A 114852-nucleotide genomic window follows, 5' to 3' on the forward strand; every position below is an offset into this window, starting at 1 on the left:
GAACAGCCCGACCACGCGCGAGAGCGCACCGGCTTCGTTTTCGAGCAGGACAGAAATGATATGGCGCATTACAGGTCCTCCGAGCCGAGCAGCATTTCGGACAAGCCCTTGCCGGCCTTGACCATCGGCCAGACGTTTTCGGACTGGTCAGTGATGAAGTTCATGAACACGAGGCGGTCTTTCATCCCAAAAGCTTCTTTCAGTGCACCGTCGACGTCGCCCGGCTTTTCGATCTTCATGCCGACGTGGCCGAACGATTCGGCCAGCATCGAGAAGTCCGGCAGCGAATCCATGTAGGACTCGGAGTAGCGCGAACCGTAATCGATCTGCTGCCACTGGCGCACCATGCCGAGGAAGCGGTTGTTGAGCAAAATGATTTTTGGCGTCAGGTGGTACTGCTTGCAGGTAGCCAGCTCCTGGATGCACATCTGGATCGAGCCTTCGCCGGTGATGCAGGCGACCGTCGCGTCCGGATTGGCCATCTGCACGCCCATGGCGTACGGCAAGCCCACCCCCATCGTGCCCAGGCCGCCGGAATTGATCCAGCGGCGCGGCTTGTCGAACGGGTAGTACTGGGCCGCCCACATCTGGTGCTGGCCGACGTCGGAGGTGATGAAGGCGTCGCCCTTGGTGATTTCCCAGACCTTTTGCACCACCGATTGCGGCTTGATGACGAGGTCGGATTCGGCGTATTTCAGGCAGTCGCGCCCGCGCCATTCGCCGATCTGCTTCCACCAGTCTTTCAACGGGGCGGCATTGACCTTGGCGTCGGCGGCGTCGAGCTGCGCGAGGAATTCGATCAGCACGTCCTTGACGTTGCCGACGATCGGAATATCGACCTTGACGCGCTTGGAAATCGACGATGGATCGATGTCCACGTGGATGATCTTGCGCGGATTGGAGGCGAAGTGTTTCGGGTTGCCGATCACGCGGTCGTCGAAGCGCGCGCCGATGGCGATCAGGACGTCGCAGTGCTGCATCGCCATGTTCGCTTCGTAGGTGCCGTGCATGCCGGGCATGCCGACGAAATTGTCGCTCGATGCGCGGTAGCCCCCCAGACCCATCAGGGTGTTGGTGACCGGGAAGCCGAGTTTGTCGACCAGCTTGTTCAGCTCGGGCGAGGCATTGGCCAGGATCACGCCGCCGCCGGTGTAGATCATCGGACGCTCAGCCTGCAGCAGCAGTTGCACGGCCTTGCGGATCTGGCCCGAATGGCCCTTGTCGATCGGCTTGTACGAGCGCATCTCGATATCCTTCGGATAGTCGTAGGCGCATTTGTGCATGCTGATGTCTTTGGGGATATCGACCAGGACCGGACCGGGACGGCCGGTGCGCGCAATGAAGAACGCTTTCTTGATCGTCGCGGCCAGGTCTTTCACATCCTTCACCAGGAAGTTGTGCTTGACGCAGGGACGCGTGATGCCGACGGTATCGCATTCCTGGAAGGCATCCTGGCCGATCGCGGTGCTGGGCACCTGGCCGGAAATGACGACCATCGGAATCGAATCCATGTACGCCGTCGCCAGGCCGGTGACGGCATTGGTGACACCCGGACCGGAGGTGACCAGGGCCACGCCGACGGTGTTCGAGCTGCGCGAATAGGCATCTGCCGCATGCACGGCGGCCTGCTCATGGCGTACCAGGACGTGTTGGAATTTGTCTTGCTTGAAGATGGCGTCGTAGATATACAGTACGGCGCCGCCTGGATAACCGAAAACGTGTTTAACGCCTTCTTCCGCCAGACAACGGACAAGTATTTCGGACCCCGTGATGGTGGCCGATGATTCGTTGTTCATGATACATTCCTTTCAAGACCCATTGGGAGGTGATCGGATGCTCTTTCCTAACGAAATTCGCGTGGCGCGACAGTGCTCAGGCTTCCCTTCTTTCTGCGGTCACGTCGATCTTTCACGTACCCATAGATACGTTACGAACCGGCGCTAAACGCAACTCGTTTGGCGTGAGTTTCTGTAGCGATTACTGCGAACCTCTCGCGCTTGTGGCGCGGGTTAGAGCAAACTGCCTACATATGAAAGCGCGTCATGCCGATGTTGGCCTTGTGTGCCGGTCTCGACTTGACCATACAGCTTCGGGGTTGCAAAGCGTCATATACCTTACTGCGTTGCACCATTCCGGTCAAGTTAAATCGGCCCCGCTTGCCTGCTTTCGTGGCCCTGCAGGGGGCAATCGCAGTAAATACCATGCAAAAAGGCCCATTCTTTGCTAGCATGCGTCAGTTTTCTCCAATGCCACAGGCTATGTACCTGAGGTGCTTCATCTCCCCACCCCTGTTCGCATGGCCACAGACAAAGAGTTATCCGATTTTCTTGAGAATGTCGAACGGCGCGCTTTCAAGCAGGCCGTGTACGCCGTCCGCAAGGATGAAGCGGCGCTGGATATCGTGCAGGACGCGATGATCAAGCTCGCCGAAAAATACGGAGACAAGCCGGCCGCCGAGCTGCCGATGCTGTTCCAGCGCATCCTGCAAAACACCATCCTCGATTACTTCCGGCGCGAAAAGGTGCGCAATACCTGGGTCAGCCTCTTCTCGGGCATGGGTAAACGCGAGGGAGAAGACGAAGAATTTGATATACTTGAATCGCTTGAGGCAGAACAAGGTTCGGCCTCGGCGGAATCGAGCGCCGATCAGGTCGAGCGCCAGCAGACACTCAGTCTGATCGATGCCGAAGTACAAAAACTGCCGGCGCGTCAACGGGAAGCCTTCCTCATGCGTTACTGGCAGGACATGGACGTGGCTGAAACAGCCGAAGCGATGGGGTGTTCGGAGGGAAGTGTCAAAACGCACTGCTCGCGAGCCACCCATACCCTCGCTGAATCGCTGAAAGCCAAGGGAATAAAATTATGAACACCGACGATCTGAACTTTGCGTACAAGGTACGCCATGCCCTGAACGAGCACCTCGACGACCTGCCGGCGTCGACCAGCGAGCGCCTGGCCGCCGCGCGCGCGGCCGCGATGGCGCGCAAGAAGCCGCACGCCCCGCTCAAGGCTGCGCAAACTCAGCTGGCAGGCAATATCGGCGCCCTGTTCTCGTTTTCCTCGCTCGGCCGCATGAGCGTGGCCATTCCCCTGATGGCGCTGGTGGCCGGCCTGGCTGGCGTATACCAGTATGAAGAACAGCAGCGCATCGCCGAAATCGCCGAGCTGGACGCGGCAGTCCTGTCCGACGAACTGCCGCTGACGGCGTATCTGGACCAGGGTTTCAACGCCTACCTCGCGCAGCGCGGCCAATAAGGATGACGCGCGCGACCCCATCGTTGACGTCCCTGGCGCTCGCGCTTGCCTTGTTGGCAACAACTGGCGCGGCGGGTATCGCCGCAGCCCAGACCGGTGCGCCACCACCCGCAGGCCCGCCATTGCAAGCCCCGGCAGTCGTTCCGGGGCAGGCTCCAACGCCGGTCATCGCGCCCATCTCGAAACCCGCACCCGCCATTGCCACGAAACCGGCGGCGATTGCCGACAAACCGCTGTGGAAAGAGCTGTCGCGCCCGCAGCAGGTGACGCTCGACCCGCTCAAGGGCGAGTGGGACCATATGGAAACGGTGCGCAAGCAAAAGTGGCTCGATATCGCCAACCGCTATTCTTCGATGAAACCCGATGAGCAACTGCGGGTGCAGGAGCGCATGCGCGACTGGATCAAGCTCACGCCCGAAGAACGGCGCCTGGCGCGCGAAAACTATACCCTTAGCAAGAAGCTCGGCAAGAGCAAGAAGTCGGTGGAATGGGAAAAATACCAGCAGTTACCTGAAGAAGAGAAGAAAAAGCTGGCACTTGACGCCGCTGTCGCGAAAAAACAGGTCACCAACCTGCCGCCGACCACGCAGACCAAGCCGCTTGCACCGACCAAGCCGCCTGCCGCCTGTCCGCCCGGCACGATCCGCAATGCCCCGGCTGCCGTGCCGCGTTGCATCGTCAGCTCGGTTGCAGGCGCACCGCTGGCCGTGCCGGCCACGCCGCCGGCTGTTACAACTCCACCGATGACACCGCCGGGCAATCCGGCAACTCCCGTATCCAATGCAAAATAGCAAGACCCCGATTGCCACGCCCACCCTGAAACGTCGTCTGATCTGCTTGGTGTACGAGCTGTTCCTGCTGACCGCCGTGGTCATGTTCGGCCTGCTCATCTTCCTGCTGGTGACCCAGAAACTGAGCCAGAGCATCATCGAATATGGCCGCACGGTGGTGCTGTTCCTGGTGCCGGGCGCTTATTTCATCTATTCCTGGACCGGCAGCGGCCATACGCTGGCCATGAAAACCTGGCGCATCAAGCTGGTCAAGGTGGGCCATGCGAGCGTGCCGTTCAAGGCCGCCGCCGTGCGCTACCTGCTGGGCTGGGGCTGGGTGCTGCCGGCACTGATCATCTGCTGGCGCTTTAATCTGACCAGCAAAACCCAGGTAGCCAGCGCGCTGGCGATCAACATCGTGGCGTGGGGCATGACCGCGTTTCTCGACAAGGACCGCCAGTTCCTGCACGACAGGCTGGCCGGCACGCGGCTCATTTCGTTGCCCAAGCCGGTCAAAGCCGTCAAGGCTGCCAAGCCGGCGCAAGCCTGAACCCAGGGGGCAACATGAGCGACGCCTTGTGTCCCCTGTGCGGCCGGCCCCTGGGAACGCTGCATGTCGACCGCCATCACCTGATTCCCAAGACGTACAAGGGACGCGAGCAGTTCGATATTCACAAGATCTGCCACCAGAAAATCCATTCGACCTTCACCGAGCACGAGTTATTCAAATCCTTCCATACCTGGGAAGCGTTGCGGCAGCATGACGATATTCGCGCGTTTATCGCCTGGGTGGCGAAAAAGGAGCCTTCGTATTTTTCGCGCAATGTGCGCTCGAATAATAAAAACAAGCGATAAACCGGCTGTATTGATTAAACTTTAATAATCGGTTAGCATTTGCTTGAGAAGGCTCAGGTTGGGCTTCCTTCTACCCCTGATTCAGTCTGACCGATTCCCTTCTCACCTTTCAAAAACGGATCAAGGCATGCGCCTGCATCCGTTTTTTTGCTATGGGACCCACCATGTCTGCCGATTTTCAAGAAACCCGGGCGCTGCTGCTGCGCCGCCAGGCCAGCGTATTCGCCCCGGAAGGCGCCGAGCGCCAGCCCGAGGCCTGCATGCAGCTGTTCGACATCGACCTGGCCAAACTCGGCTACGCGCTCTCGCAGCGCCTGCGCGCGCGCCTGCAAACCGTGGCCACGCCTGTGCTGACCGCCTTGCAGGAGCACATCTGGAAAACCCTGGCAGCGCAGCTCGGCGCCAACCGCCAGCACACGCCACTATTCAGGCGCTTTCCCGACAATATCCCGTCCAACACCCACGCGCTCTGGGTCGACCGGGTCCTGACGCACTTCATGCAGGCGCCCGGCCAGCCATGCGTGCACTGTGGCGGCACCGGAACCACCCATGTGCTCAAACCTTGCGAGCATGTGGTGTGCGACGCCTGCTTCGATGGCGCCAATTACAGCGCCTGCCCCATCTGCCATCGCCACGCCGACCGCGACTCGCCGTTTTTCCTCCCCGCCCCTGCGCTCAAACACGGCACGGCGACGGGACCGCTCAAACTGCTCGACCTCGGCGAGAGCATGGACGACGCGGCTCAGGTGCTGGTGCGCGCCATGTGCGAGCGCAAGCAGGCCATGTCGCCCGTCGACACGGACGATTTCAAGACGCTCGCCGGCGAATACCGCCTGCGCCTGCTGGCCTGGATTCCCGCGCAGATCCCGGTGCGTGAAAATATCGCCCTGCTGTTCGGCACCCTGCTCAAGCACTGCGAGCCGGCCGCCGTGCTGGCCGCGGCCGGCCCGCATATCGGCACCGCGACGGACGTCATTCGCCTCGTCGCCGTCTACTCCGGCGCCGATCCGTCGCTGCAAGGACAACTCGTGTATCGCCAGGTTCCGATCGCGAAGGCGCGTGGCATGGCGCGCTTCAAGGCCTTGTTCACGCCGGGATCGTACTGGAACAAGCAAGCGAGCTTGCCGCTACCGGTGACCATCAAGCGCTTCAAGATGGCCAGGCTGGGGCGTCCACTGCGCCGTGCTCTCCTCGCCCTGCTGGAGAGCTTGCATCCCGATTCGCTGACCGAAGACATGCTGCGCCACCGCTCGTATTGGGTCTGGCTGGGCGAGTTCCTGCACCCGCAGGAATATCACAAGCGCTATCCGAAGGTGGCGTTCGCGTTCAGCGTGGTGCGCAAGAAGGGACCGGACGGCACGCCGGGGCCGCAGTTCGAGACTTTTTACGCCGGGCTGGAAAAGGCTGTCATGCGCAAGGATGCGATTGCCATGGTCGCGCTGCTGCGCCAGCGGCCGGGGGAACTGGCGCGACGCTTCGATCATGCCCTGAGCCTAGCCGCTGGCGACAGCGCCGCCGTAAGCGCCGTGCTGGACGCCTTTGCAAGGTGCGCGCCACAGTTTGCCACGCCGGTCCTGCTGACCTTGCGCGCCCTGCTGCCAACCCGCCTGCACGCGGGACAGACGCGCATCTACTGGCCCAAAGGGTCGGTGGCGACCGGATTCATGGCGCCCGACCAGCGCGCCCCTCTGCCGCGACAGACAGTGGACCAGGCAGTGGCCCTGGTCGAGCGCGAGCTGCTGGCGCGCTTTTCGAGCAAGCCGCCCGTGGGCGACTGGTTGATCGATGCCGCGCTGGCCGACATCATGGTGCCGTTCAACGAGCGCACCGCCAGCCGCTCGGCCATCCAGCTGCCGCGCGGCTCGGTGCTGCCGGTCCCGCCGGGCAAAAAGGCGCGCCTGTTCCTGCACTGGTGCCAGCCGGAGAACGGCGCGCGCAGCGACCTGGATCTCTCGGTCGCCTTCTACGACGAACAGTGGTGCTTGCGGGGAGTCTGTTCCTACTATCAGCTCACCTGCAAGGGAAGCGATGGCAGCATCATCGCCACCAGTGCGGGCGACCTGACGGACGCGCCCTTCCCCGACGGCGCCAGCGAGTTTGTCGACCTGGACTGCGAACTGGCGCGCCAGAACGGCGTGCGCTATGCGGTCGCGGTGCTGAACAATTACTCGGGGATGCCGTTCGAAGACCTGGAACATGCGTTCGCGGGCCTGATGTTCCGGGACGATGTGCAAGGTGCCCACTTCGATCCGCGCGCGGTGGCGCTGCGCTTCGACCTGGCCGGAACCAACGGCGTGTTCCTGCCGATGGTGTTCGACCTGCGCGAAAACCAGTTGCACTGGCTGGACCTGTACGCACCGGGCGGATTTGAATTCAATAACGTGGCAACGTCGACGGCGGCCATCAGCGCCGTGTGCCCGGCCATGATTGCCTACTTCGCCAGCAGCATCCGCATGTCGATGTACCACCTGGCCTTGCTGCATGGGGCGGCGCGCGCGCAAAGGGTGATCTTGCGCGGTGATGGCACGCTGCGGGCGCTATCTCGCCACGAGGGTGAGAATAACGCCAGCTTCCTGGCGCGCCTGCGCACGTGGAATCCGCAAGATGTCGACAATGCGCCCGTCATGCACGAAGCACCGCTGTTCGCCGCCCTGCTCGACGCCGATATTGCGCTGCCGGAGAACAGCATCGTGTATGCGTTGCGGCCCGGCGTGAGCGCGGCGACCATCGCCGCCAGCGACCTGATTTCGTAAGCCCGGCGGCGCCGGGTCAGAAACGTTCGTAGTCGTGCAGGTAGCGCCACTGCCCCGACGGCAGGCTGGCCATCGGCAGGCGGCCGATGCGCAGGCGCTTGATGCTGACGATGCTCAGGCCGACCAGGCGGCACATGTGCATCAGCTGGCCGGGCTTGACGCCCTTGAGTGCGAAGCGCAGCCGCGTTTCGTTCTGCCAGCTGACCTTCATCGGCGGGATTTCCTTGCCGTTGAAGGTCAGGCCATGATTGAGCAGCGCCAGGCCGCCTTCGCGGATAGTGCCTTTGACTTCCACCACGAACTCCTGCTCGACGCGCGCACCTTCATCGATCAGCTTGCGCGCCACGCGGAAGTCCTGGGTGAACACCACCAGGCCGCTGGCCTTGGTTTCGAGCGGCGATGTCAACGTGAGGTTGGCCAGGTGGCGCTTGAGAAAGCGCTGCTTGCCGTGTTCCGCCACCAGCAGGTTCTCTTGCGTGAGCAGGTTCAGGGCCGCTTCGGCATCGGCATCGGCGCCAGCGCTGTAGCCGGCCGGCTTGTGGAACAGGATGGTGACCGGCGCCAGTTCGACCAGCGTTGCCTCGGGATGGATGACGACGTCCTGCTCGTCGGCCACGCGCGCGCCGGCTTCCTCGACGACCACGCCGTCAACGCTGATCCATCCTCCCGCGATGTACTTGTCGGCTTCCGCGCGCGAGCACGGCATCATTTCGGCGACGCGCTTGGCGAGGCGGATGGTGGAATCATTCATGCAGCTTCGTGCCAGTCTTTAAAAAATGCGGTGAATACGGCGACGACACGTTCGACGTCGGCCGCGGTGATGTTGAGGTGGGTGACCAGGCGCGTGTGCTGGCCGACCGTGGCGCGGATTTGCTCGCGCGCCAGCGTGGCGCGCAGGGCGTTGCAGGCGGCTGGCGGCACCTCGATGTAGAAAATATTTGTCTGCGGCGTGGCGACCTTGAGCTGGGCGATCTGCGCCAGGCCGCGCGACAGGTTGGCCGCGTTGGCATGATCATCCGCCAGGCGCTGCACGTTGTGTTCGAGCGCGTACAAGCCGGCCGCGGCGATCGTGCCGGCCTGGCGCATGCCGCCGCCAAGCATCTTGCGCCAGCGCTTGCCCTGTTCGATGAAGGCCTTGTTCCCCAACAGGACCGAACCGATGGGCGCGCCCAATCCCTTGGACAGGCAGACAGACACGCTGTCGAAACCGGCGCAGGCCGCGCGCAGGCTGATGCCCTGCTTGACGGCGGCGTTGCAGATGCGCGCGCCATCGAGGTGCGTGACCAGGCCGCGCGCATGCGCGAGCGTGGTGGCGGCCGCCATGTAGCCGGCGCCGAGCACGCGCCCGCCGATGGTGTTTTCCAGCGCCAGGACGCGGGTGCGGGCGAAGTGCATGTCGTCCGGCTTGATGTAGGCCTCGATGTCGGTCAGCGCGATGCTGCCGTCGGGCTGGTTGGCGATCGGCTGCGGCTGGATGCTGCCCAGCACCGCGGCGCCCCCGCCTTCGTATTTATACGTGTGCGCCTCCTGGCCGACCAGATACTCGTCGCCGCGCGCGCAGTGCAGCAGCAGCGCAATCAGGTTGCTCTGCGTGCCCGACGGCGCATACAGGCCGGCCTCGTAGCCGAACATCGCGGCGGCCGTGTCCTGCAGGCGGTTGACGGTGGGGTCGTCGCCGTACACGTCGTCGCCCAGGGGCGCGCTGTGCATGGCGTCGCGCATGGCGTCGCCCGGTTGGGTGACGGTGTCGCTGCGCAGGTCAATCCAGGAGAGGGCGTCGTGGCTCATGTCGTCGATTCGGCTTCCGCTAAATGTTGAGTGTAGAAACGCTCGCCCATTTCTTCCAGGCCGAGCGTGGCGAGGACTTCCTGCAAACGGTCGGTGGGACGCTTGCGCGGCAGGTTCTTGTAGCTGGCGATGATCAGCTCATTTTTCATCGAATGCTCCCAGCCCACCAGCTCCGTCACGTTGACCTGGTAGCCGTGCGCTTCGAGCTGCAGGCAGCGCAGCACGTTGGTGACCTGGCTGCCGAATTCGCGCGTGTGCAGCGGGTGGCGCCAGATTTCGGTCAGCGCGCTCTTGCCCAGGTCCTTGCCCTTGTTCTTCTTGAGGACCGTGGCCACTTCGGCCTGGCAGCACGGCACCAGCACCATGAACCTGGCGCGCTTCTTGAGCGCGAAATCGATGGCGTCGTCGGTGGCGGTATTGCAGGCGTGGAGCGCGGTGACGATGTCGATCTGTTCCGGCAGCTTGTCGGAGCGGGTCGATTCGGCGACCGACAGGTTCAGGAACGACATGCCGGGAAAGCCCAGCTTTTGCGCCAGCGCGGCCGACTTTTGCACCAGTTCTTCGCGCGTTTCGATTCCATAGATACGCGAGCCGTCATCGAGGCCCTTGAAGAACAGGTCGTACAGGATGAAGCCGAGGTAGGACTTGCCGGCGCCATGGTCGACCAGCGAAATGGCGGGGTGGTCCTGCTGGATTTCCTTGAGCAGCGGCTCGATGAACTGGTACAGGTGATACACCTGCTTGAGCTTGCGGCGGCTGTCCTGATTCAGCTTGCCGTCGCGCGTGAGGATGTGCAGTTCCTGCAGCAGCGCGATCGACTGGCCGGGACGGATTTCGGGCGCCAGCGTTTCAGCCGGCCTGGCCTTGTCGGCGGTGGTGTCAGCGCGCTTCATCGATCCACGCCGCCTGAATCGCTTCCAGTACCTTCTCGCCGCCGCGGGTGCGGTCGTCGTCGAAGCCGTCGAGCTCAATCACCCAGTTGTGCAGGTCGACGAAACGCACCGCGGCCGGATCGACCTCGGGGTGTTTGTCGAACAGCGCCTCGGCGATGGCCGTGATGTCGCTCCATTTCATGGCAGGCTCCTGATCAATGGTTCTTTTCGGCCGCATGATTGATCGTGTACTTCGGAATCTCGACCACCAGGTCTTCGGTTCCCACGATCGCCTGGCACGACAGGCGCGACACGGGCTCCAGGCCCCACGCGCGATCGAGCAGGTCTTCTTCTTTTTCTTCAGGCTCGTTGAGCGACGCGTAGCCTTCGCGCACCAGCACGTGGCAGGTGGTGCAGGCGCAGACGCGGTCGCAGGCGTGCTCGATTTCGATATCGTTTTCGAGCATGACGTCGCACACCGACTTGCCGGCGGGCGCCTCGATGACGGCGCCTTCAGGGCAGAAGACGGGATGGGGAAGGAATACGATTTGTGGCACGGTGATTGTCCTGGTAGTGTTTCTTAAATTTCGTCGAGCGTTTTGCCTGCCAGCGCCGAGCGCACGCTCTGGTCCATGCGGCGCGACGCGAATTCTTCGGTGCCGTTGGCCAGCGCATCGACCGCGGCGTGCAGGGCGGCCTGCTTCGCCGCCGGCTCGCCGTCCTCGACGTTCGACGCCGCCAGCGCGGCGCGTACGCCGTCCATCAGCGTGTCGACCAGGGCGCGTTCCTCGTTCGAGAGCAGCGCGGCGTCGCCATCGAGCGCCGATTGCGTGGCCAGCAGGATGCGCTCGGCCTCGACCTGTTCTTCGCGCAGCGCGCGCCGCACCATGTCGACGTCGGCCGAGGTGTACGAATCCTGCAGCATGCGCGCCACTTCATCGTCGGCCAGGCCGTAGGATGGCTTGACGGTGATCGACGCTTCGACGCCGGAACGCGTTTCGCGCGCCGACACCGACAGCAAGCCATCGGCATCGACCTGGTAGGTGATGCGGATGCGCGCGGCGCCAGCGACCATCGGCGGAATGCCGCGCAGCTCGAAGCGCGCCAGCGAACGGCAGTCCGACACCAGTTCGCGCTCGCCCTGCAGCACGTGCACCGCCAGCGCGGTCTGGCCATCCTTGAAGGTGGTGAATTCCTGCGCGCGGGCGCATGGAATGGTCGAATTGCGGGGGATGATTTTTTCGACCAGGCCGCCCATGGTCTCGATGCCGAGCGAAAGCGGGATCACGTCGAGCAGCAGCCAGTCGTCGCCGGCGGCGCGGTTACCGGCCAGCAGGTTGGCCTGGATGGCCGCGCCGAGCGCCACCACCTTGTCCGGATCGATGTTCGCGTGCGGGATGGTCTTGAAAAATTCGGTGACCGCGCGCCGCACGTGCGGCATGCGGGTGGCGCCGCCAACCATCACCACGCCATCGACATCGTCGACCGACACCGAAGCGTCGCGCATGGCTTTTTTGATCGCGGTCATGGTCTTGTTGACCAGGTGCCTGGTGATGTCGGCAAAGACTTCGGCGCTGATCCTGACGTGCACGATCTCGCCGGAGTTGAGCATGGCGTCGATGGTGGTGTCGGCGTTGGTCGACAGCAGTTCCTTGGCCTGGCGCGCCTTGACCATCAGGATCGCGGTGTCTTCGTCGGACAAGGGGGCCAGCTTGGCCTGCTCGCACACCCAGCAGAACAGGCGGTGGTCGAAGTCGTCGCCACCCAAGGCGGAATCGCCGCCCGTGGACAGCACCTCGAACACGCCCTTGGACAGTTTGAGGATGGAGATGTCGAAGGTGCCGCCGCCCAGGTCGTAGACGGCGAACACGCCTTCGGAACCGTGATCGAGGCCGTAGGCAATCGCCGCGGCGGTCGGCTCGCTCAAGAGGCGCAGCACGTTCAGGCCGGCCAGCTGGGCCGCATCCTTGGTGGCCTGGCGCTGGGCGTCGTCGAAGTAGGCGGGCACGGTGATGACGGCGCCGACCAGCTCGTCGCCGAGCGAGTCTTCGGCGCGCTGGCGCAAGGTGGCCAGGATCTGGGCCGAGATTTCAACCGGGCTTTTGATGCCGGCCACGGTCTTGAGCTGCACCATGCCGGGCGAATCCTGGAAATCGTAGGGCAGGTTTTCGGCGTAGGCGATGTCGGCCAGGCCGCGCCCCATGAAGCGCTTGACCGAAACGATGGTGTTCTTCGGATCGGTGGTCTGGTGGGCCTGGGCCTTGTAGCCGATGTTGGCGTGGCCGTTCGGCAGGTAGCGTACGATGGACGGCAGCAGCGGGCGGCCCTCTTCGTCGCTCAACACTTCGGGACTGCCGCTGCGCACCGTGGCGACCAGCGAATTGGTGGTACCCAGGTCGATGCCGATGGCCAGCCGGTGCTGGTGCGGCGCGGTCGACATGCCGGGTTCTGAGATTTGCAAAAGTGCCATGTGATTACCGATTTCTTTTTATATGCGAATGACTTCGTCGTTCCTGCGGGCGGGAATGACGTGGCACGCGCGGGAACGACGGGGTACGCGCGGGACGGGAAAGAACATCAACACGCACGGCGCAAGCGTCCGACAGCGTGCCTACTGCTCCAACGCGTCAAAGGCGAAGCTAAGTTCTTCGCCGAATTTTTCCAGAAACATCAGCGCCCTCACCCCTTGCGCCGCCTGCTCGAAGTCGCCCGCATCGAGCTGCGCGCCGATCTGGACCAGGCGCGAGGTGCGCTCCTGCCTGACCTGCTCATCGAGCGTTTCCAGCGCGCCAAGATCCTTGGCCGCGCGCGCGTCGCCGAGCGCTTCGCGCCATTCCATCTGCTGCATCAGGAACGCCATCGGCATGGCCGTGTTCGACTCGGTTTGCAGGTCGACGCCGTTCTGCTCGCACAAATACTGCGCGCGCTTCTGCGGGTTTTTCAGGGTCTGGTAGGCTTCGTTGGCGCGCGTGGCCCACTGCATGGCGACCCGTTTTTCGGCGTCGGTGGCGTTGACGAAGCGGTCGGGATGCACCTGCCCCTGGACGTCGCGGTAAGCGGCGTCGAGGGCGCCCGTGTCGAGCGTGAAACGGGGCGGCAGGTTGAAGAGATCGAAGTGATTCTGCATGGATGCGGCTATCCGACCGAGGTCAGATGCGGAAGCTTTCGCCGCAACCGCACTCATCCTTGACGTGCGGATTGTTGAAGCGGAAACCTTCGTTCAAGCCCTCGCGCGTGAAGTCGAGCTCGGTGCCATCGATGTACGGCAGGCTTTTCGGGTCGACAAAGACCTTCACGCCATGCGACTCGAAGACATTGTCTTCGGCCGCCGCTTCATCGACATATTCGAGCTTGTAGGCCAGGCCCGAGCAGCCCGTGGTGCGCACGCCAAAACGCAAGCCGACACCCTTGCCGCGACGTTCAATGAAGCGGTTGATGTGCTTGGCTGCTTTTTCGGTCAGTGTGATTGCCATGTTTCCCTCCGCGTTTGCTACGCTTGTTTCAACTTCAGGCGACGGCCGGATGCTTGGTCTTGTAGTCCAGTACGGCTGCCTTGATCGCGTCTTCCGCCAGGATCGAGCAGTGAATCTTGACCGGCGGCAGTGCCAGTTCTTCGGCGATCTGGGTGTTCTTGATCGACAGCGCCTGGTCCAAGGTCTTGCCCTTGACCCATTCGGTCACCAGCGACGACGAGGCAATCGCCGAACCGCAGCCGTAGGTCTTGAATTTTGCGTCTTCGATCAGGCCATCGGCGCCGACCTTGATCTGCAGCTTCATCACGTCGCCGCAGGCCGGCGCGCCGACCATGCCGGTGCCGATGGTTTCGTCGCCCTTGTCGAAGGCGCCGACGTTACGTGGATTTTCGTAGTGGTCCAACACTTTGTCCGAGTATGCCATGGTAAAACTCCTGAATATTCAATACGGTTAGTGGGCTGCCCATTGGATCGAACTGATGTCGATGCCTTCTTTGAACATATCCCACAGCGGCGACAGTTCGCGCAGCTTGTGGACTTTCGACTTGAGCAGGTCCACTGCGAAGTCGATGTCGGCTTCGGTCGAAAAACGGCCGATGGTAAAACGGATCGAGCTGTGCGCCAGCTCATCGCTGCGGCCCAGGGCGCGCAGGACATAAGATGGTTCCAGGCTGGCCGAAGTACAAGCCGAACCGGACGACACGGCGATATCCTTGATCGCCATGATCAGCGACTCGCCCTCGACGTAATTGAAGCTCACGTTCAGGTTGTGCGGCACGCGGTGTTCCATGTCGCCATTGATATAGACTTCCTCGATCTCCTGCAAGCCCTTGGCCAGACGGTCGCGCAGCGCGGTGATGCGCGTGATTTCGCTCTCCATCTCTTCCTTGGCGATGCGGAAGCATTCGCCCATGCCGACGATCTGGTGGGTCGGCAAGGTGCCCGAGCGCAAGCCGCGCTCGTGGCCGCCACCGTGCATCTGCGCTTCGAGGCGCACGCGCGGCTTGCGGCGCACGTACAGGGCGCCGATCCCTTTCGGGCCGTAGGTCTTGTGCGCGGTGAAGGTCATCAGGTCGACCTTGCTGTTGGCCAGGTCGATCTGCACCTTGCCGGTTGCCTGGGCAGCGTCGCAATGGAAAATGATGCCTTTCGAGCGGCACAGCGCGGCCAATTCTTCGATCGGCTGGATCACGCCGATTTCGTTATTGACCAGCATGACCGACACCAGGATCGTGTCCGGGCGGATCGCCGCTTCGAGTTGGGCGACCGTGATCAGGCCGTTGTCTTGCGGTTCGAGGTAGGTGGCGTCGAAACCGACGCGTTCGAGTTCGCGCACGGTGTCGAGCACGGCTTTATGCTCGGTCTTGACCGTGATGATGTGCTTGCCCTTGGTCTTGTAGAACTGGGCCGCGCCCTTGAGCGCGAGGTTGTTGCTTTCGGTTGCGCCGGAGGTCCAGATGATCTCGCGCGGATCGGCGCCGACCAGGGCGGCCACGTGGGCGCGCGCTTCCTCGACTGCCGCTTCGGCGGTCCAGCCGTACATATGGCTGCGCGATGCCGGATTACCGAACTGCTCGCGCAGGTAAGGAATCATTTTGTCCGCGACGCGTGGATCGATCGGCGTCGTCGCCGAATAATCCATGTAGATCGGGAAATGCGGGGCAGTCACGAAAGTCTGCTCGAGGTTTTTGTCCAAAGGCGCGTTCATCAAATCACTCCAATATGCTTCAATTTTGTCCGACGGCGGCGTGCGGGCGGTGTACGTGCACGACGTTTTGTTCAGAATTCTTTTGCTTCTGCTGGTCGACCAGGTCTTGCAGCGAGACCGAATCGAGATAGTCGACCATCTTTTCGTTCAGCGTGGCCCACAGCTCGTGGGTCATGCAGCGGGTGCCGGTGGCCGTATCGGCGCCGTGGCAATTTTCCTTGCCGCCGCACTGGGTCGCATCGAGCGGCTCATCGACAGCGATGATGATATCGGCCACGGTGACCTTGTCGGCGCGGCGCGCCAGACTGTAGCCGCCGCCCGGACCGCGGATCGATTCGACGATTTCATGGCGGCGCAGCTTGCCGAACAATTGCTCCAGATACGAGAGCGAAATGGCCTGGCGCTGGCTGATGCCCGACAGCGTGACGGGGCCCTTGCCCTGTCGCAGGGCAAGATCGATCATCGCAGTTACAGCAAAACGGCCTTTTGTGGTCAGACGCATCACAACCCCGGTCACAGTGTTAAAATATTGCCTCATTTCAATCAACAACGTCGATGAAGACTGCCATCAAAGACCGTATTAGTTGATCGAATTAGTCAAGTATACCAAATACGGGGCATCTTGTCTTGGAACGCCCTATTTCCCCCCAGGAGTGGCAGGTCCGGCGTCTGGACGCGAGCCCGGCATTGCACCGGGGCCTGGCGGTAGCGGCGCATCCGCCATGCATGGGGCGATGCAGCCGCGGCGTGCGGATTATCGGCCCTTGCCGCACTCGGGCGTCCCGCTCAGTTCCACGGAATTTTCAGCTTTCCCTGCGGGTTACAGGCCGGCGGCGCGCAACAAGTGCATCGGCCCGAACAGGGCTTGCATGCCGGCATGCTGGATAAATGACAAATTATACGGATGCTCGGAGCTCAGCTGCGGAAAACTCTTCGTTTCTGGCAATTTCTGTAGTTGTTCCGCAATTTTTCCCCATAAAACCAGGGTCGGCGCCGGTTCCCGGGCAGCCAGCGCCGCCATGACCGTTTGCAGGAACGGCAGCCAGGCGCGCGCATCGATCACCGGCGCGACATGGGAACGGAACACCAGCGAGGCATTGAGCAGCAGAAACCCATGCTGCGTCAGATTGTGCTGCAACTCGGCCAGGGTCTGGATGCTCCCGTTGCCCGCTGCCGCTGCCGCCACCGGCGCCATGGCAGCACCGCCGGTGTCGCCGGCCTGCAGCTGCCCATCGGCTACCAGCAGCATTTTCATGAAATTGCGCAGCGAGGTCGCCTTGTTGACTGGCTTGGAGAGCCCGCTCTCGCACCATAGCTTGCCGACGGCCCCATCCATGAAGCACACGCCGGTGGCGCTCTCGGCGCGCGGGTACGGCCCCTCGCCCACCAGCACGTAGCGCACCTGGTCGAGCGGCAAGGCGAAGGCGGCGAACAGGCGCTGTTCCGTCGGAAGATAGTTGTCGGCGGCCAGGGTCGGCAGGTACAGGGGCTCGGCGCGCATGACCGCTTCCAGTCCCTGGCGCAGGATCGGCTGCCAGGATGGGTCCGCGCGGGAGACGGCGTCGAGAATGGCGGGAGGAATGGGTTGGACGGACATCGGAACCTGCCGGTAAAAAAGGGAGGATTGTAGCCGACTCGCCTCGCCGGCAGCGTGCCGGGTGATGCAATTTCAACCACGCGGCCCGTTTTTGGGAAAGCGTGCATGATGCTGCCAACCCGATTGGGATGACGCAGTAACAACTAACCTGTTCAGCTTGGAGACTCCTATGCAAACCATTCAAAATGTCATGACCCGCGATGTTCAACGCGTTTCGCCGGAAGACAGCGTTCACCGCGCCGCGCAGATCATGAAAGAATTCAATATCGGCTCCGTTCCTGTCGTCGATGGCGAGAAACTGGTCGGCATGATCACCGACCGCGACATCGCCGTGCGCTCCACCGCCGCCGGCAAGGCGCCGGAAAGCCACCGCGTCGGCGACGTGATGAGCACCGAAGTGCGTACCTGCTACGCGACCCAGTCGGTCGATGAAGTACTGACCCAGATGGGCGACGTGCAGATCCGCCGCGTGCCGGTTGTTGACCAGCAATCGCACTCGCTGGTCGGCATTGTGTCGCTGGGCGACATGGCAACCAAGCAAACTACCGGCGTCGGCGTAGCACTGCAAGAAATTTCGTCGCCAAGCGATGGCGCCGCGAAAGCGAACTAAGCACTGCTAAAGTTCTCCGCAGACGGGGCCGCGCCTCGTCTGCCAACGTACAGCACCATACCGGCATCTCGGCATCTCGGCATCTCGGCAAAGCCAGCCATTCCTCCTGCCGCAAAACCCTTTGCAGCACCTCAAGCCGCACTGCGCCCCATCGCTTCGAGCGCGCCAACCCATTTGTCCACCGCCTGCCGTTCCGGATCGCCCACCATGCCGATCAGGGTATCGCGCACCGGCGCCACACCGACAAACCCTAATATATTGCGCTTGAGCGATTTGACGCTGTGCGCCCGAAAATACCAGCGATACAGCAGCGCCGGCATGCCCATCGTTACCACCACGCGCGCGGAGCGTCCGGACAAGCCCTTTTTGGCCAGCGGATGCATGCGGTCGTCCGGAAAGGCAAAACCCGGCCGCGCCACCTGCTCCAGGAAGCCCTTGAGCAAGGCAGGCATATCCCCCAGCCAGAGCGGAAAGAAAAACACCATGTGCTGGGCCCAGCGGATATCGTCCTGCGCCTGCTGCAAGCCGGGCGGCAAGGGGCCGTGCTCCCACTCGTCCTGGCTGCGCAGGATGGGAAAGTCGAGCGCGGCGACCTGCGTTTGCCGCACCTCGTGCCCCGCCTTTGCCGCACCGGCCCCGTACGCCGCCGCAAGCGCATGGCACAAGTGCCCCTGTGCCGCATCGGGATGGCCCTGGATTAACAAAATGCGCTTATGCATGGCATGCCTTCCGACAGAATCGCAGTGTCATACGTCCCCCTCAGCACGGCGAGCGCAGATGGCTTACCTGTCTATAGGACACGCCAGCGCCAGCATGGTTCCCTGCCTTGATATGGTATTGCGCATGGGTCTGCTCCTGTCTTGTGCGAACCAGGACGGCTATGCTCAGGGGAATCGGGGCGTTTGCCCTGCCGGACTCACCGAAAGGGGAACAGCATGTCTGACAAGAATCTTACTCAAGGCACCGAACGATCGTTTTCTTCAACCCTGGCGGCGATCGCCTGGTCGTTCGTCGGCCTGCGCCGCAAATCGGACTTCGACCGCGACGTCACGGCCCTCAATCCCGTGTACGTAATCATGGCCGGGCTGATCGGGGTGGCGCTGCTGATCGCCACCCTGCTCGGCCTGGTGGCTTTCGCCACCCGCTGAGGACCTGTTCCGGCAAACAGCGGCAGGCCCCGGGCTGCCGCCTATTCGGCGTCGGGCTGGCGCGATGGATGCGCGTCGGCAAAGGGCGGCAGCGCGGCGCACACGGCATCGATGCGGGCGATGGTCGGATACGGCGCCATGTCCACATTAAAGCGGCGCGCGTTGAACACCTGCGGCACCAGGCAGCAGTCCGCCATGGTTGGCATCTCGCCGTGGCAGAAACGGCCTGTATCTCGCGAATGCGCCAGATGCGCTTCGAGAGCGGCCATTCCTTCGCGCAACCAGTGCACATACCAGTCTGTTTTGGCTTCTTCCGACAAGCCAACCTCCTGCACCAGATGGCGCAGCACGCGCAGATTGGTCAGCGGATGAATGTCGCAAGCGACCATCAGCGCCAGCGAGCGCACCCGCGCCCGCCCCAGCGCATCGCGCGGCAGCAAGGCCACCTGCGGATGCACCTCTTCCAGGTATTCGAGGATGGCAATCGACTGTGTCAGCGTGGCGCCCTTGTCCTGCAGGCTGGGCACCAGCGCGCTGGGGTTGATCGCCAGATACTCGGGCGCCAGCTGCTCGCCGCCATTGCGCAACAGATGCACGGGCACCGAATCGTAGCCCACGCCTTTCATGTTGAGCGCAATGCGCACCCGGTAGGCGGCGGAACTGCGGAAATAGGTGTACAGCTTCATGGCCGGCGCTCCTCATACATGGATACTGTCTGGTCGATGGCGCCGAAGATGCTGGCGCCGGCGGCATCGAACATCTCGATGCGCACGCTGTCGCCAAATTTCAGGAATGACGTTTTCGGTGCGCCGTGCTCGATGGTTTCGTACATGCGCACTTCGGCCAGGCAGCAGTAGCCGACGCCGCCATTATCGATGCTCGATCCGTGCAGGTTGCCCTGCTTGTTCGATACCGTGCCGGAACCGATGATGGTGCCAGCGGCCAGTTCGCGCGTTTTAGCCGCATGTGCAACCAGTTGCGCGAAGTTGAAGGTCATGTCGTCGCCCGCGTTCGGCTTGCCGAACGGCCGCTCGTTGATCTGCACATTGAGAGGCAGGCGCAGCTTGGTATCCTGCCATGCGTCGCCCAGTTCGTCGGGCGTCACGCACACTGGCGAAAACGCGCTGGCCGCCTTCGACTGGAAGAATCCGAAGCCCTTGAGCAGTTCGTTCGGAATCAGGTTGCGCAGCGAAACGTCGTTGACCAGCATGACCAGGCGCACGGCTTGCGCGCTGCGCTCGACACTGGCGCCCATCGGCACGTCGCCGGTGATGACCGCCACTTCCGCTTCCAGGTCGATGCCCCATTCTTCCGACAGCGCGTAGATGGGGTCGCGCGGACCGATGAAGGAGTCCGAGCCGCCCTGGTACATCAGCGGATCGGTGTAGAACGATGCAGGAACCTCGGCATTGCGTGCTTTTCGCACCAGTTCCACGTGATTGATATAAGCCGAACCGTCGGCCCACTGATAGGCGCGCGGCAGTGGCGAGTGGCACAGTTCCTCGTCGAAGGGCTGCGCGTCCCAGGTGCCGTTGTCGTTCAGGGCAATGTAGACCGCCTGCAAGCGTTCGACGACATCGTCCCAGTTGTCGAGCGCAAACTGCAAGGTCGCGGCAATCTTGGGAACCTTCTGATAACGCGACAGGTCGCGGCTGACCACGACCAGCGAGCCATCACGCCCGCCCGATTTCAATGTTGCAAGTTTCATGTGTGCCTTAGTGTTGGTCCGCTTGTGGGGTTTCGTGCATCCATGCCGCGTGTTTTGGCGCCTTGCGCGTCTCGGACCACTCGTTGAGCATGTCCCATTTGACGGCGTCGAGCTTCTGCTGCATTTCCGGCGTGGCCGTGTTGACGGCCAGTTCGAGGCGGTGGCCATTGGGGTCGAAGAAATAGATCGACTTGAAGATGGTGTGGTTGGTCGGGCCGATGACGTCGATGCCGTCCGCTTCAAGGCGCGCCTTGGCCGATAGCAGCTCGTCCATGGAGCCGACTTCCAAGGCCAAATGCTGGACCCAGGCCGGCGTATTCTCGTCGCGGCCCATCGGCGCCTGGCTCGGCAACTCGAAGAATGCCAGCACATTGCCCATGCCGGCGTCGAGGAAAACGTGCATGTACGGGTCGGGCGCGCCGGTCGACGGCACCTGGTCTTCGGCGATGGCCAGCACGAAGTCCATATTGAGGTATTTGACGTACCACTCGACTGTCTCTTTGGCATCCTTGCAGCGGTAGGCTACGTGGTGAATCCTGGTGATTTTCATGCTGTGCTCCCCTGTTGATTCCCCTATTAGAGTGCAAAACGAACTATCATTCAAACAATATTTTCAACGCGACTTATCAGATTAAGCTATGAATCCCACTTTGCGCCAGATGCGCGCGCTGGTTGCGCTTGCCAAGACCGGCAGTTTTACCCTGGCGGCCGAGTATCTGCACGTGACGCAATCGGCGCTGTCGGGGCTGATCAAGGAGCTCGAACTGACCCTGAGCGTGCGCGTGGTCGACCGCAGCACGCGCCGCATCGCCCTGACCGAGGTGGGACGTGAACTGACGCCCCTGTTTTCCAAGATGATCGACGACCTCGACGGCGCGCTGCTCGACATCGCCAGCCAGACACGGCTGAAGAAAGGCGTGGTCCGGATTGCAGCCCCGCAGTTGATGTCGTGCACCTTGCTGCCGCAGGTCATCGCCGCCTACCGCAAGGCGTATCCGGAAATCCAGGTGCGCCTGGTCGATTGCGGGGTCGAAAACGTGACCGCGCGCGTATTCAGCGGCGAGGTCGACTGCGGCATCGGCCCCGAGCGCGACCCCACGGCGCAGATCGAGGCTGCGGTACTGTTCGAGATGCCGTTTGTGCTGGTGTTCCCGCAGCAGCATGCGCTGGAGCGGAAGGAGCGCGTGACATGGTCGGATCTGGCGGCCTACCCGTTCATTTCGCTGCAGGGGCAGTTTACCGAACGTTTGCTGAGCGACATGCACCATTCGCTGCGCGATGTGCCGCTCAATCCCGTCAACGAAGTGACGTTCATGACGACCGCGCTGGCCATGGTCAGCGCCGGACTGGGCGTGACCGTATGCCTGCCGTATGCCGAACCGCTGGTACGCTTGCACCAGTTGCACATGCGCCAGTTGCACGAGCCGGAACTGACGCGGCGCTTTTTTGTGTACACGCGCGACAAGCGCTCGCTCTCGCCGGCGGCCGAGAGCTTTATGGCCTTCCTGTTCAAGTTCGTCGAGTCGCATGACTGGAACATTCCGGTCGCGCCCGATCACGCGCCTGGAATATCCACAGCCGGTCACACGGCGCCGTAGGCTGCGCCGATGGCGCGCCGCCTCTATAATTAATGCTCGCCTCCAACGGATTCTGTCCATGTCACACAACACCATCGCCATCAACCAGCGCATGGATCAATTCGACGGCCACCATCGCGTGTGGCTGTTCGGCTATGGCTCGCTGATCTTCAAGGCGGACTTTCCGTTCATCGAGCGCAGACCGGCGACGATTACCAATTGGACCCGGCGCTTCTGGCAAGGTTCACACGACCACCGCGGCACGGAGACTGCCCCGGGGCGCGTGGCCACGCTGATTGCCCAAGCCGGCGCCGTCACCGCGGGCATGGCTTACCTGATCACGCCCGAAGTGTTTGCCCATTTGGACCACCGCGAAAAGAACGGCTATCTGCGCCTGGCAACCGACATCCGCTTCGAGGACGGCGGCAGCGAACTGGGGCTGGTGTACATCGCGACCGAAGACAATGCCGCCTTCCTCGGCGAGGCCAGCGAGCGCGATATTGCCCGTCAAATCGCGCGCTCGCACGGCCCGAGCGGCGCCAACCGCGATTATCTGATCGACCTGGCGCACGCGCTGCGCGAACTGGGCATGGAGGACGCACACGTGTTTGAGATCGAGCGCCATTTAACTGAGATGCGTGAATAACAAAGCAAGTGAATAACAAAGCAATCAAGGCAGCCAAGGAAGCAGCGAACATCACTCCATCGGGCCGATTGCACTAGCCAAACAAATCAAGCTGCCCCGTCGCGTTGCCGCATTGCTTGGCCGGCGCCGTCGGCACCACCAGAGGCCGCTTGAACTGTGAGGTATCGAGTTGCGCAAAGCGCCCGCTGGGACAGCAGCAGCGTCGACTCCCTGCGCCGACCCAAGATCGCCTCGCCAATCAACATCACCAAAATCCCGACCGACAACGGCTCCCAATTTACCGACCGGCTTACGATGAAAGACAAGAAGCCCAGTGGGCAGCATGCATTCGATAAATTCTGTGCCGGCATGGGCATCGCGCACCATTTGACACCGCCACGGCACCCGCAATCAAACGGCATGGTCGAACGCTTCAACGATCGCATTAGCGAGCTGCTACAACAGACCCGATTCGACAGCCAAGCCGACCTGGAGACGACCTTACTCAACTACCTGAAGCTGTACAACCACCACATTCCGCAGCGTGTCATTGGTTCCAAAACGCCGATTTAAGCGCTCAAGGCATGGCAGCAAAACAAACCGGAGTTATTTGTTAAACGCGGTTATGACCAGACGAGACTTGACAACTATGCAAGCCGCTTAACGCGGCCTCTGGTTGAGGATGAGCTGCACGAAAAAGTGGAGCACAATCCCCAGTCCATCTCCTCCTCCAATTAGGGATGCGAGCTTTTTTTCGTCAAGGATGCCCTGCTTCAACGCGGCAATGATTTGATCCGTGAGCAGGGCTCGCGCGACCTCCAGGGCTGATTCACTTTCCTGTGTGAGCCCCTTTGGAGCAGAGTTATCCAATGAGACGAAGGTCTGCAGGGCAAAGCGCACCGCCTCAGGAATTTTTGGCTCCGATTCGCTGTAGCCCAAGAAGCCAGTCCGCATCCAATTGAAGATTCGCTGGTCATGCACGCTCAGTAGCGCAAGGACTTTCGAGATCTGTTCGTCGACAGGTAGGGACGAGATCTTTTGGAGCTCTTTCAGAGTAGCACGGCTCGCCTCCAGCAACTCACGAACGCTGGCGTCATGCAGCACGTCGCTGAGCGGATCGACCTCTCCCGCGCGAAGTTGACTCAAGTACGCCGTGCTTTCTTTTAGGGTGCTCAGCGTCAAGGCTACACGTTCGCGGGTGACCTGCACGTCCTGCGGAGGACGCGGCGCGAGCGGGTCAATATGCGTAGTGACTCGTTCTGGGACATTGCCTTCGGCGAGGTCGCCAAGATCGATGCCGAAGTGAATCGCGCCGTACAGCGAGATCAGCGCGACGAGTCGCTTGCAGCTTGCGTCGGGGCCGGTGACGACGGTATGTCCATGAGCGAAGGGATTCGCGCTGATTTGGGTCAGGGTACTGGGTGGTTCCCAGAGAGCCCGGCCCTCGACCGCCCCGTCCTTTTCGACGATGGTTCGAACCTCTGTAAGTCCCTCGGATCTGGCCAACTCGGGATCGGTATGCGCAACAAAAGTGAGCGCCAAGTAGAGCAGGCCTCGCATGAAATCTTCGTCGCCCAGGCATCTCCGGGCGTGCAGGGCCTCTCCAAAGATCTTCGTTTGCGGTGCACTAAAGGCTCCGGTGGCGACCTTGTAGCCGGCGCGCTCCTGCTCTGCGATCCACTTCCTTGCCTGCGCCTCGTTGGCAAAGCCGATCTGAAGCTGCTTCCCAAGCAACTCAGGTCTCTGATCTAAGGAGGGCGGCGGGGCAAGCGTGACTTTCCCTCCCGCAACGAGGAACTGCTCGCCGTCGGCGGATGTTGCCGGCGCAGGTCGAACCTCGTCCTTGCGGTCCGGAACAACACCGATCAATGCATTGACGATATCAACGCCGGACAAAAGGGCTGAGACATGGCGACCGAACGCATTGTTGTGCTTCTCGCAGTAGATTCCGTTGTTTGTCCGTCGCCCTCCGAATGAAGCAGGGAACACGTGCTCGCCGGAACCGGCGGCTTGCTGGCAAATTATGCAAGTTCTGGCCATCGTTCAACTTTCGATAGTAGTGCCGTCGGGCGAGCGCCTCGCCAGCTCCGCCACGGTCGGTGCATGATCAAGAGTCCTCTCAGTCGACTGCTGTTTTGCTGCACACAAGGCACAGTGAAGACCCATTTTCAGCCTGAAGCGGTCAGTCAGGAAAATCCCTTGACTTGCACTCTTGGCCGAAAGCGGAAGTTGCCAGTGGACGATTGTACCGTACAGGTACACCCTTGCGAGGCACCGCGACCAAGGCAATTTTTCGTCTCACAAGGGTTCGTTCGGTACATTTGAGAGACCTGAGGGATCGGCCTGATAAGGCAGATAGGTGATACGGCCAACATCCGAATCATGCATCACTTTCCACAAGCGAAAAGCAACCGCAGCAAAGCGAGCGAAAGAACTGTCAGGTACTCGGTGGCGTAGCGCAGGAAATACACTCGGTACACGATTGTATGACCGCCATCGCCGTTGCGCTGCCGTTATTGATGACAACCGTGGTGCGGCCAGCAAGGTCGGCCAGTCAACGAGCAACGGTTGGGCCTGTTCGTAATGCGAGTGGCACTAAGCTGATCCAGATTATACGAATCACGGCCTACTCGCGTTCTGAAGAACATTCGCAAACAAGCTTCAAGCTAGCCAAACAAATCAAGCTGCCCCGTCGCGTTGCCGCATTGCTTGGCCGGCGCCGTCGGCACCACCAGAGGCCGCTTGAACTGTGAGGTATCGAGTTGCGCAAAGCGCCCGCCGGTGGCGTTCATGCCCAGCCGCTCCACCGCCTTGACGAAACGCTGACGTATCAGATCTGCCCACACGCCCTCCCCCTGCATGCGCTTGCTGAAGTCGCTGTCATAGTCCTTGCCGCCGCGCATTTCGCGCACCCGGTTCATCACGCGCTGCGCCCGTTCGGGAAAGTGCGCCTGCAGCCATTCCTGAAACAGCGGATTGACCTCCCACGGCAGGCGCAGCACGACGTAGTGCGCGCTCACTGCCCCGGCGTCGCGCGCCGCTTCCAGCACCCGTTCGAGCTCGGGCTCGGTGACGAAGGGAATCACCGGCGCGACGCTGACCCGCACCGGGATGCCGGCGTCCGTCAGCCGCCTGATGGTGCGCAGACGCCGTGCCGGCGCCGCCGCGCGCGGCTCCAGCGTGCGCGAAATTTCCGGGTCGAGCGTGGTGACGGTGACAGCCGCAATCGCCTGGTTTTTCGCCGCCATGGCCGCGATCAGGTCGATGTCACGCTCGATCAGCGACGACTTGCTGATCAGCGCTACCGGATGCTCGCAATCGTGCAGCACCTCCAGCACGCGCCGCGTGATACCCATGCCGCGCTCGCAGGGCTGGTAAGCATCGGTGTTCACACCCAGGGCGATCGGCTCGGGCACGTAGGATGGCCTGGCCAGCTCGCGCCGCAGCAAATCGGGCGCGTTGACCTTGGCGAACAGGCGGCTCTCGAAGTCCAGCCCGGGCGACAGACCAAGGTAACTGTGCGATGGCCGCGCAAAACAATAGATGCAGCCATGCTCGCACCCGCGGTAGGGGTTGAGCGAGACATTGAAGGGAATGTCGGGCGAGGTGTTACGGCTGAGGATGGTTCTGGCGAACTCGTCAGTTACCTGGGTGCGGAACGGTGCCGGCGCCTCGTCCTCATCGTCTTCATGCACCCAGCCGTCGTCGAAGCGCTCACGCGCGTTGACTTCGTAGCGGCCCTGCAGGTTGGTCACCGCCCCGCGCCCCTTCTGCGCTGCCAGCGGACGCGGCGGGAGCATGACGCTTTCTTCAAAGTCCTTGTCGTGATCGGTCACCGCAGCACCTATTTAACTGTATAAACATACAGTATTCTACGTCGGTGCCGCAGCTTGTTCAAGCAGCGTTCAAATCCGGCCTTGATGCAGCACAAACGCATCGATGAGATCATCGAAAGCGCGGCTCAGCGGGAGGAACTTGTCATGGTCGCCGTCGATCTCGCCCAAGGCATGGCAAGCGGCCTCCAGCGTCGAGAGCTGGTCCGGCGCGTGCGCCTTGCGAATGCGGTAGCGCGATGGCGGCATGTCGTTCAGCGGCAGCCGGGGCAGCGCATGCAGCAAGGGGTTCAGATAAAGCATCTTGCGGCTTTTGCGCCAGGTGCCGTCGAGCACCACCAGCAGCAGCCGCCCAGGCGCGTGCAACAGCTCCGGCGGCAGTGGCGGGGGCGCCGGCATGCCGAGCGACCTGTCGTCCGGCGTGTCGGGATACAGCAGCACGGCGCGCCGGCCTTCCACCGTCAGCAGTTCGCCGAGCTGTGCCGGATCGATCACCTCGCCCGCGACCAGCGTGCTGCCCGACACGCTCAGGTGCAGCAGGCGCGCGCTGCCCTTGGCGTTGCTCACTTCCATGGGATGCTGCAGGATCAGCAGCCGCACCGCGCTCTCGACGGGACTGATCCAGCGGCAAATGCAGGCCACGGCAGGCCGCGCACAGTGCGCGCAGACGCTGCGCCGGGCCGGCCCGGCTTGTCCCTGCTGCGCGGGGGCGTTCACCGAGCCAGCCGCAGTGGGTGCCGGCGCTCGCGCGTCAAATGACCGCACGTCAGGCGGATTCCAGGAGTGAGATTTTTCATGTTGGCGAAGGGCGCAAGCCCTGAATTTGACAGCAGCCGCATGTTAACACCTGCGTAACACCTGCGCTCTGGTATCGCGAGAAAAATTTCTCATAAGAAATATTTTACCAATATCCGGCATCAACCCCGGGGGCCACGACCATCCCAGCAACAAAGCGTGCAATCCATAACTATTTTTCGCATGCCCTCCCCCAAATTGCCATTCCGGTATTGCCCAGGAGTATCTACCTGCATAAAATCAGATCATTCCTTTAGGCAATCCAATCCATCGGAGCCCACCATCGCTACCGTTTTTCCCCGCGCCCTGCGCCTCCTCCTGACTGCCCTGGTGACCGGCTTCACCCTGCTGCCGTCGGTGGCGATCGAGCAGGAATTGCCGCTCGACTACCGGCTCAACGAACAGGTGATCGCCGTTCCCGCCGGTCCGTCCAGGCAGTCGGAACTGCAGACCACCGTGTTCCGTCCCAACGGCGCCGGCCCGTTTCCCTTGCTGATCATCAACCACGGCAAGGAATCGGGCGAGCCGCGCAAGCAGACCCGCGAGCGCTTCATCTACATGGCGACCGCCTTCGTCAAGCGCGGCTATGCGGTGCTGGTACCGATGCGGCGCGGCTTTGCCGGCTCCACCGGCAACTACGCCGACCATGGCTGCAACATGACCGCCAACGGCTACGCCCAGGCCAGCGATGTGCTCGACACCATCGACTTCGCGCGCCGCCAGAGCTGGGTCGATCCCGCACGCATCGTCGTCGCCGGCCAGTCGTACGGCGGCCTGGCCACCATCGCCCTGGGCACGCGCGATGTTCCCGGCGTGCGCGGCCTGATCAATTTCGCCGGCGGCCTGCGCGACGACGCCGACCGCTGCGACTGGCGCGCGCAACTGGTGCAAGCCTTCGCCAACTATGGCGCCGGCAACAGGATTCCCAGCCTGTGGATGTATGGCGTGAACGATTCGCTGTTCGGGCCGGAGCTGGTGGCGCGCATGCACGCGGCCTTCGAGCGTGCCGGCGGCAAGGCGCGCCTGGTCGAATTCGGCGCCTTCAAGCGCGACGCGCACGGCATGATCGCCAGCCGCGACGGCGCCGGCATCTGGTGGCGCGAAACCGAACGCTTCCTGCAGCAGATCGGCATGCCGACCAGCGAAGTGGTCGCCGTGGCCGACGCGCCGACCGTGCCGAAAACCGATTTCGCCCGCGTCGACGACATCGCCGCCGTACCCTACCTGGGCGAAAAGGGTCGCGCCGCCTACCGCGAGTATCTGCACAAGATGACCCCGCGCGCCTTTGCCGTCTCGCCCAGCGGCGCCTGGTGCTGGGCCGAGGAAGGGGAAGATCCGCACGCGCGCGCGCTGGCCGCCTGCGCGCGCACCAGCGGCCAGCCGTGCCAGCTGTACTCGGTCGACGACTACGTCGTGTGGCAAGGCAAGCTGGCTTCCAGCGACGCTGTTGCCGACAGCGGCGGCGCGGGCACCGGCAGCCTCTGATGTAACGCCACAGCCACAGCCACGCGGCGAATGCGTGGCGAATGCGCGACGAACGCGTGCGCGCGCCAAATGCATATACAATGTGCCGACGTTTTTTCTCGTCTGGAGAGAATCATGTTGTCACCTATCCTCCGCGCAGTCCTCGCTCCCGCTCTCTTCCTGTCCTGCGCCTTCCAAGCGGCCTCAGCAGCAAACAACTATCCGATCGTACTGGTGCACGGCTTCCTCGGCTTCGGCCCGGAACAGTACACCCGCACCGGATTCAAATACTGGGGCGGGTTCGACGATATCGTCGGCCACATGCGCACCCATCAGGGCCAGCACCAGGTGTGGGCCGCCTCGGTCGGGGCGATCAGCTCGAACTGGGACCGCGCGGCCGAACTGTACTACCAGATCAAGGGCGGCTGCGTCGACTACGGCAGCAGCCACACGGCCAGGTTCGCCAGCTTTGGCGCGCTGCGCAAGCCCGAGGGCAAATGCTGGGCCGCCGACCCGGCCAACAATCCGCAGGGCTACCCGGCCGCGCTGTACCCGGCCTGGGATGCGCGCCACCCGATCCACCTTGTCGGCCACAGCCAGGGCGGCCAGACCATCCGCGCCCTGATCGAACTGCTCGAAAACGGCTCGCCCCACGGCGACGAAGGCGGCGGCGAGCTGTACAAGGGTGGCAAGACCGGCTGGGTCGTCAGCGCCACCACCATTTCCTCGCCCAACGACGGCACCAGCCTGCGCGACGCCATGGGCGAATCGGGCGCGGCGCTCACGCAACTGGCGAGCGGCATCGCGGCCTTCGCCAGCATCGGCAACGTGGCGCAGCCGGTGCACGATTTCGGACTCGAACAGTTCGGCCTGCGCAGCACCTCGGTCGAACCGCCGGCGGCCTATCACCAGCGCGTGCTGGCCGCGCCGTTCTCGAGCCGCGACAACTTCGACTCGGCCCAGGCCGAAATGACGCCCGACGGCGCGCGCACCTTCAACGACTGGGCCAAGACCTCGCGCTCGGTGTATTACTTCTCGATCAGCAACCAGGCGACCGAGGCCGGCAGCGCGTGCTGCAACAACACCGACCGCCTGCTCTTCCCGCTCCAGAACCCGTCCTTCCAGTATCCGCGCGCCGACATGGCGTCGCTGACCCGGCCGTATGCGGGCGAGTGGGTGATACCGTCGGCCGGCAAGCGCGGCATGGGCTCGTACGCGCTGGCCGTCGCCGGCCGGGTGCCGGTCGACCACAACTGGTTCGCCAACGATGGCGTGGTCAACACGGTCAGCATGCGCGCGCCGTCCGGGCATCCGGCGCGCGACTACGATGGCACGCCGGTGCGCGGCAGCTGGAATTTCCTGCGCAATTACAAGACCTACGACCACTTCGACATGATCGGCTGGCCCAAGCAGGGGCCGCGCGTGTATCCGATCTACGACGCGCTCGCGGCCATTTTGTACGGATTATGACGGGCTGAGCGTGCGCGACCAGGCCTGCAACTGGGCCACGGTCGCGGTCACGCCGCCGCATACGATCACCAGCACATTCTTGAATGCGCTCAATTCAGGACGGCCGGCGTAAGCCACCGCCAGCGAGGCGCCGCAGGCCGGTTCCACCACCACCCGGTGGTCGTCCATGAAGCGGATGCAGGCCGCCACCGCCGCCTGGTCGGTGACCACCATGCTGCTCATCGGATGCACCCGGGTCCAGTCGAACGCCGCCTGCGACACCTGGCGCGAACCGAGCGTGGTGGCGATGCTGGCGATGCGTGGAAGTTCGATGCGTTCGTCGGCCTCGATCGATTGCGCCAGGCAATCGGTGCCGTCGGTTTCGACGGCGAACAGCGGCACCTTGTCCCAGCCATTGCGGCGCAGGCCTTCGATCACGCCGCACATCAACCCGCCCCCGCCCACCGACAGCACCACCGCGTCGGGAATCACGCCGGCATGCGCCACTTCATCGATCATGGACGCGTGCCCGGTCCACAGCAGCGGATCGTCATAGGCGTGGATGAAGGCGTCGTGTTCGCCCACCATCGACAGCGCCAGCGCGTTCGCTTCGTGAAAGGAAGCGCCGTGGACGATGACTTCGGCCTGCTCGCGCCGCATCAGTTCGCGGGCGCGCTCGCTGGTCGTTTCCGGCGCCACCACCACCACCGGCAAGCCCAGCTGACGGCCCGCATACGCGGCGGCAAGACCCGCATTGCCGCCGGACGAAGAGATGAAGCGTTTCGCCCCGCGCCGCGCGTACTCTTCGCAGGCGTGGCCGATGCCGCGCAGCTTGAACGAGCCGGTCGGCTGCAAGGCTTCCATCTTGAGCCAGACCGTCTGGCCCGGCTTGCTCATGGCCGACGAAGCGAGCAGTGGAGTGTCGATATGTAATGTCATCGTAAGGTCGTGATCCCGTAAAGTTGTACACCGAAGTCAAAGTTCCCCGAGCCGCGCGCGCAGCGCCGCCGCCTGTTCGCCGCAGGCGGCGCGCGCGGCGTCATCCATCTTGAACAGGTTGCGGTACACCATGCCCAGGCGCTGGTTGCCCGACAGCTGCTGCGCATTGCGCTCGAAAAAATCCCAGTACAGCGCATTGAACGGACAAGCCGTCTCCCCCAGGCGCGCTTTTTTATCGTAGTGGCAGCCCTTGCAGTAGTCGCTCATGCGGTCGATGTAGGCCGCGCCCGATACGTACGGCTTGGTCGCCAGCAGGCCGCCGTCGGCGAACTGGCTCATGCCGATCGTGTTCGGCATCTCCACCCACTCGAAGGCGTCGACATACACGCCAAGATACCACTGATGCACCTGCTTCGGTTCGAGTCCCGCCAGCAGCGAAAAGTTCCCGATGATCATCAGGCGCTGGATATGGTGGGCGTGCGCATCGTCGAGCGACTGGCCGATGGCGTGCCGCAGGCAGCGCATTTTGGTCTTGCCGTCCCAGAACCAGGATGGCAGCGGCGTCGTGTGGCCGAACACATTGTGCTCGCCGTAGCCGGGCATATTGGCCCAGTACACGCCGCGCACGTACTCGCGCCAGCCGAGGATCTGGCGGATGAAGCCCTCCACCGCGTGCAGCGGCGCGTGGCCGGCGCGCCAGGCGTCTTCGGCTTCGGCGATCACCTCGCGCGGGTGCAGCATCTTGGTATTGAGGGCGAACGAGAGCATCGAATGAAACAGGCGCGGAGCGCTGGTGTGCATCGCATCCTGGTAGTCCCCGAAGTGCGGCAGGCCATGCTGGATAAAGGCGTCCAGGTGGGTGAGCGCTTCGGCGCGGCCTTGCGGCCAGACGATGCGCGCCGCGTCGGGGCGGCCGAAGCTGTCCACCCCGGCGGCCTGGATGCTGTCCCACAGCGCCGAATGATCGTGCTGCGCGCGCGCATCGAACGGCTCGGGCGGCGCGCCGCGCCACGGCTTGCGGTTGTCGTGATCGAAGTTCCACTGGCCGCCGGCCGGCTTGCCGCCCTGTTCGACCAGCACGCCGTGCACCAGGCGCATCTGGCGGTAAAAATACTCCATCAGCCACTGCGCGCGGCCGGCGAAGATGCGTTCGGCCTCGTCGCGCGCGGTCAGGAAATGTTCGCTGCCGACCATCGTCCCCGGCACCGGCAGCCGCGCCGCGTAATCGGCCAGCTGCAGGTCGAGCCGGTATTCGTCCGGCTCCTGGTATTCGAACCGGGTGGCGCCGTAATGGGCCAGCAGCGCGTCGATGTTGGCGGGGATCGCCTGCAGGTTGGCCGGATCGTCGATGCGCAGGTAATGCACGCGGTGGCCCTCGCCTTCGAGCTGGCGCGCCAGCGCGCGCATGGCGGCGAAAATGGCGATGATCTTCTGGGCGTGGTGGTGGACGTAGCCGGTTTCCTGGCGCACTTCCATCAGCACGTAGACGACGTCGGCGCGCGCTTCGGAAAACCAGCTGTGCAGAGGATTGAGCTGGTCGCCCAGGATCAGTCGCAGCGTTGTCGTCGATGGCGGCATGGTTGGCGGGCAGGTCCGATCGGAGAGCGCCAGTTTATCACGCGCCGCCCGCCTCCATCGGCCGCGCCGCGCGCGCCAGCAGCAGCGCCGCCAGTTCGGACGAATCGACCGGCTTGACCAGGTGATGGTCGAAGCCGGCGGCGAGCGCCAGGCGCCGGTCCTGCTCCTGGCCGTAGCCGGTCACCGCGATCAGGGTCGCGCCCAGCATGCCGTCGGCCGCGCGTATCTTGCGCGCCAGCTGGTAGCCGTCCATGTCGGGCAGGCCGATATCGAGGATGCATACGTCCGGCACATGGCGCGCCGCGCTGGCCAGCCCGGCGTGCGAGCCGTTTTCGGTGAGCACATCGTAGCCCGATGCTTCGAGCAGCATCGACAGCATCAGCGCCGCATCGGGATTGTCGTCCACCACCAGCACGCGCAGGGGGCGCTGCGGCGCGGCCGGCCGTTGCGCGATGGGTGCGGGCGCCGGCGCCTGGCCGGCCAGCAGCGGCAGGCGCAGGGTCAGCACGCTGCCCTTGCCCACACCCTCGCTGGCGGCGCCGACCTGGCCGCCGTGCAGTTCGACCAGGCTGCGCACCACCGCCAGGCCCACGCCCAGGCCGCCCTGCGAGCGGTCGGCGCTGCGTTCGCCCTGGGTGAACAGGTCGAACACGCGCGGCAGCAGGTCGGCACCCATGCCGATGCCGTCGTCGCGCACCGTGAGCACCAGGTGCTGGCCGTCGAGCCCCAGCTCCAGCACGATATTGCCGCCGTCGGGCGTGTACTTGGCCGCGTTGTTGAGCAGGTTGGTCAGCACCTGCACCACCCGCTTATGGTCGCTCATCACCGACACCACGCCGGGCGGCAGCAGCACCGCCAGCCGGTGGCGCCGCGCTTCGATCAGCGGGCGCACCTGCTCGACCGCGTCGCCGATCATGCGCTTCATGTCGTGCGGTTTCTGGTCGGTCGAAATGAGGCCGCGCGTGACGCGCGAGACGTCGATCAGGTCATCGACCAGCGCCGTGATGTGGGCGGTCTGGCGGATGATGATGTCGGTCGTCTCGCGCAGGCGCACGTCGTCCAGGCGCACATGCTTGAGCAGCTGGGCCGCGCAGCTGATCGGCGCCAGCGGGTTGCGCAGCTCGTGCGAGAGCATCGCCAGAAATTCATCCTTGCGCCGGTGAGCGTCGCGCAGGTCTTCTTCGGCGCGCAGGCGTTCGGTGACGTCGAGCGTCACGCCGCGCACCGCGAACGGCTCGCCGTCGGCGTCGCAGCGTACCTTGCCGCGGATGTCGAGCCACAGCATGCGCCCATCGTCGGCGCGCCTGAAGCGCACGATCTCTTCGTAGCCGCCCGCTTCGGCGATGGCGCGCTCGCGGGCGCGGCGCATGCGCGCCACATCGTCCGGGTGGATCGATTCGCTGAGCGTGTCGATATCGGGATCGCGCCGCCCCAGCACCAGTTCGGCGTTATCCGAAAACACCATCTTGCCCGAGCCGATTTCCCAGTCCCACACCACCATGCGCGCCGCGTTCATGCCTTCGGACAGGCGCTCGGCGCTGTCGGCACTGGCCAGCTGCGCGGCGTGCGCTTCGCTCACGTCGTGGCCCTGCACGAAGATCCCGGTGGTGCGCCCGTCCTTGTCGAACAGCGGCTGGTACAGCAGGTCGATATGACTCTCGGTGACCGGCCCGTCCGCCACCCGCTGCACCGCCACGCGCAGGCCGCGCCCGACGAACGGCTTGCCGCCGCGGTAGACCTGGTCGAGCAGCTGTTCGTAGCCCTGGCCGCGCACGTCGGGCAGCGCCTCCCACACCGGCTTGCCCAGCAGCTCGCGCTGTCCCACCAGCTGGTAGTAGGCTTCGTTGACCATCTCGAACACATGCTGCTCGCCGGTCAGCACGGCGGTGAAGCCCGGCGCCTGGTTGAACAGGTCGCGCAGGTGCCCGCGTTCGACCATCAGGATACGGTTCATCGCCTGGTGCATCTGGACCTGGTTGAAATGGTCGTTCGCCGCATTGGTCCTGGTGTATGGCTCGACCGAGGCCACGTGCGACTGGCGGTCGAAGCGGTACAACTCGGTCACGTCGATGGCGTTCTGCGCCACGAAGGCGGTGCTGCCGTCGGCACCGCCGATCGGCGTGTGCACGGTGCTCCAGAAACGCTCCTCGAAGCCGCCGCCCGCATCCGGCGCGCGCGGCACCGAATAACGCAGGAAGGCCGTGGTGTCGGGCTTGCCGCTGGCGATGGCGCGCTGCAGCGAGGAGCGCACCTCGGCGATGTTGGTCGAGGCAGGATCGTCCGGATTTTCAGGGAAGGCGTCGAACACGTAACGCCCCAGCAAATCGGCTTCGTCGCGGCCGGTCGCGCGCAGGTAGGCGTCGTTGGCGCCGATGATGTTGAGCTCCAGATCCATCAGCAAATAGGGATAGGGGGAGGCGCGAAACAGCGCCTGGTAATCGGGTAGTCTGGTCATGGGGAATTGTCGCATGCGCACCCGCGCGCAAGGGGGGGGCGTGTTGCCAAACCGCACACCTGAAAAGTTGTTTTCAGTACAGCTAACGTGCGTGGCACGACATAGTGTATGCAGTAAAATTATGCTTTTGAAATGTGGCGCCCAGTCCCGTGCCCAGGACCCCCTCCATGAGCCAGGCCAATCCCGAACATCCTCCAATGGACTTGTCGAGCTGCGACAAGGAACCGATCCGCACGCCCGGCAGCATCCAGCCGCACGGCTTCCTGCTGGCGCTCTCGCCCACGCTGGAGGTGCTGCAGGCGAGCGCCAATCTGGAACAGATGATCGGGGCCGACGCCGCGCGCGCCATCGGCCAGCCGCTCGAACGGGTGATCGGCGAGCAGGCCGGCCTGCAGCTGCGCCCGGAGATCGATGCCGCCGGCATCGGCCAGCGCCCGCTCTACCTGTGCACCCTGGGGATCGGTCCGGCGCGCCATTTCGACGTGCTGGCGCACTGCTACGACGGCCTGCTGATCCTCGAATTCGAGGCGGTGGGACGGGCGTCGGCGGCCGACTTCCGCCACCTGCACCGCCAGGTGGGCGACTTTTTGCTCAAGGTGAGCGACAGCGCCACGGCCCAGGCCATGTGCGAGCTGGCGGCCCAGGAAATCCGGCGCGTCACCGGCTTCGGCCGGGTCATGGTGTACAAGTTCGACGAGGAAGGCCACGGCCACGTGCTGGCCGAATGCCGCGACGACGCTTATCCGTCCTACCTGGGGCAGCGCTTTCCGGCGTCGGACATTCCGCGCCAGGCGCGCGAGCTGTACATGCTTAACCGCATACGCCTGATCCAGGATGCCAACTACACGCCGGCGCGCCTGGTCCCACCCGTCAATCCGGTCACCGGGGCCGCCAACGACCTCTCGTTCGCGGCCTTGCGCAGCGTCTCGCCGATCCACCTGCAGTACATGCGCAACATGGGCACCTTGGCCTCGATGTCGGTGTCGCTGATGGTCAAGGGCCGGCTGTGGGGGCTCATTTCCTGCCACCACGCGACGCCCTGCGCGGTCGCTTTCGACAAGCGCACCGCCTGCGAGCAGCTGGGCCAGATCCTGGCCATGTGCGTCGAGTCGCGCGAGGACGCCAACGAGCTGCAGTTCCGCCTCGACGTGCGCCGCATCATGGTGTCGATGCTGGCCGGGCTGACCCAGAGTGCCGACTTCATCGATAACCTCTCCAGCGTGTTCCCGGCCCTGCTGCAGTTCGCGCGCGCCGGCGGTGCCGCCATCCTGTTCGACGACCGCCTGCTGACCTACGGCGATACCCCCGGCGAAGAGGCGATTCGCGACCTGGTCGGCTGGCTCGACCTGCACTGCCACGGCGACGTGTTCCACACCGACCGCCTGGCGGCGCTGTACCCGCCGGCGGCGGCCATGTGCGGCAACGCGGCGGGCCTGCTGGCCATGCCGCTCTCGCGCATCCACAAGCATTACCTGCTCTGGTTCCGGCCCGAAGTGGTGCGCACCGTCGAATGGGCCGGCAACCCGCACCAGAAAGACGGGGATGGGGAGCGCGCCGCGCCCATGGCGCAGCTCTCGCCGCGCACCAGCTTCGCCACCTGGCGCGAAACCATCACCGGCACCAGCGCGCCATGGCACGGCGGCGAGATCGAACTGGCCATCGAGTTTCGCACGGCGCTGCTGGGCATCGCGCTCGAGCGCGCCGAGCAGATGGCCGAACTGGCCGAAGAACTGGGCCGCGCCAACAAGGAACTCGAAGCGTTTTCGTATTCGGTATCGCACGACCTGCGCGCGCCGCTGCGCCACATCGTCGGCTTTTCCGACCTGCTGCTGGAACCTGCCACCAGCGAGAACCTGGAAAAGCGCCAGCGCTTCCTGCGCAACATCAAGGATTCGGCGCGCCTGGCCGGCAAGCTGGTCGACGACCTGCTCAGTTTTTCGCAGATGGGCCGTGCCGCGCTGCGTCCGACCCTGGTCCAGATGGGCGAGCTGGTACGCTCCTGCATCGACAAGCTCACGCTCGACGTCGGCCAGCGCCAGGTCGAATGGGACATCGGCCCGCTGCCGGCGCTGCGCGCCGATCCCACCTTCGTGCAGCTGGCGCTGTACAACCTGCTGTCGAACGCGCTCAAGTTCACCAGCCAGAAAGAGCGCGCCGTCATCACCATCCGCGCCAGCGACGAGGGCGCCGAATGGGTGCTGTCGATCGCCGACAATGGCGCCGGTTTCAACATGGACTACGTGCACAAGCTGTTCGGCGTGTTCCAGCGTTTGCACCGCATGGAAGACTTCCAGGGCACCGGCATCGGCCTGGCCAATGTGCGCCGCATCATCGAGCGCCACGGCGGGCGGGTCTGGGCCAGCGGCGTGCAGGGCGAAGGCGCCACGTTTTACTTCAGCATCCCCAAAGAACTCCATATTTAAGGTACGTAACACATGTTAAAGCCCATCCTTCTGGTCGAAGATAATCCGCACGACCTGGAACTGACGCTGATCGCGCTCGAAAAGAGCCAGCTGGCCAATGAAGTCATCATCGCGCGCGACGGCGCCGAGGCGCTCGACTACCTTTTCTGCCGCGGCGAGCACGCCGCGCGCCAGGTCGGCAATCCAACCGTGGTGCTGCTCGACCTGAAGCTGCCGAAAATCGATGGCCTTGAAGTGCTCAAGGAAATCCGCAGCACGCCCAACCTGAAGAGCATTCCGGTGGTGATGCTCACCTCGTCGAAGGAAGAACAGGACCTGCTGCGCAGTTACGAGCTGGGGGTCAATGCGTATGTGGTCAAGCCGGTCGACTTCGAGGAATTCGTGCGGGCGATTGCCGACCTGGGGATTTTCTGGGCGGTGCTCAACGAGCCGCCGCCGGGATCGCACCGCTACGTCAAGCCGCAATAGGCCACGCCCGGCGAGGCAGCCGCGTTCAGTGCGAGGTGGCGGCGGCCGGCTTGCCGCGCCTGAGCAGATGGCGGATGCGCGCGCTGAGCACATCGGCGTTATACGGTTTTTGCAGCAGGTTGACCTTGGCATCGAGCTTGCCCTCGTGCGCCAGCACCCCTTCGGCATAGCCCGACGTAAACAGCAGCTGCGCCGACGGCAGCTTGGTGCGCACCACTTCGCTCAATTCCAGGCTGCTCAGTTTCCCCGGCATGATCACATCCGAAAACACCAGGTCGATCCTGGCGCCCGAGTCGATCAGTTCCACGGCATGCGCCGCGTCTTCGGCCTCGAACACCTGGTAGCCCAGCGCGGACAGCAGTTCGACCGTGCTGGTGCGCACATCCTCTTCATCTTCCACCACCAGGATCGTTTCCAGGCCGCCGAACAGGGGCGTTTGCACGTGGTCCTCGGCGTCTTCCGGTTCGCTGGCGCTGCGCTGCAGGAAAATCTTGACGCTGGTGCCGGCGCCCGGTTCGCTCGTCAACTGGATTTCGCCGCCCGACTGCTTGACGAAGCCGTACGCCATCGACAGCCCGAGCCCGGTGCCCTGCCCGGTCGGCTTGGTGGTGAAGAAGGGTTCGAAGGCGCGCTGCAACACCGCTTGCGGCATGCCGCAGCCGGTATCGGCCACTTCGACCATCACGTAGTCGCCGCTGGCCAGTTCCGACAGCATGGGCGAGCCGACCGGCACATTGGCCGCGCGGATGGTGAGCGTGCCGCCGTCGGCCATGGCGTCGCGCGCGTTGATGGCCAGGTTCAGGATCACGTTGTTCAACTGGCTCGGATCGACCGTGGTGCTCCACAGCTGCTCTTCGATGTCGGTAACGATGACGGCGCGCGGACCGAGCACGCGGCGCATCATTTCATCCATGTCGCGCAGGACCGCGCCCGGATTGACCACCACCGCCTGCAGCGGCTGGCGCCGGGCGAAGGCGAGCAGGTGGGCCGACAGCCTGGCGCCGCGTTCGACCCCGGCCAGGGCGATATCGATGCGGGTGCGCGCGCTGTCGCTCACGCCGCCGAGCAGCTTGAGCAGCTGCAGGTTGCCGCCGATGATCTGCAAAACGTTATTGAAGTCGTGCGCCACGCCGCCGGTCAGCTGGCCGATCGCTTCCATTTTCTGGGCCTGGTGCAGGGCCGACTGGCTCGCCGCCAGTTCTTCCTGGCTGCGCCGCAGCGACACGAACGCTTCGTCGCGCTGCTTGCGCGCGATGTAGGCGCCGCTGTGATAGCGCACGCGCGCGGCCAGTTCGCGTCCGTCGGGCCACTTGACCAGGTAATCGTTGGCGCCCGAGGCAAAGGCGCGGGCCTTGATCTCGGCGTCTTCTTCGGACGACAGCAAAATGACCGGCACATGCTCGGTGTCGCGATGCTGGCGCAGCAGGCGGATGACATCGAACCCGTCGGCCCCCGGCATGCGCAAGTCGACCAGCACCACCGTGGCATCGACCTCGATGGCCAGCTCGACGACTCGCTCGGACTGCGATGCATAACGCAGGGCCACGTCGGGACAACCCTCGAGGCAATGCGCGATGAAGTCCTCGGCGAAGGGCTCATCGTCGATCAGCAGTACCGAACAGGGATAGGATTTGTCGTCGATCATATGTATTGCTATAACATAAATTCAATTATATTTTACATGAGGACAAGCTGTTTTCAATGCAACAAAACCAACCGTGCGCAGGGGCGGTCAGTCCAGCCGGACCAGCAAAGGCTGGTGGTCCGGGCCCAGGTCGTCCATCGCCACGGCTACCGCCGCCAAGCGCGGGGCCAGGTCTTCGCTGACGAAGACGAAGTCGCAGGTGAACGGATCGGCCGGGCGCCCGGGATGGTCGTGCAGGCAGACCGTGGGCGCGTGCGCCCGAGCCGGATGACGCAGGCGCCAGGCATCGGCCCAGGCGGGCGTGCCATCGTCAAACGGTGCTTGCAAGCAATGATATTCCCAGGAGCCGGGCAGGAAATTGCAGTCGCCAGCGAGAATCGCAGCGCCGGCGCGCGGGGTGGCGCAAAACGGTCCGGCGGCGGCGCCGGCCCTGGGACGGGCGGCGTGCGCGGCCGCCTCGCGCTGCAGGTCGCGCAGGCGCTGCACCTGGGCGCTGCGCTGCAGGCGTGAAAAATACTCCAGATGGGTGGTGATGACGCGCACCGGGCCGAGCGGCGTATCGAGCGTCGCTTCGAGCGCGATGCGCTGCATGCTCATCACATCCGGGTCGGGCGGCCATGGCAAGGCGTGGCGAATCACTTGCAATACCGGGTAGCGCGACAGGATCATATTGCCGAACAGGCGGCGCGCGCCGCCCTCCCCCGCCGTGTCGCAGGCCAGCCCGGCCACCGGCACATGCGCGGGAAAATGCTCGGCCAGCAGCGCAAACTGGTTGGCGCCATCGCAGCCGGGCATGTCGGTGTAGCCGGACGATACTTCCTGCAAGCAAATCACGTCGGCATCGGCCACGGCGCGCAGGCTTGCGGCCGTGTGCGCGATGCTGCAGTCGCCGCCGGGCGTCCGGCCGCGCTGGATATTCCATGTAATCAGGTTCATGCCGCTTCGCCTCCACACTGTGATCAAGTGTTCAGGCTAGCCCGCTCATGCCGCGCGGGGATGATGCAAGTCAGGCGGGCGCCAGTTGCCGCTCCGGCCACGTCATGCGGGCCGCCAGGCAACAGATGAAGCGCGCATCGTCGGCATGGAACAGGGCGGGGTCGACCCGGTCCTGGGTGCCGATAAAGAACAGCCAGCCTTTGATCTGGCTGTCGCGCCGCGCATGTTCCACCGCTTCGGTGCGCGCCGCCTCGATTTCGTGCAGCAAGGTGCGGCGGCGCGTATCGGACCAGCCCGACCAGTCGACCCGCAGCCGGCACAGGCTCAGGTAGCACCGCGTGGCGCTGTCCCATTGGCCGGCGCTCAGGGTCAGTTCGCAGTAGGTGTCGCTGATGACCGGTTCCGCCTTCCAGCGGATCGGCGCATGGAACAGGTGGCGCGGATTCTTGAAGTAGGCCGGCTTTTTGTTGGGAATGAGCCAGAACAGCTGGGCGTAGGTGCTGCCCCAGACCCCGGGGATCTCGAGCGGCAGGTAGGCGCGGTCGTTGGGGAAGTTGATGTAGGTGCGGCACAGCGGACGGATGGTCTTGACGGTGTGGCCGTGGTACTGGCGCCTGGCGGCGGCGCGGGCGGCGGCATGGACGGCGGCCAGCGTGGCCGAAGCGAACGCCGGGGCGGCCCGGCCGGCGGGGCTGGCCGGATGCCCGTCGCTCAGGCTCAGCTTGCTGGGGAATGGCATCGGAAAGCCGTCGCTGCCGCCGACCCGCTCTTGCCGGGCGCGGCCAACGATCGTGGTTTCGCCATCGACGTCGCAACCCTGCGCGTGATGATTGCCTTTACCGAGCGTGAAATACGGGCGGCGCTTGTTCACCGCCGGGTCGTACGATGCCGGAAATACCCTGGTGGCGCAGCCGCGGCAGACATAGGCGTCTTTATCGACCACGTCCATATTCCATAATTCTTCCGCCTCGACCAGCTCTCCAGTATGGAGATTGCGCGCCACATCCATCTTCAGCTCCCGCAACAGATTGAAGGCAGATTATGCGCGGGGTATTTGGACAAGGTTTGAGGCCGGCTAATACGGAAGAAGTCCGTGCGAAAACGCGACGCCAATGCAAAAGGGCCTGCAATTGCTTGCAGGCCCTTTCAAATTCTGGCTCCCCGACCTGGACTCGAACCAGGGACCTGCGGATTAACAGTCCGTCGCTCTACCAACTGAGCTATCAGGGAAAAGAGGCCGTATTATATAGGCCCCGGGCGAATTTTAGAAGTAGAAATTACCGAAAATGCCAACGTGGTCGCCTTTGACCTTGTCGTTGTAGATGACGCCACGGTACATGTAGCTCATTCTGTCCTTGTATTCTTCTTTCACGAAGCGCAGTTTGACGCCCACATTCTGGCTGAAGAAGTACTCGCCTTCGACCACGGCGCCGACGGCGTTATCGAAATCGGTGTCGATGCCGGAGCCGTAGCCGCTACCGCTCAGCTTAGGGCCGGCAACATAACGTACGCCGCCGCCGACGCGGAATTTTTCAGTCGGATGGAAGTACCCCAGCACTTCGATTGGGTAACGGCGGAAGTTGACGTTGCCATTCTTCGCATCGGCCTGGTCGAAGTGGAAACCCACAGTGCCCTGGAAAGAGAACTGTTGATTGATGCGATAGTCGACGCCGCCGACGAAGGCAACCATGCCGCCGGCGCGCACGTCGATCGAACCGCCGTTGGTGTATTTGGCCGTGGCCAGCTTATCGCCACCGAAGGTCAGGCCGGTGCCTACAACGAAACGCAATTGTTGGCCCGATTCTGGAGCGTTTTCTGCCTGGGCCGAGCTCAGGGATGCGATCGCAAGAGCGATCACGAGTGCAATTTTTTTCATGGTGTTTTTAGGTGTAAGGTTCGGATAACGCGCGGGAGTGCTGCGTATTTACCAGGCAGCATGATACGTGTCTGGATTGCAATTAGGCAAGGAAAGATACCGCTTGGCGTTGTTTATAAGTAACAAACAGTGCGAATCCGAACAACTTACAAAAAAGGCCACGTTGTTCAACGTGGCCTTCTGCAATTCTGGCTCCCCGACCTGGACTCGAACCAGGGACCTGCGGATTAACAGTCCGTCGCTCTACCAACTGAGCTATCAGGGAAAAGAGGCCGCATTATATCGGGCAAACAAGGGACTGTCCAGTTCCCGCATTCGACTGGCGTTTCTGCGGCGGTACGTCAGGTTCGATGAGAATATGCTCAAGGCTGGCGGTAAGCTGCGATCGCGCCCTGTGACCCTGCGCTCGCCAACGTTATCAGAATGAACCTGATTCTTGCTTTTAAACCCTTCCTCCGTACATACTGACGGATGCCCCAACTGTCCCCCGCCTTTTCCGCCGACCACGGGGAACGCGGCAGCGCTGTCGGAACATAACCAGATCCTGTTCGGACTGGCGCTGTGCCTGCCGCTGATCGGGCACTTCTTCGGCTTTAAAGTCATGTACGACTATTATGGGCGCCCGGGCTTTTTCTGGCGGCTGCTGCTCAATATCGCGCTGACCGGCATGCTGACCGTCGGCGGCTTTGCCATCGCAATGGAATGGACCGAACTGAGCCCGGCCGCGCTAGCAACGCGCGTACCACGTTTCCAAACGAGGGGATCATCGAACCCACCGTGTATGACAAGTAAAATTTCACAAGAGCAACGTCTGACGGCGGCGAGATCCCTGTAGAAGTTCCCATTGAAAGGACCGGCTGATGGCTCATGCCGAAACCAAAGTGCTCACCGCGCACGTTCCACTATCGTTGGCGGACAAGGTCGACGAGCTGGCTGCCCGGCTTGAGCGTTCGCAGGGATGGGTTATCAAGCAGGCGCTGAGTGATTGGGTCGATCAGGAAGAGGCGCGCAGCCGGCAGACGCGCGAGGCGATGGCTGACGTGGATGCGGGACGCGTCCATAATCACCAAACCATCCAGGACTGGGCCGACAGCCTCGATACCAATAGTCCGCTTCCTGTGCCCGTGGTGCCCTGATGCAAGTGCAATGGACCAGCAAGGCGCTCGCTGATCTGGTCCGGCTTCATGAATTCCTTGCGGTCCTGAATAAGCCGGCGCCGGCGCGCATGGTGAAGTCGCTTCTGGCAGCCCCGGCAAGGTTGCTGGCGAATCCACGCATCGGCGTAAAACTCGATGAGTTTGAACCGCGGGAGGTCCGGCCAATCCTGGTGGGTCACTATGAGATGCGCTATGAAATCGCCGGATCTGCGCTGTATATCTTGCGCGTGTGACACACGCGCGAGAAACGCTGAGCTCGGAAAGGAGCAGGTGTCCGCACCATCGGCGGGCGCGCTGGATCACTGGCAAACACGATCACCAACGAAACAAGCCACGCGTTGACGTGGTTTTTCGTTGAGGCAGCGCTTCTCACATCACCCGGCCCGCCTGGAACAGCAGCCGCGTGCGCCACACCGGTTCGATCAAACATGGCGGCGAACGATCGCCGCCATCTACGATCCAGTTCAGCAGCGAGATGCGTATGCGTATCGCATCACAATCATGCCTGTTGTACCAGACAGACAGCAACCGCGTTTTCGTTAATAAACTACGCGTATGGCGACGGAAGTTCCGCATACTGGGTTCAATGATCGTGCTCATACAGCATGCCCCCACCTGAACCGGAGCAGACAATGAACCGCACCCATCGCCTTGTATGGAATCGCCACCGCAACTGCTTCATGGTCGCGGCGGAAACGGTCAACGGCGGGGGCGGCCGCGCCGGCAGCCAGCGCGGTGTCCTGCTGGCCAGCGTACTGGCTGGCGTGCTGCTGGGCGGCAGCGTGCAGGCGGCCGACCCGCCCGCCCCCGCCCAGTTGCCCACCGGCGCGCTGGTGACGGCCGGCACGGCCCAGGTCGGCCAGAACGGTACGGCCATGACGGTCACCCAGACCAGCGCCAAGACCGCCATCGAATGGCGCAATTTCTCCATCGGCAAGGACGCGACGGTCACCTTCGTGCAGCCCAACGCCGCTTCCATCGCCCTGAACCGGGTCACCGGCCACGAAGGTTCGGTGATCGACGGCGCGCTCAAGGCCAACGGCCAGGTGTTCCTGCTCAACCCCAACGGCGTCCTGTTCGGCAAGGGCGCGCGGATCGATACCGGCGGCCTGGTGGCCAGCACGCTCGGCTTGGGCGATGCGGATTTTTTGGCTGGCAGGACCAGCTTCAGCGGCCAGGGTGGCGTGGTGCGCAATGCCGGCGCCATCAACGCGGCCGAGGGCGGCTACGTGGCCCTGCTCGGCGCGCAAGTGCATAACGAGGGCGTGATCGGCGCCCGCCTGGGCACGGTGGCGCTGGCCGCCGGCGACAGGATCAGCCTCAAGTTCAGCGAGCAGGCGCTGGCCGGGGTGGTCGTCGACCAGGCCGCGCTGGCGGCGCTGGTGAGCAACGGCAACGCCATCCGGGCCGACGGCGGGCTGGTGATCCTGTCCGCCAAAAGCGCCGAGGGCTTGCTCAACACCGTGGTCAACAACAGCGGCGAAGTGCGTGCGCGCACCATTGCCGAGCGTGGCGGGAAGATCTTCCTGCTCGGCGAGGGCGGCGCGGTCGAGGTCGGCGGCCGGCTGGATGCCAGCGCGCCCGAGGGCGGCAATGGCGGCTTCATCGAGACCTCGGGGCCGCGCCTGAACGTCGCGGCCGGCACCGCGGTCGGCACCCGCGCCGCCGGCGGCAGCAACGGCACCTGGCTGATCGATCCGACCGACTTTGCCATCGATGCCGGCGCCGCCAGCCAGAGCGCCAGCGGGATCGGCGCCGCCACCCTGGAGGCGGCGCTGGCAGCCGGCAACGTGACGATCCAGACCCAGGCCGCCGGCACCGACGCCGGCGACATCCATCTCAACGCGCCGCTGGCCTGGAACGCCAACAAGCTGACCCTGGAAGCGCACGGCAACATCAATGTCAATGCCGTGCTCGGCGCGACCGGCAGCTCGACCCTGGACCTGAAGACCGGCTACAACTTCAATCCCGGCACCCCCGCCTTCAATCCCGGCAAAAATGTACTGGTAGGAATCGATGGCGCCGGCGTGTTCAAGGGCAGCATCGATATCGACCGCGCCGGCACCGGCATCCTGGCGATCAACAACCTCGGCTACACCCTGATCAACGCACTCGGCGCCCCCAGCAGCACCACCAGTGCCGATCTGCAAGGTATCAACGGCAACGGCAGCGGGCGCTACGCCCTGGCCGCACCGATCGACGCCAGTACCACCAGCGCCTGGAACAGCGGCGCCGGTTTCGGGCCGCTGGCGTTCTCCGGCACCTTCGACGGCCTGGGCCACACCGTCAGCGGCCTGCATATCAACCAGCCGGCCGGCAGTTATGTCGGCCTGTTCGGCACCAACAACGGCACCGTGCGCAATGTCGCGCTGGCCAATGCCAATATTACCGCCAACCAGGGCGTGGGCGCGCTGATCGGGTTGAACATGGGCAGCGTGTACAACAGCTACGCCTCGGCCACCGTGAACGGACCGGGCGGCTATGTCGGCGGCCTGATCGGGGCGATCTTCGATGGCACGATCAACAACCTGCACGTGTCCGGCAGCGTGACGTCGGCGGGCAACAATGTGGGCGGCCTGACCGGCTACCTGGCCTACCAGATCAACCTGTCGAACAGCTCCGCCAGCAACAGCGTCACCAATTCCAGCGGCGTCTGGACCGGCGGCCTGGTCGGACAGAACGATTATGGGCGCATCATCGACAGCCATGCCAGCGGCACCGTGATCGGCAAGGGCGACGTCGGTGGCCTGGCCGGCAATAACAATAGCGGCGTGGTCAGCGGCAGCTACGCCACCGGCAGCGTGACCGGCACCACCAATGTGGGCGGGCTGGTCGGCAACAATAATAACGGCAAGGTCACGCGCAGCCATGCCAGCGGCGCCGTCGACGGCACCAGCACGGTCGGCGGCTTGATCGGCCTGAGCAGCGCGAGCGGCGGCGTCCCCACGCCGGACAATGAGATCAATACCAGCTACGCCGCCGGGCCGGCCAGCGCCACCGGCGATAATGTCGGCGGACTGATCGGCAGGAACTTCGGCAACCACGTGCTCAACGCCTACGCCAGGGGCGCGGTCAACACCAACGGCAATTATGTCGGCGGCCTGATCGGCAACAACCTGGGTACCGCCGACAAGACTTACTCGACCGGGGCGGTCACCAGCGGCGGGGTCGGGGTCGGCGGCCTGATGGGGGTGAGCATCGGCGGCGTCTCCAACAGTTTCTGGGACACCCAGACCAGCGGGCAAAACTCCAGCGGCGACGGCACCGGCCGCACCAGCGCGCAAATGAAGGACAGCACCACCTTCACCGGCAGCAGCTGGGACTTTACCTTCCACAGCGGGGTATGGGGACGCAAGGATACGCTCAACAACGGCTATCCGGTGCTGCGCACCTTCGGCTATGTCGATGCGATCCTGATCACCCTGACCGACCCGGCCCTGAGCAAGACCTATGGCGCGGCCAATACGGCGCTGGGCGCGGGCGCCTGGAGCGTGAGCGGCTGCGACGACAACCTCGCCTGCATCGGCGCGCTGAACTGGGGCGCGGCCGTGGGCCCGAGCAGCGCGGTCGGCAGTTACAGCTATACCGACGCCAACACGCTGGTGCCGACCCTGGGCGCCGGCTACGGCAAGCTGAGCGACTACGACATCACCATCGCGCCGGGTGCGCTGGCGGTCATCCCGGCCATGCTCAGCGTGAGCGGCGCCAGCGCTGCCGGCAAGGTGTACGACCAGACGACAGCGGCCACCGTCAATCCGGGCACCCTGGTCGGGCTGGTCAACGGCGAAACCTTGGCGCTCTCCGCCAGCGGCGTTTTCGACAGCCCCAACGCCGGCCCGCGGTCCGTCCAGGCCACGCTGGTACTCGGCACCGGCAGCGGACCGAACGCCGGACAGCTCAGCAATTACCAGTTTATTACGCCAACCGCGCTGAACCTGGCGGCGACCATCAGCCCGCGCCCGGTGAGCATCAGCAGCGCCGGTTCCCGGCCCTACGATGGCAGCGCCAGCGTGGACGCCAGCTTGCTCCAGGTCGGCAATGTGCTGAGCGGCGACAGCGTGACCCTGAGCGGCAGCGGCGTGCTGGCCTCGGCCAATGCCGGCAGCCAGCCGCTGGTCGGTTTTTCCGGCCTGGCCCTGAGTAACAGCAACTATGCGCTGACGGGAGCCACGCCCTCCGGCACAGTCCTGATCACCCCGCGGCCGGTCAGCGTGCATGCCATCGAAGGCGCCACCCGTCCGTACGACGGTACGGCCACGGCCGGACCGGGCCTGCTGGCGCTCAGCGGGGTGCTCGGCGATGACAGCGCCGCCCTGAGCGGCGCCGCGCAGCTGGCGGGCAAGGACGCGGGCGAGCGCGCCGTTACCGGCTTGGGCACGCTCAGCCTGGCCAACCTGAACTACAGCCTCGACGGTGCCATCCCGGCCGGCAGCGTGCGCGTGACGGCCCTGCCGGTGGCCCTGAGCGTGCGCCCGCAGGCGAGCCGCCCCTACGACGGCAGCGTGCTGGCCGACGCCAGCCTGCTACAGATGAGCAACGCCCTGCCCGGCGAACAGCTCAGCCTGAGCGGAAAGGCGATCCTGGCGGGCAAGGACGCCGGCAGCCAGGCCGTGACCGGACTGGGCGATCTGTCGGTACAAAACAGTAACTACATCCTGAGCGGCGCGCTCCCGAGCGGCACTGTGCGGGTGATCCCGCTGGCGCTACAGGTGGCGCCGCTGCCGGGAGCGAGCAAGCGCTACGACGGCAACGCCAGCGCGCCCGCCAGCCTGATGACGGTGAACGGCCTGCTGGCCGGCGAATCGGCCATCCTCGGCGGCAGCGCGCGCCTGGCCGGCAAGGATGTCGGCAACCAGGCCATTCTCGACTGGTCCGGCCTGACGCTCAACAATGGCAACTACCGGGTCGCGTCGACCAGCGGCGGCAGCGTGGCGATCACGGCCCGTCCGCTCAGCCTGGAGTTGGCCGCCAACGCCAGCCGCGTCTACGACGGCAGCAGCGCGCTCGACCCCGCCCTGTTGCGCCTGAACGGCGCGCTGGACGGCGAGCAAGTCAGCCTGCGCGGCCAGCTCAGCCTGGCCGGCAAGGATGTCGGCCAGCACGCCGTGGCCGGGCTGGCCGGACTGGCGCTCGACAATCCCAACTACGTGCTGGCCGGCGTTCCGGGCGGCACGGTCGGCATCACCGCGCGCACGCTGGAGGTGAGCCCGGTCGCTGGCGCCAGCCGGGTCTACGACGGCAGCACCGTGCTGGCGCCGAACCTGCTGCAACTGCAAGGCGTGCTGGCCGGCGACACGGCCGGCCTGGGCGGCAGCGCCCAGCTGGCCGGCAAGGATGCCGGCACCCAGGCGGTAGCCAGCCTGGCCGGCCTGACCCTCAGCAACAGCAACTACACCCTGGCCGGCAGCGCGCCGCGCGGCAGCGTGGCCGTCAGCGCGCGGCCGCTTGCCATCATTGCGCCGGACGGCACCCGCCGCCTGTTCGACGGCAGCGCGCGCGCCAGCGCCGACCTGCTGCGCCTGGATGGCGTGCTGGCCGGCGACAGCGTGGCCCTGGGCGGCAGCGCCGGCTTGTCGGGCGTCGTCGGGCGCACCACCATCACCGGCCTGGATGGCCTGACCCTGTCGAACGGCAACTACACCCTGTCCGGCGCCAGCACCGGCGGCACGGTCCAGATCAGCCAGATCGACAATATTGCCGATGCCCAGCGCGTGACGGTGCCGGACCGGGCCAGCGTGCTGACACAATCCAATTTCCTGCGCGCCCTCGACAGCGCCCGCAGCGCACCGCTGCTGGCCGACGCCGGCGCCAGCCTGCCCCAGCTGGGCGTACGCTTCGGCAACGGGGTGCCCCTGGTCGTCCAGTCCAGCCCGGAAGAAGGCGAAGCCAGCGACACCCTGACCCTGGAGCAGGCGCGCCGCCTGCTGCGCAGCGGCAGCGGCAGTGGCAAGGCCGGCCAGGTACGGGTGCCGGTCAGCCGCAACGGCCTGGCCGAGATCGTCGACGGCGGGGTTCGCCTGCCGCCCGGCGTGGACCAGCTGCTGTTCGTCGTGAAAGCGCCCTGATGCGCTGCCGGCCCGCCCCCACCCGCGTGCGCGCCAGCGCGCCCCCCCGTCACCGCGAAGGATCTTTTTCCTTGAATACACTGCCACCGTCCACCCTCTCGCTGGCCCTCGGCCTGCTCCTCGGCGCCGCCGCCGTCCACGCACAGGCCCAGCAGCCGCCGACCATCGGCGACGCCGTGCGCCAGGCGCAGCCGCTGCCGCCACCGCTGGCGCGGCCAGCCCCACCCCTGCCCGTCCCCGGCGGCGCCCCATCGGCCGCCCTGCAAGCCTTGCCGGGGGGCGGCCCCGCCGTTGTGGTGCGCCAGTTCGCGCTGGAAGGCAACCGCGTGATCGGCAGCGCCACCCTGCTGGCCCTGCTGCAGCCGGAGCAGGGCAAGACCCTGACCCTGGCCCAGCTCGACGAACTGGCCACCCGCATCACCCGCCACTACCGCACCCATGGCTACTTCGTGGCGCGCGCCTACATTCCTGCGCAGGAACTGAGCGGCGGCACCCTGACCATCCGCGTGGTCGAAGGCAACTACGGCCGCTTCATCCTCAACAACCGCTCGCGCGTCAACGACGCCGTGGTCCAGGGCTTGCTGGACGACATCAAGGGACGCGACATCGTCTCCCTTGACACCCTCGAACGCGCCATGCTGATCATCAACGACACCCCCGGCGCGCGCGTGGTCCAGGCCGATGTGATGCCGGGCGAACAGGTCGGCACCTCCGATTTCGCCATCGCCACCGAAGCCACGCCGGCCGTGGCCGGCTACGTCCTGCTGGACAACCACGGCTCGGTCTACACCGGCAAGCAGCGCCTGAGCTTCAACGCCGAGTGGCGCTCGCCGAGCGGACGCGGCGACCGCCTGGCCGCCAGCGGCATGGTCACCCGCCGCGGCGGCTTGCTCAACGGCCAGCTCGGCTACTCGATGCTGGCCGCCAGCGACGGCACCCGCGCCGAACTGGCGTTCAGCCGCACCACCTACGAGCTGGGCGACGTTTATCAGGCACTGGACGCCACCGGCACCGCCAGCGGCGTCGAGCTCAGCCTGAACAAGCCGCTCAAGCGCACCCGCAAGGACAGCATCGATGCCGGCCTGAGCCTGGCCTACAAGGATTTGAAGGACGAGATCGGCTCGGTCGGGACGTCGGTCGGCAAGCGCCTGGCCAGCCTCACGGCCAGCGTGGCGCGCCGCGGCGAAGGGATGCTGCTCGGCGTGAACGGGCAAAGCCAATGCAGCGCCAGCCTGACCATCGGCAAGCTGGACTTCAAGGATGCGCTGGCCGAGGCGCTCGACGCCGCCGGCGACGCGACCCAGGGCAGTTACGCCAAGCTGAATCTGGCGGCGCTGCGCACCAGCGTGCTGCCGGCCCATTTCACGCTCAGTACCGGCATCAAGGCCCAGGCCGCGCTGGGCAATCAGAAACTGGACGGGGTTGAACGCATGAGCGTGGCGGGCGGCGGCGCGGTGGCGGCCTATCCGACTGGCGAACTGAGCGGCGACCATGCGGTGCTGCTGCGGGCCGAACTGGCGCGCGCCCTGCCGGCGCAAGTGAGCGCCAGCGTGTTCGCCGATTACGGCTGGGCCAAGTCGGTCAACGCGGCGGCCGGGATCGACGCCACGCGCAGCCTGGGCGACGTGGGCCTGGGCCTGAGCACGCTGCGCGGCGGCCTGCTGCTCAAGCTGCAGCTGGCCCACCGCATCAGCGGCGGCAGCGCCCTGAGCGAACCGGTGTCGCGCACGCGGCTGCTGTTCCAGGCGGGCTGGGTGATGTGACAAACGCGGCACCAACGAAAAAAGCCACGCAAACGCGTGGCTTTTTTTCTCAATTCTGGCTCCCCGACCTGGACTCGAACCAGGGACCTGCGGATTAACAGTCCGTCGCTCTACCAACTGAGCTATCAGGGAATAAAAGAAACATTATATGCTGTAATGATCAGACCATCAAGTTGTTGGCAGTAATCGCTGCAGCACCATGCTCTTCTTCGACTTCATCTTTCGATCAATTCGAAGAAGCAAGATATTAAAGGACTTTGGCGATGGCGTCAATCACGCGGTCGATATTTTTCGAATTCAGGGCCGCCACGCAGATGCGGCCGGTGTCGACGGCGTAGATCGAATGTTCAAGGCGCAGGCGCTCGACCTGCTGCCTGGTCAGGCCCGAATACGAAAACATGCCGACCTGCTCGCGCACGAATTCGAAATCGTGCGCCGGCGCTTTTTCCTTGAGCTTTTGCACGAAGGTGTTGCGCATTTCCTTGATGCGCACGCGCATGCCTGCCAGTTCCTCTTCCCACAGTTGGCGCAGTTCCGGGGTGGTCAGCGCGGTGGCGACCACCTTGCCGCCATGGACCGGCGGGTTCGAGTAGTTGGTGCGCACCACGCGCTTGAGCTGCGACAGCAGGCGCGCCGCTTCTTCCGCGCTGGCGCCGACCACGGACAGGGCACCGACGCGCTCGCCGTACAGCGAGAACGACTTCGAGAACGAATTCGAGATCAACAGCGGACCACCGGCGGCGGCAAACTTGGCCACCACCGCGCCGTCTTCGGCGATGCCCGAGCCGAAGCCCTGGTACGCCATGTCGAGGAATGGAACCAGGCCGCCGGCGCCGATGGCGGCAATCACCTCATCCCACTGGGCGGGCGTGATGTCGGCGCCGGTCGGATTGTGGCAGCAGGCGTGCAGCAGCACGATGGCGCCCTTCGGCATGGCTTTCAGGTCGGCCAGCATGCCGCCGAAATCGACGCCGCGCGTGGCCGCGTCGTAGTAGCGGTAAGTGTGGACGGTGAAACCGGCGCTCTCGAACAGGGCGCGGTGGTTTTCCCAGCTCGGATCGCTGATATACACATCTGAACCCGGAGCGAAGCGCTGCAGGAAGTCGGCGCCGATTTTCAGCGCGCCGGTGCCGCCGATGGCTTGCACGGTGACCGCGCGCTTCTCTTGAATAATCGCGCTGCCGGCACCAAATACCAGCTCTTGCACAGCGGCGTCGTACGCAGCCAGGCCTTCGATCGGAAGGTAGGTGCGCGGCGCCAGTTGCTCCATCAGCAGCTCCTCGGCTTTGCGTACGCACGCGAGCAGCGGCACTTTGCCATTGTCGTCATAATAGACACCCACGCCCAGATTGATTTTGGCGGGATTGGTGTCCGCATTGAACGCCTCGGTGATGCCCAGGATCGGGTCACGCGGGGCCATGTCGATGGCGCTGAAGATGGTGGCGGAAGCTGTTGAAGTCATCGTGGTAAACTTGAGTGTCGGCTGGGTTGTATAGACAGCGACCCATATACTGATTGGGTGTTTCCTGGGCCGCAAGCGGGACACCATTCTAACAAAGGTCTGATCGTATGGCTGAATTATCCGTTGCACACGACCCGTCGCCGACCGTCGTCACCTTCCCCGATTCCCCGTTCAAGCTGCACCAGCCATTCGAACCGGCCGGCGACCAGCCGAGCGCGATCGCAGGGCTGATCGAAGGCATCAACGACGGGCTCTCGTTCCAGACCCTGCTCGGCGTGACCGGCTCGGGTAAAACCTACACCATGGCCAATGTGATCGCGCGCGCCGGCCGTCCGGCGATCGTGTTCGCGCCGAACAAGACCCTGGCCGCGCAGCTGTACTCGGAGTTCCGCGAATTCTTCCCGCAAAACGCGGTCGAATATTTTGTGAGCTACTACGATTACTACCAGCCGGAAGCCTACGTGCCGCAGCGCGACCTGTTCATCGAAAAGGACTCGTCGATCAACGAGCATATCGAGCAGATGCGCCTGTCGTGCACCAAGTCGCTCATGGAGCGGCGCGACGTGGTCATCGTGGCCACCGTTTCGGCCATTTACGGTATCGGTAATCCGAGCGAATACCACCAGATGATCCTGACCCTGCGCGCCAAGGACAAGGTCGCGCAGCGCGACGTCATCGCGCGCCTGATCCAGATGCAGTACACGCGCAACGAAATCGACTTCGGGCGCGGCACCTTCCGCGTGCGCGGCGACACCATCGACATCTTCCCCGCCGAGCATGCCGAACTGGCGATCCGGGTCGAGATGTTCGATGACGAAATCGAGTCGCTGCAGCTGTTCGACCCGCTCACCGGACGCATACGCCAGAAGATCCCGCGCTTTACCGTCTATCCGGGTTCGCACTACGTCACGCCGCGCTCCACGGTGCTGCGCGCGATCGAGTCGATCAAGCTCGAACTGCGCGAACGGCTCGAGTACTTCCGCCAGGAGAACAAGCTGATCGAAGAGCAGCGGCTCGAACAGCGTACCCGCTTCGACCTCGAAATGATGGCCGAAATCGGCTTCACCAAGGGCATCGAGAATTACTCGCGCCACCTGTCGGGCGCGATGCCGGGCGACCCGCCGCCGACCCTGGTCGACTACCTGCCGAAAGACGCGCTGATGTTCCTCGACGAGTCGCACGTGCTGGTCGGGCAGCTCAACGCCATGTACAACGGCGACCGTTCGCGCAAGACCAACCTGGTCGACTATGGTTTCCGCCTGCCGTCGGCGCTCGACAACCGCCCGCTCAAGTTCGAGGAATTCGAGGGCAAGCTGCGCCAGACGATTTTTGTGTCGGCCACGCCGGCCGACTACGAGAAAACGCATTCCGACAATGTGGTCGAACAGGTGGTGCGCCCGACCGGCCTGGTGGACCCGCTGGTGATCGTCAAGCCGGCGCTGTCGCAGGTCGACGACCTGATGTCCGAAATCCAGGACCGCGTCAAGAAGGATGAACGGGTGCTGGTGACCACGCTCACCAAGCGCATGTCGGAGCAGCTGACCGAGTACCTGAGCGACCATGGCATCAAGGTGCGCTACCTGCACAGCGATATCGAGACGGTGGAACGGGTCGAGATCCTGCGCGACCTGCGCCTGGGTACCTTCGATGTGCTGGTCGGGATCAACCTGCTGCGCGAGGGCCTCGATTTGCCGGAAGTGTCGCTGGTGGCGATCCTGGACGCCGACAAGGAAGGCTTCCTGCGTTCCGAGCGCAGCCTGATCCAGACCATCGGGCGCGCGGCGCGCAACCTGAACGGGGTGGCGATCCTGTACGCCGACCGGATTACCGATTCCATGGAAAAGGCGATCGGCGAGACCGAACGCCGGCGCGCCAAGCAGATCGCCTACAACATCGAGCATGGCATCACCGCGGTCGGCATCAAGAAGCAGATCAAGGAGCTGATCGACGGCGTCTACAGCCCGCAGCAGGCGCGCGACACCCTCGACGCGGCCAAGGAGACCGCCAAGGTCGAGTCGATGAGCGAGAAGCAGATCGGCAAGGAGATCAAGCGTCTCGAAAAGCTGATGGTCGACCACGCGAAAAATCTGGAGTTCGAGAAGGCCGCGCAGGTGCGCGACCAGCTGCATATCCTCAAGCAGCAGGCGTTTGGCGCGCCAGGCACCGACAACGTGGTGTCGATCCTGGGCAAGTAAAAAACAGGCCGGACGGCGGAGCCCCCCGGCACCGCCGCCCGCCTTGCCGCCGCCTCCTCCTTCGCGCAGGAGACGGCACCGCCCCGCCTGTGGATTCAAGGCGAGCGGCGAGCACAACACCTCACAGCGACTTGATGAACTCGCGGATGCCTGCGAGGAACATCTCGACGGCCATCGCGCTCAAAATCAGTCCCATCAGGCGTTCAAAGGCGGTCATCACTTGCGGGCCGAGTTTTTCCTGCAGGCGCTCGGCGCTCAGGAACACGGCCAGCCAGACCAGCGCCACGGCCACCAGCGCGCCCACGTGAACGACGACTTCGACGGTCGAATTCGACGAAAACAACAGCACGGTCGCCAGCGCCGACGGTCCGGCAATGGCCGGAATGGCCAGCGGCACGATGAACGGCTCTCCCCCCTTTTCGGTATCGCCGAACATGCCGCCCGGCTGGGGAAAGACCATGCGCATGGCGATCAGGAACAGGATCACGCTGCCGCCGATGCGCAGCGAGATTTCGGACAGCTGCATGGCCGCCAGCAGATGGCGCCCGAAGAACATGAACAGCAGCAGCACGATGAAGGCGATCAGGCACTCGCGCACCACGACTTTCCAGCGCCGCTCGGCCGGCACGTTGGCCATGGCGCTGACGAACAGCGGGACGTTGCCGAACGGGTCGGTGACCAGGATCAGCAGGATGAAGGTTTGAATGAAAGTTTGAGTCATCCGACATGATAACTTGCCGCACGGCACATCACCAGTGTGATAAATGAGTGGCGAAAATCAGACAACAAACCATCCGCGCCGACCGGCCGCGATGTTGAACACGCTCCCCATGAAACGCCTGAAATGTACGCGCTGACATCGACGGAGGTTGCTGCCCGCCTGCCGTCGCCTGCGCAGTGTTTCTTGTTGACACGCTCAAAACCGAAGCATAGTGTTGCCTATAACAAAACAATAAAAGGAGATTCACCATGTCTGTTTTTCACTACCGAGCTTGCACATCACGGGGCCTGGCCAGCCTCGGCGCCGTGCTGCTCGCAGCTTGCGGCGGCGGTGGCAGCGCACCGGATCAGGTTTCCGCGTCGGCGCCCATTGCACCGCTCTCGGCGCCGCCTGTCGCGCCCGCTGGCGCGGTCGGCACGCAGGCGGCAAGGAGCGCCCGGCTCTCGCTCCAGCCTGCCAATCCGCTGACCCCGGCCCCGCCGCTGGGGCTGCCGGCGCCGATCGGTACCACCCTGACGACTTTGCAGCTGATTAACAAATCCACCTACCAGCAATACAACGTCCCGCTCACCTTCGGGCAAGTCTTTGCACCGGGAGCATTCCCTGCGACAAGCGGGCTGGCCGGTGCGTATGCCGGCGCCGCGCTGCCCTTGCAGGTCAACATCAAGGCCAGGCACCCGGATGGATCGGTACGTCACGCGATCATCACCGCAGTCCTGCCGCAGATGGCCGCGGGCCAGAACGGCACGCTGGCGCTGAACGCCGCCGCCGCGCCGCCGCCGGCCGCTGCGACCGGTCCGGAAGCCCTGCTGGCCAGCGGCTTCGACGCGGCCGTCAAGCTGACCCTGGCGGGCCAGTTGTACACCGCCTCGGCGGCGGAACTGCTGCGCAGCACCGCGTACCAGACCTGGCTGTCCGGCCCGATGGTCAACGAGTGGCAGGTGTCGGCGCCGTTCAAGTCGGCTGCCGGCGTGAACCATCCGCACCTGAGCGCGCGCTTCGCCATCCGCTCCTACAGCAGCAGCCCAAGTGGCAGGGGCAAGGTACGGGTCGACGTCACGGTCGAAAACAACTGGGCCTACGAGCCGGCTCCGAAAACCTTCATCTACGACGCCGAAGTGCTGATCAGAGGCAAGAGCATCTACAACATCGCCGCCCTGCAGCACTATCACCACGCGCGCTGGCGCAAGGTGTTCTGGCCCGAGCTCGAACCGTCGGTCCACATCAAGCACGACACGGCCTACCTGATCGCCTCCAAGGCGGTGCCGAACTACGACCAGAGCCTGACCGTGTCGCCGGACGCGCTGACCACCATGAAGACCAGCTGGGACGCGGCCAAGGCGGGCCCGATGGGCATGGCCATGGTCGACAAATACATGCCGGCGACGGGCGGCCGTCCGGATATCGGGCTGAACCACGCGTGGGGTGCGATGTACCTGCTCAGCATGGATGAGCGCGCCAAGGAAGTCACCGTCGGCTTGAGCGACCTGAGCGGCAGCTGGCCGATGCACTACCGCGACCGCAACACCGGCCAGCCGGTATCGATCGTCGAGTACCCCTACGTGCGCGACGTGCGCATCAGCAGCGACAGCTACAACCGGGCGCTCAACCGCTGGGAAGACATGCCGCAGTGCACGCCCGCCATCGAGTGCAAGACGCCATACACCCCCGACACGGCGCACCACCCATCGTTCTCTTACCTGCCTTACCTGGTCACCGGCGACACCTATCACCTCGACGAGCTGCACTTCTGGGCCAACTGGAACCTGATCAACCAGAACCCGGCCTACCGCAGGCACGCCAACGGCCTGGTCATGAGCCACCAGGTGCGTGGACAGGCGTGGGCATTGCGCTCGCTGACGCAGGCGGCCTACATCGCGCCGGACGAGCACCCGCTCAAGGGCTACTTCAACAGGATCGTCGACAATAACGTGGACTGGTACACCGCGACCTATGTCAGCGCCAACAGCAACCAGCTGGGCTTCCTCGACAACAGCGGCGGCAGCGCGGTAGTCTACGGCGGCCCGGGCGGCCCGAAAACCGGCATGGCGCCATGGCAGGACGATTTCTTCACGTCCAGCGTGGGCCAGGCGTACGAACTGGGCTTCACCAAGTCCAAGACGCTGCTCGACTGGAAAGCGCGCTTCCCGGTCGGCCGCATGACGGCGCCCGGCTATTGCTGGGTGGACGGCGCCGAGTACGCCCTGGCGGTGCGCGCCACTACGACGTCGCCGTACTTCACGACGTTCGGCCAAGCCTGGCAGGCGACCTTCCGCGCGGCGGACAATACCGACCTGGTCAACAGCACCGGCCAACGCTATGTGGACCAGCCGTGCGGCAGCCAGTTGCAGGCCGACTGGCGCACCCAGCGCGATCGCGACGAGAAACGGGCTCGTGCGCCATGGCTGGCCGGCGAGATGACGGGCTATGCCAGCTCGGCGGAAGGCTTCCCGGCCAACATGCAGCCGGCAGTGGCGATGGCGGCCGGCACCGGCATCCCGAACGCGCGCGCGGCGTGGGACGTGTTCGCCAGGCGCACGCTCAAGCCCGACTACACCAAGCGGCCGCAGTTCGCCATCGTGCCGCGCTAGTGTCCGGGGCCGGACCGCGGCCCCCGGCGCATAAGTCCTGCCAGCGGGTGCTCCACGGCGCACCCGCTGGTGCCGCCTCAACTGCAAAGCAGCGGCTGCGCAGTCGACCGGCGCAGCACCGTGCGCGCGACCTCGAACCGCCTGCCCCCCGGCGCCCGCATCACGTCTTGGGTCTGGCCGACGCTGATCGGGAGCGTCCGTCTTCCGTCTCGATGGTGAAAGGTTCGGTCCGACGCCGTGTGTGGCCGACCATGTCGATTTGAATACAAGTTTGGGACATTCGGCCTGATAAATTGCCGCCCAGGTCCCTGCGCCATTGTGCTGAATTCGTGGCGAAAATCAGACAATTGAACATAGTGTCGAGCCGTCGCGATTTTGAATACGCTCCCCATGAAACGCCTGAAATGTGCGCGCTAACATCGGCCGCGAGCACCCCCCGCCTGCCACCATCTTTGCAATGTTTCGTGTTGACAATTTCAACACAGCAGCATAATGTTGCCTTCAGTAAAACATTTAAAGGAGATTAACCGTGTCAAATATTCACTACCGCGCTTATACTTCACTGGGCGTGGCCAGCCTCGGTGCCGTGCTGCTCGCCGCTTGCGGCGGCGGTGGCAGCGCACCGGATCAGGTTTCCGCGGCGGCGCCCGCCGCAGCCCTCTCGGCCCCGCCTGTCGCTCTTGCGGGCGAAGTCGGCACCCAGGCGGAAAGCAGCGCCCGGCTCTCGCTCAAGCCGAGCAATCCGCTGACCCCGGCCCCGCCGCTGGGACTGCCGGCGCCGATCGGAACCACCCTGACGACTTTGCAGCTGATTAACAAATCCATCTACCAGCAATACAACCTTCCGCTCACCTTCGGGCAAGTCTTTGCACCGGGAGCGTTTCCCGCTGGAAGCGGCCTGGTGGGTGTTTACGCTGGCGCCCAGCTACCCTTGCAGGTCAACATCAAGGCCAGGCACCCGGATGGATCGGTGCGTCACGCCGTCATCACCGCGATCTTGCCGCAGATGGCCGCGGGCCAGAACGGCACGCTGGCGCTGAACGCCGCCGCCGCCCCGCCGCCGGTCGCTGCGACCGGTCCGGAAGCCCTGCTGGCCAGCGGCTTCGACTCGACCGTCAAGCTGACCCTGGCGGGCCAGTTGTACACCGCCTCGGCGGCGGAACTGCTGCGCAGCACCGCATACCAGACCTGGCTGTCCGGCCCGATGGTCAACGAGTGGCAGGTCTCGGCGCCGTTCAAGTCGGCTGCCGGCGTGAACCATCCGCACCTGAGCGCGCGCTTCGCCATCCGCTCCTACCGTTCCAGCAGCGATGCCCGGGGCAAGGTACGGGTCGACGTCACGGTCGAAAACAACTGGGCCTACGAGCCGGCCCCGAAAACCTTTACCTACGATGCCGAAGTGCTGATCAGAGGCAAAAGCATCTACAACATCGCCGCCCTGCAGCACTATCACCACGCGCGCTGGCGCAAGGTGTTCTGGCCCGAGCTCGAACCGTCGGTCCACATCAAGCACGACACGGCCTACCTGATCGCCTCCAAGGCCGTGCCGAACTACGACCAGAGCCTGACCATTTCGCCGACCGCGCTCACCAACATGAAAACCACCTGGGACGCGGCCAAGCCGGCCCCGATGGGCATGGCCATGGTCGACAAATACATGCCCGCGACGGGAGGCCGTCCGGATATCGGGCTGAACCACGCGTGGGGTGCGATGTACCTGCTCAGCATGGATGAGCGCGCCAAGGAAGTCACCGTCGGCTTGAGCGACCTGAGCGGCAGCTGGCCGATGCACTACCGCGACCGCAACACCGGCCAGCCGGTATCGATCGTCGAGTACCCGTACGTGCGCGACGTGCGCATCAGCAGCGACAGCTACAACCGGGCGCTCAACCGCTGGGAAGACATGCCGCAGTGCACTCCCGCCATCGAGTGCAAGACGCCATACACTCCCGAGACGGCGCACCACCCATCGTTCTCCTACCTGCCTTACCTGGTCACCGGCGACACCTATCACCTCGACGAGCTGCACTTCTGGGCCAACTGGAACCTGATCAACCAGAACCCGGGCTACCGCAAGCACGCCACCGGCTTGGTCAAGAGCCACCAGGTACGCGGGCAGGCGTGGGCATTGCGCTCGCTGACGCAGGCGGCCTACATCGCGCCGGACGATCACCCGCTCAAGGGCTACTTCAACAAGATCGTCGACAATAACGTGGACTGGTTCACCGCGACCTACGTCACCGCCAACAGCAACCAGCTGGGCTTCATCGACAACAGCGGCTTTGCCGCGGTGGCCTACACCGGTCCGGGCGGCCCGAAAACCGGCATGTCGCCATGGCAGGACGATTTCTTCACGTCCAGCATAGGCCAGGCGTACGAACTGGGCTTCACCAAGTCCAAGACGCTGCTCGACTGGAAAGCGCGCTTCCCGGTCGGCCGCCTGACGGCGCCAGGCTATTGCTGGGTGGACGGCGCGGTGTACGCCCTGTCGGTGCGCGCCACCGAGACGTCGCCGTATTTCACCACCTTCGGCCAAGCCTGGCAGGCAACCTTCCGCGCGGCGGACAATACCGACCTGGTCAACAGCACCGGCAAACGCTATGTGGACCAGCCGTGCGCCAGCCAGTTGCAGGCCAACTGGCGTACCCAGCTCGAAATCGACAGGAAATCGGGCCGCACGCCATGGCTGGCAGGCGAGATGACCGGCTATGCCAGCTCGCAGGAAGGCTTCCCGGCGAACATGCAGCCAGCGGTGGCGATGGCGGCCAGCACCGGCATCCCGAACGCGCGCGCGGCATGGGATGTGTTCGCCAAGCGCACGATCAAGCCCGACTATAGCCAGCGGCCGCAGTTCGCGATCGTGCCGCGTTAATGTCCGGGGCCGCAAGCTGGCCCCAGACAGATAAGTAATACCCCAGCCGCCGGGCAGGCCCCGGCGGCTGGGGCCGTCTCAACTGGCGGGTACCTGCCCCGCACGCGACTCGCGCAGTACCGTGAGCGCGACCTCGAACTGCTTCCCACCCTGCGTCACCATCACATCATAGGTCTGGCCGACGTTGAAGCTCCCCTCTTCCGCGGCCGGGAGCCTGTCCACTGACGCCATTGCATCGCCAGGCATGGCGGTGGCCCTGGGTACCGGCCAGATGCGCCATCCTCTCCTGTTTTGCTCGGCGGCCCTGGTTTGCACGATGCTTATATGGATGTGCGCGGTGTGAGGATTGGGGCCGGTGTACCTGCGCGCGCGAAATCCATAGCGGCGCGACCAGATGGTCCTGTTGAAAATGACGTAATTGGTGGAAGGATGCCGCAGTGCGGCACGCACCACGGCCATCGGCGTGATACCGTCCTTGTCGATGTCGATCGCATTGACGGAATTGCGCCCGTTGGGGTTGTGGTCACTCGGGCGATTACAGTGACTCTGATCGCCAATGGAGCCGTCGGAGCGCTTGTCGCGGCGCGGCCAGCGCCGGTTGATCTCGGCACGCAAGCGCACCAGCGACGGCGCAACATGCCAGGGCCGGTTACTGCAATCCCCGGCTACCCGTATTTCGCGGGAACCGCGGTCATCGGCGACGTCCGTCTCGCTACCGGCCACCTCGAGGGCGCCCGCCTCTTCCGCGCTGAGCTCTTCGCCGATGAACTCATCGGGGGTGTCGTCCTCCCTCTCGATGGTGAAGTCGTTGCGTCTGGCGTTGTCGCTTTCCAGTTCGGCGATATCGGCGTCAAGGGCGCCATCGGCCTCGTCGGCTTCGGTGGGGTCGTCCTCGCTGGGGCCGGTGTCCTGGTCGGCCATCCCGGTGGTGTCGGCACCAACCAGGCGGGCCTGGTCGCCTTCGCCGATCCGGATCGGGCGCAGCATTGCGCCGCCGGGGCCGTCGGTGTGTACCCGCAGAGTTGCCGCCGCTTGTGTCCAATCATGAGCTCGTTTGAATGACCGATTACCTCGGAAACTTAAAAAAACGCGGCGCAAGATTTCCCGCGCAGGTGTGGCCGCAATGAAAAACGGCGGGAGGACCGTTCGATCTTCCCGCCGCGCGGCGTCAAACAAATTGCCCGCTGTGCCTCAGCATGAGCTTACGGCCTGCGCAACCGTGGCCAGATTCCCCAGCGTGTCCGGCTCTGCTCGGCAGTCCGCCGAGGAATGATGCTGATGTGAATGCGCGTCCTGTAAGCTTGAAAGCCGCCTTTCAGCCTGAATGGACGGAAATTACGCGAGCGTAACCAGATGACCCCGTTGAAGATGATGTAATTGCAGGAGGGATGGCGGATGGCGGCACGCACAATGACCAGCACGCGCACACCGTCCTTGTCGATGTCGCACGCATTGACGGAACCACGGCTGTTGGGGTAGTGGTCTCCCCGGCTCGACGGGAGAATGGTACGGTCGCCTGTCCTGTCGCGGCGCGGCCAGCGCCGGTTGACCTCGAACAGCAAACGTCCGAGGCAAGGGGCAAGATACCAACGCCGGCGTTCCCTGCCGATTTCGCCTTGCGGCCCCTCATCGGCACCGGGTTCATCGGGGGCGAAATCGGCGATCGCCCCTTCAGGACCGGTATCCTCCTGCTCGAGGGCGGCTATTTCCTCGGGCGTAAGCTCGTCGCCCACGAGTTGCTCCGGATCCTGCTCTCCAATGTCATCGGGGCCGTTTTGAAGGTTGGTATCCTGCAGGTCGTCAATCCGGTCCGGGTCCGGCGTTTCGTTAATGGTAGTCATCATCAACTCCTCGTTGTGAAGGGATCTTCGTCTTCGACTGTACGGAGTTTGGGACCGCTCGCCTAGCGGCAGAGTCGCCACGCCTTGTGTCCGATCATGAGCTCGCCACAATGACCGACAGGTGCGGAAACTTAAAAAACCGGCCGCAAGATTTCCGGCGCAAGCTGTAGCCGCAATGAAAAACGGCGGGAGGATCTCTCGATCCTCCCGCCGTTGCAAGCTGCAGCGTCAGTCTTATGCCGGCTTGTCGAACTTCTTCATCCATGCCGACAACTGGTGCGGACGCAGGCCGTCGTAATCTTCGAACGGCTGGTGAATCCACGGATTGTGCGGCAAGTCCTCCAGGAAGTAATCCGGACGGATCGAGGACGTGCCCTTGACCCAGATCACCGCCGATTTGACTTCGGTCACGCCGGTGAAATTCTCGCTCAGGTGACGCGTGACCTTGTCGAGCGTGACGCCCGAATCGGCCAGGTCGTCGACCAGCAAGATCTTGCCGGCCAGCGGGCCCTTGGTCATCGTCATGTACTTGGCGATATCCAGGTCGCCGCGCACGGTACCCGCTTCTTCGCGGTACGAGCTGGTCGACAGGATCGCCAGCGGCACATCGAAAATGCGCGAGAACACGTCGCCCGGACGCACGCCGCCGCGCGCCAGGCACAATACCTGGTCGAACTTCCAGCCCGATTCGTAGACCTTGAGCGCCAGGCGCTCGATCAGGCGGTGGTACTCGTCCCAGGACACCCAGAGGTCGTTCTCGGTCGATGGAGGGGTCGTCATGATGATTCCTATAGCTTGTTGTTATTCGAACGGATGGCGCAGGACGATCGTTTCAACGCGGTCGGGACCGGTGGAAACCATATCGACCGGCACGCCGACCAGTTCTTCGATGCGCTTGATGTAGGCGCGCGCGGTGGCAGGCAGCTCGGCCAGCGACTTGGCGCCGACGGTGCTTTCTTTCCAGCCCGGCATCTCTTCATACACAGGCACGCAGCGCGCCGCATCTTCCGCGCCGACCGGGAAGATGTCGACATCGCGGCCATCGACCTTGTAGCCGGTGCACAGCTTGAGCGTTTCCAGGCCGTCGAGCACGTCGAGCTTGGTCAGGCACATGCCGGAGACGCCATTGATCTGGACCGAGCGGCGCAGCAGCGCGGCATCGAACCAGCCGCAGCGGCGCGCACGGCCGGTGACGGTGCCGAATTCATGGCCCACCGACGACAGGTGGTGGCCCACGCCGGCGTCCGTCGGCAGCTCCGACGGGAACGGGCCGGAGCCGACGCGCGTGGTGTACGCCTTGGTGATGCCCAGGATGTAGTGCAGCATGTTGGGACCGACGCCAGCGCCGGCGGCGGCATTGCCGGCCACGCAGTTCGACGAGGTCACGTACGGATAGGTGCCGTGGTCGACGTCGAGCAGCGAGCCCTGGGCGCCTTCGAACAGCAGGTTGCCGCCGGCCTTGTGCGCCGCGTACAGCTGCGAGGAGACGTCGCCGACCATCGGTTTCAAGCGTGGCACCAGGGCCATCGCGTCGTCGAAGGTCTTCTGGAAGTCGACCGCGTCGGCTTTCAGGTAATTGGTCAGCACGAAGTTATGGTAGTCGAGGTTTTCGCGCAGTTTTTCGGCGAAGCGCTCTTCGTTGAGCATGTCGGCGATACGGATCGCGCGGCGTGCCACTTTGTCTTCGTAGGCCGGGCCGATGCCCTTGCCGGTGGTGCCGATCTTGTTGGCGCCGCGCGCCACTTCACGCGCCACGTCGATGGCGACGTGGTACGGCAGGATCGCCGGGCACGCCTCGGAAATCTTCAGGCGCGACACCACTTCCACGCCGATGGCCTGGAGCTTGTCGATTTCGCGCATCACGTCGGGAACCGACACCACCACGCCATTGCCGATGTAGCAGGCCACGCCTTCGCGCATGATGCCCGACGGGATCAGCTGCAAGGCGGTCTTCTGACCTTTGATGACCAGGGTATGGCCGGCATTATGGCCACCCTGGAAGCGAACCACGCCCTGCGCGTTATCGGTCAGCCAATCGACGATCTTGCCCTTGCCTTCATCGCCCCACTGGGTGCCGATGACAACGACGTTCTTTGCCACGTTTTTCTTTGACATCACACTTAGCCTAAGTTTTTGAGAATCCAGTTACTGTTTTCGAGGACAAGTACGCGATCGCACTCGAACTCGTCCTGCTCATTGTCGTGACCCGGCAAACTCTGGATCACGACCTCGCCTGCTTTGCGCAGTTGAGCGATTTTTTCACGCAGCTCGGGGGCATTGCCCCACGGAGCCCGGATCGAATGTTTGCGCTCGGCGGTCGGCAAGAGCCGCGCCAGTTCGCGCAAATCGAGCGAAAAGCCGGTCGCGGGCCTGGCCCGGCCGAATGCTTCGCCCACATGGTCGTAACGGCCGCCGCGCGCCACCGCGTTCGGCAGGCCGGGCACGTACAGCGCGAACATCGCGCCGCTTTCGTATTGGTAGCCGCGCAGGTCGGCCAGGTCGATCGCCACGTCGGCGCGGCCCAGGGCCGATCCGGCCAGCGCGGCCAGTTCGGCCAGCGCGCGCGTGATGCCCGGCAGCGCCGGCAAGACGTCGCGCGCACGCGCCAGCACGTCGATGTCGCCGTACAGGCCGGGCAAGGCCAGCAGCGCGGCGCGGGTGGCCGGCGCATACGATGCGCTGATCGCGTCCAGGCCCGGGGTGTCCTTGGCGCGCAGCAGCGTGTACAGGGCCGCTTCATCTTTTTGCGCCGCGCCGTCGCCGGCCAGCAGCGCGCGCAGCACGCCCACGTGCGACAGGTCCAGGCGCACCTGGTCGGCCCCGAAGCCGGCCAGGGCCAGCGAGGCCAGCGCCAGTTCCTGCACTTCGGCGTCCGCTTCCAGGCCGGCGTGGCCATAGATTTCGGCGCCGATCTGCAAGGGTTCGCGCGTCGCGTGCAGGCCGCTCGGGCGCGTATGCAGCACGCTGCCGGCGTAGCACAGGCGGGTGACGGAATCGCGGTTGAGCAGGTGGGCATCGATGCGCGCGACCTGGGTGGTCATGTCGGCGCGCAGGCCGAGCATGCGGCCCGACATCGGGTCGACCAGCTTGAAGCTGCGCAGTTCGGTGTCCTGGCCGGCGCCGGTCAGCAGCGACTCGACGTATTCCAGCAAGGGCGGCATGACCAGCTCGTAACCGTAGGAACGGAAGTTATCGAGCATCAGGCGGCGCAGCTCTTCGGTCTTGCGCGCTTCGGACGGCAGGACGTCGGCGATATTTTCAGGCAGGAGCCAGTTCGGCATGGGCAACGGGAGATAGTTAAAAATCGGACAATATGGCGCGCACGGTCGTGCTAAATGTAGCGCCGAATCAGCGATTTTACAGGAAAATGGTTTAAGGGAGCCAACAAATGTGCGGGAGGGAGTTGTGAGCTTGTTACGTGCACGTCGCTGCCGGGACTACTGCCCTGTCGTTCTCACCACGACAGCGTCTCGAGCACGCTGGATAACGGTTGGCAGCGCAGGGCCGCTTTACGAACCTCGCTCAAAAGCAAACGGGCGGGCCTGCAACGCAGACCCGCCCATTGTTCATCCAGCCGCCCGTGCTTACTTCTTGGCGGCGGCAGGCGCCGCAGCCCCGCCCGGACTACGGAAATACTTGAAGAACTCCGAATTCGAATCGAGCACCATCACGTCGCCATGGCTCTTGAAGGTCGCGCGGTACGCTTCCAGCGAGCGATAGAACTTGTAGAACTCCGGGTTCTTGCCGAACGCTTCGGCGTAAATCTGCGATGCCTTGGCGTCGCCGTCACCCTTGATCTTCTCGGCGTCGCGGAACGCTTCGGCCAGCATCACGGTGCGCTGGCGATCGGCGTCGGCACGGATCTTTTCCGATTCGGCCGAACCGGTCGAACGCAGCTCGTTGGCCACGCGCAGGCGCTCGGCCTTCATGCGGTCGTACACCGAGGCGTTGATCTGCTCGACGTAATCGACGCGTTTCAGGCGCACGTCGACGATCTGCACGCCGATCTGCTTGGCTTCGGCTTCGACCTTGCGGTGGATCGCTTCCATCACGCTGCCGCGCTGGCCGGAAATGACGTCGCGCACCGTGCGCTTGGTGATTTCATCGTTCAGCGCCGCCTTGACGATCTGGTCCATGCGGGCGCGCGCGCTTTTCTCGCTGCCGCTGAAACTGACGTAGTACAGGCGCGGATCCATGATCCGCCACTTGACGAAGGTATCGACCAGGATGTTCTTCTTCTCCGACGTGATGAAGCGGTCGGCGTTGGGCGTATCGAGCGTCAGGATGCGCTTGTCGAGGTAGATCACGTTTTGCAGCGGCGGCGGCAGCTTGAAGTGCAGACCAGGCTCGCTGATCACTTCCTTGATTTCGCCGAACGCGAACACCACGGCGAAGTTGCGCTGGTCGACCACGAACACGGTCGACGACAGCAGCATCAGCGCGACGAAGCCGGCGACAAGAATGGAAACTAAGCGGTTCATTAGCGGATCTCCCGATCACGTGAGGATTCGCGGCTGCGGTTGTCGCGCTGGCGCACCTGTTCGAGCGGCTGCAGCACCTCTGCCGGCAGCGGCAGCGGCGCGGCCTGCACCGGCCCGGACTTGGCGCCGATGGCGGCGTCGTTGGCGGCAGTCTGCGAAATCAGTTTATCGAGCGGCAGGTACAGCAGGTTGCTGCCGGACTTGGCGTCAACCATGACCTTGCTGGCACTGGTGAAAATCTGCTGCATGGTGTCGAGGTACATGCGGTCGCGGGTAATCGCAGGCGCCTTCTGGTACTCGGTCATCACTTGCGAGAAGCGGGCCGCGTTACCGGTGGCGTTTTCGGTGACCATCGAGCGGTAGGCTTCGGCTTCCTGCATCAGGCGGAACGCGTTGCCGCGCGCGCGCGGCACCACGTCGTTGGCATACGCCTGGCCTTCGTTCTTGGCCCGTTCGCGGTCCTGGCCAGCCTTGACGGCATCGTCGAAAGCGCCCTGCACCTGCTCCGGCGGCTGCACCACCTGCATGGTGACGTTGTTGACCTGCGCGCCCAGGGCATAGCGGTCGATGATCTTCTGCATCAGCAGCTGGGTGTCGAGGGCGACCTTTTCGCGGCCCTCGTAGAGCACGAAGTCCATCTTGCTCTTGCCGACGATTTCGCGCATCGACGTCTCGGCGACCATGCGCACGGTGTCGTCGGTGTCGTAATTGTTGAACAGCCAGGCCTTCGGATCCTTGAGCGTGTACTGCACCGCGAACTGGATCTCGATGATGTTCTCGTCATCGGTGAGCATCAGCGCTTCTTGCGGATTCTTGGCGCGCACGGTGCCGCTGGTACCGATTTCGACGGTACGCAGGTTCGAGACGTTGACCTTTTCGTGGGTCTGGAACGGATACGGCATGCGCCAGTTCAGGCCCGGACCGGTGGTGCGCGCGTATTTGCCGAAGGTCGAGACGATCCCGACCTGGCCTTCGAGCACGCTGAAGACGCCGCTGGCGAGCCAGATGAAGGCCACCACCGCCGCGGCCGCGCCGACCGTGATGCCGGCGCCCTTCATGTCGGGGCGGTAACCGCCACCGCCCGTATCGCCGCCGCCCGGCCCCTTGGGACCGAACAGGCGATTGAGGCGCTGGTTGAAGTCGCGCCACATCTGGTCGAGATCGGGCGGGCCGTCACCGGGACGTTTGCTGTCCTGCAGCAGGACAGTGGGCGGCGGCCGGATGCCGACGCGTTTGAGTAATGAAGCAAGCATGCTATCGAGGTCCGACAATGGTGGAGGTTAGAATTTCGGCCGGTTGCGCGTCCTGCGCCTGGTCCGCATGGTCTGCGTCATCAGCATCGTCGGGGTCGGACGCATCGTCTGCGTCGTCGCCCTCGGGCGCGTCAACCGGTTCGGCATCGTCCTGCTCTTCAAAAAGGTGGCTGCGTGCCGGCGCGGCCCTGGCCGCTTCGACCACGGCCTCGCGCAGCAGATCCAGGCCGGCGCCGGTGTGGGCGCTGATGAAGACGCGCGCAATATTGCCCGCCTCATCGCGCTCGACCGCAGGCTCCAGGCCCGCGGCATCGATCTTGTTCCACACCAGGATTTGCGGAATATGATCGGCGCCGATTTCCTTGAGCACCAGGTTGACCTGTTCGATCTGCTCCATGCGCACCGGGCTGGCGCCGTCGACGACGTGCAGCAGCAGGTCGGCGTGGATGGTTTCTTCCAGGGTGGCGCGAAATGCCGCCACCAGCTGGTGCGGCAGTTCGCGCACGAAACCGACCGTGTCGGACATGACCACGTTGCCCACTTCCTCGCCCAGGTAGACGCGGCGCGAGGTCGTATCCAAGGTGGCGAACAACTGGTTGGCGACGTACACGCCGGCCTTGGTCAGCGCGTTGAACAGGGTCGACTTGCCGGCATTGGTGTAGCCGACCAGCGAGACCGAAAAGGTATGGCTGCGCCCGCGCGAACGGCGCTGGGTTTCGTGCTGCTTGCGCAGCTTGGCCAGGCGCGCGCGCAGGGCCTTGACGCGTTCGCCGATCAGGCGGCGGTCGGTCTCGAGCTGGGTTTCACCCGGACCGCGCAGGCCGATACCGCCCTTTTGCCGTTCGAGGTGAGTCCAGCCGCGGATCAGGCGCGTGGCCAGATGCTGCAGCTGCGCCAGTTCGACCTGCAGCTTGCCCTCGTGGCTCTTGGCGCGCTGCGCGAAGATGTCGAGGATCAGGCTGGTGCGGTCGAGGACGCGGATATTCAGGCGTTTTTCCAGATTGCGCTGTTGGGCCGGAGACAGGGCGTGATTGAAAATCACGATCTCGATGTTCTGGTCCACGCAGGCCAGGCCGATTTCGTCGGCCTTGCCGCTGCCGACAAAGTAGGCAGCGTCCGGACTGGAACGCTTGGCGGTGATGGTGGTGATCGGGTCGGCGCCTGCCGAACGGGCGAGCAGGGACAGCTCTTCCACGCTCGCGTTGAAGTCGCCAGCGCCGAAATCGATGCCGACTAGTGCTGCGCGCATAGGCCTCCCTGCAGGGCCAGGCGACCCGGGGTGGCGACGCCCATGGCCTTACTCAGCTTCGGAATCAAGATTGAGATTAACCGCGCGTGCTGGAACAACGGTGGAGATTGCATGCTTGTAGACCATCTGGGTCACCGTGTTACGCAGCAAGACCACGTACTGGTCGAAGGACTCGATGTGGCCCTGAAGTTTGATCCCGTTGACCAGGTAGATCGAGACGGGAACATGCTCTTTGCGCAAGGCATTGAGGAATGGGTCTTGTAACAGTTGCCCTTTGTTGCTCATAACAGCTCCGTGATGTTGTTGTAGTAAAGAATTGGAGGCGACTCGCTGGTTTTTCAAGTGCCGGGACCATCATTGTTGTGAGGTGAATGATGTCCCTGAGTTACTGTAACCTGTTTTGCAATTGTCTGTCGGACGTGCGCACCTACTTGGACGTGCGCGCGAACGGGTTTTTACCCACGCGCAGCTCGATCCGCAGCGGCGTACCTACCAGATTGAAGGTGTCGCGGAAATGCTTCTCGAGGTAGCGCTTGTACGGCTCGCCGATGGCGTCGAGCGAATTGCCGTGGATGACGATAATCGGCGGATTCTGCCCGCCCTGGTGCGCATAGCGCATTTTAGGACGGATCGAGCCCTTGCGGCGCGGTTCCTGCTTCTCGACCGCTTCGATCAGCGCGCGCGTCAGGCGCGGCGTCGACAGGTCGGCGGTGGCGGCGGCGTAGGCCGAGTCGACCGACTTCATCATCGGCGCGATGCCTTGCGCCTTCAGGGCCGAAATGAAGTGCGTCTTGGCGAACGAGAGGAAATCGAGCTTGCGGTCGATGTCGATCTTGATTTCGTCGCGCTCGTCGGTGCGCAGGCCATCCCACTTGTTGACGGCCACCACCAGCGCGCGGCCCGATTCCAGGATGAAGCCGGCGATGTGCGCGTCCTGCTCCGAAATGTCTTGCTGGGCGTCGAGCAGCAGGATGACGACATGCGCTTCCGAAATCGACTGCAGGGTTTTCACGACCGAAAACTTCTCGATCGCTTCGAACACCTTGCCGCGGCGGCGGATACCGGCCGTGTCGATCAGGGTGTAGTTCTTGCCGTCGCGCTCGAACGGGACTTCGATCGAGTCGCGCGTGGTGCCCGGCATGTCGAAGGCGATCACGCGCTCTTCGCCGATCAGGGTGTTTACCAGGGTGGACTTGCCCACGTTCGGACGGCCGACGATGGCGATCTTGATGCCGCGCGCGGCCGGTTCCAGTTCTTCCTGGTCGTCCGGACGCTGGGCGAAGGCTTCGTTGAGCGCTTCCTCGACCAGGTCGGTCACGCCGTCGCCGTGGGCGGCCGAAATGACGTACGGGTCGCCCATGCCGAGTTCGTAGAAGTCGGCCACGACGGAGCTGTACTTCATGCCCTCGCCCTTGTTGACGACCAGCATTACCTTGCGGCCCGACTTGCGCAGGAAGTCGGTGATGGTCTTGTCGTGCGGCGTGAGGCCCTGGCGGCCATCGACGATGAAGACGACCACGTCCGCTTCGGCGACCGCCTGCTTGGTCTGCAGGGCCATCTGGAACATGATGCCTTCCTTGGCGACCGGCTCGAAGCCGCCCGTGTCGATGACGAGGAAGGGGCGTTCACCGACCCGGCCTTCGCCGTAGTGACGATCGCGCGTCAGGCCAGGCAAGTCGGCCACGAGCGCGTCGCGCGAGCGGGTGAGGCGATTGAAGAGTGTCGATTTCCCGACGTTGGGGCGACCAACTAATGCGATTACCGGCTTCATGGTGTTTTTATTCGACCGCGATGGCGGTCACTGTCCCAGATTGTGTTTGAAAGATCAGGTTTGAACCGGCCACCATCGGTGGCGCCGTGATGGCGCTCCCGTCGGTGGCGGCGCGCGCCAGAAAGGAACCATCTTCCCGTGACAGGAAGTGGATGAAACCCTGGTAGTCGCCGACCGCCACCGTGCGCGAATACGACACGGGGGTGGACAGGCGGCGATAACTCAATTTGTCGTTTTTCCAGGCGCTCACGCCGCCTTCGCGGTTAAAGGCCGAGACGGCGCCCTTGTCGTCGACGGCGAACACGAAGCGCTGGTCGACCGTCACGCCGACGTCGGACGAGAGTTCCTTGGTCCAGCGCGCGGCGCCCGTGGCGATGTCGAAGCAGCCCACGCGGCCCTGGTAGGACGCGGCGCACACTTCCTGGTCGATCACGACCGGGGTGCCGCCGATGTCGGTGACCCTTTCGAGTTCGGTCGCGCCGCGCGCTTCGCCGACCGCCACTTCCCAGCGGGCGGCGCCCGTGGCCAGGTTCAGCGACAGCAGCTTGCCGCCCGGCTGGGCGATGATGACTTCCTTGCCGACCACCACCATGCCCGGCGCATTGCGCAGGGTCAGCGGCGGCGAGACGCGCTGCACGGTCCATCTTTTCTCGCCCGTCCTGGCGTCGAGGCCGACGATGCGGTTGTCGACCGAGCGCACCACCACCACGCCCTCGCCGATCACGGGGCTCGACAGCACTTCGCTGGAAGCCTGGGCCTTCCACAGCAGCTTGCCTTCGAGGTCGTAGGCCAGCACGCCGCCCTTGGCGCCGCCGAAGACCAGCATGTTGCCGTCGGTACCGACGCCGGCGGTCAGGCCGGTGTCGGCCTTGATGCGCCACAGCTGCTTGCCGCTGGCCGCGTCGACCCGCGCGATGGCGCCGTCGGCGCCGGCCACCACCAGCGACTGGTTGACCAGCGCCGGCGCGAAGACATAATCCTCGGCCTTGCCGATATCGAGCTTCCAGGCGGTGCGCACGGCCATCGTGCCCTTGAGCTCGACCAGCGGCGCGGGCACGTTGCCCTTGGATTTGGAGGCGAAAGGATTAAGCGAACTCAGGGTGGAGCAGCCGGCCATCAGGGCCAGCACACTCACACCGATAAGTTTCTGGGTAATACGCATAGTCATTGACCTTGTTCTGGGTAACTTGTTGATGCGGATCTAAGAAACCGCTCAGGCGGCCGCTTTGGTCTCGGGCACGCTGCCGCCGATGGCTTCGAGCTTGAGCTGGACCACGGCGCGGCCCGGATGCTTGTCGTCCATCGTGGCCAGCGCGGCCAGGTAGGCGCTGCGCGCTTCGGCGATCTTGTTCTGCGCTACCAGGATATCGCCCTTGCGGTCGGCCACGGCGCCGCTGAACTGCGGCAGGAAGCTGGTGCCCAGCAGTTTCAAGCCTTCATCGTAGGCTTTCTCGTCGAGCAGCACGCCGGACAGGCGCAGCTTGGCGATCGACTTGTACTCGTCGTTGCCATTGTCGACGACCCATTGCAGGTGGGCCTTGGCCGCCTTCAGGTCGTTGGCGTCGAACGCGCTCTTGGCGGCGGTCAGCGCCGTCATGGACGCGTAGGCGCTCTTGGCGTACTTGGTGCGCACGTCGCCGGCGATGCGCTGCACCTTGGCGTTGTCCTTGGCGGCGGCCGCGGTTTGCATCTGCGTGTACAGGCCCGACGCTTCAGCGGCGTTGACGCGCTCCTGGCGCTTCCACCAGGTGTAGCCCGAGTAGGAACCGGCGGCGAGGATCAGCAACACCATCAGCATGGTGCCGTACTTGTTCCAGAAGGCCTGCATCGCGGCCAGTTGTTCTTGTTCTTCGAGATCGTATGCCATGTCATTCTCAACGTAGTTAAATACTGATTAATCGGGTAGAGCGGGGTGCCGCCTTGCGCTTAGTGATGGTAGTGCACGTGCTCGTGGTCGTGGTCATGCTCGTGGGCGCCGATGATCTGGTTGACCAGGTAGTCGACCACATCGTCGAACGGCACGCTGGCCTGCTGCTCGCCTTCGGCGCCGCGCATCGACTTGACCGCCGCCGTGCGCTTGGCGATTTCATCGTCGCCCAGGATCACGGCGAAGGCCGCGCCGCTGCCGTCGGCTTTTTTCATCTGGCTCTTGAAGCTGCCGGGACCGCTCGCAGCGGCGCAATGTAACACAACATCCAGCCCGGCATCACGGATGCGCTCGGCCAGCACGAAGGCTTGCATGCGCGCTTCCTCGCCCTGGTGCACCATATAGACATCGCATTCGGACGGATCGTTCGGTTCTCCCGCCTCTTTCATCAGCTCCACCAGGCGCTCGATGCCCATGGCGAAACCGACGGCCGGGGTCGGCTTGCCGCCGAAGCTTTCGATCAGCGGATCGTAGCGTCCGCCCGCGCACACGGTGCCTTGCGAGCCGAGCTTGTCGGTGACCCACTCGAACACGCTGCGGTTGTAGTAGTCGAGCCCGCGCACCAGGCGCGGGTTGACGGTGTACTGGATATTGTTGTGGTCCAGGATGCGCTTGAGGCCTTCAAAGTGCACCACCGACTCGCCTTCGAGGTAGTCGAGCAGCTTCGGCGCATTGTTCACCAGGTCCTGCATGGCGGGGTTCTTGGTGTCGAGGATGCGCAGCGGATTGGCGTGCAGGCGGCGCCTGGCTTCGTCGTCGAGCAGCGCGGCGTTCGCTTCGAAATAGGTGATCAGGTCGGCGCGGTGGCGCTGGCGCTCGGCCGCGTCGCCGATCGAATTGATTTCCAGGCGAATGCCTTCCAGGCCCAGGTCGTCCCACAGGCGGCGGCACAGCAGGATCAGCTCGGCGTCGATATCCGGACCGGCAAAGCCGACCGCTTCGGCGCCGACCTGGAAGAACTGGCGGTAGCGGCCGCGCTGCGGACGCTCGTGGCGGAACATGGGACCGGCGTACCAGACGCGGCGCGGGCCATCGTAGACAAGATTGTGCTCGATGACCGCGCGCACCACGCCGGCCGTGCCTTCAGGGCGCAGGGTCAGTTCGTCGTCGTTCATGGAATCCTTGAACGAATACATTTCCTTTTCGACGATGTCGGTCACCGCGCCGATGGCGCGCTTGAACAGCGCCGTGTCTTCGACGATCGGGGTGACGATCTTTTGATAGCCGTAGCTTTTCAGGACCGAGTGCACGGTGTTTTCAAACAATTCCCACAGCGGCGCGTCGGCCGGCAGGATATCGTTCATGCCTTTGACGGCCGTGATCTTCGTTGCTTTTTCTTTTTTATTTTCAGACATGATCTATTAATTGCTTACCGTAAGTGGTTTGTACGTAATTCAGGACAATCGCCTGGAATTCTTCAACAATCTTGTCGCCGCGCAGGGTGACGGTTTTCTTGCCATCGACGAACACCGGCGCGGCGGGCGATTCGCCCGTGCCAGGCAGGCTGATGCCGATGTTGGCGTGCTTCGATTCGCCCGGACCGTTGACGATGCAGCCCATCACGGCCACGTTCATGCCTTCCACGCCCGGATACGACTTTTTCCATTCAGGCATCTGCTCGCGCAGGTAGGTCTGGATGTTGTCGGCCAATTCCTGGAAGGTGGTCGAGGTGGTGCGCCCGCAACCCGGGCAGGCGATGACCATCGGCGCGAACTTGCGCAGTCCCATGGTCTGCAGGATTTCCTGCGCCACGATCACTTCGCGCGTGCGATCGCCCCCCGGTTCGGGCGTGAGCGAAATACGGATGGTGTCGCCGATGCCTTCCTGCAGCAGCACCGACAGCGCGGCGGTCGACGCCACGATGCCCTTGCTGCCCATGCCCGCTTCGGTCAGGCCCAGGTGCAGCGGATAGTCGCAGCGGCGCGCCAGTGCGCGGTACACCGCGATCAGGTCCTGCACGCCCGAGACCTTGCACGAGAGGATGATCTGGTCGCGTCCGAGGCCGATTTCCTCGGCGCGCACGGCGTTTTCGATGGCCGAGGTGACCAGCGCCTCGTACATCACCGCCTGCGCGCTCCATGGCTCGGCGCGCTGGGCGTTCTCGTCCATGATGCGCGCCAGCAGCGACTGGTCCAGGCTACCCCAGTTGACGCCGATGCGCACCGGCTTGTTGTACATGATGGCCGCTTCGATCATCTGGGCGAACTGGCTGTCGCGCTTGGCGCCCTGCCCCACGTTGCCCGGATTGATGCGGTACTTCGACAGCGCGCGCGCGCACTCGGGGAAGTCGCGCAGCAAGGTGTGGCCGTTGTAATGGAAGTCGCCCACCAGCGGCACGTCGATTTCCATCTTGTCGAGCTGTTCGCGGATCAAGGGCACGGCTGCGGCGGCCTCGGGCTTGTCGACCGTGATGCGCACCATTTCGGAGCCGGCACGGGCCAGTTCCTTGACCTGGATCGCGGTGCCGATCACGTCGGCCGTGTCGGTGTTGGTCATCGACTGCACCACCACGGGCGCGTCGCCGCCGACCCAGATTTTGCGCTCGCCGTGCGCGACCAGCACGCGCCGGCTGCTGCGCCGCGCGAGCGGGCCGGAAGGGATCACCAGATTCGAAAAAGACATGAACAAAGACCTATTACTTGAGGTTGACTCTGGCGACGCGGCCATTGGTGGACGGCATGGCCACCGCATCGCCGCGCAGGGTGGCGCTCACGCCATCGGGCTTGCCGACGATCAGGGTGACCGGTTCGCCGACTTCGACCGTTTCGACGGTGCCTGCCTTGAGCAGGCGCGACAGTAATGGCGCACCCTTGGCACGCCGTACTTCGACCCAGGAATCGGCGCGCACGTTCAGCACCAGGGTGTTCGATCCGGGCGGCGCGGCCGGGGTGGTCGCGGCCGGGGTGGCGGCTGCTGTGGCGACCGGCGCGGTAGCCGGGGGCAGTACCGACACCAGCGGCGGCGACGGTGCGATGACCGGCTTGCGCTCGTCCGGCTTGACCAGGGTCGTTTCCAGCGGCGCGGTGAGCGCTTTGTCGGCCACCACCGGCGCCGGCAGCACCGTCACGCTCGCTTGCGAACCGGAGGCAGCGGCCGGCGCGGTAGCCGACGTGCCGGCCGGGGCGCTGCTTGAGAGCAGCGCCGACGGCACCAGGCCGAAATGCCAGGCCCCGGCAGCGGCGGCCACCACCAGCACGGCCGCGCCGATCAGGCCCAGCGGCAGGCTGGAGCGCTTGCCGTTGGTCGGAAAACGCACTTCGGAAAAGGTGGCGGGCTTGTCGCGCCGCACGGTGCGGCTGCCCGGCTCAGCCAGTTCCGGGGTGTCGAGCGAAATCATGGCTACCAGCGGCGCCGCGTCGAGCTTGACGACCTTGGCGTAGGCGCGCACGAAACCGCGCACCACGGCCGGTCCCGGCAGGTTGGCGTAGTCGCCCGCTTCCAGCGCGGTGACCTGGCGCACCGCCATTTTCAGCTGGTCGGCGACTTGCTCCACCGTCCAGCCCATCGCTTCACGCTGGGCGGCCAGGGTCTTGCCCGGCAAACCATGGTTCGCTGCGGCGTTCGCCCCTGCGTTCGCCCCCGCGTTCGCGCCCGCTGCTGGTTGTTCTGCCCGCTCTGAACTCATCGTCGTTCCTGTCTCACTCATCAAATGCACCGCGCTGGAAGGCTGCGAATTCGGGCGAGCCGGGATGACGCCGGCGCAGCTGGGTCACCAGGCTCGTCTCCGAATCCTTGTTGCCCAGCTTGCGCTCGACGCGGACCGCCAGCCACAGCACATCGGCGGGCAAGGCTTCCGGTTTCGCGACCGCTTTCACGCGGTTGATATAATTACCGGCGCGCACGTAGTCGCGCCGCTCGTAGTAGACCCGCGCCAGACCGGCATTGATCGGCATCAGGTCGGGCTCGAAACGCAGGGCGTCGAGCAGGTAGCGCTCGGCCGCGTCGAAATTTTTCTGCCTGATGGCGCATCCGCCCGCATTCACCATGGCCTTGACCGGCGACTGGTAGCGGGGGTTTTTCAGGGCAATGTCGAACTGGGCCATCGCCGCCGCGTAGCGCTCGGTCTGGCACAGGAAGGAGCCATAATTGTTGTTCAGGTCGGGATTGAGCGGCGCCAGGCGCATCGCGCGCTGGTAATTCTCTTCGGCCAGCACCATCTCGCCCATGCTGGTGTAGATCAGCGCGCGCACGCTGTAGGCGTCGGCGATCTCGGGATCGATGGCGATGGCCTGCTTGATCTCGTCGAGGGCAACCGTGTAATTGCCTTCCTGGTAGTAACCGATGGCCAGCTGCATGCGGATCGACGCGCGCTTGTCCTTGCTGGTCTGGTCCGAACTGGTTTTCAGTTCCGTCTTGCTGCCCTGCAGGCCGATGGCGCTGGCGGTATCGTTGCGGGTGCTGGTGGTGCTCACGCAGGCCGACAGCGCCACGCCGGCGGCGAGCAGCGCCAGCAGGCGGCGCAAGGGACGGGACGATTGCCGCGGCAGGCGCGCGCTCAAGAAGCAATCTCCACGATGCGCCCGAAGTCGGCGCCAAATTTCTTTTGATATTCAGCCATTTTTTCCATGCGCTCCTGTACGCGGGTACGGTCTTGCACTTCGCCGGCCAGCTGGCCGCAGGCGGCGTCGATATCGTCGCCGCGTGTTTTCCGAATCGTGGTCACGATGCCGGCATCCATCAGCACCTGGGCGAACGCCTTGATGCGCGGATTCTTCGAGCGCAACAAGCCAGACTCAGGGAAAGGATTGAACGGAATCAGGTTGAATTTGCACGAGACGCCGAGCGCCGGGTCCAACACCAGCGCCACCAGCTCGCGCGCGTGCTCGTCGCTGTCGTTGACGCCGTCGAGCATGCAGTATTCGAAGGTGATGAAGTCGCGCGGGGCGAATTCGAGGTAGCGGCGGCAGGCGGCCATCAGCTCGCGCAACGGGTATTTTTTGTTCAGCGGAATCAGGCCGTCGCGCAGCGCATCGTTCGACGCGTGCAGGGAGACGGCCAGCGCCACCGGCACTTCCTGCGACAGCTTGTCCATCATCGGCACCACGCCCGAGGTCGACAGGGTCACGCGGCGGCGCGACAGGCCGTAGGCGTTATCGTCGAGCATGAGCTTGAGGGCGGTGACGGTCGGCTCGAAATTGAGCAGGGGCTCGCCCATGCCCATCATGACCACGTTGGTGATCTGGCGCTCGCCCTTGGGACCGGGTTCGATGCCCTTGGTGCGGCGCAGCTCGAATTCGGCCATCCACAGCTGGCCGATGATCTCGGCCACGGTCAGGTTGCGGTTGAAGCCCTGCTTGCCGGTGGAACAGAACCGGCAATTCACGGCGCAGCCGGCCTGGGTGGAAATGCACAGGGTGCCGCGGTTTTCTTCCGGGATGAACACGGTTTCGACCGCGTTGCCATTGCCTACGTCGACCAGCCACTTGCGCGTGCCATCAAGCGAGGTGTGGTCGCTGATCACGGCCGGGGCGCGGATTTCCGCGCGCGTGGCCAGCTTGTCGCGCAGCGACTTGGCCAGGTCGGTCATGGTGTCGAACTCGCTGGCGCCGAACTGGTGAATCCAGCGCTGCAGCTGTTTGGCACGAAACGGCTTCTCACCCAAGTCGGCGCAGTAAGCGACGAGTTGCGCGGGATCGAAGTCCAGCAGGTTGGTGAGAGTCGTCATATGTATTCTTTATTAAGTCAGGACAAAGTTGTTTCAAAAGCATGCCTCAACAGCGTCCCGCCTGCCCGGCGAACCGGACAAGCGGTGTGATGCAGGTCAAACAGTCACGGATGACTGATTAACGCGAGTACACGTTCAGTGCCGGGAAGTAGTAAGCGATTTCCACAGCAGCGGTTTCGGCGGCGTCGGAGCCGTGAACAGCGTTGGCATCGATCGAATCGGCGAAATCGGCGCGGATCGTGCCTTTTTCCGCCTTCTTCGGATCGGTCGCGCCCATCAGGTCACGGTGAGTCGCGATGGCGTTTTCGCCTTCGAGCGCTTGCACCATGACAGGACCCGAGATCATGAATTCGACCAGGTCCTTGAAGAATGGACGTGCAGCGTGCACGGCGTAGAAGCCTTCTGCTTCGGCGCGCGACAGGTGCATCATGCGGGCAGCGACCACTTTCAGGCCAGCGCCTTCAAAGCGGCTGTAGATTTGTCCGATGACGTTTTTTGCAACTGCATCTGGTTTGATGATCGACAGGGTGCGTTCGATTGCCATTTGTAAAAACTCCAATAAAAAGAAAGGTTTAATGTTGGGTGATGAGACCCAATCAACCTTCGATTTTACCATACAACACCCCTTTTTGAGGGATATTGCACGGCCGGCCGCAGAAGTGTTAGAGTGACGCCAGCAAATACACGCGGGCGCAAGCGCGATTTTGCGCGCTTTTCTCCCGCCGTGCTATTCTTTTAGTGAGCATTACTTTTTATCAATCGGAGGCACTATGTCAATCAGCATGCAAGACTACACCCTGGCGGGAAGCCAGGAAGTGCGTCATCGCGTATTGCGCAACACTTACTGGCTACTGGCCCTGTCGATGATTCCGACGGTGCTCGGCGCCGTCATCGGCGTGATGTTCCAGCTGCCGGTACCGCGCGGCTTCCTCGGTTTCGGCCTGTTCCTGGCCCTCGCCTGGGCCTTTATCTGGGGTATCGAGAAAACCAAGCATAGCGCCATGGGCGTCGTGGTGCTGCTGGGCTTTACCTTCTTCATGGGTATCTGGCTCACGCCGCTGCTCACGCGCACCCTGGGCTTTTCCAACGGCGGCACCCTGATCATGATCGCCTTCGGCGGCACCGCCAGCATCTTCGCCGTGCTGGCAAGCATCGCCACCGTGACCAAGCGCGATTTCTCGATGATGGGCAAATGGCTGTTCGCCGGCGTCATGGTGCTGATCGTGGCATCGCTGGCCAACTACCTGTTCCAGATGCCTGCCCTGTGGCTGGCCATTTCGGTGATCGCCATCGCGATTTTCTCCGCGTACATCCTGTATGACGTGCAGCGCATCGTCAACGGCGGCGAAACCAACTACATCAGCGCCACGCTGGCCCTGTACCTGGATGTGTATTTCATCTTCCAGCACCTGCTGGCACTGCTGGGCCTGGGCGGCGAACGCGAATAAAGTTTCATTTCCCGCAATAAAAAACCGGCCTGCGGGCCGGTTTTTTTACGTCCGGAAAGCGGCAGGAAGGCTAGCCGCGGCTCAGAAATCGATTGCCAGCGATGCCTTGGCGCTGCGCGGCGCGCCGAAGGTCAGGGCGCCGCTCGTGGTCCCAGCCCAGCCAGGCGCCGCCGGTCACCAACAGGGCCAGCATGGCGCAGCCAGCCTGCAGCAGACGGCCGCGACGCGGCACGCGCACGAAGCTCTCCTGCGCCAGGTCGGCGGCGGCGCGGCGGTCGCCAAGAAGGCGATGCAGGAAATTGAGCAATTCGAGGTGATAGCGTTCGAACACGATGGCAGGCGGCTGGAAGAATGATCGTTCCGACCCGCGCTGCATGAGGGCCGCTGCAACAGCAGGCCGCACGGCGGCGCGCGGCCGGAAATGAGAATGATTCTCATTATACCAAACGGCGCCGCCCCTTCCCTGCCTTGCCGCTACACCAGGTCGAACACGGCCATCGATTCCACGTGCGAGGTGTGCGGGAACATATTGACCACGCCCGCCTTGCTCAGCTGGTAGCCCGCCTCGTGGGTCAGGATGCCGGCATCGCGCGCCAGGGTGGACGGACTGCACGACACGTACACGATGCGCTTGGGCAGCATCTCCGGATGGCTCAGGCGCAGTGCGGCCAGGGCTTGCACCAGCGCCATGGCGCCGTCGCGCGGCGGATCGATCAGCATGCGGTCGAACTTGCCGAGCGCGACCAGGTCTTCGGCCGTCACCTCGAACAGGTTGCGGGTCGAAAAGCTGGTTTTCTCCGACAGCCCGTTGGCGCGCGCATTCGACAGCGCGCGCTCGGTCAGGGTGGTGCTGCCTTCGATGCCGACCACTTCCCTGGCCTGCGTGGCCAGCGGCAAGGTGAAGTTGCCCAGGCCGCAGAACAGGTCGGCCACGCGGTCGCTCGGCTGCACGTCCAGCAGATTGAGCGCTTTGCCGACCAGCACCCGGTTGATGTGGTGGTTGACCTGGGTAAAATCGACCGGCTTGAACGGCATCTTCACGCCGAATTCGGGCAGGGTGTAATACAGTTCCTTGCCCAGCGGATAAAACGGTGCGGCCGTTTCCGGACCCTTGGTTTGCAGCCACCACTGGATATGCCACTGGTCGGCAAAGCTTTTGAGCACCGTTTCATCGGCGCCAGTGAGCGGCGCCATGATGCGCAGCACCATGGCCGTGGTTTCCTCGCCGACCGCGATTTCGATCTGCGGCATCTGGTCGAAGATCGACAAGGCGCCCACCAGCGCGCGCAGCGGCAGCAGCATGGCGGCCACGTGCGGCGGCAGGATCTTGCAGTCGCTCATGTCGGCGACAAACGCCGAGCGCTTTTCGTGAAACCCCACCAGCACCGTATCTTTTTTGGCAACATGGCGCACCGACAGGCGCGCGCGGTAGCGGTAGCCCCAGGTCGGGCCGTACATCGGGCGCATCACATTGCCCGGCTTGACCTTGCCGATATGCCACAGATTATCTTCCAGCACACGCTGCTTCATCGCCACCTGGGCCGAGGGCTCCAGGTGCTGCATCGAGCAGCCGCCGCAATTGTCGAAATGCGGGCATTTCGGTTCGACCCGCATCGACGACGGCTTGTGCAGCACCGTCATGCGCGCCGCTTCCCAGTTTTTCTTCTTCTTGAAGGTATGAAAGCTGACCTTTTCGCCCGGCAAGGCGCCCTCGACGAAGATGACCTTGCCCGGCGAACCGTCCTCGTTGGCGAGGTGGCCGACGCCGCGGGCGTCCATGTCCAGGGATTTGATGTCGAGAATGGTGTCTTGCATGGCGAAAAACACGCGCGTGGCGTGTGCGGAAAGAGGATTAAAAGGGAAAAGGAGGAGTGGCGCGCAGCCGTGTCAGCCCGCGCGCATCATAGCAAGGAATCGCGCACCACGCCACGGGCGGCCATCGCCCGTTTCAGTTTGACCAGGGCTTCCTGCTGGATCTGGCGCACCCGCTCGCGCGTGACGCCCATCTCGTCGGCCAGGGTCTCCAAGGTGGCCGGATCGTCGTTGTCGAGCCCGAAACGGCGCATGATGACGATGCGCTGCTTGTCCGGCAAGCGCGTGAGCCAGTCGCGCACCAGCACCGTCATTTCGTGGTGTTCGGCGCGGGCGTCGGGGCTGTCGTCGGCGTCGCCGGGCAGCATGTCCATCAGGCTCGACTGCGGATCGTTGTCGAGCGGGGCGTCGAGCGAGGTGGCGTGCTCGGACAGGGCCAGGATATCCTGCACTTCCTCGACCGGGCGCCCGACCAGGTGGGCGATGTCTTCGGCGCTGGCATCCTTGCCGTTGTGGTGCTGGGCTTCGAGGTGGTACTTGGCGCGCAGGATCTGGTTCAGCTCGCGCACCATGTGGACCGGCAGGCGCACCGTGCGCGCCTGGTTCATGATGGCGCGCTCGATGCTCTGGCGGATCCACCAGGTGGCGTAGGTGGAAAAACGGAAACCGCGCTCCGGCTCGAACTTGTCGATGGCGCGCATCAGGCCGATGTTGCCTTCCTCGATCATGTCGAGCAGCACCACGCCACGGTTGATGTAATGCTTGGCGATCGATACCACCAGCCGCAGGTTGTGCTCGATCATGGTCTGGCGCGCGGGAAAGTCGCCCGCCTTGGCCAGGGTGGCGTAGTGCACTTCCTGGGGCGCCGTGAGCAGCGCCCGGGTGCCGATCTGGTTCAGGTAGTGCTGGGTAGTATCGGTCGACAGCTCGGCCGCCAGCACTTTTTTCAGTTCGTCGACGCTTTCGAGCACCGCGCCGGCCACCGGCACGGCATCGGCGCCAATGCCGGGCTCCGCATCCGGGTCGATCTCCGGGTCGATCTCCGGGTCGGCGTCGGCGTCGACCTCGGCCGGCTCGTCCGAAAACTCATCGGGAACCGGATCGTCGCCTTGCTGGTAGCTCGAATGCGTCATAGGATCCACGGGCCGGTATCGGATAAATTGCGCGGCAGTTCGTCAGCGGTTAGGCAGGAAACGCGAAGGATCGACCGGCTTGCCCTGCTGGCGGATCTCGAAGTGCAGCTTGACCGAATCGGCATCCGAATCGCCCATCTCGGCAATAATCTGGCCCTTGTTGACGCTCTGCCCTTCCTTGACCACGATGCTGCGGTTATGGGCATAGGCGGACAGCAGGCTGTTGCTGTGCTTCACAATCACCAGATTACCATAACCGCGGATGCCGCTGCCCGCGTACATGACTTTTCCGGCGCCGGCGGCCATGACTTGCTGGCCCGCCTTGCCGGCGATATCGATTCCCTTGTTCTTGCCTTCGTCGAAGGTGGCGACGATCTTGCCGTCGGACGGCCACATCCAGCTCAGCTTTTCGTCGTCGGTGGCGGTCACGGTGCTGCCCGGCGTGACCACGGGCGGCGGCGCGACGGCAACCGCCGGCGGCGGCGGGGCCCGCTCGGGTTTCTCGGCCGGCTTCGGATCCGGCCTGGCGGCGCCGCCCTCGTTTTTTTGCAGCTCGGCCAGCGCGCTGTCGCTGTAGGGACGCTTGTCGGCGCGCGGCGAGGTCTTTTTGACCACTTCCGCCACCGGCGGCGGCGCCGGCTTTTTCGGTTCCGGCGGCGGCATGTCGATCTTGCTGATCACCACGCTTTCCGGAGGCATCACGCGCAGCACCTGGTCGACCTTGATGTCGTTCGGATTGGCCAGGTTGTTCCAGGCCACCAGGTCGCGGTAATTCTGGCCGTGATCGAGGGCGATGCGGATCAGGGTATCGCCCCGCTTGACCGTGTACATGCCGCGCTCGTCTTTAGCGTCGTCGGTGGCGCGCGGGGCGCGGATGTCGGCGGCCGGCAGGCGGTCGACCACAGGCACGGGACGGCGGGGGGCGGTATGACAGGCGCTGAGCAGGCCGATCGTAAGGAACAGCAGGGGAAGATGGCTTGTGTATTTCATTCTCATGTTATGTGTGTCGTGTTCTGTTAAGCTGGGGCGCGCACCATGGGCGCAGGCCGGGCGAACGCTTAAACGGTGCCCGGGCGCAAGGGCACGAAGTGGCAGCCTTCCAGGGTTTCGCTCATCCATTCGGCCTTGCCGGTACGGGTGATCAGCTGCAGGTGCTGGACCTGCGCACCCACCGGGGCGACCAGGCGGCCACCCACGCTGAGCTGATCGAGCAGTGCCTGCGGCACCTCCAGACCGGCCGCAGCCAGAATGATACCGTCGAATGGGGCGGCTTGGGGCAAGCCTAGCATACCATCTCCGTAGTGCAAGCGCAGATTCACGATGCCCAGGTGGCGCAGATTGGTCTTGGCCAGCTCGTGCAATTGACGAATCCGCTCGACCGAATACACATCCTTGGCGATGCACGACAGCACCGCCGCCTGGTAGCCGCAACCGGTGCCGATCTCCAGCACGCGGTTCAGGGGGCCGCCGTTGCGCAGCACTTCCAGCATGCGCGCCACGATGTAGGGACGGGAAATGGTCTGGTTGTGGCCGATCGGCAAGGATGCGTCGATATAGGCCTGGGCCGACAGGGCCGGCTCGATGAAGCGGTGGCGCTGCACGGTTTCGAGCGCGCCCAGCACCACCGTATCCTTGACGCCCTGGCGCGCCACCCGCGCCACCATCGCGCGCCGGATCGCGTCCGACACGCCCATGTCGGGCCGCGGCGGCGCCACCGGCAGCGGCTGGGCGCGCAGCAGGGCGTCGCTGTGCGACTTCGAGGGCGATGCCACCACCCGCGCCACGTAGGGACTGGGGCCGTTCGGCTGCACCCCGTTCCTGGCGGCATTCCGGGTCGCGGTCTGGGGCGTGGCGACTCTGGGGGTCGCGGTCTGGGGCGTGGCGACTCTGGGGGTCGCCACTGGCGAATTGGCGACCCGGGGCGTTGCCACCCTGGCCGGCGCGAAGGCCGGACCCTTGCGCGCATCGCCCGTCACCGACGACAGCGGCAGCGGGAAGGTGCTGCGTTTGTCCGGCTTGTCGCTCATGCGAGGCCGCGCGAGAGCAGCGCCAGCTGGTCGCGATGGGTCAGGTCGACCTGCAGCGGGGTGACCGAGACCTCGCCCTGGGCGGTGGCATGGAAATCGGTGCCCTCGCCGGCGTCGCGCGTGGCGCCCGGCGGGCCGATCCAGAAGATTTCGCGCCCGCGCGGATCGCGCCCGCGGATCACCGGTTCGGCCTGGTGACGCCGGCCCAGCCGGGTCGCGCGCACCGTGGTCAAGGCTGCGTAGGGCAGGTTCGGAATATTAACGTTGAGCAAGTACGGCGCCGGCAACTCGTCGAAGCGGCGCAGCACGATGTCGCGCGCCAGGCGGGCGGCGCCATCGATGTGCTCCCAGCCGTGCGCCACCTGGGAAAAGGCGATCGCCGGAATGCCGAACAGATAACCTTCGGTCGCGGCCGCCACAGTGCCCGAATACAGGGTGTCGTCGCCCATGTTCTGGCCATTGTTGATGCCGGACACGACCAGGTCGGGCCGGTAGTCGAGCATGCCGGTCAGGGCGATGTGGACGCAGTCGGTCGGGGTGCCGTTGACGAAGTAAAAGCCGTTGGCCGCCTTCTGCACCGACAGCGGGCGGTCCAGCGAGAGCGAATTGGACGCGCCGGAACGGTTGCTGTCGGGCGCCACCACGACGATCTCGGCCACCGCGGCGAGCGCCTCGGCCAGGGCCTGGATGCCGGGGGCGAGATAGCCGTCGTCATTGCTGATAAGAATTCTCATGCACCGATTTTACCTGATGCAATGAGCGCCACGCTGGCCCGCGCCCAACAAATTGTGCGCCGGGCGCGCCAGATGGCTTTACTGGGCGCTGACCGGGCGCCCGCCGACGGCGTCGGTGAGCGCCTGCTGCAGCGCCGAGACCTCGTCCTGGGCAAACGCGAGCAGCGCATCCTTGTCGTTGTTGCGCTGATAAACCTGCTTGATCAGGGCCACCCCGCGCAGGCGCAGCAGCGCCGGCACGTTGCGCCGAAGCACGCTTTTGCGCAGGCTGTCGGCCAGTGCGCGCGCCTCGCGTTCGCAGCGCTGGTCGATCAATTCCTGCAGCTGGGCCAGCTTGTAGCCGAGGCTGTCGCCGCTGTCGGGCGCGTCGAGAATGCCGCTGCGCCGCACGCTGCCCTGCTGCACGCTGTCGGCCAGCTTGCGCGCGTCCACGCCGTGCCCCTGGCGCGAGAGCGTGGACGCCAGCGCCATATTGATGTCGCGGGTGTGCGCGTCGTCGCTGCCGTGCACCTGCTCGTGCCCATTGACCAGCTTTTGCTGCAGGCGCCGGGCGGCGTCCAGGTCGCCCTGCTCGCTCAGGGTCGAGGCCAGCCGGGTCTGGCTGGTGATGGTGTCGGGATGGTCGGCCCCGAGGCAGCGCTCGCGGCTTTTGGCCAGCAGTTCGAGCATCCCGCGCACCCCGCCCAGATCGCTCTGGGCGGCCATGATCTCGGCCAGCAGCTCGCGCGCCTGCATCGTGGCTGGATGGTCGGGCCCGGCGTTGCGTTCGCGCGCGCCGGCCACGCCTTCCTGCAGCTTGCGCGCATTGCCCAGGTCGCCCAGTTCCAGCAGCAGGGCCGCCAGTTGCTGGGCGCAGCGCAGGCTGTCCTCGTGCTCGCTGCCGAGCAGGCGCTCGCGCCCTTCCAGCACCCGTTCGTAGACCATGCGCGCGCGGCTGAGCTCGCCATGGCGGGCCAGGGTCCGGGCTTGCCCCGCCAGGCGGTCGAGGGTGTGCAAGTGGCCGCAGCCGAGCACGCGCTCGCTGGCCTCGATGAGCTGTTCGTGCAGGCCCAGCGCGCGCGCGAATTCGCCGGCGTGGGCCAGCGTCGCGGCCAGCGCGGCGCGCGCGGCCAGGGTGTCGGGGTGGTCGGTCCCGAGCAGGCGCGCACAATCGTCGACGAGCAACTCCTGCAGCAGGCGCGCCTCGGCCGTGCGCCCCTGCTGGCGCAGCACCACCGCCAGCAGGGCCCGGGTGGCGCGGGTGTCGGCATGCTCGTCGCCGAGCAGGCGCTGGCGCAGGCTGGTACTTTCTTCAAAGCAGGCAATGGCGTCGTCGACGCGCCCGTTGCCGCGGTACAAGAGGCCAAGCTGGTGCAGGTCGTGCGCCAGCGGCAGCGACAGCGCCGTGGTGATGCCCCGCCCCAGGCGCTCGCGGGCGGCGCTGATGGCGGCGCACAGGCGCACCTCGGCGTGCGATTGCCAGGGAAAATAATTGCCGCTCATCCAGTCGAGCAAGGTGGAAAACGTGCGCGCCGGCGAAAAGCGGTCGCAATCGCGTTCGGCAACCGCCGCCAGCGCTTCGCCGCCGGCCACCGCATGGATCTGCTGCAACTGGATTTCATCGAAATAGCTGTCGAGCGAGATGCGCGCGACGCCGTAACACTGGCGCAGCAACTGCTCGATCACGCTCTGGTAGCCGGCCAGCGCGCGCTGCGGGTCGCCGCGCCGCCACAGCAGGCGGCGCTGGACGTCGGCGCTGTCGATCGACGAGGGCAGCGGATAGACCAGCAGCGGGCGCTGTTCATCCTCGTGGCTGCAGCGGTAATCGATGGCGCGCGTGACCACCCCGGACAGCCCGTCCAGGCTGCCCTGGTTGGGCGTGAACACGGCCACCAGCCGGCGCGGCAGCAAGGTGGTGCAGATGCTCACGGCGGCCGAGCGCCCGCTGCGCGCATCGACCAGCACATGGGCGAAGCGCTGCGCCATGTAATCGGCGAAGCAACGGAACAGCGCCGGACACGCCTCGAACAAGCCATCCCAGTCGAACTGGTCGGCGCGCTCGCCGTAACTGTCGTCGAAGCGGCCGGCGCGCATCAGGTACAGCGGGCGGCTCTGGTCGACCCGTTCGACGAACGGTTCCCAGTCGACCGCCTCGAGCACCTGGCGCGCCAGCGCGACATCGTCGCGCGCGGCGGCGCCGCGCCCGAACAGGCGCAGGTGGTCGCGGCAAGCCTGGAAATATTCAAGCAGGCCGGGCCGTTCTCCGGGGCGCCCGAAATGATGGTGCAGGCCCGGCGCGGCGGTGTCGAAGTCGATCATCAGCACCGGCACGGTCGCGTTCTGGCGTCCGGCCAGCAGCACCGCCATGGTCGACAGGGCCATGCTGCGCGCCGAGCCGCTCTCGAACGAGTAGAACGTCGTCACGTCACCGGGGCCGGCCAGCGGCGGCAGGGTAATGCGTTTGATTTCCATGTTGCTCCTCTTATTTTTTCGGAAAAGTCAGATCCGGCAGATCGCGCCACACGGGTGGGACATCGGGAAGCACGAATTGGTTGCAATCATGGCCGACAGGGGTGTACTTTTTTAGGTACTCATAGTGGATGACAATCCTGTTCACGATCTTTTTGATATCTGGCAGGAACTCCGGGTGCGATTTCAGGTCGCCCGTTGCCATCGTGAAATGCGAAAAATCCACGTAAAAGCTGGAGCCGGCAATCTGGGGCGGCAGGCGGGCCGGGTGCATGGTCATAATCACGGGAATAATCAGGTGGCTGGGCATGGTGTACCACCGACTTCGTTCGGCCTCGATCTGCTGCATGGCCGCGAACTCGCGCCGCGTATATCCGTGGGCCTCATACTTGGGCGTGTAGATCAGGATCATGGTGACGCTCTCGCACATGGCGCGGGCGATGCGGCGGTCGATATCGTCGCCGCCGCCGAGCTGTTCCGTATCAATGAACAGCTCGTCCTCATTGTCAAAATACGGTTCCAGATAGCAGCGGATGGCGTCCGACAGGGCGATCTTGAACTCGTTCATCAGTCCATCGCGGCGACCGTGGGCGTAACTAAAGAAACAGCCATAACGGATTGCCATGCCAGCCTCCCTCTCCGGTGGTCCCACTGATGCGCTCGCGCTGTCGACTTTAACAAGCGCGGCCGAGGTGGCTTTGCGCACGCGCAAACCGCTGAGTGGCGCGGCCGGGCCCGGCGCGTTTCAGCCGACCACGGCCAACCCGGGCGCACGGAATTGAGGCATAATAAAAAATCAAACGGTCGTACTATTTTTTTATAACACTCATCGGAGACACCAATGAAAGCCGTGGTTTGCAAAGCGTGGGGGCTGCCCGACAGCCTGGTAGTGGAACAAGTGGCCGCCCCGGTGGCGGGGCCCGGCCAGGTGCTGCTCGACGTGAAGGCGGCCGGGGTCAACTTCCCGGACGTGCTGATCATCCAGGGCAAGTACCAGTTCAAGCCCGAGCTGCCATTTACCCCCGGCAGCGAACTGTCGGGCGTGGTCAGCGCGCTGGGCGAGGGAGTGAGCAACGTCAGGCTGGGCGACCGGGTGATCGCGTTTACCGCCCAGGGCGCCTTCGCGCAGCAGATCGTGGTGCCGGCCCAGGCGCTCATGCCGATGCCGCCCGGCATGGATTTCGACACCGCCGCCGCCATCACCCTCACCTACGGCACCTCGCACCACGCGGTGGCCGACCGCGCCGCCCTCAAGGCGGGCGAAACCATGCTGGTGCTGGGCGCGGCCGGCGGCGTCGGCCTGGCGGCCATTGAAATCGGCAAGGCGCTGGGCGCGCGCGTGATCGCGGCCGCGTCCACCGACGACAAGCTGGCGGTGTGCCGCGAGCATGGCGCCGACGCCACCATCAACTACAGCAACGAGGATTTGCGCGAAGCGATCAAGGCCGCCACCGACGGCAAGGGGCCGGACGTGATCTACGATCCGGTCGGCGGCATCTACGCCGAGCCGGCCTTCCGCTCGATCGGCTGGCGCGGGCGCTACCTGGTGGTGGGATTTGCCAACGGCGACATCCCCAAGCTGCCGCTGAACCTGACCCTGCTCAAGGGCGCCTCGCTGATGGGCGTGTTCTGGGGCGAGTTCGCCAAGCGCGAACCGAAGGCCAACATGGCGGCCATGCGCGAACTGATGGGATGGCTGGCCGAAGGCAAGATCCGGCCGCGCATATCAGGCCGCTACGCGCTGGAACAGACGGCGCAGGCACTGAACGACATGGCCGCGCGCAAGGTTACCGGCAAGGTGGTGATCGTGCCGGACGCCTGAGCGGCCAGGCCGCCTCTACCTGGCCTGCTGCGCGATCCAGGCGTTGATCCTGGTTTCCAGCAGCGCCAGCGGCAAGGTGCCGTCAGCCAGCACCGCATCGTGGAACCTGGCCAGGCTGAACTTGTCGCCCAGCGCCGCCTGCGCGCGCTGGCGCAGTTCCATGATCTTCAGCGCCCCCACCTTGTAGCCCAGCGCCTGCCCCGGCCACGCCATGTAGCGTTCGGTCGCGTTGCGCGCATCGTCTTCGGTGCTGCCGGCTTCATCGACCAGGAAGCGGATGGTCTGCTCGCGCGTCCAGCCCTTGGCGTGCAGGCCGGTGTCGACCACCAGCCGGGCCGCGCGCATCATGTCGAGCATCAGGTGGCCGGCGTAGGCATTCGGGTCTTCATACAAGCCCATTTCCTTGCCCAGCGATTCGGCGTACAGGGCCCAGCCTTCGATATAGGCATTGTTGCCGCCGAACTTGCGGAACTTTGGAATCGGCAATTCCTGCTGCTTGGACAGCTGGAAATGGTGGCCGGGATGGCCTTCGTGCAGGAACAGCGAGGTCATGCGCGTGCTGGCGTATTTGGCCGGATCGGGAATCACGGCCCAGAAAATGCCCGGACGCGAGCCATCCGCCGCCGCGGCCGTGTAATGGTCGGACGCGGTATCGCGCGACAGGGCTGGCTCGGCGCGAATTTCCAGCGGCGCCTCGGGCAGGGTCGCAAACAGGCGCGGCAGCATCGGCAGGATGCGCGCGTTCAGCGCCCGGTAGGCCTGCAGCACGTCTTCCTCGGTCTTGAAGGGCCGGTACTTGGGCTGCTGCGTCAGCCAGCGCGGCAAGCCGGCCGGCGCCCCCGTGTAGCCCAGCCTGGGCGCCAGCTTCGTGAATTCGGCGTTGATGCGGCTCATCTCGGCCAGACCGATGCGGTGGATTTCTTCCGGCGCCAGTGCGCTCGTGGTTTGCGCCGCCACCCAGGCGCGGTACCAGTTGCCGCCGTCCGGCAGGCTGCCCCAGCCGGCGGTCGCGCGCGCGGCCGGCAGGTAGTCGGTTTCCAAAAAGGCGGCCAGCTTGCGCAGCGACGGCAGCACCTGCACCCGCACCGCTTCGCGGTAGGCGCCCGTCATGCGCGCCTTTTCACCCTTGCTGAACGCTTCCGGCAGCGCGCGCACCGGTGCGGCGTACGGGCTGGTGTCGACCGTCGCGGCGGCCAGCGCCTTGATCTGCGGCAGCAGCGCCTGCACCAATGCCTTGGGCTGCACCACGCCTTGCTTGATGCCGGTGCGCATGTTGGCAATCGCCGCGTCGGTCCACTGCGGCAACGCCGTGATGCGCTTGAGGTATGCCTGGTAATGGGCCACGGTGGCCAGCGGCTGCGAGCCGTCGCCGGCGCCGAAATTGGCCAGCAGCACGGGCAGGCTGTCCATCTGGTTCATCGGCAGCAGGTAATCCTTGAGCGGCTCGAAGCGCAGCAGGTTGTTGACCTCGAAACCGAGGATGTCGTAGGTGGTCAGGTCGAGCGCCGTCAGCTTGCTGCGGTCGATCCGGGCCAGCTCGTCGCGCACCTCGTGCAGCATGGCGAACTGGCGCGCCCGCACCGATGGCACGATGGTCATCGGCAGCAAGTCGTCGAAGCGGTTGTCGCCGGCGAAGGTGGCGTTGACCGGCTCGAAGCGCGCCTGCGCTTCGTAATAGCGCTCGGCCAGCTGGGCCAGCTGCGCGGCCGGATTGGCGGCCATGCTTGCCTCAGCGGCCAGAGGCGGCGGCGCGGGGACCTGGGCCTTGATCCCGGCCGCAGCCTGGTCCACGGCGCCAGCGGCCACGGTCGTGCCCATCAAGGCGGAAAGTAACAGCGAGCGCAGCACGGTCATGGCTTAGTCCTGGGTTTCTTGAGGCGGTTTGAAAAAGGCGATCACGTCTTCCTGCAGGCGGGTGCGCTTGAATGACGGCAGGCTCTGCCAGACGCGCTTGCCGTACGACTTGGAAATGAGGCGCGGGTCGCAGATCATCAGCACGCCGCGGTCGGTCTCGTCGCGGATCAGGCGCCCTGCTCCCTGCTTGAGGTTGATGATGGCCTCGGGCAGGGTGTGGTGCATGAAGCCGTTCAAGCCCTGCTTTTCCATCACGTCGATGCGCGCGGCCAGCACCGGGTCGTCGGGCGGCGCGAACGGCAGCTTGTCGATGATCACCAGCGACAGCGCATCGCCGCGCACGTCGACGCCCTCCCAGAAACTTTGCGAGCCGACCAGCACGCCGTTGCCGGCATTGCGGAAGGAATCGAGCAATTCGGTGCGGCCACGTTCGCCCTGGACGAACAGCGGAAAGTCGAGCCCGCGCTTGGCGAACTCGTCGCGCAGGCGCTCGGACACCTGCTTGACCGCACGGATCGTGGTGCACAGGAAAAACGTGCGTCCGCCGGCCGCCTCGATCACCGGCAGCGCGCAATCGATGACGGCGTCGGTGTAGCCGAAGGAATTCGGTTCCGGCAAGCCGTTCGGCACGTACAGCAAGCCCTGCTGCTCGTAGTTGAACGGGCTCGGCCAGGTTTTGGCCGGCTCCCCGGTCAAGCCCATCTGGTTCGAGAAATGCTTGAAGTCATTCTTGACCGCCAGGGTGGCCGAGGTAAAGATCCAGCTGCGCGGCGTGCCTTCGCGCTGGTTGTTGAAGATCGGCGCGATCGACAGCGGCGTCTTGTGCAGCTGCAGCGAGGACGAAAACGCTTCCACCCACAGCACCGCCTGGTCGCCTTCGACCACTTTGCTGGCCGGCGCGTCGCGCCGGATGCCATCCTGCTTCCAGGCGTCCAGCGCGGCGGCCAGTTCGACCGCGCGCACCCGCACCTGCTCGATGGTTTCGGCGCGCGCGGCCTGGTCTTCGAGCACGTCGATCATCTCGGCCAGCTTTTCCTTGAGCGTATTGAGTGCCGGGAAAAACTCGGACGACGGCATGATCTGCGCCAGCGACAGGCGCATGATGTCTTGCGGGAAGGTCAGGCGCAGGTCGCGCGCGGCCTTTTCGACCACGGTCACCACTTTGGCCCAGTCCGGGCCGCCGCGCGCATGCGCCAGGCCCTCGGCCAGCACGTCGCGGCACAGTTCCAGGATTTGCGAGGTCGACACGGTCTGGCCGAAGAACAGGGTGGCCGTGTCGGGCAACTGGTGCGCTTCGTCGAAGATGATGGTGTTGGCCGACGGCAGCAGCTCGGCCACGCCGGTATCTTTCAGCGCCACGTCGGCGAAGAACAGGTGGTGGTTGACCACCACCACATCGGCCTGCTGGGCTTCGCGGCGCGCCTTCATCACGAAGCAATCCTGGTAATACTGGCACTCGGCGCCCATGCAGGTGTCGCGCGTGGAGGTGACCAGGTTCCAGATCAGGGCGTTTTCGGGCACCTTGGACAGTTCGGCCTTGTCGCCGGACGTCGTCATCTTGATGAAGCGCGAGATTTCGCGCAGGTTGCCGACATCGTCGCGCGAGGTCATGCGCCCGTTCTGCAGGGTGCGTTCGAGGTGGTAATGGCACACGTAGTTCGAGCGGCCCTTGAGCAGCGCCACCGAGACCGGCGCCTTGAGGGCGGCACGCACGGTCGGGATGTCGCGCAGGAACAACTGATCCTGCAAGTTCTTGGTGCCGGTCGAAATGATGGTCTTGCCGCCCCACAGCAGCGCCGGGACCAGGTAGGCGAAGGTTTTTCCGGTGCCGGTGCCGGCCTCGGCGATCAAGGTGCTCTGGTCGGCGATGGCCTGGGCGATCGACTTGGCCATCTCGGTCTGCGAGCGGCGCGGGCTGAAGCTGCCGACGGAGGGCGCGAGCGGGCCGCCCGCGCTGAACAGGCGGTCGACTTCGGCATCGTGTTTGCCGGCGGGCGGCGCATCGTCGCCGTCGGCGGCGGCAGGGAGCGCGTCGCGTAGCGCCCCGGGCGCGAGTAAAGGGTCGGTCAAGGTGGCATTTCAGTGAAGCGAAGACGGATCAGGCCGGGACATCAGGCACCAATTGCATTTTCAACAGGGTAATATGGTCTTTCAGTTGCAACTTGCGCTTTTTGAGCCGGCGCAGCTGCAACTGGTCGTGGTGCCCGTCCAGGGTCAACATGTCTATGACCGCATCCAGGTCGCGATGTTCCACATCGAGTTCGATCAGGCGGCGCTGGATAGTTTGGGCATCGTTCATGTGTGGCATTCCAGACAAGTTCATTTCAAAAATTTCATCAACTGCTGCCCGAAAACGCATACAATCGGAAACAATTTTTGTCGCACAGAAAAATGTATCCGCTTGCAACAAGGAGGCGACTCAGTGCATAGTTTAATCTACGGCGCCGTTGCAGCCAATAATATCGAATACGACAGCCGAGAGAGTCGTATGGTAACGCAGCCAGGACTTTTACCCCAAGCATATGAATGAATACAAGATCGAGGCCGGAACCGCGCAGCATATCGGCAACCGGCCGGAGCAGACCGACCGCACCGCCTTGTTCACGGGGGCACGCGCGCCCGGCTACATGATGGCGGTGCTGGCCGATGGCGTATCCGGCGGCGCCATCGCATCCGACCAGGTGCTGTTGACGGCCAAGCAGCAATTCGACAATTTCAAGCCGGGCGACGATCCCAGCATCGAGCGCCTGCAGACACTGCTGCGCGAGATCGTGCTGGAAACCCACACGGTTCTCAACCTCAATGCGCTGACCAGCAAAGCCGAGGCGCATACCACCTTCGTCGGACTGGTGATCACGCCCAAGGGCACGGCGGTGTGGGCGCATGTGGGCGATTCGCGCCTGTACCGTTTCACCCGGGCCGAGTGCGCGGTGCGCACCAGCGACCTGCCCTACATCGAGCACCTGGTCGGCACCGACAAGCTGCCGCTGGAAGCGGCCAGGAATCACCGCCATTCCAAGCTGCTGGTCAATGTGCTGGGCAACAGCCGCAAGGAGCCGTTCGTGGCGGTGGGCCACCACGACAACCTGGCCGCGGGCGACACCTTTCTGCTGGCGTCGGACGGGCTGTGGCACTTCTTCACGGACAGCGAACTGGGCGCCGTAACGAGCAAGAACACGCCGCGCCAGGCGTCGGAACTGCTGATCAACAAGGCGGTGGAACGGGCCCAGGGCAAGGGCGGCAATTGCACCATGGCGATCGTCAAACTGGTCAAGCCGCCCAAGGAAGTGCCGAATTACACGGTTGAACGGATGCGCCGGGCGGTCTGAGGCGCTGTGCTACACCCATCGTTGCCGCCATTGGCGGGAACGATGGCTTATTTGGAGATCTTCACTTCCTTCGGCTGCGCCGCCGCTGCGGCATCTTGCGCCGCCTTCTCCGCCTTCTTCGCGCTGGCCGCCTTCTTCTCTTCGACCTTGCGCTGGCGCTTCTCCGAATCGATGCGCTTCTGCGCGAACGCTTCCGCATTGGCCGCGCGCTCCGGCACGGCCGCCTTCTCTTCCTGCGCGAGGCGCGCCAGCTTGGCCGCCTGCGCCGCCTTGCGCGCTTCCAGCGTCGGCTTCTTCGACGGTCCCTTCACCTTGGGCGGCGCCTCCACCGGCACCGGCGCCTGATTGGCCGCCAGGCGCGCTTCTTCCGCTTCCGCCGCGCGCACCGATTCGGCCACCGCCACATCGCGCGCATCGGCCGAGGCCTTGCGCTGGAAATGCTTGGCCTCGTCCTCGACCGCGTTCAGGTAGGACAGCGTCACGCGCCGGTATTCGCGCGCTTCGTCCAGGCAGTCGTTGACGAAGAAGCGCTCGTAGCAGCTCGCTTCGCTGTTGGCATAGCGCGCTTCGGTGGCGGCGCGCTGGGTGCGCACCTGCTCCAGTTTGAGTTCGGCCTGCTCCAGCGACACCGTGGCGGGCACCACCGGCGCCATGGAGGTCGGCAGCAGGCTGTTGGAACAGGCACCCAGGCCAACCGCCAGCAGCGCCAGCGCCGCGCCGCGGATCAGGGGAAAAGCGAAATTATTCATGTTCTGTGTCCTGTAGGCTGTCACGAGAGGGAGTCGGCGGCGCCGCGGCGCTCCGCATCCATATACTCGCGCGACTGCATTTCAATAATACGCGAGACGGTGCGATGAAACTCGTTCGACAGCGTCCCTTGCGTGTACAGCTCTTCCGGCGCCACGGCGGCCGACATCAGCAGTTTAACCTTGTGGTCGTAAAAGACGTCAATGAGCCACGTAAACCGGCGCGCCTCGGACGACTGGGCGGCCGACATGGCCGGTATCCCCGACAGCACCACGGTGTGGAAGCGGCTGGCGATTTCCAGGTAATCGTTCTGCGAACGCGGCCCGCCGCACAGGGTGGCGAAATCGAACCAGATGATGCCGCCCGCATGGCGCAGCGCGCGGATTTCGCGCTCCTCGATGCGGATGCGCGGGTCTTCGTCGGCCGTCTCGGCGATGCGCGCGTAGGCCGTGCGCAGCGCCTCGTCGGAAGCGGCGTTCAGGGGCGTGTAGTAGCTCTCGACCTGTTCCAGCGCGCGCTTGCGGTAATCGATGCCGGCATCGACGTTGAGCACATCGAGCTTGTCCTTGAGCAGGGCGATGGTCGGCAGCATGCGGTCGCGGTGCAGGCCGTCCGGGTACAGCAGGTCGGGATCGTAGTTCGACGTCATGATGAACGACACGCCGTTGTTGAACAGGGCGGTCAGCAGATTATACAAAATCATGGCGTCGGCGATATCCGACACGTGGAATTCATCGAAGCAGATCAGGCGGTACTTCCTGGCGATGCGGCGCGCCACTTCGTCGAGCGGATCGGCCACGCCCTTGAGCTCATCGAGCTCGCGGTGCACGCCGCGCATGAATTCGTGGAAGTGCAGGCGCGTCTTGCGCACCACCGGCACCACCGAGTAAAAACTGTCCATCAAAAACGACTTGCCGCGCCCTACCCCGCCCCACAGGTAGACCCCGCGCGGCACGTCCGGGCGGTTGATCAGGCGCTTGAAGGTGGACGAACGCTGCGAACGGAATTCGACCCATTCCTCATAGGCGCGCTGCAGGCGGTCGACCGCGCGCTGCTGGGCCGCGTCCGAGGTAAAGCCGCGTTGGGATAAGGCGTGCTGGTAGAACTCTTGGACATTCATCAGGGGAGGCAATGCAGAAAGCCGGGCGCACCAATGGACACATTGGCACGCCCGGCGGGTACGGATTTAGAAGTTCAGCGACCGCTTGTCGACGGCGAGCGCGGCTTCCTTGGTCGCTTCGGACAGCGATGGGTGGGCGTGGCAGATGCGCGCGATGTCTTCCGCGGAAGCGCGGAATTCCATGGCGACCACGGCTTCCGAAATCAGTTCGGAGGCCATCGGGCCGACGATGTGCACGCCGAGGATTTCATCGGTGGTGGCATCGGCCAGGAACTTGACCATGCCTGACGTATCGCCCAGCGCGCGCGCACGGCCATTGGCCATGAACGGGAAAGTGCCTGCCTTGTAGGCCACGCCGGCCGCTTTGAGCTGCTGCTCGTTCTGGCCGACCCACGCGATTTCCGGCGAGGTGTAGATCACCCACGGAATCGTGTTGAAGTTGGTGTGGCCATGCTGGCCGGCGATACGCTCGGCCACGGCAACGCCTTCTTCCTCGGCCTTGTGCGCCAGCATCGGGCCGCGCACCACGTCGCCCACCGCCCACACGTTCGGCAGGTTGGTCTTGCAGTCGTCGTCGACGGCGATGAAGCCACGCTCGTCGAGCTTCAGGCCAACCGCGTCGGCACCCAGACCGATGGTGTTCGGCACGCGGCCGATCGAGATGATCAGTTTGTCGAACACGGAGCTCTGCGCTTCGCCGGCGGCGTTGGCGTAATCGACGGTGACGCTGTTCTCGCCGGCGGTGACTTTGCTGATCTTCACGCCCAGGTTGATCTCCAGGCCCTGCTTGGTAAACAGCTTGTGCGCTTCCTTGGCGATCTGCTCGTCGACCGCGCCGAGAAAAGCAGGCAAGCCTTCCAGCACCGTGACCTTGGCGCCGAGGCGGCGCCAGACGCTGCCCATTTCCAGGCCGATCACGCCGGCGCCGATCACGCCGAGGGTGGCCGGCACGGAGCTGATGGTCAGCGCGCCGCTGTTCGACAGGATCAGTTTTTCGTCGAACGGTGCGCCCGGCAGTTCGCGCGCGTTGGAACCGGTCGCGATGACCACGTGCCTGGCCGAGAGCGTGTCGGCATTGGCGCCGGTGACGCTGACCTGATAACCGCCTTCGGCGGCGCCGGTGAACGCACCGCGGCCGTGGAAGAAGGTGATCTTGTTTTTCTTGAACAGGAACAGGATGCCGTCGTTATTCTGTTTGACGACGGTTTCCTTGCGCTTCAACATCTGCGGCAGGTTCAGCGACAGGCCGGCGAAATCGATGCCGTGCTCGGCGAACGCATGGCCGGCGTGTTCGTAATGCTCGGACGACTGCAGCAGCGCTTTCGATGGAATGCAGCCGACGTTGGTGCAGGTGCCGCCGGGAGCGGGACCGCCCTTGGCGTTGGCCCATTCATCGATACAGGCAACCTTGAAACCGAGTTGCGCCGCGCGGATGGCGGCGATGTAGCCGCCAGGGCCAGCGCCGATGACGACCACGTCGAATTGTTTTGCATCACTCATTATTGATTCCCTTGTTTTATTCTACTGGTACGAATATCCACACCGGCCGCCGCACGCTGGGGAGCATGCGGCGGCGAGGCGCGCTGCGTGCTTACAGGTCCAGCAGCAGGCGCGCAGGATCTTCCAGCGTTTCCTTCATCGTGACCAGGCCCAGGACGGCTTCGCGACCGTCGATGATGCGGTGATCGTACGACATCGCCAGGTAGTTCATCGGACGCACCACGACGAGCCCGTTTTCGACGACAGCGCGGTCCTTGGTCGCGTGCACGCCCAGGATGGCCGACTGCGGCGGGTTGATGATCGGGGTCGACAGCATCGAGCCGAAGGTGCCGCCGTTCGAGATCGAGAACGTACCGCCGGTCAAGTCTTCCAGGGTCAGCTTGCCTTCCTTGGCTTTCTGGCCGAATTCACCGATCTTCTTCTCGATTTCGGCGATTGACATCTGGTCGGCGTTGCGCAGGATAGGCACCACCAGGCCGCGTGGCGAACCGACCGCGATGCCGATGTCGAAGTAGCCGTGGTAAACGATATCGTTACCGTCGACCGAGGCGTTGATGATCGGGTACTTTTTCAGCGCGGCGACAGCGGCCTTGACGAAGAAGGACATGAAGCCCAGCTTGACGCCGTGCTCTTTCTCGAACTTGTCCTTGTACTTGTTGCGCAGGTCGATCACCGGCTGCATGTTCACTTCATTGAACGTGGTCAGGATGGCGTTGGTCGACTGCGACATCACCAGGCGCTCGGCGATACGGGCGCGCAGGCGGCTCATCGGCACGCGCTCTTCCGGACGCTCGCCCAGGTTGGCGGCGCTTGGCGTGGCCACCTGCTGCAGCGGGGCCTTGGCTGGCGCGGCGGGCGCTGCCTGTGGCGCTGGTGCCGCCGGCTTGACGCCGCCGGGCTGGGTTGCAGAACCCAGCGCGCCGAGCACGTCGCCCTTGGTGACGCGGCCATCGCGGCCGCTGCCGGCAACGTCGGACGTGGTCAGGTTGTTATCGGCCAGCAGCTTGGCGGCGGCAGGCATGGCGACATTCGCTTTCGAGGCGATCGCGCCGATGGCGGCGGCGACCGGATCGGCGGCCGCTGGCGCGGCCTGGGAAGGGGCGCTGGAAATCTGCAGCGGGCTCACCTGGGCGGCGGCTTCGGTATCGATGATGGCGATGACTTCGCCGGCGACGACGGTGCTGCCATCGCCCTTGAGGATCTGGGTGATGATGCCGGCGTTCGGCGCCGGCAGTTCGAGCACGACCTTGTCGGTTTCGATATCGATCATGTTTTCGTCGCGCGAAACTGGCTCGCCGACTTTCTTGTGCCACGACAGCAGGGTCGCTTCCGCTACCGATTCCGACAGAACTGGGACTTTGACTTCGATTTGTGCCATGTAAAACTCCGTGTATTGTTTTTTGCGGCGCCCCGCTAGCAGCCAGGGCGCACCGTCATTATTTGGTCAGGATGAAACCCTTGAGCTTCGCGAACGCCGTTTCCAGCAATTCCTTCTGCTGCGCGTTGTGCTTGTCGGCGTAACCGACCGCAGGCGAGGCCGAAGCCGGACGGCCCGCATACGCCAGGCGCTGGCCCGATTCGAGGCTTTCAAAGATATTGTGCTGGATCTGGAACCATGGTCCCTGATTCTGCGGCTCATCCTGGGTCCATACGACTTCGGTCGCGTTCGGGAACTTTTTCAGTTCAGCCGCGAACGACTTGTGCGGGAACGGATACAGCTGTTCGACACGGATGATGGCGGTATCAAGCTGGCCGCGTGTTTTGCGGGCGTTCACCAGGTCGTAATAGACCTTGCCCGAGCAGGCGATCACGCGCTTGACCTTCTTGGCGTCGATTTTCTCGTCGACTTCACCGATGACGGTGTGGAAGGCGCCCTTGGCCAGGTCGGTCAGCGGCGAGCTGGCGTCCTTGTTACGCAGCAGCGACTTCGGCGTCAGGATGACCAGCGGCTTGCGGAACTGGCGCACCATCTGGCGGCGCAGCAGGTGGAAAATCTGGGCGCCGGTGGTTGGCTGCACCACTTGCATGTTGTTGTCCGCGCACAGCTGCAGGAAGCGTTCAGGACGCGCCGACGAGTGCTCCGGACCCTGGCCTTCGTAACCGTGCGGCAGCATCATGACCAGACCCGAGGCGCGGCCCCATTTGACTTCGCCGGACGCGATGAACTGGTCGATCACGACCTGGGCGCCGTTGGCGAAGTCGCCGAACTGGGCTTCCCAGATGGTCAGGGTGTTCGGTTCGGCGGTCGAGTAACCGTATTCGAACGCGAGTACCGCTTCTTCCGACAGCACCGAGTCGATGACGACGAACGGGGCCTGGCTTTCCGACACATTGCACAGCGGGACATAGCTGCCCGCATCCCAGCGCTCGCGGTTCTGGTCGTGCAGCACGGCGTGGCGGTGGGTAAAGGTACCGCGGCCGGCATCCTGGCCCGACAGGCGGATGGCGTAGCCGGACGACACCAGCGAAGCGTAAGCGAGGTGCTCGCCCATGCCCCAGTCCAGGTTCAGTTCACCGCGGCCCATGGAGGCGCGGTCGGCCAGCACTTTTTCGACCAGCGAGTGGACCTTGAAGTCGTCCGGCACGGTGGTGATGCGGGTGGCCAGGCGTTTCAGTTCCGTCATCGGCACGGCGGTGTCGGCACTGTCGGTCCATTTGCGGTTCAGGAACGGCAGCCAGTCGACCGCGTACTTGTTCTTGAAGTTCGAGATGACCGGATCGATCGTGTGCTTGCCGGCGTCCATGGCGTCGCGGTAGGCCGACACCATCTTGTCGCCGCCGTCGGCCGCCAGGGTGCCCTGGGCGATCAGTTTGTCCGCGTACAGCTTGCGGGTGCCCGGATGCTGGCCGATTTTCTTGTACATCAGCGGCTGGGTCAGCGCTGGCGTATCCTGCTCGTTGTGACCGAGCTTGCGGTAGCAGATGATGTCGACCACGACGTCCTTCTTGAACTGGACGCGGTAGTCGAGCGCGATTTGCGTCGCCAGCACGACCGCTTCAGGATCGTCGCCGTTCACGTGCAGCACCGGTGCTTCGATCATCTTGACGACGTCCGAGCAGTACAGGGTCGAACGCGCATCGCGCGGGTCGGACGTGGTGAAGCCGATCTGGTTGTTGATCACGATGTGCACCGTGCCGCCCGTGCCGTAGCCGCGGGTTTGCGCAAGGTTCAGCGTTTCCATGACCACGCCCTGGCCGGCAAAGGCCGCATCGCCGTGCACCAGGATCGGCAGCACTTGCGCGCCATCCTTGTCGCCGCGGCGCTCCATGCGCGCCTTGACCGAGCCTTCGACGACCGGGTTGACGATTTCGAGGTGGGACGGGTTGAAGGCCAGCGACAGGTGAACAGGACCGCCGGCGGTGGCGATGTCGCTCGAAAAACCCTGGTGGTACTTGACGTCGCCCGATGGCAGGTCGTCGCCGTGCTTGCCTTCGAATTCTTCGAACAGTTCCTGGGGCGACTTGCCCAGGGTGTTGACCAGCACGTTCAGGCGGCCGCGGTGGGCCATGCCGATAACGATCTCCTGCACGCCTTTTTCACCGGCGCGCTGGATGGTTTCGTCGATCGACGCGATGAAGGACTCGGAGCCTTCCAGCGAGAAGCGCTTGGCGCCGACGTATTTGGTGTGCAGATAGCGCTCCAGGCCTTCGGCGGCCGTGAGGCGCTCGAGGATGTGGGCTTTTTTCTCGGCCGTGAAGTTCGGGGTCGAGCGGATCGCTTCGAGCTTTTCCTGCAGCCAGCGCTTTTCCGCCGGATCGCCGATGTACATGAATTCGGCGCCGATCGAACGGCAGTAGGTATCGCGCAGCATGTTCAGCAGGTCGCGCAGGGATGCGTTTTCCTGGCCGAAGTAGGTATTGCTGATGTTGAACACGATGTCCATGTCGGCATCGGTGAAGCCGTAGAAGGTCGGATCGAGTTCCGGAATCATCGGCCGTTCCTGGCGCTGCAGCGGGTCCAGGTTGGCCCACTGGGAGCCCAGATAGCGGTAAGCGGCGATCAGCTGGGTGACGGCGACGCGCTTGCGGCCCATTTCAGGATCGTGCGAGGCGGTCACGACACGGATCGGGCCAGCCTTGGCGCGTTCGGCGAACGAGGCGATGACGGAAGCGTGGGCTACGTCGGGTTTGTTGGAGCCGTCGACTGCAGGGACGTTCTGCATGGAGTCGAAATAGGCGCGCCAGTTGTCTGGCACCGAGCCTGGATTGTCGAGGTAGGCCTCGTACAGCTCTTCAACGTACGGCGCGTTACCACCGAACAAATAGGAGTTCGCGGTTTGTTCTTGCATCATCTTGCTCACCTTTCTTCGCGCTTCGCGAGTTTGGCGGGTTAATCTAACCTTCCGCGACACGGCCTGACCGGTTAGCGGATTGCACATCAAGTTGTGGGGAAGGACTTGTAAAGCTCGCAGCATTCTAACGAGGTCGGAAGAATAGCACGCGTATTGTACGCGTAACATCCCGTCTCGTGAAAAAAGTTGCCGATCATCTTTTTCCGTTGGGCGATACCAAAACCACGCGGGATGGGTAAAAAGATTGACACGGTTTCCGATTCTGGCTATACATCAGCTCTTTTTCCTTCCTCGCCACCGCCATGCCCAAGCCGACCGTCGCCCCTACCCTGTTCGCCCTCTCCATATGGTGCCTGGCCGGCGCCGCGCAAGCCGGTGTGCGCGCCGACCTGGCGGGCGACTGGTGCTTTTACCAGCAGTCGAGCGGCGCCACCGTGATCCCGGAACAGGTCAATATCAGCCTGCACCCGGACGGGCGCTACGACTGGCGCGAAGGCGCCTTCCACCAGGACGGCAGCTGGTCGGCCGACGACAAGACCCTGACCATGAGCGATGTGGGCCAGCACGGGATCGTCAGCATCGCGGGCGAGGAGATGACCTTGCGCCGCTCCAGCCTGATGCACTTCAGGAAGGGCGCATGCGCGCCGGGCTTTGGCGACCAGGACCTGATCCGCTTCCAGAACGCGGCCTCCACCGGCGACATGGCGGTGCTCGCCGACTACCTGGCCAGGGGCATGGCGGTCGACATGGTCGACTTCCGCAGCGGCGACAGCGCCCTGGTCAAGGCCGCCAAGTTCTGCCAGGTGGGCGCGGCCAAGGCCCTGCTGGCCAAGGGCGCCAGCCGCACGCTCAAGGGCGACGACGACAAGACGGCGCTCGAGCATGCGCGCGCGAGCCGCTTCCACAAGGGTTGCCCGGAACTGGTCGCGCTGCTGGGGTAGGCGCCGGCGGCTGCGGCCGGTCAGGACAGCAACTCTTCGAGCCGCCTGTCGTCGGCGGCGAAGACCCCGGCTGCGGCGCTGTCCATCACAAGGGTGCGCCAGCCCATGTACACGCCGTAGGCGCGCTCCCTGCGCAAGCGTGCCTCCAAGTCGGAATAGCGGCGCGCCTCCACCATGAAATGGCTGATCAGCTCGGCGCTGCGTTCGGTAAGCGACTCGCAGGTATAGGGACCGCTCACATAATTCGGAAGCGACATGATGTTTGCACCTGGCTGGCCAGACAAGGACGCATCGCTGAACGTGCCGATGTCCCGCCTCGGCTTCGATTGAAACGATTAGGCGAAAGATGCCGCGCCGAATACGCGGCACCTGCCACGCGGCACGGGCAGCAGCGGCGCCGCCCGCCGCCGCATTTCCGCCAACACCCGATTGTTGCGTATTGTAAATCCGGGACCAGTCCATTGACCGCACAAATGATAATAGTTATCATTTGCGTTTAGTTCCTTGACGGAAGCACCCGATGTCCTCCCCTGCCACGCTCCCCAGCGCCAGCCGCGCCGCCTGGCTGAAGAATCTGCACCGCTGGCACTGGATCAGCTCGGCTTTGTGCCTGATGGGCATGCTGCTGTTCAGCATCACCGGGATCACGCTCAACCACGCCACCCAGATCGAAGCCAAACCGGTCGTCAGCAAGCGCAAAGCCACCCTGCCCGCGCCGCTGCGGCGCGACCTGGAGCAGGCAGCAAGCCGGCATGCCGATGCGCGCGCGCCGCTGCCGCCGCGGGTGGCCAGCTGGGCCGACCGCGAATTCGGCCTGGACGTGGGCGCCATCGAGGCCGAATGGACCGAGGAAGACGCCTACGTCGCCCTGCCCCGCCCCGGCGGCGACGCCTGGCTGCGCATCGCCGTCGACGGCGCCGCCGAATTCGAAAAAACCGACCGCGGCATGGTTTCCTGGCTCAACGACCTGCACAAGGGCCGCAACGCCGGTCCCGTGTGGGCCTGGTTCATCGATATTTTCGCGCTCGCCTGCGTGGTGTTTTCGCTCACCGGTTTCCTGATCATGAAACTGCACGCGGCCAACCGCCCGTCCACCTGGCCGGTGATCGGCGCCGGCATCCTGCTGCCGCTCTTGCTCGCCCTCTTGTTTACTCACTAAGTCTGCCCACAATGAAACTACAGCACACGCTTGCCCTTACCCTTCCCATGCTGAGCAGCTGGGCCGTCGGCGCCGACCTGGCCGTCAAGTTCGAGATCCCGCAACTGAACGTGGCCGAATACCACCGTCCCTACGTGGCGATGTGGCTCGAACGCGCCGACCAGAGCGTGGCGGCCAACCTGTCGGTGCTGTACGACGTCAAGAAAAAGGACAACGGCGGCACCAAATGGGTCAAGGACCTGCGCACCTGGTGGCGCAAGGCCGGGCGCGATGTGGAACTGCCGATGGATGGCGTGAGCGGCGCCACGCGCTCCGCCGGCGAGCAGACCATCAGCTTCGGCCCGGCCCGCACCGGCATCGACAAGCTGCCGGCCGGCGACTACAAGCTGGTGATCGAAGCGGCGCGCGAATCGGGCGGCCGCGAACTGGTACGCGTGCCCTTCACGCTGCCGCTCAAGGGCAAGCAAACGTTCAGTGCGCGCGGCAAGGAAGAACTTGGCGCGGTTTCCCTCCAGATCACCCCTTGATTGCCCCACCATGACCAACACAATGATGAACAAAACCCTGCTCGCGCTGGCCCTGGCCGCCGTCTCACTGAGCGCTTCCGCGCACCGCGGCTGGCTGTATCCGCAGGCGACGATGGTCGAATCGAAGGAGCCGTGGGTGACCATCGACGGCGCCATTTCGGAAGGCCTGTTCGAGATCGAGCACGTCGCCCTCAAGCTCGATGGCGCCACCGTCACCGACCCGGATGGCGTGAGCACGCCGGCGCCGGCCGGCTACATGGGCAAGCAGCGCAGCACGTTCGACCTGAAGATGACCAAGAACGGCACCTACAAGATCAGCATCGTCAGCCGCAACGTGATGGCCAGCTATAAAGACAAGGCGGGAGAAGCCAAGCGTTTCCGCGGCAGCGAGGAAGCCTTCGCCAGGGAAGTGCCGGCCGACGCGCCAGAACTGAAAACCACCTACGCCCACCAGCGCCTGGAGACGTTTGTGAGCGCGAACAAGACCAGCGACGGCGCCTTGAAGGCGAGCGGCGTGGGGCTGGAGATGATCCCGCTGACCAATCCGACCGACCTGCGCGCGGGCGAAACGGCCAGGTGGCGCTTCCAGCTCGATGGCAAGCCGCTGCCCAAGTTCGCCTTCAGCCTGATTCCGGGCGGCGTGCGCTATCGCGGCGTGCTCGGTGAAGTGCGCCTGGAAACCGACGCCAAAGGCGAAGTGGCAGTGACCTTGCCGGCGCCAGGCATGTACTGGCTCAACGCCGGCTTTCCGGCGGCCCAGCCGAAAGGCCCGGCTGCGGCCGATGCACCGGCGGTGACGCGCCGCTACAGCTACGCCGCCACGCTCGAAGTGCTGCCAGAGTAAGCCAGAGCAGATGCGACGCCGCGTTCTCGTCCCCCTCGCGATCGCGCCGGCCCTGCCGCCGCGCGCAAGCACGCTGCACGAGCTTGGCGGCAGCACCATGGGCACCAGCTGGTCGGCGCGCGTGATGGCCCCGGGCGGCGCCCGTGCGGCCCTGCTGGAGGGCCTGCAGCGTCAGCTCGACCTGGTGGTGGCGCAAATGAGCCACTGGGAACGCGACTCGAACCTGAGCCGCTTTAACAGCGCCCCGGCGGGCAACTGGCATCGCCTGCCGGATGAATTTTTCACAGTGCTCAGCTACGCGCTGGAGGTGGCCGAGGCCAGCGGCGGCGCCTACGATCCGTGCGCCGGCGCGCTGGTCGACGCCTGGGGCTTCGGCGCCCGCCAGCGCTACAACGAAGCGAACTTTTACGCGCCGCTGCCGGCTGCCAGCGCGGCCATCGTGGCGCGCGGCGACCGCCAGCGCCTGCGGCTCGACGCGGGCAGCCGGCGCGCGCTGCAGCCGGGCGGCGTGCGGATCGACCTGTCGTCGGTAGCCAAGGGTTACGCGGTCGACCTGATGGCGCGCTGCCTGGAAGCGCAGGGCTTGCATCACTATCTGGTTGAAATCGGCGGCGAACTGCGCGGCGCCGGCACCAAGGCCGACGGCCAGCCGTGGTGGGTCGCGCTGGAAGGCGTGCCGGACGCCGGCGGCGGCGCGGGACAGACCACGGTGGCGCTGCACGGTCTGGCCATTGCCACCTCGGGCGACTACCGGCGCTACTTCGAGCATGGCGGCCGGCGCGCCTCGCACACGCTCGACCCGCGCACCGGCGCGCCGATCCGCAACGACGTGGCCTCGGTCACCGTGCTGCATGCCGAATGCATGGCGGCCGATGCGCTGTCGACCGCGCTGTCGGTGCTCGGCCCGGACCAGGGCCTGGCCTTCGCCGAAAGCCGGCACCTGGCCGCGCGCTTTCTGCTGCGCCAGGATGGCGGCCTGCGCGAAGTCGTCTCCAGCGCTTATCGGGAACTGCTGCAATGATGATCAGTATCGATCCGGTGCGCTGGGGCGGCGCCGCAATCGCCGTGGCAGCCTACGCCGGCATGTGCCTGGCGCTGCTGCGCGCGCGCCGCGGCCTGCACCGGGAAGTCGATGCCGGCAACGCCGACTGGCTGGTGGCCTACGCCAGCCAGACCGGCACCGGCGAAGCGCTGGCCGCGCATACCGTGGCGACCCTGCGCACGGGCGGCCTGTCGGCGCGCGCGATCAGCGTCGAGCATCTCGATGACGCCACCTTGCGCGGCGCCGCGCGCATCCTGTTCATCGCCAGCACCTATGGCGAGGGCGACGCGCCCGACAGCGCGGCGCGCCTGGGCCGCCTGCTCGACCAGAGCGATCTTGCGCTCGGCCAGCTGCATTACGCCGTGCTGGCCCTGGGCGACAGCAGTTACGCCAATTACTGCGGCTTCGGACGCCGCCTCGATGACGCCTTGCAGGCGCGCGGCGCGCAGGCGCTGTTCGAGCGGGTGGAGGTGGACCGCGGGCGTGCCGCCGCCATCGATGCCTGGCAGCATCACCTGAGCCACCTTGCGGGCACCAGCGACGCCCCCGACTGGAGCGCGCCGGCGTACGGCGACTGGCGCATCGCCGCGCGCCGCCTGCTCAACCCGGGCAGCGCGGGCGCGCCGGTGTACCGCATCGACCTGCGGCCCGCCACCGGCGACTTGCCCGGCTGGGAAGCGGGCGACCTGGTACAAGTGAGCGCGCCGGGCGAGCCGGATTATCCGCGCGAGTATTCGATTGCCTCGACCATGGCCGAAGGCTGCCTGTCGCTGCTGGTGCGCTTGCACGTGCGCGACGATGGCAGCCTGGGACTGGCCTCCGGCTGGCTGTGCCGCGACGCACAGGAAGGCGATGCGGTACTGCTGCGCGTGCGCCAGCACAAGCGCTTTCGCATCGGCGAGAACGCCGGGCGAGCGCTGATTTTGATCGGCAACGGCACCGGCATCGCCGGCCTGCGCGCGCACCTCAAAAGCCGCGCCGATGCGGGCGAGTCGCGCAACTGGCTGGTCTTCGGCGAGCGCAATGAAGCGCATGACCACTTCTGCGCCGGCGATATCGCGCAATGGCGGCAGGCCGGCATGCTCGACACGCTCAGCCTGGCATTTTCGCGCGATGGCGGCGGCGCGCGCTACGTCCAGCACGCGCTGGACGCGCAAGCGGCGCAGCTGCGCGCGTGGGTGGACGCGGGCGCGGCCATCTACATCTGCGGCAGCCTGCAAGGCATGGCCGGGGCGGTGCACGCGACCCTTGAAACGGTGCTCGGCGGCGACACACTGGCCATGCTCGACGACAGCGGCCGCTACCGGCGTGACGTGTACTGATGCCGATTCTCACGCCCGCAAATATGCGTATCGCATAATGTCACTCGGCTCGTCAAATAAGAATGAGAATTCTGTTGATAACGATTCTCATTTACATAGTTTTACCTTTCTTCTACAATGACTAGGTTGTTGGCAATTTATGCCCCACCGGTGCGCGCTTTCAAGACGCGCCGGCGCCCACCCTACGTCGAAGAAGAGAAGCAGATGGCACCGATCAAAAGCCGCAAGCACGCGCAATCGCGTTTCAATCAACACATGAGCGTCGCGCTTGCCGCGCTGCTGGTGCCGGTGGCCGCCCACGCTGCCGCCGACGCCCCCCAGGCACGCACCCTGCCGGAAGTCCAGGTCGTCAGCAAGACCGGCGACGAGACCGTCAACGACTTCAAGGCCGAGCGTGCCGCGTCGCCGAAATACACCGAACTGCTGATCAACACCGCGCAATCGGTCACCGTCATCAAAAAAGAACTGATCCAGCAGCAAGGCGCGGTGACCCTGACCGAAGCGCTGCGCAACACGCCCGGCGTGGGCGCCTTCTTCCTCGGGGAAAACGGCAACACGACCACCGGCGACAGCATCTACATGCGCGGCTTCGATTCGTCGACCAGCATTTTTGTCGATGGCGTGCGCGACATCGGCTCGATTTCGCGCGACGTGTTCAACGTCGAGCAGCTCGACGTGCTCAAGGGCCCGGCCGGCACCGACACCGGACGCGCGTCGCCGACCGGCTCGGTCAACATGGTGACCAAGCAGGCGGTGATGGAGTCCGGCACGACCGGCTCGCTGATCGCCGGCAGCGGCAAGCAAAAGCGCGCCACGGTCGATTACGCCCAGGTGCTGAGCGCCGAAAAAGGCATCGCCCTGCGCCTGAAAGCGCTGGCCCAGGATAGTGGCGTTGCGGGGCGCGATGTCGTCAAGGACCAGCGCTGGGCGCTGGCGCCTTCGATCGCATTCGGCCTGAACAGCCCGACCCGCGCCTACCTGAACTACCTGCATGTGGAACAGGACAACGTGCCCAACGGCGGCGTGCCGACCATCGGCCTGCCGGGCTACAAGAGCCCGGACGCGCGCACCTTCCTGACCAGCGCGCCGCGCGTCGATCCGGGCAACTTCTACGGTTCCACGACCGACTACGACGAAGTCACGGCCGACATGTTCACGGTCAAGGTCGAGCATGATTTCTCGCCGAACGTCAAGCTGCAGAACACGACGCGCTACGGCAAGACGTCGCAGGATTACCTGCTGACCGCGTTCATGGGCAACAGCGCCAACCTGAAAACGCCGAACCCGAACGATCCGGCCAGCTGGACCATCACGCGCGGCAACCGCACCGTCAAGGACCAGACCAACGCGATCCTCACCAACCAGAGCGTGGCCACGGTGGGCCTGGAGCTGGGCGGCATGAAGCACACCTTCGTGGGCGGGCTGGAGCTGACCAGCGAAGAACAGAGCACCTACGGCTACCTTGGCGCGGGCACGATGACGGTCGACTCGCTGTACGCGCCCAATCCGGCTTCGCCGATCAGCGGCCTGAACCTGGTGCGCAATGGCGTGAGCACCAACTCCAAGGTCGACACCCAGAGCGTGTACCTGTTCGACACCATCAAGCTGGGCGAGAAGTGGATTTTCAACGTGGGCGCCCGCATGGACCACTTCAACGTGAACTACAACGCGACCAGCCTGTCGACCGCCACCGCTCATCCGGCGCTGCCGGTGGGCACCCTGCTGCCGACCACGCTCAAGCTGAGCGACACGGTGGGCAACGGCAAGGTGTCGGCGCTGTACAAGCCGACGGCCAACAGCAGCGTGTACGCGCTGCTGGCGACGTCGAAGAACCCGCCGGGCACCAACATGGCCTTGTCGGCGTCGGCCAACAGCGCATCGAACCCGAAATACAATGCGCAGCAATCGACCACGAGCGAAATCGGCACCAAGTGGGATTTCCTCAAGCAAAAACTGTCGGTCACGGCGGCGCTGTACCGCACCACGGTCAAGAACGAGCTGGAGCAGGATCCAGTGGACCTGGTGTACTACCAGACCGGCCGCAAGCAGGTCAAAGGCATCGAGCTGGGCGTCACGGGTGAAGTGGCGCGCAACTGGCTGGTGAGCGCCGGCTATGCCCGCATGGATACCGAAGTGAGCAACGGCAAGATCGTGACCGCCAGCGGGATCAATAGCCTGAACTACACGCCGAAAGATGCGTTCACCTCGTGGACCTCGTACACCCTGCCGATGGGCCTGAAAGTGGGCGGCGGCGCGCGTTATGTCGGCAAGCTGCTGCGCGGCACCGATGGCGCGGTCGGCACGCCGGCCTATGCCGATGCGTACTGGGTGGTCGATGCGATGGCGTCGTACAGCGTGAGCAAGAACCTGGACCTGCAGCTGAACGTGTACAACCTGGCGGACAAGGAGTACATTGCGCAGATCAACAAGAGCGGCTACCGCTACACGCCAGGCGCCCCGCGTTCGGCGAGTCTGACGGCGAACTTCCGCTTCTAAACACGCGGCATTGTCGACGACACCGTCATGCCCGCCACTGGTGGACATGACGGTGTTTGACTTTCCACTTCCTGCGCCAACTTTTTATTGCCATGATGCTCCATATTCCCCACGTGCTCAGTCCCGACCAGGTTGCCACCATGCGCGTTGCGCTCGATAACGCCGACTGGACCGACGGCCGCGCCACCGTCGGAGCCCAGGGCGCGCAGGTCAAGCACAACCAGCAACTGCCCGAGAACGGTCCCGTGGCCGCTCAACTGGGCAGCATCATCCTCGCCGCCCTGGCCGTCAATCCGCTCTACTTCGCCGCCGCCCTGCCCCTGCGCACCGTGCCGCCGCTGTTCAACCGCTACACCGGCGGCGAATACTACGGCGCCCATGTGGACGGCGCCGTGCGCAACGTTGCCGGCAGCACCTTGCCGCTGCGCACCGACCTGTCGTGCACCCTGTTCCTGTGCGAGCCGGACGAGTACGACGGCGGGGAACTGATCATCAACGATACCTATGGCGTGCATGAAGTCAAGCTGCCGGCGGGCGACATGATCGTCTACCCCTCGTCCAGCGTGCACAAGGTCGAGCCGGTCACGCGCGGCAGCCGGGTCTGCTCCTTTTTCTGGGTGCAAAGCATGGTGCGCGACGATGGCCGCCGCGCCATGCTGCTCGAACTCGACCAGACCATCGGCCGCCTGCGCGCCCGCCTTGGCGATACCGAGGAAACGGTCGGCCTGACCGGGCATTATCACAACCTGCTGCGGATGTGGTCGGAGATCTGAACTGGACTTTCGCATCTAGATAATTTATTCTAGATGCATTCCCACCAGTACCTTCCCCCATGTCCGAGCCGTCCGCCACCCCCAAGCCCACCGCATCGGAACTGGAGATGCTGCGCCTGCTGTGGCAACTCGGTCCGGCCAGCGCCAAACAGGTGCACCAGGCGGCTGTGGCCAGCCGTCCCGACATGGCGTACGCGACCGTGCTGCGCCTGCTCCAGCTGATGCACACCAAGGGCTTGCTCACGCGCGACGAAAGCGCCCGCGCGCATGTGTACGCGCCGGCGCAGCCGCAGGATTCGCTCCAGACCAGCCTGATCAAGGAACTGATCCACAAGGCGTTTTCCGGTTCGGGCAAGGATCTGGTGCTGGCGGCGTTGCGCGGCCATGTGAGCGCGCGCGAACGGGCTGAGATCCAGGCGATACTCGATCAGGAAAAATGAGGACGGGCGCATGAATATCGGCAGAAAGCGCGATGCGTCGTTTTCCAGGATGCACAGACTGGTCGCGTATGCCGCGTAAGTCTTCGCCCAAGGGCATCGCGACGGTTGCCAAGGTAGCCTCCCGACAAGAATCCGCTCCGCTGCCACCGGTCCAGCCCGGCCTGGAGGATTGCTGCCGCAGCGGCTGCACGCCCTGCGTATTCGATCTGTACGACGATGCGATGGATCGCTACAGGATCGAGATGGCAGCTTGGCAATCTCGACATTCGGCTGCAGCGGCCAGCAAATAACACTGCCGTTCAGGACCGCCTGCCTGGTGACGCTGACAGGGTGTCAACGCCAACCCGCTGGCGCGGCACGCTATGGTTCGGCGCGCAGGGCGATCGCGCCGGTAACCACGGTCTCCCTCCGGTTGCGCTCCTTGATGTTGAGGGTCAGGCGAAAGCGCACGCCCACCAGGCCGGCACGGTCGCCGAAGAAGGCGCCGAGCGCATCGTAGCGCTCCGGCGGCGGATCGTACTGGCTGGCCGGCACGGCCACGCCGAACTCGCATGCGTCGCCCATCGGTTGCTTCGGCGGCGGGCGTTTGCGGCACTCGACCGGCGCGCCGTTGACCAGCGTGGGCGCCGCCGCATGAATCCGGTATTCTGTTTCGGGCGTAACCATCAGCGGAACGCTGAACGCGCGCCGCTTTCCGTCCACGTTGAGCGTGAAGGTCAGCGTACCGCTGACCACCGGGGACGTTTGCAGCGAAATGCGGGCGTCCTGCACCTCGCCTGGCGGCACCTGTCCGTCGCCGCCATAACCACCCTCGAAGGTGGCCGTGGTGGCGCCGAACTGGCGGTAATTGATCGACGGCTTGGTGAACATCATGTACTTCGTGTCGCCGGGCTGGCGCGGCATGGGTTTCTTGCTGACCTGCGCCATCAGGCGCTGGGTGACCCAGGCACTCATCGCCATCTGCTCGCGCACTGGCAGCAGCCGCATTTCCCTTTGCAGGCGTTTGAAGCTCTCCTGGCCGGCGATCACGTGATAGCGCGCGGTCCGTCCCCACCACAGTTCGCCCGCTTGGCCGGTACTGCCGTGCTCGAGCCAGTCGCCGGCCGGATACCCCTGCGGCTGGAATGCCGCGGATGCATGCTGGTCGCGCACAGCGGCCAGCAAGCTGTCGCGCCACGCGGCAACGCCGTTGGTAACGACGTCGTAGCTGGAATTGAGTCCGGCACCGATGAGCGTCTGGTGACATGCGTTGGTCTTGGCTCCGTCCGGCAGCCAGGGCATATTCGCAACCGGGTGGTCAGGATCGCGACAGTCGACGATCGTTTCCGGACCCGCCGTTGCGCACGTACTGGCACAGGTCAACAGGAGAACTGACAAGCGTTTTTTCATGGGAGCGGGAAAGTGAACATGATTGATATCTCAACTATAC

The 114852-nt window shown here is 64.4% G+C and carries 102 protein-coding genes, 3 tRNA genes and 1 pseudogene (1 of these 106 only partly in view); 36 read left to right on the forward strand and 70 right to left on the reverse strand.

Annotated elements, in window-relative coordinates:
* A protein-coding gene (gene ilvN / locus RBA41_RS13545; protein WP_054263691.1) for an acetolactate synthase small subunit crosses the window boundary here: on the reverse strand, positions 1-69 show its 5' portion. Its footprint begins 423 nt before the window's first position; the window shows 69 of its 492 coding nt (coding positions 1-69); the start codon lies at positions 67-69; its stop codon lies beyond the left edge, outside the window.
* The gene (locus RBA41_RS13550) at positions 69-1796 is read right to left on the reverse strand and encodes an acetolactate synthase 3 catalytic subunit (RefSeq protein ID WP_306624490.1); all 1728 of its coding nucleotides are present in this window, start codon (positions 1794-1796) and stop codon (positions 69-71) included. Before RBA41_RS13550 ends, ilvN begins: the two co-directional genes overlap by 1 nt.
* 500 nt (positions 1797-2296) lie before the next feature.
* Between RBA41_RS13550 and RBA41_RS13555 the strand changes: the two genes are divergently transcribed.
* The 6 genes from RBA41_RS13555 to RBA41_RS13580 all read left to right on the forward strand — a co-directional run bounded on the left by RBA41_RS13555 (position 2297) and on the right by RBA41_RS13580 (position 7633).
* Complete coding sequence (locus RBA41_RS13555) at positions 2297-2866, forward strand: RNA polymerase sigma factor (protein ID WP_099876475.1); 570 nt, start codon at positions 2297-2299, stop codon at positions 2864-2866.
* Positions 2863-3255 (forward strand): DUF3619 family protein, encoded by a 393-nt coding sequence (locus tag RBA41_RS13560; RefSeq protein ID WP_306624492.1) that lies wholly within the window; start codon positions 2863-2865, stop codon positions 3253-3255. Before RBA41_RS13555 ends, RBA41_RS13560 begins: the two co-directional genes overlap by 4 nt.
* A gap of 2 nt (positions 3256-3257) precedes the next feature.
* Complete coding sequence (locus RBA41_RS13565) at positions 3258-4046, forward strand: DUF3106 domain-containing protein (RefSeq protein WP_306624494.1); 789 nt, start codon at positions 3258-3260, stop codon at positions 4044-4046.
* Complete coding sequence (locus RBA41_RS13570; protein ID WP_306624496.1) at positions 4036-4575, forward strand: RDD family protein; 540 nt, start codon at positions 4036-4038, stop codon at positions 4573-4575. The genes RBA41_RS13565 and RBA41_RS13570 overlap by 11 nt, the downstream gene beginning before the upstream one ends.
* A gap of 14 nt (positions 4576-4589) precedes the next feature.
* The gene (locus RBA41_RS13575) at positions 4590-4880 is read left to right on the forward strand and encodes a hypothetical protein (RefSeq protein WP_306624497.1); all 291 of its coding nucleotides are present in this window, start codon (positions 4590-4592) and stop codon (positions 4878-4880) included.
* Positions 4881-5044: 164 nt separating this feature from the next.
* Positions 5045-7633: an MXAN_6230/SCO0854 family RING domain-containing protein gene (locus tag RBA41_RS13580; protein WP_306624498.1), complete on the forward strand. Its 2589-nt coding sequence runs from the start codon at positions 5045-5047 to the stop codon at positions 7631-7633.
* A 16-nt stretch (positions 7634-7649) separates the two neighbouring features.
* Here the strand turns inward: RBA41_RS13580 and RBA41_RS13585 are convergent, their stop codons facing one another.
* The 12 genes from RBA41_RS13585 to RBA41_RS13640 all read right to left on the reverse strand — a co-directional run bounded on the left by RBA41_RS13585 (position 7650) and on the right by RBA41_RS13640 (position 17071).
* Complete coding sequence (locus tag RBA41_RS13585) at positions 7650-8384, reverse strand: rRNA pseudouridine synthase (protein WP_306624499.1); 735 nt, start codon at positions 8382-8384, stop codon at positions 7650-7652.
* Entirely contained in the window at positions 8381-9421 is a 1041-nt protein-coding gene (gene ltaE, locus RBA41_RS13590) for a low-specificity L-threonine aldolase (protein ID WP_306624500.1), read from the reverse strand. The genes RBA41_RS13585 and ltaE overlap by 4 nt, the downstream gene beginning before the upstream one ends.
* A complete protein-coding gene (locus RBA41_RS13595; protein WP_306624501.1) occupies positions 9418-10314 on the reverse strand; it encodes a class I SAM-dependent methyltransferase in 897 nt (298 codons plus the stop codon). The genes ltaE and RBA41_RS13595 overlap by 4 nt, the downstream gene beginning before the upstream one ends.
* On the reverse strand, positions 10301-10495 hold the full coding sequence (gene iscX, locus RBA41_RS13600; protein WP_306624503.1) for a Fe-S cluster assembly protein IscX: 195 nt from the start codon (positions 10493-10495) through the stop codon (positions 10301-10303). Before iscX ends, RBA41_RS13595 begins: the two co-directional genes overlap by 14 nt.
* 13 nt (positions 10496-10508) lie before the next feature.
* Positions 10509-10850, reverse strand: coding sequence for an ISC system 2Fe-2S type ferredoxin (gene fdx, locus RBA41_RS13605; RefSeq protein ID WP_054263701.1), 342 nt, complete (start codon positions 10848-10850; stop codon positions 10509-10511).
* A 23-nt stretch (positions 10851-10873) separates the two neighbouring features.
* Positions 10874-12763: a Fe-S protein assembly chaperone HscA gene (gene hscA, locus RBA41_RS13610; protein WP_306624504.1), complete on the reverse strand. Its 1890-nt coding sequence runs from the start codon at positions 12761-12763 to the stop codon at positions 10874-10876.
* Positions 12764-12904: 141 nt separating this feature from the next.
* The gene (gene hscB / locus RBA41_RS13615) at positions 12905-13420 is read right to left on the reverse strand and encodes a Fe-S protein assembly co-chaperone HscB (RefSeq protein ID WP_306624505.1); all 516 of its coding nucleotides are present in this window, start codon (positions 13418-13420) and stop codon (positions 12905-12907) included.
* A gap of 22 nt (positions 13421-13442) precedes the next feature.
* Positions 13443-13766 carry an iron-sulfur cluster assembly protein IscA gene (iscA, locus tag RBA41_RS13620; protein ID WP_166876663.1) on the reverse strand — a complete coding sequence of 108 codons (324 nt, stop codon included), beginning with the start codon at positions 13764-13766 and terminating at the stop codon, positions 13443-13445.
* Between the two features lie 34 nt (positions 13767-13800).
* The gene (gene iscU / locus RBA41_RS13625) at positions 13801-14190 is read right to left on the reverse strand and encodes a Fe-S cluster assembly scaffold IscU (protein ID WP_099876445.1); all 390 of its coding nucleotides are present in this window, start codon (positions 14188-14190) and stop codon (positions 13801-13803) included.
* Positions 14191-14217: 27 nt separating this feature from the next.
* On the reverse strand, positions 14218-15474 hold the full coding sequence (locus RBA41_RS13630; protein ID WP_306624507.1) for an IscS subfamily cysteine desulfurase: 1257 nt from the start codon (positions 15472-15474) through the stop codon (positions 14218-14220).
* A gap of 19 nt (positions 15475-15493) precedes the next feature.
* Positions 15494-15976, reverse strand: coding sequence for a Fe-S cluster assembly transcriptional regulator IscR (iscR, locus tag RBA41_RS13635; RefSeq protein ID WP_099876440.1), 483 nt, complete (start codon positions 15974-15976; stop codon positions 15494-15496).
* Positions 15977-16294: 318 nt separating this feature from the next.
* Positions 16295-17071 (reverse strand): uracil-DNA glycosylase family protein, encoded by a 777-nt coding sequence (locus RBA41_RS13640; RefSeq protein WP_306624508.1) that lies wholly within the window; start codon positions 17069-17071, stop codon positions 16295-16297.
* A gap of 169 nt (positions 17072-17240) precedes the next feature.
* On the opposite strand from RBA41_RS13640, the gene RBA41_RS13645 reads away from it, so the two are divergent.
* Positions 17241-17681 (forward strand): CBS domain-containing protein, encoded by a 441-nt coding sequence (locus tag RBA41_RS13645; RefSeq protein ID WP_306624510.1) that lies wholly within the window; start codon positions 17241-17243, stop codon positions 17679-17681.
* A 131-nt stretch (positions 17682-17812) separates the two neighbouring features.
* On the opposite strand, the gene RBA41_RS13650 is transcribed toward RBA41_RS13645, so the two are convergent.
* Positions 17813-18400, reverse strand: a complete 588-nt coding sequence (locus RBA41_RS13650; RefSeq protein WP_306624512.1) for an NAD(P)H-dependent oxidoreductase — start codon at positions 18398-18400, stop codon at positions 17813-17815.
* A 216-nt stretch (positions 18401-18616) separates the two neighbouring features.
* Here RBA41_RS13650 and RBA41_RS13655 point away from each other — a divergent pair, with 216 nt between their 5' ends.
* Entirely contained in the window at positions 18617-18829 is a 213-nt protein-coding gene (locus RBA41_RS13655) for a DUF2970 domain-containing protein (RefSeq protein WP_306624514.1), read from the forward strand.
* A gap of 41 nt (positions 18830-18870) precedes the next feature.
* On the opposite strand, the gene maiA is transcribed toward RBA41_RS13655, so the two are convergent.
* From maiA to RBA41_RS13670, 3 genes are read right to left on the reverse strand one after another with little or no spacing between them, the layout of a single operon-like run.
* On the reverse strand, positions 18871-19515 hold the full coding sequence (gene maiA / locus RBA41_RS13660; RefSeq protein WP_306624516.1) for a maleylacetoacetate isomerase: 645 nt from the start codon (positions 19513-19515) through the stop codon (positions 18871-18873).
* Complete coding sequence (locus RBA41_RS13665; RefSeq protein WP_306624517.1) at positions 19512-20537, reverse strand: fumarylacetoacetate hydrolase family protein; 1026 nt, start codon at positions 20535-20537, stop codon at positions 19512-19514. The genes maiA and RBA41_RS13665 overlap by 4 nt, the downstream gene beginning before the upstream one ends.
* 7 nt (positions 20538-20544) lie before the next feature.
* Positions 20545-21087, reverse strand: coding sequence for a VOC family protein (locus RBA41_RS13670; protein ID WP_306624518.1), 543 nt, complete (start codon positions 21085-21087; stop codon positions 20545-20547).
* 88 nt (positions 21088-21175) lie between these two features.
* Between RBA41_RS13670 and RBA41_RS13675 the strand changes: the two genes are divergently transcribed.
* From RBA41_RS13675 to RBA41_RS33475, 3 genes and pseudogenes are all read left to right on the forward strand, one after another.
* Positions 21176-22135 carry a LysR family transcriptional regulator gene (locus RBA41_RS13675; protein ID WP_306624519.1) on the forward strand — a complete coding sequence of 320 codons (960 nt, stop codon included), beginning with the start codon at positions 21176-21178 and terminating at the stop codon, positions 22133-22135.
* Between the two features lie 58 nt (positions 22136-22193).
* On the forward strand, positions 22194-22760 hold the full coding sequence (locus RBA41_RS13680) for a gamma-glutamylcyclotransferase (protein WP_306624520.1): 567 nt from the start codon (positions 22194-22196) through the stop codon (positions 22758-22760).
* A gap of 249 nt (positions 22761-23009) precedes the next feature.
* A pseudogene (locus RBA41_RS33475) lies at positions 23010-23309 on the forward strand (integrase core domain-containing protein); the annotation flags it as partial.
* Positions 23310-23399: 90 nt separating this feature from the next.
* Here the strand turns inward: RBA41_RS33475 and RBA41_RS13690 are convergent.
* The 3 genes from RBA41_RS13690 to RBA41_RS13700 all read right to left on the reverse strand — a co-directional run bounded on the left by RBA41_RS13690 (position 23400) and on the right by RBA41_RS13700 (position 27289).
* A complete protein-coding gene (locus RBA41_RS13690) occupies positions 23400-24728 on the reverse strand; it encodes a hypothetical protein (protein ID WP_374709548.1) in 1329 nt (442 codons plus the stop codon).
* A gap of 677 nt (positions 24729-25405) precedes the next feature.
* Positions 25406-26539 carry a PA0069 family radical SAM protein gene (locus tag RBA41_RS13695; RefSeq protein WP_306624653.1) on the reverse strand — a complete coding sequence of 378 codons (1134 nt, stop codon included), beginning with the start codon at positions 26537-26539 and terminating at the stop codon, positions 25406-25408.
* Between the two features lie 105 nt (positions 26540-26644).
* Positions 26645-27289 carry a tRNA-uridine aminocarboxypropyltransferase gene (locus tag RBA41_RS13700; protein ID WP_306624522.1) on the reverse strand — a complete coding sequence of 215 codons (645 nt, stop codon included), beginning with the start codon at positions 27287-27289 and terminating at the stop codon, positions 26645-26647.
* 408 nt (positions 27290-27697) lie between these two features.
* Between RBA41_RS13700 and RBA41_RS13705 the strand changes: the two genes are divergently transcribed.
* Both RBA41_RS13705 and RBA41_RS13710 read left to right on the forward strand, forming a co-directional pair.
* Positions 27698-28852, forward strand: a complete 1155-nt coding sequence (locus RBA41_RS13705; RefSeq protein WP_306624523.1) for a dienelactone hydrolase family protein — start codon at positions 27698-27700, stop codon at positions 28850-28852.
* A 114-nt stretch (positions 28853-28966) separates the two neighbouring features.
* The gene (locus tag RBA41_RS13710) at positions 28967-30301 is read left to right on the forward strand and encodes an esterase/lipase family protein (protein WP_306624524.1); all 1335 of its coding nucleotides are present in this window, start codon (positions 28967-28969) and stop codon (positions 30299-30301) included.
* On the opposite strand, the gene RBA41_RS13715 is transcribed toward RBA41_RS13710, so the two are convergent.
* Genes RBA41_RS13715 through RBA41_RS13725 form a run of 3 tightly spaced genes read right to left on the reverse strand, consistent with a single transcriptional unit; the run spans position 30296 to position 35252 of the window.
* Positions 30296-31219, reverse strand: a complete 924-nt coding sequence (locus RBA41_RS13715; RefSeq protein ID WP_306624525.1) for a pyridoxal-phosphate dependent enzyme — start codon at positions 31217-31219, stop codon at positions 30296-30298. The two genes, RBA41_RS13710 and RBA41_RS13715, sit on opposite strands and share 6 nt — an antisense overlap.
* Positions 31220-31255: 36 nt before the next feature.
* Positions 31256-32797 carry a cryptochrome/photolyase family protein gene (locus RBA41_RS13720; RefSeq protein WP_306624526.1) on the reverse strand — a complete coding sequence of 514 codons (1542 nt, stop codon included), beginning with the start codon at positions 32795-32797 and terminating at the stop codon, positions 31256-31258.
* 37 nt (positions 32798-32834) lie between these two features.
* Entirely contained in the window at positions 32835-35252 is a 2418-nt protein-coding gene (locus RBA41_RS13725) for a PAS domain-containing hybrid sensor histidine kinase/response regulator (protein WP_306624527.1), read from the reverse strand.
* 167 nt (positions 35253-35419) lie between these two features.
* On the opposite strand from RBA41_RS13725, the gene RBA41_RS13730 reads away from it, so the two are divergent.
* Together RBA41_RS13730 and RBA41_RS13735 are read left to right on the forward strand one after the other, a co-directional pair.
* Entirely contained in the window at positions 35420-37675 is a 2256-nt protein-coding gene (locus tag RBA41_RS13730; protein ID WP_306624528.1) for an ATP-binding protein, read from the forward strand.
* A gap of 12 nt (positions 37676-37687) precedes the next feature.
* A complete protein-coding gene (locus RBA41_RS13735; protein ID WP_306624529.1) occupies positions 37688-38143 on the forward strand; it encodes a response regulator in 456 nt (151 codons plus the stop codon).
* A 25-nt stretch (positions 38144-38168) separates the two neighbouring features.
* Here RBA41_RS13735 and RBA41_RS13740 read toward each other — a convergent pair whose 3' ends face one another.
* The 6 genes from RBA41_RS13740 to RBA41_RS13765 all read right to left on the reverse strand — a co-directional run bounded on the left by RBA41_RS13740 (position 38169) and on the right by RBA41_RS13765 (position 42865).
* On the reverse strand, positions 38169-39788 hold the full coding sequence (locus tag RBA41_RS13740; protein ID WP_306624530.1) for a response regulator: 1620 nt from the start codon (positions 39786-39788) through the stop codon (positions 38169-38171).
* 87 nt (positions 39789-39875) lie between these two features.
* Positions 39876-40724 (reverse strand): endonuclease/exonuclease/phosphatase family protein, encoded by an 849-nt coding sequence (locus tag RBA41_RS13745; RefSeq protein ID WP_306624532.1) that lies wholly within the window; start codon positions 40722-40724, stop codon positions 39876-39878.
* Between the two features lie 70 nt (positions 40725-40794).
* A complete protein-coding gene (locus RBA41_RS13750; RefSeq protein ID WP_306624534.1) occupies positions 40795-41727 on the reverse strand; it encodes a hypothetical protein in 933 nt (310 codons plus the stop codon).
* A 151-nt stretch (positions 41728-41878) separates the two neighbouring features.
* Positions 41879-41954: transfer RNA gene (locus RBA41_RS13755), tRNA-Asn, on the reverse strand.
* A gap of 34 nt (positions 41955-41988) precedes the next feature.
* A complete protein-coding gene (locus tag RBA41_RS13760; protein WP_306624535.1) occupies positions 41989-42600 on the reverse strand; it encodes an outer membrane beta-barrel protein in 612 nt (203 codons plus the stop codon).
* A 189-nt stretch (positions 42601-42789) separates the two neighbouring features.
* Positions 42790-42865 (reverse strand) — tRNA-Asn (locus RBA41_RS13765).
* A 171-nt stretch (positions 42866-43036) separates the two neighbouring features.
* On the opposite strand from RBA41_RS13765, the gene RBA41_RS13770 reads away from it, so the two are divergent.
* The 3 genes from RBA41_RS13770 to RBA41_RS13780 are packed head-to-tail and all read left to right on the forward strand — an operon-like array spanning position 43037 to position 43990.
* Positions 43037-43435, forward strand: a complete 399-nt coding sequence (locus RBA41_RS13770; protein WP_306624537.1) for a hypothetical protein — start codon at positions 43037-43039, stop codon at positions 43433-43435.
* Between the two features lie 25 nt (positions 43436-43460).
* The gene (locus tag RBA41_RS13775; RefSeq protein ID WP_306624539.1) at positions 43461-43736 is read left to right on the forward strand and encodes a CopG family ribbon-helix-helix protein; all 276 of its coding nucleotides are present in this window, start codon (positions 43461-43463) and stop codon (positions 43734-43736) included.
* Positions 43736-43990: a type II toxin-antitoxin system RelE/ParE family toxin gene (locus tag RBA41_RS13780; protein WP_306624541.1), complete on the forward strand. Its 255-nt coding sequence runs from the start codon at positions 43736-43738 to the stop codon at positions 43988-43990. The genes RBA41_RS13775 and RBA41_RS13780 overlap by 1 nt, the downstream gene beginning before the upstream one ends.
* 136 nt (positions 43991-44126) lie before the next feature.
* Here RBA41_RS13780 and RBA41_RS13785 read toward each other — a convergent pair whose 3' ends face one another.
* Entirely contained in the window at positions 44127-44357 is a 231-nt protein-coding gene (locus RBA41_RS13785; protein ID WP_306624543.1) for a hypothetical protein, read from the reverse strand.
* Positions 44358-44389: 32 nt separating this feature from the next.
* On the opposite strand from RBA41_RS13785, the gene RBA41_RS13790 reads away from it, so the two are divergent.
* Positions 44390-49822 carry a YDG domain-containing protein gene (locus RBA41_RS13790; protein ID WP_306624544.1) on the forward strand — a complete coding sequence of 1811 codons (5433 nt, stop codon included), beginning with the start codon at positions 44390-44392 and terminating at the stop codon, positions 49820-49822.
* Between the two features lie 71 nt (positions 49823-49893).
* Entirely contained in the window at positions 49894-51585 is a 1692-nt protein-coding gene (locus RBA41_RS13795; protein WP_306624545.1) for a ShlB/FhaC/HecB family hemolysin secretion/activation protein, read from the forward strand.
* A gap of 56 nt (positions 51586-51641) precedes the next feature.
* Here RBA41_RS13795 and RBA41_RS13800 read toward each other — a convergent pair.
* Together RBA41_RS13800 and RBA41_RS13805 are read right to left on the reverse strand one after the other, a co-directional pair.
* Positions 51642-51717: transfer RNA gene (locus RBA41_RS13800), tRNA-Asn, on the reverse strand.
* Positions 51718-51832: 115 nt separating this feature from the next.
* Positions 51833-53047, reverse strand: a complete 1215-nt coding sequence (locus tag RBA41_RS13805; protein ID WP_306624547.1) for an amino acid aminotransferase — start codon at positions 53045-53047, stop codon at positions 51833-51835.
* Between the two features lie 107 nt (positions 53048-53154).
* Between RBA41_RS13805 and uvrB the strand changes: the two genes are divergently transcribed.
* Positions 53155-55242: an excinuclease ABC subunit UvrB gene (gene uvrB / locus RBA41_RS13810; protein ID WP_306624549.1), complete on the forward strand. Its 2088-nt coding sequence runs from the start codon at positions 53155-53157 to the stop codon at positions 55240-55242.
* Between the two features lie 121 nt (positions 55243-55363).
* On the opposite strand, the gene RBA41_RS13815 is transcribed toward uvrB, so the two are convergent.
* Positions 55364-55963: a MarC family protein gene (locus RBA41_RS13815; RefSeq protein WP_306624550.1), complete on the reverse strand. Its 600-nt coding sequence runs from the start codon at positions 55961-55963 to the stop codon at positions 55364-55366.
* 248 nt (positions 55964-56211) lie between these two features.
* Here RBA41_RS13815 and RBA41_RS13820 point away from each other — a divergent pair, with 248 nt between their 5' ends.
* Positions 56212-58554 carry a hypothetical protein gene (locus RBA41_RS13820; protein WP_306624552.1) on the forward strand — a complete coding sequence of 781 codons (2343 nt, stop codon included), beginning with the start codon at positions 56212-56214 and terminating at the stop codon, positions 58552-58554.
* Positions 58555-59083: 529 nt separating this feature from the next.
* Positions 59084-61426 carry a hypothetical protein gene (locus tag RBA41_RS13825; RefSeq protein WP_306624554.1) on the forward strand — a complete coding sequence of 781 codons (2343 nt, stop codon included), beginning with the start codon at positions 59084-59086 and terminating at the stop codon, positions 61424-61426.
* Between the two features lie 78 nt (positions 61427-61504).
* Here RBA41_RS13825 and RBA41_RS13830 read toward each other — a convergent pair whose 3' ends face one another.
* The 18 genes from RBA41_RS13830 to ndk form a co-directional block, all read right to left on the reverse strand.
* Positions 61505-62413, reverse strand: a complete 909-nt coding sequence (locus tag RBA41_RS13830) for a hypothetical protein (protein ID WP_306624556.1) — start codon at positions 62411-62413, stop codon at positions 61505-61507.
* Between the two features lie 215 nt (positions 62414-62628).
* Positions 62629-63267 carry a hypothetical protein gene (locus tag RBA41_RS13835; RefSeq protein WP_306624558.1) on the reverse strand — a complete coding sequence of 213 codons (639 nt, stop codon included), beginning with the start codon at positions 63265-63267 and terminating at the stop codon, positions 62629-62631.
* Positions 63268-63501: 234 nt separating this feature from the next.
* Positions 63502-64047 (reverse strand): phosphoribosyltransferase, encoded by a 546-nt coding sequence (locus tag RBA41_RS13840; protein WP_306624560.1) that lies wholly within the window; start codon positions 64045-64047, stop codon positions 63502-63504.
* A 21-nt stretch (positions 64048-64068) separates the two neighbouring features.
* Positions 64069-65382: an adenylosuccinate synthase gene (locus RBA41_RS13845; protein WP_099876395.1), complete on the reverse strand. Its 1314-nt coding sequence runs from the start codon at positions 65380-65382 to the stop codon at positions 64069-64071.
* Between the two features lie 5 nt (positions 65383-65387).
* Positions 65388-66548, reverse strand: coding sequence for an ATP phosphoribosyltransferase regulatory subunit (locus tag RBA41_RS13850; protein ID WP_306624562.1), 1161 nt, complete (start codon positions 66546-66548; stop codon positions 65388-65390).
* A 303-nt stretch (positions 66549-66851) separates the two neighbouring features.
* Positions 66852-67748 (reverse strand): protease modulator HflC, encoded by an 897-nt coding sequence (gene hflC / locus RBA41_RS13855; RefSeq protein ID WP_306624564.1) that lies wholly within the window; start codon positions 67746-67748, stop codon positions 66852-66854.
* Entirely contained in the window at positions 67748-69001 is a 1254-nt protein-coding gene (gene hflK, locus RBA41_RS13860) for an FtsH protease activity modulator HflK (protein ID WP_306624566.1), read from the reverse strand. The genes hflC and hflK overlap by 1 nt, the downstream gene beginning before the upstream one ends.
* Before the next feature lies 1 nt (position 69002).
* Complete coding sequence (hflX, locus tag RBA41_RS13865; RefSeq protein WP_306624568.1) at positions 69003-70250, reverse strand: GTPase HflX; 1248 nt, start codon at positions 70248-70250, stop codon at positions 69003-69005.
* 48 nt (positions 70251-70298) lie between these two features.
* Positions 70299-70535 (reverse strand): RNA chaperone Hfq, encoded by a 237-nt coding sequence (gene hfq / locus RBA41_RS13870; RefSeq protein WP_026354376.1) that lies wholly within the window; start codon positions 70533-70535, stop codon positions 70299-70301.
* A gap of 142 nt (positions 70536-70677) precedes the next feature.
* Positions 70678-72021 (reverse strand): ribosome biogenesis GTPase Der, encoded by a 1344-nt coding sequence (gene der, locus RBA41_RS13875; protein WP_099876389.1) that lies wholly within the window; start codon positions 72019-72021, stop codon positions 70678-70680.
* A 7-nt stretch (positions 72022-72028) separates the two neighbouring features.
* Positions 72029-73183: an outer membrane protein assembly factor BamB gene (gene bamB / locus RBA41_RS13880; RefSeq protein WP_306624654.1), complete on the reverse strand. Its 1155-nt coding sequence runs from the start codon at positions 73181-73183 to the stop codon at positions 72029-72031.
* Between the two features lie 51 nt (positions 73184-73234).
* On the reverse strand, positions 73235-73888 hold the full coding sequence (locus RBA41_RS13885) for a YfgM family protein (RefSeq protein ID WP_306624573.1): 654 nt from the start codon (positions 73886-73888) through the stop codon (positions 73235-73237).
* A 59-nt stretch (positions 73889-73947) separates the two neighbouring features.
* Positions 73948-75303: a histidine--tRNA ligase gene (hisS, locus tag RBA41_RS13890; RefSeq protein ID WP_306624575.1), complete on the reverse strand. Its 1356-nt coding sequence runs from the start codon at positions 75301-75303 to the stop codon at positions 73948-73950.
* Positions 75296-76570 carry a flavodoxin-dependent (E)-4-hydroxy-3-methylbut-2-enyl-diphosphate synthase gene (ispG, locus tag RBA41_RS13895; RefSeq protein ID WP_306624576.1) on the reverse strand — a complete coding sequence of 425 codons (1275 nt, stop codon included), beginning with the start codon at positions 76568-76570 and terminating at the stop codon, positions 75296-75298. Before ispG ends, hisS begins: the two co-directional genes overlap by 8 nt.
* A gap of 13 nt (positions 76571-76583) precedes the next feature.
* A complete protein-coding gene (locus RBA41_RS13900) occupies positions 76584-77573 on the reverse strand; it encodes a helix-turn-helix domain-containing protein (protein ID WP_306624577.1) in 990 nt (329 codons plus the stop codon).
* Positions 77574-77586: 13 nt separating this feature from the next.
* Entirely contained in the window at positions 77587-78447 is an 861-nt protein-coding gene (pilW, locus tag RBA41_RS13905) for a type IV pilus biogenesis/stability protein PilW (protein ID WP_306624578.1), read from the reverse strand.
* On the reverse strand, positions 78444-79613 hold the full coding sequence (gene rlmN, locus RBA41_RS13910) for a dual-specificity RNA methyltransferase RlmN (protein WP_306624580.1): 1170 nt from the start codon (positions 79611-79613) through the stop codon (positions 78444-78446). Before rlmN ends, pilW begins: the two co-directional genes overlap by 4 nt.
* A gap of 118 nt (positions 79614-79731) precedes the next feature.
* Entirely contained in the window at positions 79732-80157 is a 426-nt protein-coding gene (gene ndk, locus RBA41_RS13915) for a nucleoside-diphosphate kinase (RefSeq protein WP_167089422.1), read from the reverse strand.
* Between the two features lie 226 nt (positions 80158-80383).
* Here ndk and RBA41_RS13920 point away from each other — a divergent pair, with 226 nt between their 5' ends.
* Complete coding sequence (locus RBA41_RS13920) at positions 80384-81061, forward strand: Bax inhibitor-1 family protein (RefSeq protein WP_306624581.1); 678 nt, start codon at positions 80384-80386, stop codon at positions 81059-81061.
* Between the two features lie 70 nt (positions 81062-81131).
* On the opposite strand, the gene RBA41_RS13925 is transcribed toward RBA41_RS13920, so the two are convergent.
* The 8 genes from RBA41_RS13925 to RBA41_RS13960 all read right to left on the reverse strand — a co-directional run bounded on the left by RBA41_RS13925 (position 81132) and on the right by RBA41_RS13960 (position 89840).
* Entirely contained in the window at positions 81132-81437 is a 306-nt protein-coding gene (locus RBA41_RS13925) for a sigma factor (RefSeq protein WP_306624583.1), read from the reverse strand.
* A gap of 98 nt (positions 81438-81535) precedes the next feature.
* Positions 81536-82876: a 23S rRNA (uracil(1939)-C(5))-methyltransferase RlmD gene (gene rlmD, locus RBA41_RS13930; RefSeq protein WP_306624585.1), complete on the reverse strand. Its 1341-nt coding sequence runs from the start codon at positions 82874-82876 to the stop codon at positions 81536-81538.
* An 86-nt stretch (positions 82877-82962) separates the two neighbouring features.
* On the reverse strand, positions 82963-84006 hold the full coding sequence (gene rpoS, locus RBA41_RS13935; protein ID WP_306624587.1) for an RNA polymerase sigma factor RpoS: 1044 nt from the start codon (positions 84004-84006) through the stop codon (positions 82963-82965).
* Between the two features lie 42 nt (positions 84007-84048).
* Positions 84049-84996 carry a peptidoglycan DD-metalloendopeptidase family protein gene (locus RBA41_RS13940; protein ID WP_306624588.1) on the reverse strand — a complete coding sequence of 316 codons (948 nt, stop codon included), beginning with the start codon at positions 84994-84996 and terminating at the stop codon, positions 84049-84051.
* A gap of 68 nt (positions 84997-85064) precedes the next feature.
* Positions 85065-86033, reverse strand: a complete 969-nt coding sequence (locus RBA41_RS13945) for a protein-L-isoaspartate(D-aspartate) O-methyltransferase (protein ID WP_306624590.1) — start codon at positions 86031-86033, stop codon at positions 85065-85067.
* Complete coding sequence (gene surE, locus RBA41_RS13950; protein ID WP_306624591.1) at positions 86030-86767, reverse strand: 5'/3'-nucleotidase SurE; 738 nt, start codon at positions 86765-86767, stop codon at positions 86030-86032. Before surE ends, RBA41_RS13945 begins: the two co-directional genes overlap by 4 nt.
* Positions 86768-86845: 78 nt before the next feature.
* Positions 86846-89218: a tetratricopeptide repeat protein gene (locus tag RBA41_RS13955; RefSeq protein ID WP_306624592.1), complete on the reverse strand. Its 2373-nt coding sequence runs from the start codon at positions 89216-89218 to the stop codon at positions 86846-86848.
* A 10-nt stretch (positions 89219-89228) separates the two neighbouring features.
* Positions 89229-89840 (reverse strand): toll/interleukin-1 receptor domain-containing protein, encoded by a 612-nt coding sequence (locus tag RBA41_RS13960; RefSeq protein ID WP_306624593.1) that lies wholly within the window; start codon positions 89838-89840, stop codon positions 89229-89231.
* A 216-nt stretch (positions 89841-90056) separates the two neighbouring features.
* Here RBA41_RS13960 and RBA41_RS13965 point away from each other — a divergent pair, with 216 nt between their 5' ends.
* Positions 90057-91037, forward strand: a complete 981-nt coding sequence (locus RBA41_RS13965) for an NADPH:quinone oxidoreductase family protein (RefSeq protein WP_306624594.1) — start codon at positions 90057-90059, stop codon at positions 91035-91037.
* 15 nt (positions 91038-91052) lie between these two features.
* On the opposite strand, the gene RBA41_RS13970 is transcribed toward RBA41_RS13965, so the two are convergent.
* The 3 genes from RBA41_RS13970 to RBA41_RS13980 are packed head-to-tail and all read right to left on the reverse strand — an operon-like array spanning position 91053 to position 95190.
* Entirely contained in the window at positions 91053-92891 is a 1839-nt protein-coding gene (locus RBA41_RS13970; RefSeq protein ID WP_306624595.1) for a DUF885 domain-containing protein, read from the reverse strand.
* 3 nt (positions 92892-92894) lie between these two features.
* Positions 92895-94961 carry a DNA repair helicase YoaA gene (gene yoaA, locus RBA41_RS13975; protein ID WP_374709549.1) on the reverse strand — a complete coding sequence of 689 codons (2067 nt, stop codon included), beginning with the start codon at positions 94959-94961 and terminating at the stop codon, positions 92895-92897.
* Positions 94962-94989: 28 nt separating this feature from the next.
* A complete protein-coding gene (locus tag RBA41_RS13980; protein ID WP_306624596.1) occupies positions 94990-95190 on the reverse strand; it encodes a YdcH family protein in 201 nt (66 codons plus the stop codon).
* Between the two features lie 223 nt (positions 95191-95413).
* Here RBA41_RS13980 and RBA41_RS13985 point away from each other — a divergent pair, with 223 nt between their 5' ends.
* Complete coding sequence (locus RBA41_RS13985) at positions 95414-96220, forward strand: PP2C family protein-serine/threonine phosphatase (RefSeq protein ID WP_306624597.1); 807 nt, start codon at positions 95414-95416, stop codon at positions 96218-96220.
* Positions 96221-96267: 47 nt separating this feature from the next.
* Here the strand turns inward: RBA41_RS13985 and RBA41_RS13990 are convergent, their stop codons facing one another.
* The 5 genes from RBA41_RS13990 to RBA41_RS14010 all read right to left on the reverse strand — a co-directional run bounded on the left by RBA41_RS13990 (position 96268) and on the right by RBA41_RS14010 (position 103879).
* Complete coding sequence (locus RBA41_RS13990) at positions 96268-96969, reverse strand: hypothetical protein (RefSeq protein ID WP_306624598.1); 702 nt, start codon at positions 96967-96969, stop codon at positions 96268-96270.
* A 20-nt stretch (positions 96970-96989) separates the two neighbouring features.
* A complete protein-coding gene (gene zapE / locus RBA41_RS13995) occupies positions 96990-98087 on the reverse strand; it encodes a cell division protein ZapE (protein WP_306624600.1) in 1098 nt (365 codons plus the stop codon).
* A 66-nt stretch (positions 98088-98153) separates the two neighbouring features.
* On the reverse strand, positions 98154-99587 hold the full coding sequence (lpdA, locus tag RBA41_RS14000; protein WP_306624601.1) for a dihydrolipoyl dehydrogenase: 1434 nt from the start codon (positions 99585-99587) through the stop codon (positions 98154-98156).
* A 91-nt stretch (positions 99588-99678) separates the two neighbouring features.
* Positions 99679-100965 (reverse strand): 2-oxoglutarate dehydrogenase complex dihydrolipoyllysine-residue succinyltransferase, encoded by a 1287-nt coding sequence (gene odhB, locus RBA41_RS14005; protein ID WP_306624602.1) that lies wholly within the window; start codon positions 100963-100965, stop codon positions 99679-99681.
* A 58-nt stretch (positions 100966-101023) separates the two neighbouring features.
* Positions 101024-103879, reverse strand: coding sequence for a 2-oxoglutarate dehydrogenase E1 component (locus tag RBA41_RS14010; protein ID WP_306624603.1), 2856 nt, complete (start codon positions 103877-103879; stop codon positions 101024-101026).
* A 302-nt stretch (positions 103880-104181) separates the two neighbouring features.
* Between RBA41_RS14010 and RBA41_RS14015 the strand changes: the two genes are divergently transcribed.
* Positions 104182-104820, forward strand: a complete 639-nt coding sequence (locus RBA41_RS14015) for a hypothetical protein (RefSeq protein WP_306624604.1) — start codon at positions 104182-104184, stop codon at positions 104818-104820.
* A gap of 20 nt (positions 104821-104840) precedes the next feature.
* Here the strand turns inward: RBA41_RS14015 and RBA41_RS14020 are convergent, their stop codons facing one another.
* Positions 104841-105077, reverse strand: coding sequence for a hypothetical protein (locus tag RBA41_RS14020; RefSeq protein ID WP_306624605.1), 237 nt, complete (start codon positions 105075-105077; stop codon positions 104841-104843).
* A gap of 263 nt (positions 105078-105340) precedes the next feature.
* On the opposite strand from RBA41_RS14020, the gene RBA41_RS14025 reads away from it, so the two are divergent.
* The 9 genes from RBA41_RS14025 (at position 105341) to RBA41_RS14065 (ending at position 113713) form a co-directional block, all read left to right on the forward strand.
* Entirely contained in the window at positions 105341-105979 is a 639-nt protein-coding gene (locus RBA41_RS14025; protein ID WP_306624606.1) for a PepSY-associated TM helix domain-containing protein, read from the forward strand.
* Between the two features lie 11 nt (positions 105980-105990).
* Positions 105991-106506: a DUF2271 domain-containing protein gene (locus tag RBA41_RS14030; protein ID WP_099876340.1), complete on the forward strand. Its 516-nt coding sequence runs from the start codon at positions 105991-105993 to the stop codon at positions 106504-106506.
* 10 nt (positions 106507-106516) lie between these two features.
* Positions 106517-107350: a DUF4198 domain-containing protein gene (locus RBA41_RS14035; RefSeq protein WP_306624607.1), complete on the forward strand. Its 834-nt coding sequence runs from the start codon at positions 106517-106519 to the stop codon at positions 107348-107350.
* 10 nt (positions 107351-107360) lie between these two features.
* A complete protein-coding gene (locus RBA41_RS14040) occupies positions 107361-108371 on the forward strand; it encodes an FAD:protein FMN transferase (RefSeq protein ID WP_306624608.1) in 1011 nt (336 codons plus the stop codon).
* On the forward strand, positions 108368-109714 hold the full coding sequence (locus RBA41_RS14045) for a sulfite reductase subunit alpha (protein ID WP_306624609.1): 1347 nt from the start codon (positions 108368-108370) through the stop codon (positions 109712-109714). The genes RBA41_RS14040 and RBA41_RS14045 overlap by 4 nt, the downstream gene beginning before the upstream one ends.
* A 204-nt stretch (positions 109715-109918) precedes the next feature.
* Entirely contained in the window at positions 109919-112210 is a 2292-nt protein-coding gene (locus RBA41_RS14050) for a catecholate siderophore receptor Fiu (protein ID WP_306624611.1), read from the forward strand.
* A 92-nt stretch (positions 112211-112302) separates the two neighbouring features.
* On the forward strand, positions 112303-112983 hold the full coding sequence (locus tag RBA41_RS14055; protein WP_306624658.1) for a Fe2+-dependent dioxygenase: 681 nt from the start codon (positions 112303-112305) through the stop codon (positions 112981-112983).
* A gap of 59 nt (positions 112984-113042) precedes the next feature.
* On the forward strand, positions 113043-113423 hold the full coding sequence (locus RBA41_RS14060) for a BlaI/MecI/CopY family transcriptional regulator (RefSeq protein ID WP_306624613.1): 381 nt from the start codon (positions 113043-113045) through the stop codon (positions 113421-113423).
* 68 nt (positions 113424-113491) lie between these two features.
* Positions 113492-113713, forward strand: coding sequence for an oxidoreductase-like domain-containing protein (locus tag RBA41_RS14065; protein ID WP_374709551.1), 222 nt, complete (start codon positions 113492-113494; stop codon positions 113711-113713).
* A 70-nt stretch (positions 113714-113783) separates the two neighbouring features.
* Here the strand turns inward: RBA41_RS14065 and RBA41_RS14070 are convergent, their stop codons facing one another.
* Positions 113784-114704 carry a hypothetical protein gene (locus tag RBA41_RS14070; protein ID WP_306624614.1) on the reverse strand — a complete coding sequence of 307 codons (921 nt, stop codon included), beginning with the start codon at positions 114702-114704 and terminating at the stop codon, positions 113784-113786.
* Between the last annotated feature and the right edge of the window lie 148 nt (positions 114705-114852).

The organism is Massilia scottii, assembly GCF_030846495.1.
GTDB lineage: Bacteria > Pseudomonadota > Gammaproteobacteria > Burkholderiales > Burkholderiaceae_D > Telluria_A > Telluria_A violaceinigra.

Excerpts from the sequence above, each read along its gene's own strand:
- RBA41_RS13570 (WP_306624496.1), top strand. The coding sequence starts at position 4,036 with ATGCAAAATAGCAAGACCCCGATTGCCACGCCCACCCTGAAACGTCGT.
- iscA (WP_166876663.1), bottom strand. The coding sequence starts at position 13,766 with ATGGCAATCACACTGACCGAAAAAGCAGCCAAGCACATCAACCGCTTC.
- RBA41_RS13670 (WP_306624518.1), bottom strand. The coding sequence starts at position 21,087 with ATGAAAATCACCAGGATTCACCACGTAGCCTACCGCTGCAAGGATGCC.
- RBA41_RS13920 (WP_306624581.1), top strand. The coding sequence starts at position 80,384 with ATGTCAATCAGCATGCAAGACTACACCCTGGCGGGAAGCCAGGAAGTG.
- RBA41_RS14015 (WP_306624604.1), top strand. The coding sequence starts at position 104,182 with ATGCCCAAGCCGACCGTCGCCCCTACCCTGTTCGCCCTCTCCATATGG.
- RBA41_RS13645 (WP_306624510.1), top strand. The coding sequence starts at position 17,241 with ATGCAAACCATTCAAAATGTCATGACCCGCGATGTTCAACGCGTTTCG.
- RBA41_RS13735 (WP_306624529.1), top strand. The coding sequence starts at position 37,688 with ATGTTAAAGCCCATCCTTCTGGTCGAAGATAATCCGCACGACCTGGAA.
- RBA41_RS13745 (WP_306624532.1), bottom strand. The coding sequence starts at position 40,724 with ATGAACCTGATTACATGGAATATCCAGCGCGGCCGGACGCCCGGCGGC.
- RBA41_RS13675 (WP_306624519.1), top strand. The coding sequence starts at position 21,176 with ATGAATCCCACTTTGCGCCAGATGCGCGCGCTGGTTGCGCTTGCCAAG.
- RBA41_RS14025 (WP_306624606.1), top strand. The coding sequence starts at position 105,341 with ATGTCCTCCCCTGCCACGCTCCCCAGCGCCAGCCGCGCCGCCTGGCTG.
- iscU (WP_099876445.1), bottom strand. The coding sequence starts at position 14,190 with ATGGCATACTCGGACAAAGTGTTGGACCACTACGAAAATCCACGTAAC.
- RBA41_RS13775 (WP_306624539.1), top strand. The coding sequence starts at position 43,461 with ATGGCTCATGCCGAAACCAAAGTGCTCACCGCGCACGTTCCACTATCG.
- surE (WP_306624591.1), bottom strand. The coding sequence starts at position 86,767 with ATGAGAATTCTTATCAGCAATGACGACGGCTATCTCGCCCCCGGCATC.
- RBA41_RS13940 (WP_306624588.1), bottom strand. The coding sequence starts at position 84,996 with ATGAAATACACAAGCCATCTTCCCCTGCTGTTCCTTACGATCGGCCTG.
- RBA41_RS13985 (WP_306624597.1), top strand. The coding sequence starts at position 95,414 with ATGAATGAATACAAGATCGAGGCCGGAACCGCGCAGCATATCGGCAAC.
- RBA41_RS13780 (WP_306624541.1), top strand. The coding sequence starts at position 43,736 with ATGCAAGTGCAATGGACCAGCAAGGCGCTCGCTGATCTGGTCCGGCTT.
- RBA41_RS13970 (WP_306624595.1), bottom strand. The coding sequence starts at position 92,891 with ATGACCGTGCTGCGCTCGCTGTTACTTTCCGCCTTGATGGGCACGACC.
- hscB (WP_306624505.1), bottom strand. The coding sequence starts at position 13,420 with ATGCAGAATCACTTCGATCTCTTCAACCTGCCGCCCCGTTTCACGCTC.
- RBA41_RS13630 (WP_306624507.1), bottom strand. The coding sequence starts at position 15,474 with ATGAACGCGCCTTTGGACAAAAACCTCGAGCAGACTTTCGTGACTGCC.
- RBA41_RS13555 (WP_099876475.1), top strand. The coding sequence starts at position 2,297 with ATGGCCACAGACAAAGAGTTATCCGATTTTCTTGAGAATGTCGAACGG.
- RBA41_RS14050 (WP_306624611.1), top strand. The coding sequence starts at position 109,919 with ATGGCACCGATCAAAAGCCGCAAGCACGCGCAATCGCGTTTCAATCAA.
- hscA (WP_306624504.1), bottom strand. The coding sequence starts at position 12,763 with ATGGCACTTTTGCAAATCTCAGAACCCGGCATGTCGACCGCGCCGCAC.
- maiA (WP_306624516.1), bottom strand. The coding sequence starts at position 19,515 with ATGAAGCTGTACACCTATTTCCGCAGTTCCGCCGCCTACCGGGTGCGC.
- uvrB (WP_306624549.1), top strand. The coding sequence starts at position 53,155 with ATGGCTGAATTATCCGTTGCACACGACCCGTCGCCGACCGTCGTCACC.
- RBA41_RS13955 (WP_306624592.1), bottom strand. The coding sequence starts at position 89,218 with ATGGAAATCAAACGCATTACCCTGCCGCCGCTGGCCGGCCCCGGTGAC.
- RBA41_RS13820 (WP_306624552.1), top strand. The coding sequence starts at position 56,212 with ATGTCTGTTTTTCACTACCGAGCTTGCACATCACGGGGCCTGGCCAGC.
- RBA41_RS13925 (WP_306624583.1), bottom strand. The coding sequence starts at position 81,437 with ATGCAGCGCGGGTCGGAACGATCATTCTTCCAGCCGCCTGCCATCGTG.
- RBA41_RS13640 (WP_306624508.1), bottom strand. The coding sequence starts at position 17,071 with ATGTCCGTCCAACCCATTCCTCCCGCCATTCTCGACGCCGTCTCCCGC.
- RBA41_RS14060 (WP_306624613.1), top strand. The coding sequence starts at position 113,043 with ATGTCCGAGCCGTCCGCCACCCCCAAGCCCACCGCATCGGAACTGGAG.
- rpoS (WP_306624587.1), bottom strand. The coding sequence starts at position 84,006 with ATGACGCATTCGAGCTACCAGCAAGGCGACGATCCGGTTCCCGATGAG.
- ndk (WP_167089422.1), bottom strand. The coding sequence starts at position 80,157 with ATGGCAATCGAACGCACCCTGTCGATCATCAAACCAGATGCAGTTGCA.
- RBA41_RS14070 (WP_306624614.1), bottom strand. The coding sequence starts at position 114,704 with ATGCCCTGGCTGCCGGACGGAGCCAAGACCAACGCATGTCACCAGACG.
- RBA41_RS13805 (WP_306624547.1), bottom strand. The coding sequence starts at position 53,047 with ATGACTTCAACAGCTTCCGCCACCATCTTCAGCGCCATCGACATGGCC.
- RBA41_RS13845 (WP_099876395.1), bottom strand. The coding sequence starts at position 65,382 with ATGTCAAAGAAAAACGTGGCAAAGAACGTCGTTGTCATCGGCACCCAG.
- RBA41_RS14010 (WP_306624603.1), bottom strand. The coding sequence starts at position 103,879 with ATGATGCAAGAACAAACCGCGAACTCCTATTTGTTCGGTGGTAACGCG.
- RBA41_RS13550 (WP_306624490.1), bottom strand. The coding sequence starts at position 1,796 with ATGAACAACGAATCATCGGCCACCATCACGGGGTCCGAAATACTTGTC.
- RBA41_RS13850 (WP_306624562.1), bottom strand. The coding sequence starts at position 66,548 with ATGCCGAACTGGCTCCTGCCTGAAAATATCGCCGACGTCCTGCCGTCC.
- RBA41_RS13840 (WP_306624560.1), bottom strand. The coding sequence starts at position 64,047 with ATGACGACCCCTCCATCGACCGAGAACGACCTCTGGGTGTCCTGGGAC.
- RBA41_RS14045 (WP_306624609.1), top strand. The coding sequence starts at position 108,368 with ATGATGATCAGTATCGATCCGGTGCGCTGGGGCGGCGCCGCAATCGCC.
- rlmN (WP_306624580.1), bottom strand. The coding sequence starts at position 79,613 with ATGACGACTCTCACCAACCTGCTGGACTTCGATCCCGCGCAACTCGTC.
- RBA41_RS13575 (WP_306624497.1), top strand. The coding sequence starts at position 4,590 with ATGAGCGACGCCTTGTGTCCCCTGTGCGGCCGGCCCCTGGGAACGCTG.
- RBA41_RS13900 (WP_306624577.1), bottom strand. The coding sequence starts at position 77,573 with ATGAGTTCAGAGCGGGCAGAACAACCAGCAGCGGGCGCGAACGCGGGG.
- RBA41_RS13655 (WP_306624514.1), top strand. The coding sequence starts at position 18,617 with ATGTCTGACAAGAATCTTACTCAAGGCACCGAACGATCGTTTTCTTCA.
- RBA41_RS13650 (WP_306624512.1), bottom strand. The coding sequence starts at position 18,400 with ATGCATAAGCGCATTTTGTTAATCCAGGGCCATCCCGATGCGGCACAG.
- RBA41_RS14040 (WP_306624608.1), top strand. The coding sequence starts at position 107,361 with ATGCGACGCCGCGTTCTCGTCCCCCTCGCGATCGCGCCGGCCCTGCCG.
- RBA41_RS13725 (WP_306624527.1), bottom strand. The coding sequence starts at position 35,252 with ATGACCAGACTACCCGATTACCAGGCGCTGTTTCGCGCCTCCCCCTAT.
- hflC (WP_306624564.1), bottom strand. The coding sequence starts at position 67,748 with ATGAACCGCTTAGTTTCCATTCTTGTCGCCGGCTTCGTCGCGCTGATG.
- RBA41_RS13595 (WP_306624501.1), bottom strand. The coding sequence starts at position 10,314 with ATGAAGCGCGCTGACACCACCGCCGACAAGGCCAGGCCGGCTGAAACG.
- der (WP_099876389.1), bottom strand. The coding sequence starts at position 72,021 with ATGAAGCCGGTAATCGCATTAGTTGGTCGCCCCAACGTCGGGAAATCG.
- RBA41_RS13960 (WP_306624593.1), bottom strand. The coding sequence starts at position 89,840 with ATGGCAATCCGTTATGGCTGTTTCTTTAGTTACGCCCACGGTCGCCGC.
- RBA41_RS13710 (WP_306624524.1), top strand. The coding sequence starts at position 28,967 with ATGTTGTCACCTATCCTCCGCGCAGTCCTCGCTCCCGCTCTCTTCCTG.
- bamB (WP_306624654.1), bottom strand. The coding sequence starts at position 73,183 with ATGCGTATTACCCAGAAACTTATCGGTGTGAGTGTGCTGGCCCTGATG.
- RBA41_RS13740 (WP_306624530.1), bottom strand. The coding sequence starts at position 39,788 with ATGATCGACGACAAATCCTATCCCTGTTCGGTACTGCTGATCGACGAT.
- iscX (WP_306624503.1), bottom strand. The coding sequence starts at position 10,495 with ATGAAATGGAGCGACATCACGGCCATCGCCGAGGCGCTGTTCGACAAA.
- RBA41_RS13830 (WP_306624556.1), bottom strand. The coding sequence starts at position 62,413 with ATGCTGCGCCCGATCCGGATCGGCGAAGGCGACCAGGCCCGCCTGGTT.
- RBA41_RS14030 (WP_099876340.1), top strand. The coding sequence starts at position 105,991 with ATGAAACTACAGCACACGCTTGCCCTTACCCTTCCCATGCTGAGCAGC.
- RBA41_RS13580 (WP_306624498.1), top strand. The coding sequence starts at position 5,045 with ATGTCTGCCGATTTTCAAGAAACCCGGGCGCTGCTGCTGCGCCGCCAG.
- RBA41_RS13695 (WP_306624653.1), bottom strand. The coding sequence starts at position 26,539 with ATGCTCCCGCCGCGTCCGCTGGCAGCGCAGAAGGGGCGCGGGGCGGTG.
- RBA41_RS14065 (WP_374709551.1), top strand. The coding sequence starts at position 113,492 with ATGCCGCGTAAGTCTTCGCCCAAGGGCATCGCGACGGTTGCCAAGGTA.
- RBA41_RS13680 (WP_306624520.1), top strand. The coding sequence starts at position 22,194 with ATGTCACACAACACCATCGCCATCAACCAGCGCATGGATCAATTCGAC.
- RBA41_RS13815 (WP_306624550.1), bottom strand. The coding sequence starts at position 55,963 with ATGACTCAAACTTTCATTCAAACCTTCATCCTGCTGATCCTGGTCACC.
- hisS (WP_306624575.1), bottom strand. The coding sequence starts at position 75,303 with ATGTCTGAAAATAAAAAAGAAAAAGCAACGAAGATCACGGCCGTCAAA.
- RBA41_RS13720 (WP_306624526.1), bottom strand. The coding sequence starts at position 32,797 with ATGCCGCCATCGACGACAACGCTGCGACTGATCCTGGGCGACCAGCTC.
- ispG (WP_306624576.1), bottom strand. The coding sequence starts at position 76,570 with ATGTCTTTTTCGAATCTGGTGATCCCTTCCGGCCCGCTCGCGCGGCGC.
- RBA41_RS13785 (WP_306624543.1), bottom strand. The coding sequence starts at position 44,357 with ATGAGCACGATCATTGAACCCAGTATGCGGAACTTCCGTCGCCATACG.
- hflK (WP_306624566.1), bottom strand. The coding sequence starts at position 69,001 with ATGCTTGCTTCATTACTCAAACGCGTCGGCATCCGGCCGCCGCCCACT.
- RBA41_RS13790 (WP_306624544.1), top strand. The coding sequence starts at position 44,390 with ATGAACCGCACCCATCGCCTTGTATGGAATCGCCACCGCAACTGCTTC.
- RBA41_RS13665 (WP_306624517.1), bottom strand. The coding sequence starts at position 20,537 with ATGAAACTTGCAACATTGAAATCGGGCGGGCGTGATGGCTCGCTGGTC.
- rlmD (WP_306624585.1), bottom strand. The coding sequence starts at position 82,876 with ATGCAAGACACCATTCTCGACATCAAATCCCTGGACATGGACGCCCGC.
- RBA41_RS13715 (WP_306624525.1), bottom strand. The coding sequence starts at position 31,219 with ATGACATTACATATCGACACTCCACTGCTCGCTTCGTCGGCCATGAGC.
- odhB (WP_306624602.1), bottom strand. The coding sequence starts at position 100,965 with ATGGCACAAATCGAAGTCAAAGTCCCAGTTCTGTCGGAATCGGTAGCG.
- hflX (WP_306624568.1), bottom strand. The coding sequence starts at position 70,250 with ATGCGCGCAGCACTAGTCGGCATCGATTTCGGCGCTGGCGACTTCAAC.
- RBA41_RS13885 (WP_306624573.1), bottom strand. The coding sequence starts at position 73,888 with ATGGCATACGATCTCGAAGAACAAGAACAACTGGCCGCGATGCAGGCC.
- RBA41_RS13990 (WP_306624598.1), bottom strand. The coding sequence starts at position 96,969 with ATGAATAATTTCGCTTTTCCCCTGATCCGCGGCGCGGCGCTGGCGCTG.
- lpdA (WP_306624601.1), bottom strand. The coding sequence starts at position 99,587 with ATGAGTGATGCAAAACAATTCGACGTGGTCGTCATCGGCGCTGGCCCT.
- RBA41_RS13730 (WP_306624528.1), top strand. The coding sequence starts at position 35,420 with ATGAGCCAGGCCAATCCCGAACATCCTCCAATGGACTTGTCGAGCTGC.
- hfq (WP_026354376.1), bottom strand. The coding sequence starts at position 70,535 with ATGAGCAACAAAGGGCAACTGTTACAAGACCCATTCCTCAATGCCTTG.
- RBA41_RS14035 (WP_306624607.1), top strand. The coding sequence starts at position 106,517 with ATGACCAACACAATGATGAACAAAACCCTGCTCGCGCTGGCCCTGGCC.
- ltaE (WP_306624500.1), bottom strand. The coding sequence starts at position 9,421 with ATGAGCCACGACGCCCTCTCCTGGATTGACCTGCGCAGCGACACCGTC.
- RBA41_RS13585 (WP_306624499.1), bottom strand. The coding sequence starts at position 8,384 with ATGAATGATTCCACCATCCGCCTCGCCAAGCGCGTCGCCGAAATGATG.
- RBA41_RS13980 (WP_306624596.1), bottom strand. The coding sequence starts at position 95,190 with ATGAACGATGCCCAAACTATCCAGCGCCGCCTGATCGAACTCGATGTG.
- RBA41_RS13965 (WP_306624594.1), top strand. The coding sequence starts at position 90,057 with ATGAAAGCCGTGGTTTGCAAAGCGTGGGGGCTGCCCGACAGCCTGGTA.
- zapE (WP_306624600.1), bottom strand. The coding sequence starts at position 98,087 with ATGAATGTCCAAGAGTTCTACCAGCACGCCTTATCCCAACGCGGCTTT.
- RBA41_RS13560 (WP_306624492.1), top strand. The coding sequence starts at position 2,863 with ATGAACACCGACGATCTGAACTTTGCGTACAAGGTACGCCATGCCCTG.
- RBA41_RS13945 (WP_306624590.1), bottom strand. The coding sequence starts at position 86,033 with ATGAGCGACAAGCCGGACAAACGCAGCACCTTCCCGCTGCCGCTGTCG.
- RBA41_RS14055 (WP_306624658.1), top strand. The coding sequence starts at position 112,303 with ATGATGCTCCATATTCCCCACGTGCTCAGTCCCGACCAGGTTGCCACC.
- RBA41_RS13565 (WP_306624494.1), top strand. The coding sequence starts at position 3,258 with ATGACGCGCGCGACCCCATCGTTGACGTCCCTGGCGCTCGCGCTTGCC.
- iscR (WP_099876440.1), bottom strand. The coding sequence starts at position 15,976 with ATGCGTCTGACCACAAAAGGCCGTTTTGCTGTAACTGCGATGATCGAT.
- RBA41_RS14020 (WP_306624605.1), bottom strand. The coding sequence starts at position 105,077 with ATGTCGCTTCCGAATTATGTGAGCGGTCCCTATACCTGCGAGTCGCTT.
- RBA41_RS13760 (WP_306624535.1), bottom strand. The coding sequence starts at position 42,600 with ATGAAAAAAATTGCACTCGTGATCGCTCTTGCGATCGCATCCCTGAGC.
- RBA41_RS13835 (WP_306624558.1), bottom strand. The coding sequence starts at position 63,267 with ATGACTACCATTAACGAAACGCCGGACCCGGACCGGATTGACGACCTG.